Below are 115,343 nucleotides of genomic sequence, written 5' to 3'. Positions count from 1 at the left end.
CGCCGCTCAACCGCGAGACGCTTACCCGCGCGCCTCGTGATGCTTGTTGCCCGTTCTGATCCGCGAATGCAGTTCGCACGCGAACAACGACTACGAATCAACAGAGATTGTCTCAATGCGAAAGTCAACAGCGTGCCTCACGGTCATGGTCACTTGCTTGACCGGCTGCGTCCATGTCCCAGCAGTTTCACCGGAAGCGGTCGCGCCCCCCACGGCCTGCGTCGCGGGTCCGCCAATCGATCTGCAACGCTACATGGGAAAGTGGTTTGTGATCGCGGAAACCCCATATCTCAGCGACAGCGATTACGTGGGCAGTTACGACGAGTGGACATTGCGTGCCGATGGAAAAATTACCGACGACTATCTTGGCCAGCGTCAGACCTTTGATCAGCCAGTCACGGGAAGCCACTTTGTGGCGAAAATTGTGAGCGGTACGGGAAATACCACCTGGCGAGTCGGACTCATTTGGCCGTTCGAAGTACGGGTTATCACTGCGTACGTGGATCCTGAATATCGCTACACGGTTCGATGCATGGTCGACAGCAACATGGTGTGGGTGCTTTCGCGCAGTCCCACGATGGACGAAGCGACCTATCTGGATCTGATCGCGCGGCTAGCCGGTATGGGTTTCAACGTCGAGCGAATACGTCAGGTTCCACAAAGTGCCGGCCGAATCGCCCCACCACGATCTGAATAGGCATCGCTATGTCGAGTTCCGTCGTCCTTTAGAGCGTTGGAATCGGCGTCGTTCCAACCGACCACATGTTTCGGCAAGACGGACTCGTGCTCCATCATTGACACACGTCAACACGTGCACCCCGCGTCCGTTCATCCTTTTGCTTGAGCGTCACGCGCCGGGTATCGCACGCACAGACCGGTCCAGCATGACCGTTACGCAGGATTCGTCCGGCGTCGATCTCTAAGGCGTGAGCCTCGATTTCACACGCGGATCGCGCGACACAGTCGCGGATTTTGCGGCATAGCCGCATCGCGGCAACTTGACTGCGGTCTCGCGACCAAGACCCAAGGGAGGTATTCATGTTGACTCAATCCACTGCTTCCGATTTGCCGAAGATCTGGACAGCCTTCACCAATGCGCAGGTTCAAGCCTGCGTCGATTGGCTGGCGCTAACACAGGAAACGGGGGCGCGTTGCGCGCTCGCACGGAATCCGCTCGAATTCATGTCGACTGCCAGCCTGATGCTTCCCGAGTGCGTGTCCAGCGCGATGCGATACGGTAAAAGCGTCGCGGATCTCGTCGAGGCGTATCGGCATCTCGCGAGCGGGGCCGGCGTAAGCCAGGCAACAGCGCTGCCGATCTCCGAGTCCGCCAGCCCGATTGGTCCGGTCGGCGTTGCACAAGTGGCGGCGCATCATCCAGCACGCTCACAAACGCCACCGGCGCCGTCGGATGCGCCGATCGGCAGAACGGAAACATCCGCTTCGCCGGCTGTCAGGATGAACGGCGGGGAATAAACGACGCGGCGAAACTGCCGCCCTTGCAGTGCATACCGATACCGTTGGGTGCCGTGCACGCGACGCATACGCCAATTCTTCAGCCGGAGGACGAGGTGCCCTATTCCAGTAATGCCGATTTGCCAGCATCGGTTCGGGATAATCTGCCACGGCACGCGCAGGACATTTATCGGGCTGCATTCAACGCCGCATACGAGGAGTACGCGACCGATCCGGATCACGAAGCAATCGCACACCGTGTGGCATGGGCGGCGGTCAAGCGGTGTTACATGAAAGACGGCAACGATTGGATAGAGCGGCTGTGACAGGTCACGAAAGCGGTGCCGCTGCGGCCGGCGAATCGCTCTCAATACGTGTCGGAAAACGCGCCAAGCCCTGAATCCCATTGACGTATGTCAACGCTATGGCGCCTCGGCTCCCTAGACTGAATTCAGTCACGCGCGCACACATCTTTTGCGTGCCGATGGAGCCAATGCAATGACTTACCGCGCCCTATTGGTGCACCTCGACGACAGTGAAGCAGCGCTGCAGCGGCTCGAAATCGCGTTGCGGATCGCCCGGCAGTTTGGCGCACATGTGGTGGGGCTTGACATCGCGCCCACTCCGGACGCTCACATTTTCTCCGCAATACCAGGCGCGGCCGGTTTGTACGCGGAAGTGATCCGACAGAGAGAGCAGCGGCGTGGCACGCTTAGGGAGTTGTTCGATACAAGGTGCCGGCATGCGGAAATCTCCGGTCGATTTCTGTGCCTCGACGCGAGCGACAGGCAAAGCATCGTGCGGCACGCGCGTCTGGCTGACCTTGTCATCGCCGGCCAGGCAAACCCGAACGCCCCCGAGACATACATTCACGATCACGTTGGCGAACTGCTGATGCTGGCAGCGGGACGCCCAGTGCTCTTCGTGCCCTACACCGGCGTTTTCCCGAGCGTCGGTAGCCGGATCCTGATCGCGTGGGATGGAGGCCGCGAGGCGACGCGCGCCGTGTTCGACGCCCTGCCGTTCATTTCCCACGCGCAACAGAACATCGTCGTGACGGTGCATGGTGCGGCGGACGCGCCGCTTGGCTCGCGCATCCCCGGTGCCGACATTGCACTGACGCTCGCCCGTCACGACGCGGTCATCGAAGTACTCGAACTCGAGGGCGCCACCGGGGAGCACGTAGGAAGCGTCTTGCAGTCGTGCGCCCAGGCTCGCGGCTGCGACCTCATCGTCGTCGGTGGATACGGGCACACGCGCTGGCATGAGGCCGTGTGGGGAGGTGTTACGCGCACGCTCCTGCGAACGATGGCGCTGCCGGTCCTGATGTCGAACTGAATCCGCGCGGTTTTGCCCCCGTGAATCGATTCGGCGAATTCATGAGGAGACGCTCATGACGCAATTGCAGTCTGATCAGCGAAAGACTCACGTCACGGTCGAGCCGAACCGGCTGCTGGACCTGATTCGCGCGCTCAGTCTTGAACTTCAGGGCGCGCCGCAAGCTCAGGAACCGTTCGCACCCGCCGCATCAGGCACCCCTGTTTTCGTGCCCATCACACTGGAGACCCAGCTCGAACGGGATCTCGGCTTCGACAGCCTTGCGCGTGCGGAACTGCTGGCGCGCATCGAGCAGGCATTCGGCGTTCAGTTGCCGGTCGACGCGTTCGCCTCGGCGAGAACACCGGCCGACATCCTTGACGCGCTGGCCATCGCGCCCGCGCGAGCCGCGAGCGGCGTGAGCACGCGGCTTTCCGGCGCGGAGCCGACAGCAACCCCAGCCCCCTCCGGCGCGAGCGGTGCGCCGCAGGACCTCGACGCACCCAGCACAGCAAAAACGTGGGCCGAAGTCGTCCGTTGGCATGCGACGCGTCATCCCGGGCGTCTGCACCTGGTCATTCTGGATGAAAACGGCGGCGAAACGCAGGTAAGCATTGGCCAGCTCTATCGGCAAGCGTTGCTTGCCGCGGGTGGCCTGCGCACACTCGGTGTCGATCCAGGCGACACCGTCGCGCTGATGCTGCCGACTGGCCTCGACTACTTCGTCTGTTTTACCGCGATCCTGCTGTGCGATGCGATCGCCGTGCCGGTCTATCCGCCGGCGCATCGGCTCGAAATTGAAGATCACATGCACCGCAACGCTGCCATTCTCGCCAACGCCGGTGTCAAAGTTCTCCTCGCCGCCCACGAGGTAGGCGTGATAGCGCGACTGCTTGCGATCCAGGTGCCGACGTTGCGACACGTGCTCTCGCCGCAGCAGATCGAACCTCTGCCCATATCTACGCCGCCTGCAGCAGGTGCCGACGACATCGCACTGCTGCAGTACACGTCGGGGAGCACCGGCGTGCCCAAAGGCGTCGTGCTCAGCCACGCGAATCTGCTCGCGAACGTTCGCGCGATGGGCGAGCGCATGCGCGTGAATGCGCGCGACGTCCTCGTCAGCTGGCTGCCGCTTTATCACGACATGGGATTGATCGGCGCGTGGCTCGCCCCGCTCTACTTCGGGGTGCCGCTCGTGGTGATGTCGCCGCTCACGTTCCTCGCGCGACCAGCAAGCTGGCTGCGGGCGATCGGCCAGTATCGCGGCACGATTACCGCGGCGCCCAACTTCGCGTATGAACGCTGCGCACAGCAGCTCGCCGACGAGGACCTGGCCGGCGTGGACCTGTCGTCGCTGCGTTTTGCATTTTGCGGGGCCGAGCCGGTCAGCCCGCGGACGATGCGCTCGTTCGCCGCGCGCTTCGAGTCTCGCGGGCTCACTCCCCACGCGATCACGCCGGTCTACGGGCTCGCTGAAAACGTGCTCGGCGTGACATTTCCGCCGCCTTCGCGCGGTCTTTACGTCGATCGCATCGAGCGCCCGGCGCTCGACAGGACCGGCGAGGCAATTCCCGTTGTCGACAACGACGCGGCCGAGGTCGTCGGCTGCGGTTTCCCGCTCGCCGGGACCGAGTTGCGCATCATCGCCGAGGATGGACGCGAGGCGGCTCCTCGGCATATCGGCCGGATCGAGCTACGCGGCACGTCCGCCACGCGCGGTTACTGGCGCAACCCAACGCAGACCAGAACCATGTTCGACGACGGCTGGCTCGACACCGGCGATCTCGGCTACGTCGCGGACGGCGAGCTATTCGTGACGGGACGCTTGAAGGACATGATCATCCGCGGCGGGCGCCACTATTTTCCGTATGAACTGGAGGACACGATCGGCCGCATGCCAGACGTGGTGCACGGCGGCGTCGCCGTCTGCGGGGCGATCGATCCGCGCAGTGCGACCGAGCGCGTCATCATCATTGCCGAAACAACGCTTGCGAGTGCGCGGCAAGACGCCCGCGAGCAGTTGAGGATGCGCATCAATGCCGCCACGATGATGCGGTACGGCGCCCCGGCCGAGCAGATCGCGCTGGTGCCGCCGCATAGCATCGTCAGGACGCCAGGCGGCAAGATCCGGCATGCGGCAACGCTCGAGCAATTCGAACGTGGCGGCGAGACGATGGCGCCGCGCCCGTTCTGGCGCCAGCTCGGCGACACGCTGCAACGCAGTTTGTTCGCACTGGGGCGCCGCGCGTGGGAACGCACACGCGGCGCCGTGCGTGGCGTTGCGTGCTGGAGTGTGTTCGCTGCGCTTGGTGTCGGTGTCTTCGTCCGTATCGCATTTCGACACGATCAGGCGCGTAACTGGAGCATCCTCGCGCGGGCCTGCCGCCTGTTCCTGCGCGCGGCGGGACTGCACGTGGAGGTCGAAGGTGACCCCGACGCACTGCGCGAGCCGCATACCGTGATCGTATCGAATCACACCAGCTATCTCGACGTAGTGGTGCTCACCGCGTTCCTGCCCGCGCCGGTTGCCTTCGTATCGAAGCGGGAGCTGGCGCGCCAGCCGTTCACCGGTCCGTTGCTGCGGGCAATCGGCGCGCGTTTCGTCGAGCGCGGGGTCTACGCGGGCAGCCTCGCCGACGAAGCACAGTTGATTGAATTCGCGAAGGCGGGAGAGCGTCTGCTGTTTTTCCCCGAAGGGACCTTCGTGCGCGAAGCGGGCTTGCGCGAATTTCATCTGGGCGCTTTCCGGTGCGCCTGCACGACAGGACAACGTGTCGTTCCCGTTGCGTTACGCGGCGTGCGCGCCGCATTGCGCGACGGCGAATGGGTCCCGCGGCACGGCTCCATCACGATCAACGTTTTGCCGGCTGTTGCTCCCGACGGCACTGACTTTGCCGCGACCGCGCGATTGCGCGAGCGGGTACGCGCCTCCATCCTCGCGCGCTGCGGCGAGCCCGATGCGGCTGGCCACCTGTCCTCAGCCGTGAGATCGCGCCTGGCCGCCTCCGCGATCACCGACGAGATGTAAAACACGATGCGCTCGCGGAGCGCAAGATGCGTGTCGCCGTTGACGTGCATCAAACGCGCCGGCGCGAGAGGCCTTACGCTGAAACCGTACGTGAAGCGCAATCGAGGCTCAGCATGCTTAAACGGATCTTGCTCATCGGATTTCTCGCACTGCCTGGATCATTCGTCGTCGTGTCGCTCGCGTGCGTTCATCCTCGCATTCGCGCGAGATTGGCCGAACTCACGTACGCGCCACAGCTGCTGGCGCGCGTGAACCGACGCAATGCGTCGTTCAGACATATCGGGCGTGGAGGCATACGCAACCGCATTTGAGTCAAATGGCGCGGAGGAGACATGACGAAACTCAGAGGGCAATATGGATTACCTGCTGCCATAGCGGCGCTCGTATTCAGCGCGGCGGCGATGCTCGCGGCCATGGGCGAAGAAGCCACGACGCAGGCGCCCCCTGGCCCCCCATTCTCGGGCACCAGCGTCGCGCATGCGAACGCGGTCGTCTTCGCGATCGATAGCGAACGAAACAGCATGACGCTGCTGGAAGACAATGGCGAGCCCGTGGACGTGGTGGTCGACCGGAGTATTGGCGACGTCGGCAAACTGCGGCTCGGCGACGCCGTTGCCGTCACGTTCAACCGCGCCCTGCTGCTGCGCGCCGACAAATCGAACTCGAGCGGGATACGCGAGCGCGTCGACAAAGAATTCACGACCGGTCCGTCGCTCGACGCGTCCCTCGTCTTGCACCGCGTCGAGGCGGTGGTCACGGTCGTGCAGATCGATCGCGGCAAGCATCAGCTGACGTTGCGCGGCCCGACCCGCACGGTGGTGCTGCAGGCGTCGTCCGAGCGCCTGCTCGACGGGCTCGAAGCAGGCGACAGCGTGCGAGTCGACTACGTCGAGGCGACCGCGGTTCAGGTCACGCGAGACGGTGCGCCGGTGCGCTGAGCCGGTCCCGCGATTCCAGCGGAAGAAACGCGACAGCGCTGCAATTTGTCGTTTCCGTGATCGGCGTGAACTATATCGCGGGCGAGGATGAGGTGATTGCCGGCAATAAGGCGATCGTCGGCGCGCTCGCGCTCTATCTCGACTTCCTCAACATCTTCCTGATGCTACTTCGCTTGCTGGGCGACCGTCGCCGATAACCCGGTCGCCTGACGCTCCCCTGCGCACCCATTCCCTCGTTCGGGCATGCGGGCTTGTCCGCCGCATTCGAAATGCCGGAGTTATCCCGCTTCGATATCAGCATTTCACCCTGCACGGCTCAGAAAATTCCGACAACCACGGCCGCAGATCGGACGCGAATGCCAGCGAGGACTGATTGTTGTCGAACGGCCCAACGCCCATTCTTAAGGCATGACCGAAGCACACATCTTCGGGCGCATATCGGGCTAAGCCATCATTCAGAACGCTATTCCGATGGAGCCCGGCGCCGTAGCAACCGTTGGGAGCGAGTCATGAGCCAACATCAAGCAGAAAGCGTGGACCTCGTGTTCATGCGCGATTTGCCGGTCGGTGCCCACCTCGCCTCGCGGCGTCCCGGTTATATGCACCACGGCATTTACATCGGCGACGGTCGCGTGATTCATTACGCTGGTCTTTCCGGCCGATTCTGCGGTGGCCCGGTCGAGGCGATTCCCCTCGAACACTTCTCGGCAGGCTTCAGGATCGAAATCGTCCGTCACCCGGACGCGCCATACACGGGCCGTGAAGTGGCGCGCCGCGCGGCATCACGACTCGGCGAGCGCAACTACAGGGTGCTCACCAACAATTGCGAGCATTTGTGCCAGTGGTGTGTATGCGGGCATGGAAGAAGCTCGCAGGTCGAAGCCTGCATTCGCAATCCTGCCCGGGCCGTGCGCGTGCTGATCACATTCCTGGCTTGCAAGCTCGCCCATGACTGGATGCCGGCCTGGTCAGGACGCCCGTCCTTCGCTTTCCCGCATTGAACAGCCAGGTCGGCAAGCGCAAGCGGCAACCCAGCGACGCGCGCGTTTCCCGCGCCCCGAAGTGCGCGCTCATCCGAAGCACAAAGAACCTACGAAATTGACGTGCATCAAGTCCAAACGTCGGTCCGTGCGGAAAATTTCATCTGCCGGGGTGCAATCGACCCGCATTGTGCTGCCGCCCCGTCCTCCACCAGACAGGGATTCGATGAATGCTGGCCGCCCGCCTTCTCGTCCCCCTCCCGATAGCGAGCGGGGCATACCGCCGCGCCCCGCGCCTTTGGCGCGACGTGCTGCGAGTATTCTGCGAACTGCGCTTGCATCGGACCCTGCAAGGCGTGCGCAGGCAGGCTGGATCGCAGGACTTCTCTGTCTGCTCGTGCTGGTGCTCGTGGTCATACGCGCCAGTTCGCTCGAACGCAGTCTCGCGCTTGCGCGCGCGGCGCGCCCCGGCTGGTTGCTGATCGCCCTCGCCGCGCAGGCGGCGACCTACGTGAGCGCCGCGCTGGTCTGGCGCCAGACGCTGCGGGATTCGGGCTACGTGCTGCCGATGCCCGTGCTGGTCCGGCTTGGCATCGTCAAGCTCTTTACTGATCAGGCTTTGCCGAGCGCCGGGCTCGGCGGCAGCCTGATGGCGATCCGCGGGTTGCTGCGTCGCGGCGTACCGCGTCCGATTGCGCTGACTGCCCTGCTGGCGAGCCTGCTATCGCGCGACATCGCCTTTCTGATCGTGGTATTCACGAGCGCGATGCTTCTTTGGCTGCATCACGCCGCGGGCCGCCCACTTCTGCTCGGGGTCGCGGTGTTCCTGCTGGTGCTGCTGCTCGTGCCGCTGTCGCTGTTCGCGCTACGTCGGTGGAATCGCGATCCGCGGGTTGCCGTCCTCGGCCGATGGCTACATCTGTCGCGCCTGATCGAGTCGTTCAACGACATCCCGCTCGACCGGTTGCTGAGCCACCGCCTGCTCGCCAGCACCGTCACGCTGCAGCTCGCGATCTTTCTGCTCGATGCCGGCACCTTGTGGGTCACGCTGCGCGCGCTCGGCGCGCCGACGCAGGGATGGGTCGCGCTCGCGAGCTTCGCCGTGGCGTCGATGGTAGCGACCATCGGTCCCGTTCCGGTCGGGCTCGGCACCTTCGAGGCGGCGTCGGTCGGCATGTTGAAACTGCTCGGCGTCCCGATCGAAGCGGCGCTCGCCGCAACCCTGCTGCTGCGCGGCTTCACCTTCTGGCTGCCGATGCTGCCAGGCCTCTGGCTCGCTCGTGTCGAGTTGCACGGTGGGCTGCCCACGGCGGCAGTCGAGCCAGAAACCGGCGACACGGCCCCGCCGGCCCCGCCGGCCCCGCGACGACGATATCCTCCGACTGATATGGATCAACCGGCGCCGCGCGATTTCCCGGACGATAGACCGTCGTGACTGCATTGCGTGTACCCGCCGACGCGGCTCGCGAGCGCGCGATGTCGGCCATCGATCTGATCGGTCTCACCGGCTTCGAGTCAGCGTTCCCGCGCGAATTATCTGGCGGCATGCGCCAGCCATGTCAGCACCGAATAGATCTCGTTGACGATCGTCGGCTGCCCTGCGGTTGTGATCGATTCACGGATCTTGCCGACTCCTCCGCCGCTTTCATTGAGCGATATGCGCGTAAAGACGCGCACTGATCGCCGCCATCAGCGCAAGCACGCCGACAAGCACGGCGAAGTCGATTGCCAGCGCGAAGCGAGCCGTCGCGTTGAAACCCGGCAACAACAGGATCCGCAGCGCGTCGACCTGGTAAGTCAACGGATTGAGCGCCGAGATGACCCGCAGCGCTCGCGGCATCATCGAGGTCGGATATATCGCGTTGCTCGCGAAAAAGAGCGGCATCGTCAGCAATTGGCCGACGCCCATGAAACGCTCGCGCGTCTTGACGAGACACGCGACGATCAACGAGAAGCTCGAAAACACGGCCGCGCCGGTCACGACGAAGAGCGCCAATCCAGCGAACGCCGCGAAATCGGTGCGCATGTGCACACCGATCACCGCCGACAGGGCAAGCACGACGATCGCCTGGATCAATGCTCTCACCCCGCCGCCGAGCGCCTTGCCGAGCACGAGCGACACCCGCGGGGCGGGACTCGCGAGAAACTTGTGGACGATGCCGAGGTCGCGCTCCCATATGATCGAAATGCCGTTGAAGATCGCAATGAAAAGCACGCTTTGCGCGAGAATGCCGGGCATCAGGAAGTCAAGATACGGCAGGCCCGCCGTGTCGATGACGCGCGCGCGGCTCATCACCTGCCCGAAGATCAGCAGCCACAGCGCCGGCTGGATTGCGCGCGTGGCGAGTTCAGTCGGATCGTGCCAGAGCTTGCGCACTTCCATATCGGCAATCGCCATCGTCTTGACCGGCACGTCGACCAGCATGGCGAGCCACCCGGGCCGCGCCACGCCAGCCGCGATCCGATGCGGCTTAGCCAAGGCGCCCGGCCGCCTGGCGGGTTCGGGAAGTCTCATCGTAGGCTCCGTGCAGCGGCGAGTCCGCGCTCGTGAAATGTTCGAATACGTCCTCGAATGTCGCGTCGTGACCGACGGCCGCCTTCAGTTCGACCGGCGTGCCCACGACCGCGAGGCGGCCGCGATTCATGATCGCGACGCGATGGCAGAGCTCCTCTGCCTCTTCGAGGTAATGAGTCGTCAGAAGGATCGCACTGCGAAACTGGCCTTGCAGTTGACGAACCTGCTCCCACACGGTCAGCCGGGCCACCGGATCGAGACCGACGGTCGGCTCGTCGAGGAACAGCACGCGGGGCCGATGCAGTGTCGACTGGGCGATCTCGAGTCTGCGTATCATGCCGCCCGAATAGGTCTTGACGAGCTTGCTGCTGAATTCGCTCAAGCCCATGAACGCGAGCGATTCATCGATTCGCCGCGCCCGTTCGGCACGTGGAATGTCGTAGAGCTTCGCGAATACAAGCAGGTTTTCGTAGCCGGTCAGATCGCCGTCGGCCGATAGCGCCTGCGGTACATAGCCGATGATGCGCCGCACCGACGCCGCCTCGCGTACGACATCGAAACCGCCGACGCTCGCAGTACCCGAGGTGGGTGGCAGCAACGTGGTGAGTATCTTGACGACGGTCGACTTGCCCGCGCCATTTCGCCCGAGCAGACCGACGATTTCGCCGGCCGCGACCGACAGGTTGACACTATCGACGGCAGTCAGCGTGCCGAAACGGCGCACAAGCGCGCGCGTTTCGATCACGGGATCAGGTTCGGTCGCCATGGGCTCAAGTCCGTCGGGTTCGTGCGCCGTCGCGCTTATTCGCACGGCGCGACGCGTTGCTCGTCTGGGCGGTCTGCACTGCCCGGAAACGTCGAAATGCATTGCCCCACCAGCCATGCCGTCGTGCCCCATCACGCGGCCCTCAAGGCACGGCAACGATTTCGGCGCACGCGAGCTCGCCGTAAATCCGCTCTATCTGCTGCCGGTCGCACAGGCGGGTGCCCTCCGTGAGGAGCGTCGCCGAAGCGGCCGCCACCGCGTAGCGCAGGGTTTCGTCGAACGCCATGTCGCGATTGAGTGCCCAAACCATGGCGGCGAGAAAGCTGTCTCCCGCGCCGATCGCACTCGACACCGGTACGGCGAATCCGGGCACGCGCAGCGCGCGATCGGCGGTTACGACGAGCGCCCCTTGTTCGCCGAGCGTGAGCGCGACGATCGTCGCGCCACCATCGCGCACGATCTGGCGCGCCGCGTCGAGCCACTGGGCCTCGTCCTCGAGCGCACGGCCCGCCAACGTACAGAGCTCGGCGAGACTCGGCTTCACCATGAAGACCCCGGTCGCCAGTGCTGCGCCAAGCGGCGTACCGGAGGTGTCGAGCACCACGCGGCTGCCATGTTGGTGGGCCATCCGTGCGATGCGCGCGTAGATGTCGTCGGGCACGCCTGGCGGCACGCTGCCGCTCAGCACGAGGTAGCCCGGCGGGTCGGCGCGCTCATCGATGTAGCGCAGGCACGCCTGCCATTCCGCTTCGGCGAGCACGGGACCTGGCAACACGAAGCGGTACTCGCGTCCGGTCGAACTCTCCCGAACCGAGAAGTTCTCCCGGGTTTCGCCGGCGATGCCGATGCAGGTGGCAGGCACGCCCTCGGCTTCTATCATCGCGCTCAGCGTCCTGCCGAGCACGCCGCCCGCCAGATACAGCGCCTCGCAGTCGCCACCGAGCCGGTGCATCACGCGCGCGACGTTGATACCGCCGCCGCCGGGATCTCGCCGCGCCGCGTTGCAGCGAAGCTTGCGCGTGTCGACGATTCTGTCAACCGAGGTCGCCACATCGACCGCGGGGTTCAGTGTCAGGGTCAGGGTTTCGGCCATTGGCGTCTCCGGCGGCACCGGCTGCGGGCAACCGGCTCAGACGCTCGCCGCGCGCGACGCGAGGCCCGCTTCCGCGGCCGCCACCTCGCGCTTGACGGCAATGAAACTGTCCGGACCCACCGACATTGAATCGATCGTGCAGTCGACGAGAAACGCCGCGAACTCCGGGTGATCGCTCGGCGCCTGACCGCACAGGCCCACCTTCGCGCCTGCCCCATGCGCGTCCTTGATCACGCGGCGGATCATCCATTTGACGGCTTCGTCCTGCTCGTCGAACAGTTGCGCCAGCTCCGCCGAGTCGCGATCGACGCCGAGCGTCAGTTGCGTGAGATCGTTGCTGCCGATCGAAAAACCGTCGAAACGCAGCGCGAATTCGCGCGCAAGAATCACGTTCGACGGTATTTCGCACATCATGTACACCTGCAGTCCCGCCTCGCCGCGCCGCAGGCCGTTTTGCGCCATCACATCGAGCACCTGATCGGCTTCGCAAACCGTGCGGCAAAACGGAATCATCACCACGACGTTGCGCAGGCCCATTTCATCGCGCAGCCGCCGGATCGCCCTGCACTCCAGTGCGAAGCCTTCGCGATAGCGCGGCGAGTAGTATCGCGAAGCACCGCGGAATCCCAGCATCGGATTTTCCTCGTGCGGCTCGAAAGCCTGCCCGCCGATCAGATGCGCGTATTCGTTGGTCTTGAAGTCGCTCATGCGGATGATCGCGGGCCGCGGATACTGCACGGCGGCGATGCGGCCAAGTCCTCTTGCAAGCCGGTCCACGAAATACTCCGCCTTGTCCGTATACCCCGCCGTCAGCTCCTCGATGCGCTGCTTGACAGCCGCGTCTCCGAGTTCGTTGAAACGCACCAGCGCCATCGGATGAATCTTGATGTCGTGGCTCACGACGAACTCCATTCGAACGAGACCGACGCCATCAGCCGGCAGGCGCCACCAACGGAACGCGGCCGCCGGATTGGCCAGATTGAGCATCACGTTGGTGCGCGTGCGCGGGATCGAGCGGAAATCGATCTCCTCGACATCGAACGTGGCCGTGCCTTCATAGACGAACCCTTCGTCGCCTTCGGCGCACGAGACGGTCACCTCCTGTTCGTCGTGCAACAGATGCGTGGCATTGCCGGTGCCGACGATCGCCGGCAGCCCCAGCTCGCGGCTCACGATGGCCGCGTGAGAAGTGCGTCCGCCGTGGTCCGTGATGATCGCGGCGGCGCGGCGCATCACCGGCACCCAATCGGGATCGGTCGTAGAAGTCACCAGAACCGCGCCGTCGACGAAGCGGTGCATGTCGCGCGGATGCTCGATCACGCAAACCGCGCCAGCCGCAATCGCTTCGCCTACGCTGACGCCGCTCAGAAGACGGCGACCCTTATCGCGCAGCCGGTAGCTTCTGACTGAACTCGCTTCCCGGCGCGACTGCACGGTTTCGGGACGCGCCTGAACGATGAACATCTCACCGCTCGCGCCGTCTTTCGCCCATTCGATGTCCATCGGCTGCCCGTAGTGAGCCTCGATCGCGCAGGCCGAGCGTGCCAGCGCAAGTATTTCCGTGTCGTCGAGCACGAATGCCGCGCGTTCGGCTTTGGAGGTCGGAACGTTCTTCGTCGGATGCGGGCCGCTTTTCGCGTAGACCATCTTGTGAGCCTTCTCCCCACGCTTCTTGCCGACGATCGGCGAGCACCCCTGCGCCAGCGGCGGCTTGAACACCTCGTACTCGTCCGGGTCGACGGCGCCCTGCACGACATTCTCGCCGAGACCCCAGGCCGCATTGATCAGTACGATCTTGTCAAAACCCGTTTCCGTGTCGATCGAAAACATCACGCCGGCGCCGCCGAGATCTGAGCGAACCATTCGTTGCACGCCGATCGACAGCGCGACCTGCATATGGTCGAAACCCTTCGCCGTTCGATAGACGATGGCCCGGTCGGTAAACAGCGATGCATAGCAGCGCCGGCAAGCATCGAGCAGCGCCCGCTCGCCGCGCACGTTGAGGAAGGTCTCCTGCTGCCCGGCAAAGCTCGCGTCAGGAAGATCTTCGGCAGTGGCGCTCGAACGGACCGCGACGTCGACATCGGCGCCGCCGCCGCCGCGCTCGGCGAGCGTCCGATAGGCGGCGCAGACGGCCCGCGCGAGTTCGGGCGGCCAGTCGCCGTGCACGATGGCTGCGCGGATCGCCTCGCCCGCTTCGGCCAGCGTGAGGCGCCCCTTTTCGAGGTCATCGAGATATGCCGAAATGCGCTCGCGCAGGCCATTGGCGTCGATGAAATGCCAGTAGGCCTGCGCTGTCGTCGCAAAGCCGGGCGGCACCCGCACGCCCCGGCCGTCGAGTTGCGACAACAGTTCGCCAAGCGAAGCGTTCTTCCCTCCGACGCGTGCGACGTCGTCGCGTCGCAAGTCGTCGAACCAGATCACGTGCGCAAGAGCCTGATCCATGATGAGCTCCTTATCCCGGACTAAATGCTGATATAGCCCCGAAAGATCCACGGCAACTGCATGTGTCCCTGCATCGTCGCTCCGTCACCACTTGCGATGCACGTGCCCGAGAACCCCGGGGCGCCATCGGCCGAAAAGACCGGTACGAAAGCGAACTCGTCGTTGACTGTGATCAGAAAATCGCGGTTGTAACGCGACGGCGCGAAGATCGTCACCGAGCGGAAAAACGGCGATGTCTGCAACGGGCGGTCGAGGTCGACCGCACGTGGGTCGGACACGCGCTCCAGATCGAACCGCGCAGGAAGCTCGTATTCGAGGCCACCGCGCTCGACCCGCTCACCGGAGGTGAACACGAGCGTCGCGCCGGGATAAGGAAGAGCGTGTACCGGCTGGGCGGCCGGTCCTTCTGGTCCGAGAATCAGTGGCGGGTATGCCCACATCGAGAGGCACAGTGATGCTGTTTTGTGTGAAAAGTACTCTGCAAGCCAGTTCATGGGATCCTCCACCACGACGTTGTATCGAGCTCCGACGATCGGACGCTCTGCCATGCAGCTGCAGGTCGCATCGCTGCATCCGTTCAGGCTCACTGTAGGCGGCCCGGCGCATCGCTCATTGACTTGGGTCAATCGCGTGCGGTCCGTTGGCGCCACGCGATGCAGGCAACGAAAGCGCATTTCGATTGACGGAGGCATGGCATTCGAGAAATGCGCTGCAGTTTGCCCGTGAAACCGAACCGGTGCGGTGCGCCCGCATCTCAGAAATTCGAGCAGGACGGCTCGGGTGCCGCTGCCTGCACAGCCTCCTTGACCACCATGACCGGACACGGCGCCTCACGTACGAATCGCTCGGCAACGCTGCCGAGAACCGCATGCGGCACGCCGCTGCGTCCGTGGCTTCCCATCACGACGATTTCCGCGCCAATGGATTGGGCATGACGCTGCAGACATGAGGCTATGTCCTCCGACATGCTGTTCGCGTCGACGATTTCCGTTTCGTACGCCACGCCCAGACGCGCCAGTTCCCCGCACGCGGTACCGAGGAGCATGCGCCCGTGGCGGTGTAGCGCTTGATTCATCAGCGACAGGTCGTAGTGGACGGTGAACGGGTAAGCCGGAGCCTTGTCGGCCACATACACAACATGCACCACGCCACCTGCCAGCCTGGCAAGCCGGGCCGCCTCGCCCAATGCAGCGCGCGACGAATTGCTTTCGTCAAACGCCAGAAGAATCCGTGAATACATAGACCGTCCCCACTCCAGCACTTCACGTTGCTGCCTGCTTACGAACCGGACGCAGGCACTCGACCGTGGGAGTCGATTTGCAAGCTAACCGCGACGCGTCAGCTTGCTAACGACCTCGTAGCCGTCGGCGGCGACCTTCCACGTCGTCACGCGCTGCAATGCTTCGAAACGGTGAATGGCGCCGGAGACGGCAGCCTCCTTCTCCTCGCCGCCGTAGCAAACGCGCATGACCTCGCAGTGGTGCGGGAAGCCGCGATGGTCGAGGATCTCCTTGTAAAACACCACTTCGACGCTGGGCGGGTCCGCCGGCGATGCGCTGCGCGAATGGGGGTTGATACGATGAGCACGTTTATTCCTGCCGCTTAGCGCCGACTCGGCCTCGCATCTCGCATCGCAACCGGCCAGCTTGCGATCGACACGTCGTTCAAGATTCTTCGCCATGGCAAGCCCCCGATATTCATGCGGCTCGTCTCAACGAAGCCGCGTTGCGCGCAAAGAGCGCAAGGCGCGCGTAAAGTGCGTGCCGATGTAAGGCAATTTAAACGTCTCACTGAAGGCGCCATTGACGCACGTCAAGCGGAGCAAATCCACGCGCCAGTGCTCTCGCGCACCTGCACCGGTGCGTCCTCAGTACTACCGCAACGATTAATTCAATGTCGCGCCGCGGGCGTAAAAATTGCGGTTAATGTCCGTTCAGGCCGGTAATAGCTGCTATAAAATGAATGAGATTCACATGCTCTTGGCGGCACTCTTCGAACACACGGAGATCGAATGGAACCGTACAAGCATTTGAGCAAACCCACGCACGAGCTATTCCGCCAGGTGGTCGAAGCGGCCCCCAACGCGATGGTCATGGCCGACCGGGACGGCCGGATCGTGCTGGTCAACGCGCAAACAGAAAAGTTGTTCGGATATCTACGGGACGAACTGGTCGGCCATAGCGTCGATATGCTCGTGCCTGAGCGTTTTCGTGCGGCGCATCCCGAGTATCGCCGCATGTTCTACGGCAATCTCAGCAGCAGGCCAATGGGCACCGGCCGCGATCTCTTCGCGCTCAGAAAAGATGGTACCGAAGTCCTTGTGGAGATCGGCCTCAATCCGGTCACCACCTCGGAAGAAGTCTTCGTGCTCGCGGCGATCGTCGATATCACGGAACGCAAACGCGCGGAGCAGGAGCTCATCATACGCACCGAAGAGCTCGCACGTTCCAACCACGATCTCGAGCAATTCGCCTACGTCGCGTCGCACGACCTTCAGGAACCGTTGCGCGCCGTGGCCGGGCCTCTTCAGCTTCTGCAACGCCGCTATCAAGGGCAACTGGATGCCCGCGCGGACGAGTACATCGCGCATGCGGTAGATGGCGCGACGCGCATGCAGAAGCTCATCGAGGATCTGCTGGCGTACTCGCGCGTCGGCAGATCAGGGGCCGTGCAGGAGCTGACCGAATGCACGGCGGCACTCGACCAGGCGCTCAGGAGCCTGAGCGTCGTGCTGCAGGAATCCGACGCACAAATCAATCGCGAGGCGCTTCCCGTCGTCGTCGGCATTCCGACGCAGCTTGCCCTGCTGTTTCAGAACCTGATCGGCAATGCGATCAAATTCCGGCGAGCCGATCAACCGGTGCGCATCGACATCGGCGCCCGTCGTGAAGGCGACGAATGGATCGTGTCGGTCCAGGACAATGGAATCGGTATCGAGTCGCAATACTTCGAACGCATTTTCATGATTTTCCAGCGCCTGCATTCGCGTGCCGAATACCCAGGCACGGGAATCGGCCTCGCGCTATGCAAGCGTATCGTCGAACAGCATGGCGGCCGCATCTGGGTGGAATCTGCGCCAGAGGGCGGATCGACCTTCTTTTTCACGCTGAACGCGAAATTGGATGGCAAAGCTCGAACATAGAATCCACCCGAGGAGTCGCCGATGCTGTCACAGGTCACGAGTAATCCCGTTCACATCCTTCTGGTCGAAGACAGTCCCACTGACGTCTTGATGACGCGCGAGGCCTTCGAGTACTACGAGGTGCAAAATCCTTTGCACGTCGCGCAGGACGGCGCCGAAGCCATGGATTTCCTGCGCCGCAAAGGACGGCATGCCGACGCGCCACGTCCCGGCCTGATCCTTCTCGATCTCAATCTGCCGAAAAAGAGCGGCCGGGAAGTTCTGCAGGAACTGAAAGCCGACCCCGATCTGATGAGCATTCCCGTCGTCGTGCTCACCACGTCGAAATCGGAGGAGGACGTCGCAAGAACGTATGGTCTCCATGCGAATTGCTACGTCACCAAACCGGTCGACTTCACGATGTTTGTCGATGTCCTGCGCCGAATCAACGACTTCTGGTTCAGCGTCGTGACGTTGCCGCCGGGCAGAGCATGAACACGATTGAACACCTGCGGATCCTGCTCGTCGAAGATAGTCCGACTGATGCCTTGCTGATCCGGGAGGCGCTTGTCGATGTCGATGATTTCCAGCACGACCTCGTGCATGCGGGACTGCTTGGGGAGGCGATCTCCTGCTGCGCGGCCACCCGTTTCGACATCGTTCTTCTCGATCTGGGTTTGCCCGACGCACACGGCATCTCCACGTTCAGAATCTTTCACGAGCGGGTCCCGGAGTTGCCCGTGCTGGTATTCACCGGTCTCGACGACAAGGCGGTCGGCCTTCTGGCGATTCAGGACGGAGCCCAGGATTATCTCGTCAAGCGCAACATCGACCCTTCCGAATTGAGCCGCGCGATCCGCTACGCGATCGAACGCCATCGCATCGCGCGTGCGCTCGAGGAAAGCGAAGAGCGGTTTCAGCTTGCCGTAAGCGGCGCGAGCGCGGGCCTATGGGACTGGAATCCGCAATCGGGCACAACCTGGCTTTCGCCCTATTTCAAGAAAATCCTCGGCTATGAGCCAAATGAATTTCCCGACGACTCCAGTGCCGTTCTTGAAGCCATTCATCCGGCTGATCTCGAACGCGTCAACACATGTCTCGCCGCGCATCTCGAACAGATGCGCCCCTACGACGTCGAATATCGCATGCGGACAAAATCCGGCGAGTACTGCTGGGTTCACGCGCGCGGGCAGGCATTGTGGAACCAGTTTGGACAACCCCATCGGATGCTGGGCTGGATCATCGATGTCACGGAACGCCGGCTCGCCGAAGAGGCCCTGCGCGCCTCCCGCGAAGAACTCCAGCGACTGTCGGCCGGCATCGAGCAGGCGCGCGAGAAGGAAAAAACCCGGATCGCGCGCGAATTGCACGACGATTTCGGCCAACAGCTCGTCGCGCTGAAGATCGCGTGCGCGAGGCTGGATACGCCGGTCAAGAGCAGCGATAGCGTGCAAGGGGCGGCCGACCTCGGCAACGTCTACAAGCTGATCGATCAACTCGTGGTGTCCGTGCGGCGCATCGCCACCGAACTGCGGCCCGCGATGCTCGACGATCTGGGCCTGATTCCGGCCCTGGAATGGCTCGTCAACCGGTTTTCGGAGCGGCACGGCGTGCGCGTCGCTCGACACATCGCGGATGACATCGATTTCAACTACGACAGCGCCACCGCGGTGTTCCGGATCGTTCAGGAAGCGCTGACGAATGTCGCTCGACATTCGCAAGCAACGGACCTGGTGTTCGAAATCGTGCGCGAGGAACCGCACTGTATCGTTCGCATTACAGACAACGGCTGTGGCGCCTCGCCGGACCTCCGACCCGCGGCGGACTCGTTCGGTCTGCTGGGAATTCGCGAGCGCGCGTGGGCCCTGCGCGGCGACCTGCAGATCCGCACGGCGCCAGGCCAGGGCTTTGCAATCACGGTGTCGTTGCCGCTCGACGCCATCGAAGCCCGCAGCGCAAGAGACTGACAGACGTCAAACGTCGCGACCAAAACATGCTTTCGAATCGGAATCACCGGCACACGGTTTCCATTGTGCCGCGCCCTTCAGCCAACCTGGAGTATCCGTCGTGCGCAACCTACCCTTGATGCCGAAACCCACATCGGCTGCCAGCTGTGACGACGCCGCGAAAATCTGCTTCCGCTACCGCGGTGGCCGGCGGCATGCCCATCTCTATGACGTGTTGTACCTGGCCGCCGTCGCCGACCGAGCCGGCGGCTCTTGCGCCGCGCCGGTCACATCGGCGTGAAGGCGACCGGGTACTCCAGATGATCCTGCACCGCTTTCACACCCGGCGTGCGTGCGGCGGCGGCGAGAATCGCCTGGCGCTCTTCCTCGGAGCGCACCACACCCCAGCAATGAGCGACGCCCTCCGTGACGATCAGGGCGTCGGCGGCCATCGACCAACGATGTCCATCGAGTTCCTTCTTGATCGCGCTGCGGATCTGCTCGTCCGACGGTTGCGCGTCGAGCTGCGCGGGCGCGCAGCTTGCGAGCGCGCGCACCAGGTTGGACCTGCTGACGATGCCGACGAGCTTGCCTCGGCTCAACACCGGTAACCGCTTGATGTGCCTGCGCCCGAGCAATTGCGCGACGTCGGTAAGCGACGCGGATTCAGCGACGGTGACAGCGGGCGTGCTCATCACGTCACGCACCTGTATCGAGCGTTCTTTCAAATATTCGACCGCGAGCTGACGCGTGGGCGCGAGGAACTCCGCAAGCCACGAGCGACGCGGCGTTTCGGTGCCGGTTTCGACACGCCGGAGCAGATCGCCCTCGCTGACGATGCCGATCACGTTACCCGCGTCGTCGACGACGGGCATGCCGCTGATCCTGTTCTCGACGAGCAGCTTTGCCGCGTCATAGACCGAACTATCCGGTGCGATTGAAACGACCTGGGTCGTCATGATGTCAGAGGCTTGCATGGTGATCTCCCTAGCGGGTGGCGGGTGGTGGCAAGACCGGACAATGTTTCGCTTTCTTCGGCTTGCCGGTGTTGATCGAAATCAAGCGGGCCCTCTCCTCGCGTCCGGCGCAGAAGCGGAACTCCCGGACGCGCAGCCACTGCCACACCTGCGCGGCTTCCCGTTCCACTCCCCCGAGCCTTTCGCGCAGCGCGGCGTCGGTGTCCACGCGTTGTGCCGACGGAGCGCTCAGCAAGCGTCGTGCGAGCGCGGCTTCTTCGTTGAGCAAACCGAACAGCGCGGCCAGATGGTCCTCTCGCGATCTCTGCTGTTCGCCAAGAAGACAGAGCGCGGAAAATGCGTGGCCGGCACGGCATCGAAACCGCAACATCCGTCGATCGGGCAATTCGAATAGCGCGCTCGAACAGTCGGGACAGTTCAGGCCCGACGGCGCGCTCATGCGCTCGAAGCGCGACCAGTCCGCAGCGTCGAGGATGCCTTCCGCGATGCGTGTCTCGATCCGGATCAGCTCGTCGTGGTCACCAGGCTCGGGCTTGTCCGGATCGTCGTTGGCAAGATTCACGATCAGGTCCGCCATCTCCCCCAGCTTGCAGCAGCGATCGACGCAGACATGGGCAAGTGCGCTTCGCGGCATCGACGGCGCGAGCGCTTCCGATGGCTCCTGCACCACCGCGAGTCCACCGCGATCCTTGATGGCCATCAATCCGGCCGTGCCATCGTCGAGATGTCCGGTCAGCACCACGCCGACGACGGCCGGGCCGTACTCGTTGGCGGCGGAGCGAAACAGGGGGTCTACCGCGGGACGGCAGTGATTTTCCCGGGGCCCCTGCGACAGGCGGACATAGCCTTGCCGGACGAGCATATGGTGATCGGGAGGAGCGACATAAATGCGCCCGGGCTCAAAGAACTCGAGGTCCCGCGGCTGGGCCACCGGCAGGCGTCCCGCCTTGCCCAGAATGACCGGCAACATGCCCGGGCTCGTGGCGCCGATGTGCAAGACAATGAATATCGGCGCCGGGAAGCTGGCGGGCAACTGACTGACCAGTTGTCGTAACGCATCGATTCCGCCGTGTGATGCGCCTATCACAAAGATCCGGCCGCTCATGATTAGCCTTTTGTTCGTGTACAGGCCCATGATCGATGTGTGACGCCAGACCATCGTTGATTTGCATCAAGCCGGCAAGGATCACGCTCATGCCGGTGTACCGCGCAGTGAAGAGGTCACACTTGCGCCGCGATGCAGCGGTAAATTACCGGCCAAACGCAACGTTGAACGCCGCCGCGAATTCGTCGAGACGCGCGAGATCGAGCCCGCCGATACCGCCGGCGGCCTCCCTGCCGTTGCCGCCGAATTGCCGGCACAGGGCGTCGGCGCCTCGTGGACAGTCCAGCGGAGCCCGGATGCTCGCCACGTATCGGCCGTCGCCGCGGCTCGTCAGCACCGCGTGCGCTCGCGCCGGATCGCGTCGCGCGACCAGATTGGCGAATTCGCCCCGCACGCGCCGCGCCCACGCCGCGTCGGGAAGAATGTGCACCGTTCCATTCGCGAGCCGCCGGATCGTCGCAAGGCCCAAGGCCAGCTCGAGGTCTTCCGTTCGTCGCGCCTGGAGCTGGGGCAGGATGCGGGTCGAAGCAATGAATTCCAACGGGTTCTGGAAGGGTTGAATGGCGCGATACATCTCGACTGGATCGACGGCAAGATCGGCGACGCTGTCTCCGTAGGCGTTGTAGTTGATCGCTTCGCCAAGTTCGCGCAGTTTTTGCTCGTCGGACCAGATCGTCGCGCACGCAATGGCGGCCCGATGCGCCGCCGGATGCAGGTTGTCGCCATAGGCTGCGACCACCGCCCATGGCGTGTACCGGCCTTGCAGATGGCGATCCACGATCAGTGCCGTACACATGTCTGGCGACGTATCGATATGGGTCGTCAGCAGCGCGTGCGTGGGGATTGGGCCGGGGAAATGATGATCGAAATAGTCGATCGCCACACCGCGATCGAGCAACGCGATCAGCGAATCACGGTTCGAATCGAGCGAAATATCGAGCACGGTGACGCTATCGCCTGGTTGTGCGTTCGCTCGACGCAACAACATGACGTCGCGTTTTGCGCCCGTAATCGGGATCGCGTCGACAGGCTCGGCGAGCCGCAACTGATGCAGCGCGCAAATGCCGTCGGCATCGCCATTGAAAACGTCGAATCGGTTCATCGGCTGCTCCATTTCATATGGAAACGTACCGCCGTTCTCACCCGCTTGACGTGGATCAACGCGGCGGCGCCCCCCGACCGTAAGGTAAGCCATTAGCTGGCCTGGAGACGCAGATGGCAAGCGCAAAGAAATCCTCGACGCGCGGTGCGATTGACGACGCCGGCGCCAGCACGCGCTCTGCGCTGCCGCCGCGCGTGCGCCGCCTCGTCGAGAACCCGACCTATCTGCAAGCGGACGAAGACCTCGCGTTCCTACGCAGACCGGAAATGTGTGGCATCCGGCTGCAACTCGACTACTGGAAGACCGAGGAAACGCTGCAACTTCGCGACATCCGTCACACGATCGTCGTGTACGGCAGTACCCGCATTCCGGCGCCCGACATCGCGCGACGGCGGCTTCGCGAGGCGCGGCGCGCACTGCGCGAGCAGCCCGACGCGCGGAACAATCAGCAGGCGGTGCGAGCCGCGACGCATCGGCTCGAACTCAGCCGCTATTATGAGGTTGCCCGCGAACTGGGCCGCATCGTCGGCGACGCGCGCGGTAGCGGCGCACTGGCGTCGCTCGCGATCGTGACGGGCGGCGGCCCCGGCATCATGGAAGCGGCGAATCGCGGCGCGCACGAGCGCGCCGCCCCGAGCATCGGCCTGAACATCGCGTTGCCGCACGAACAGCAGCCGAATCCCTACATCACGCCCAACCTGTGTTTCAGGCTCCACTACTTTGCGATCCGCAAGCTGCATTTGCTCGAGCGCGCGCAGGCAGCCATTTTTTTTCCCGGCGGATTCGGCACTTGCGACGAACTGTTCGAGGTGTTGACGCTGCTGCAAACGAGGAAGATCAGGGCGCTGCCCGTGGTGCTCGTCGGCGAGCCGTACTGGCGGCGCGCGATCGATATCGACTTCATGGTGAGCGAAGGCATGATCTCCGCGGAGGATGCTGAACTGTTCGTCTTTCGCGAAACTGCTGAGGACATCTGGTCCGCGATCGTCGACTGGCACGCAAACCATCGATCGGATCAGTGAAATCGCGTCACGACGCGTTTGACTGAAGTCAAACGGGAAGCGCCCACCCGCAGGTATGTTCAAGTCGATGCATCGATACGCGAGGGAACGCATCGCCCCCAACATCGAAGGAGTCGACCATGCCTGACACGCAACTACTGACTTATGAACCCGCACCGGGTCGAGTGCCGGCGCGCCCGCGAGGGGAAGCTCCCGCTTCGATCGAATTGCCCTTGCCCGATATGAGTTCGGGCGCACCTCTGTTGAAAGCGCTTTCGTTGCGTGCGACCACGCGCGAATTTTCCACGGCGGATCTGCCGCTCGCCACGCTCGGCGCGCTGCTATGGGCCGCCGACGGTGTCAATCGTCCGGCCACCGGGGGCCGCACGGCGCCATCCGCGAATGCCGTCAATGAAATCGACCTTTACGCGGTTCTGCCCAATGGCGTCTATCGCTACGACTCTGCGTCGCACCGGCTCGTGCTCAAGCATGCGACCGACGCGCGCAATCTGACCGGCTACCAGGACTTCGTCGGCGAGGCACCGCTCGACCTCGTGTATGTGGTCAACACGGCGCGTCTGCTGCAGATGCCCGTGCAGCAACGCGATATCTTCTCCTCCGTCGCGGTGGGGGCCATGGCGCAAAACGTCGCGCTGTACTGTGCATCCGAGGGGCTCGGCAACGTGGTGCGCGGCTGGATCAACCACCGCCTGCTCTCCGACTCGCTCAGGTTGAACGAAGACGAATTGCCGATTCTCGCGCAGACCGTTGGCGCACTCGGTACGAAGCTCAGCTCTCTCGCGGATTGAAGCGATGGAGTTGGCGCAAAGCGGCGCCGGAACAATCGTGCTCAGGAAAAGAAAAAGAAAGAAGGCGCGCCCGGGTTGCGGCGCGCCTCGCTTCAGGCCAGCTTGCTGGCTTCTAGTTGATGGTCAGGCGCTTGTGATCGCCCGACGCCTTTTTCGGCAGGCTCAACGACAGCACACCGTCCTTGTATTCGGCCTTTGCGTTCGCCTCGTCGACCTCGCCGCCGAGCGAGAACGAGCGGCTGAACGTGCCGGAGTAACGCTCGCGCCGAATCACGCGCTCGCCCTCCTTTTCCTCCTTGTTGCGCTCGACCTTGGCGTTGATCGAAACGACGCGCCCGTCGATCTGAACGTCGATATCCTTCTTGTCGACGCCCGGCAACTCGGCTTTCACCGAATAGGCTCCGTCGGTTTCCGTCACGTCGATCTTCATCGATGCGAGTTCGTTGTCCTGAGTCGTCAGCGCCGAGCGCATCGGCCGGAAAAATCCCTGGAACAGATCCGAAACAGGATCCGACGAAAACGGATCAAAACGCGTCAGATTGCTCATTGCCTCTCTCCTTCAGATAAGCAGGCCCTGTAATGGCCCAATTGACCGACTGCGATCCGGCCTGCAATGTCGCCGGATTGCGCAAGGCGCGCGCTGAATCGGATGCCGCCGCCTCGCGCATTCACGATGGTCCGCACCGTGAAACAGTACCTTCAGCGTAATCGCGCACGGCCTCGCGGCGTTGATCCACGTCAAGCGAGGTCCCGGACACGGGCTGGCCTTCGATCGCCTTTTGCAGCAGGTCGTGGTCCAGCACCTCGCGCTCCAGCAACAGGTGGGCGATCCGCTCGAGCGGCGCGCGCTGTGCGCGAAGCGTTGCGCTGACCCGCTGATGGGCAGCGTTCAGCACGCCGCGAATTTCCTCATCGATGAGCCGCGCGGTATCCTCGCTGCACGGCGCGGCGCGCCAAGGCTCGAACGCCCGCAACCCGGTCGGATCGACCGCTTCGCCGAGCGTCGCGAGACCGATGCGCTCGCTCATGCCGTAGCGCGTGACCATATGACGCGCCATCGCGGTCGCGCGATCGAGGTCGTTTTCCGCGCCCGTCGAGACGTCGCCGAACACAAGTTCCTCCGCGACCCGTCCACCCAGCAGCACATCGAGCCTGTCGAGCAGTTCGCTTTGCCGCAGCAGGTAGCGGTCTTCGGTCGGCACCTGCTGCGTGTAGCCGAGCGCCGCCACGCCGCGCGGGATGATCGACACTTTCTTCACCGGATCGCTGTGCTTGCGGTTGTATGCGACGAGCGCGTGCCCCGCTTCGTGCCAGGCGATCGTCACCTTTTCCTGCGCGTTCATCACCCGGCTCTTGCGCTCCATGCCGGCCATCGCGCGGTCGATCGCCTCGTCGAAGTCCGACATGTCGACGGCCTCCTTGTCGGCCTCGGCGGCGTGCAAAGCGGCTTCGTTGACGACATTCGCGAGATCGGCTCCGACGAAGCCCGGGGTGCGCGACGCGATCTCCCCCAGGTCGACCTGCGGCGCCAGCGTCACGTGCCGCGTATGGACCGCGAGGATCTGCCGTCTGCCGTTCAGATCGGGCCGGTCGATCGCGATGTGCCGGTCGAAGCGGCCGGGGCGCAGCAGCGCCGGATCAAGCGTCTCGGGCCGGTTGGTCGCCGCCATGATGATCACGCCCGAGTTGGATCGGAACCCGTCCATCTCGATGAGCAACTGGTTGAGCGTCTGCTCGCGTTCGTCGTTGCCCGACGTGATGCCGGCTCCGCGCACCTTGCCAAGCGCATCGAGCTCGTCGATGAACACGATGCACGGCGCCTCGGCCTGCGCCTGCTCGAACAGATCGCGCACGCGCGCCGCGCCCACGCCGACGAACATCTCGACGAACGCCGCACCGCTGACCGAGTAGAACGGCACGCCCGCTTCACCGGCGACGGCTTTCGCGAGCAGCGTCTTGCCAGTGCCAGGCGCGCCGACGATCAGCACCCCTTTCGGTATCTTGCCGCCCAGCTTGCGATAGCGATCCGCGTCGCGCAGGAAGGCGACGATCTGCTTGAGTTCGGCTTTCGCCTCGTCGATCCCGGCGATGTCGTCGAAGCTGATGCCGGTGTCCTCCTGCATCAGCACATGCGGGTTGCCGCGGCCGATCTTCGTGTACTCCTGGAGGCCACCGACGCGCCGGAACATGAAATGCCAGACCAACAGCATCAACAACAGCGGCGCACCCCATGACAGCAGCAAAGCCGGCCACCCGCTGTCGCCGCCGCCCGTATAACGGATGCCCGCGGCGGCGAGCGTCTGCGCGAGCCCGTCGTCGGCGACGCGAACGGTGGAGAAATCCCACGGCCCGGCGCTTTCCTTCCTGATACCGGCTACGGCGGACGCTGGCAGCCACGCGGCGGCGCCCGGCATCCTGAGCGTGCCGGTGATGCGCGTCGGCGTCACGACGAGGTCCTGCACCTGCCTCTCTGCGACCAGCTGCAGGAAATCGCTGTATGCGACGTCAACGGTCGCCACCTGCGAAGCCAGCAACCGCAGTGCGAAGACAAGGCCGACAAACAGCATTACCGCCGCGCTGGTCAGGTCGAGCCATGGCGAGGGTTTGTGGCGCGGACGGCGCCATTCGGCGCGATCCTCTTTCATCGCTCCTCCCGATCTGTCAACTTTCGACAGGTCCAGCATCGCCGATGGCGAAAAGTACCGTTTGACAAGGATCAAGCGCCTGCAATCACGCAAGAAAGCCGCGCGGATTCGTTACGCCGCCGCGCCTCGTTGATACAGATCAACCCGTTCGCGATACCCGATGACTTAAATGAGTAGACGATCCCGGCTCGTGCGCGACGCGGACGCCGGCCGTCCCACCACGCGGAGGTCAACCGTGTCGAATGAGACGCTCGTGTTTCACCATGACGCCCGGCAATTGCTGCTCAACGGCGTCAATGCACTCGCCGAGGCCGTCAAGGTCACGCTTGGGCCCGGAGGCCGCAACGTGATCGTCGAGCGGCCTTCAGGCGTGCCGTTGGTCGCGAATTCCGGCGTAATCGTCGCGGGCTCGGTCGACCTGACGGATCCCTACGCGGAAATGGGCGCACAACTCTTGCGCGAGGTGGCCACACGCACGAGCGAGGTGGCCGGCGACGGCACCACCACCGCGACCACGCTCGCGCAGGCCATCGTCGTCGAAGGTAACAAGTGCGTGGCCGCCGGCTACGATCCGATGGCGCTCAAGTGCGCGATCGAAGACGCGGGAAAACGGGTCGTCGAGGAACTGCGCCGGCTCGCGCGTCCGTGCGCATCGGCCGATGAAATGCGCCAGATCGCGACCATCTCCGCGAGCGGCGATGCCAGCATCGGAGCGCTGGTGGCCCAGGCGGTCGAACGCGTCGGCAATGAAGGCGCGATCAGCATCGAGGACGGCTCCAAACTCGACGACGAGCTGGAGACGGTCGACGGCTCGCTTCTCGATCGCGGTTTCGTGTCGCCACTGTTCGTCGACGAGGATCGCCGCGACGTCGTGCTCGACGAGCCTCGCGTCCTGCTATGCGATCTGACCGTGTCGTCGGTCGCGCAATTGCTGCCGGTACTCGAAGCGGTGATGGCGACCGGCAAACCGCTATTCGTCATCGCGAACGAGATCGAAGGCGAGGCGCTCGCCACGCTCGTCGTCAATCATCTGCGCGGCACGTTCAGGTCTTGCGCGATCCGCTCACCCGGCTTCGGCGAGAGCCGCTCCGAACAACTGGCGGACCTCGCGGCGCTCACGGGCGCCACGGTCATCTCGCCGAAGACCGGCCGCACGCTCGAAAACGCCACGCTGGACGATCTGGGTGCCGCGCGGCGCATCGAGGTATCGCGCGACACGACGACGATCGTCGCCGGGCACGGCGATCATGCGCGCATTGCGGAGCGGATCGCGGGCCTGAAAAAGCGTATCGACAGCGGGACCGACCCGCACGAACGAGAGGCGCTGAACCGGCGCCTCGCGAAGCTCGCGGGAGGCGTCGCCGTGATCCGCGTCGGCGCTGCGACGGAGACCGCGCTGCGCGAGCGCAAGAACCGTTTCGAGGATGCGCTGCATTCGACGCGCGCCGCCGTCGAGGAAGGCTTCGTGCCCGGCGGCGGCGTTGCGCTGCTACGCGCGCGCCGCGTGCTGGAGCAATATGGCGAAACGCAAACCCATAAGATCGGGGCAAGGATCGTGCACGATGCGCTCGCCGCGCCGTTGCGGCAAATCGCACAAAATGCCGGCGCGGACGCGCAGGCCGTCGTGCATGCGGTTGCAGCGGCCGACGGTGCCTTTGGCTATGACGCCGCGCGCGGCGAATACGGTGACATGATCGGGCGGGGCATCGTCGATCCGGTCAAGGTTGCGCGCACCGCGCTGCAAAACGCGATCTCCGTCGCGTCGCTGCTGCTCACGACGGACTGCATGATCGTGCGCCCCGCGGCGGAACGCAACTACGGCGCGGGCCGTGGCGCCTCGCGCCCCGAGTTCGGTTGAGCGCGGCACTGGCAAGGGGCCAGCATGAGCTCGCCACCCAGCCGCAAGCATTCCGCACGCCGCGCCGATACCACGGGGCGCGGCATCCAGCATCTCGCCAACCGCCTGCGCGCCGCGCGCCGCAGCGTTCGCAGGCTCGACGCGGCGCTGCGCAGGCCCGGCACGTACCGGCATCCGGCGGGCAGAATCGTCAGGATCGAAACGCATATTTCCGTCGTGTATCTCGCCGGGCGCTTCGCCTACAAGATCATCAAACCCGTCGCACCAGGTTTCGCGGACTTTACCGCCGCCGCGACACGCAAGCGCTGCTGCGAAGCCCAGCTTCTTCTGAACCGGCCACTCGCGCCAGGTCTCTACGCCGCAGTGTTGCCCATTGCGCGCCACGCCAGCGTGCTGACCCTCGGGTCCGGCGGCGCGGTCGTCGAGCACGCGGTCAAAATGCGCCGCTTCGACGAGGCGATGCTGTTTTCGAGTCTCGCGGCAAAGGGAGCGCTGACGCCCCGCGATATAGACGACGCGGCAAAGCGGCTCGCCGGCTATCACTTGAGGGCGCCACGCAACGCGCCTTCGCCGCGTTACGGCAGCGCCAGGCTGGTGCGAATGCAGATCGAAACGATCACCGCCGCGCTGGTGACGAATCGCAGTCATCCCGCCCTGCCCGGTATTGCCGCTTGGTGCGCGCGCCAGCTCGATGAACTGGCGCCGGTGATCGAGCGGCGCCGCGCCGCGGGTTTCGTGCGCGGCTGCCACGGCGATCTGCATCTGGACAACGTGGTTCGCTGGCGCGGCGCAATCGCGATGTTCGACTGTATCGACTTCGACGATGCGCTACGCTGGATCGACGTCGCCGCGGACGTCGCGTTTCTCGTGATGGATCTGGGCGCGCGAGCGGAGCCCCGTCTGGCCAATCGCCTCTTGAATGGTTGGCTGGAAACGTCGGGCGACTATGCGGCGCTTTCGCTGATGCCTTTATACATTGCCTATCGCGCCCTGGTGCGGGCGTGGGTCGCGTGTCTGAAAGCGGGACACGCGCCGGGCCGGAACGCTGTGGTCCCGCAACCGGCCCTGCGCTACCTCGAGGTCGCGCACGCGCAGACGCAGAAGCCGAAACCCGTTCTGCTGACGTGCCATGGCTATTCCGGTTCGGGGAAATCGGTCGCGAGCCGGGCACTCGCCGACCTGTGCGGCGCGGTGCGCGTGTCGAGCGATGCCGAGCGCAAGCGTCTGCGGCCAGCGCCCGACTCGCACACGGCGCTTGGCGCCGAACACTACACGTCGGTAGCGCGTCACGCGATCTACGAACACCTTCTTCGCGTCGCGCGCGTCGTGCTGCAAAGCGGACACAGCGTGATCGTCGACGCGACCTTTCTCGAGTGGCGTCATCGCAGCGCGTTTTTCGAGCTCGCCGGACAGCTCGGCGTGGCGGCCCGCATTCTCGACTTTCAAGCCGAGCGGGCGGTGCTCGCGCAACGCATCGAGGCCCGCCGGCAGGGTCCGCGCGATCTGTCCGATGCCGACACCGCCACGCTCACACAACAACTTGCGAGCGCCGACGCGCTGACTTCGACGGAGCAGACGCTCACTTTGTCATTCGACACTGCGGTACCCATCGCGACGTTCGAATCCCCGGCGTTCTGGCGCCTCGTGCTTGAACTGATGCGGCCGCGCATGGAACCCGCCACGGCGGCCTCGCTCGCTACGTGCAGAACCTGAAGAAACCGCTATGCAGCAGCACGGGTTTGGCGCCGACCTCATTGAGCAGACGCGCTGCCCCCTGTTCGATCTGGAATCGATGCGCAACGAACGCCTCAATCAGATCGTCTTCGCGCAGCGAGCGCGCGCCGAAATGATCTTCGAGCGCTTCGGCCGTGATCGCGCACTGCACGGGCTGATCGTCGACGAGCGCAGGAAACGCCAGCGCCAGATCTCGACCGCAATACTCGGGGGGGCTGGATGGAAAGGAAATGTGCATGATGGAGTCCCCTTCGGGCATGAAATGGCGCGTCGGCGGATTCTCGACGCATCGGACGCGGTGCGACCTTCCCAGCTTAGCCACGCGATTCCCGGCGGACTTGATGCATGTCAACGCGGCCGGTGCCGGTGATGGCGCTGGCGAGCGGCACGCCGCTCACGATGGCGCAGCAAGACCCCCACCGAGCGCCGCATACAGCGCGACCGTATCCTGCAGACGCTGCGCGCTCGCCTGCAGCCACGCGATGCGGGCCTGGTGATACTGGCCGTCCGCGATCAGAATCTCCAGATAGCCGGCGGTGCCGGCAAGATAGGACACCTTCAGTAGCCGCAGCGCTTCGGCCGCCGACTGCACCGCACGGGTCTGCGCCTCGACGATCTGCGCGTCGTGCTCTAGCGCGCGCAGCGTGTCGGCGACCTGGGAGAAGGCCGCCAGCACGACTTCGCGATAGGCGGCCTGCGATTCCTGGTACTCGGCGATCGCGGCCTTGCGCTGAAACCACAGCGCGCCGCCATGAAACACCGGCGCGGTCAACCCCGCGGCGAGGCTCCATACCTGCCCGGCCGAGTTGCCTAGTTCACTAAACACCATGCTGTCGAGACCACCCGACGCCGACAACGTGATCTGCGGAAACATCGCCGCCGTCGCCACGCCGATGTTCGCGCTCGCCGCATGCAAGACTGCTTCGGCCTGAAGGATGTCGGGCCGGCGTCTGACGAGCGAGGACGGCAGCGTCCGCGGCAACAGCCCCGGCAGCGTGATGTCCTGCAACGATAGCGCCGGCGCACTCCACTGCACCGGGTACATGCCCGCCAGTAACGCGAGCAGATGCTCGGCTTCCGCGCGCTTCTGTTCGAGTCCCGGCACCGAGGCCTCCAGCGTGGCCATCTGGTTCTGCAACGACAATACGGCCGACCACGCGCTCGCGCCCGCCGTGACCTGCGCCTCGGTGATCCCGATCTGCTCGCGCACGAGCCCGATCATCTCCTTCGTCGCCGCTATCTCGTCGCTGTACGCGGCTCGCGCGATCATCGTATTGACGACGTTGGCGGCGAGCGTCAGGTAAGTGGCGGCGAGCGCGTAGCGCTGTGCGTCGGTTTGCGCGGTGAGCGCCTCGACTTCCCTGCGTTCGCCGCCCCAGATATCCAGCGTGTAGCTGATCGTGGCCGACAACGTGAGCAGATTGAACACGGTCGGCGGTGCCGCGACGCCATTGCGCAACGGCGAGTAGCGCTGGCGCGTCGCATCGGCCCCAGCATCGATCTGCGGATAGAAGATGCCCGCGCCCGCGCGCAACAGGTCGTCGCTGCGCCGCAGGGCCGCCTCGCCGCCTTCAAGGGTCGCGTTGCCGGTCAGTGTCTGATCGACGGCGGCGTCGATCGCGGTGCTGCCGAACGCGGTCCACCAGTCGTCGCGCACGCCGACATCCGGTGTCAACATCTGCGTGCCGCCCGGCGCCGCAAAGCTCTGCTGTTCGGTCTTCTCATACTGGTCGACAGCCGGCGCGGCCGGTCGCGAGAAATCCGGGCCGACCATGCAGGACGCAATGAGCGCGGCGCAGGGCATGAACGCGGCATAGCGCGCGAGGCGCACGTTGCGCAAGATGCATTGTCGGGCGAAATCAAGGCGCCGTTTATTTCGCAGCGATATACACATCGACTATCTGCCCCGGAAAAAGACGCATGCCGGCTTGCGGCACGACGCGGAACAGCACCGGCAGCACACGGACGTCGACACGCTCCGTGCGCTGATCGGTCAGCTGGATCTTCGGCGTCACATAGGGCTGCACGCGCATGAATCGCAACTCGGCCTGCACCGTGGTGCCGCGGATGAACATCGTCGCTTTCGCGCCGCGCAGATCTGGCAAGTGGCTGATCAGTATCTCGTCGACGTAGCAGCGCACGGCGAGCTGATCCGAAGGCGTGCCCAGCACGAGCGGTGGCGCGCTGCCTTGCGCATAGGTGTCGTACACGCCCTGCGGCGACAGATAGGCACCGAGCGCGGTATTCACCGACAGCACCACGCCGTCTGCCGGCGCACGCAACGTGTAACGGTCCAGTTGCGCGGTCGCCGCCTCGGCCGCCTTGCGTAGCGCCTCGACCTGGCGTTCCTGATTGCGCACGTCGAACGACCATGCGCCGGCGCGCGTAAGGTTGTACTGGCGCGTCACCACTTCCTGATTGGCGCGCGCAACAGCGACGCCGTTGGCGGCATTGTCGAGGGTGTCGCGGCTCACGGCCTTCGGGTCGATCTCGTATGCGTGCTTCTGCTTGTCGAACTGATCCTGCGCCATCTTGAGACTCGCGTTTGCCGCGACCACTTGCGCGCTCGCGACGTTCAGCGTCTCGGGCCGCGGTTGCGCGCGCAGTTCGTCGAGCAGCGACTGCGCGGCCTCGGCCTGCGCGACAAGCTGCGCGGCGGTGGCCGTTTGCACGGCGTCGTCGATCGTCAGCAGCGCCTGGCCGCGGCTCACCCGGTCGCCGTCATGGACGAGCACTTGCGTGACTGCGCCCGACACGTCGGGATAAATATTGATGTTCTCGCCAGCGGCCTGCTCGCTCTCGACGATACCGGTTGCGTAGACACCGTGCGCATAAGGGTTCGATGCGGGATTGAAAACGGGCGGCTGCGGCGCCTGCTGGATACCGTAGACCCATGCCGCCGCGATGCCCGCCAGGAAGCCCGCGAACGCGAGCGCAAACAGCAGTTTCTGTTTCACTTGCCGCCTCCCGCGTCGATCGTCTTCAGCTTGCCGTCTTCCATGTGCATGACGCGATCCGCGTACTCGAAGATGCGGCTGTCATGCGTCACGATGACGATGCAGCGATGCGCGTTGAGCACCTTGTGCTTGACGAATTCGATCACCGAGCGGCCGTTGTCGCCATCGAGCGAGGCGGTCGGCTCATCGAGGATCAGGATGTCGGGCTGGCTGACGATCGCGCGCGCAATGGCGACACGTTGCTGCTCGCCGCCCGAGAGCTTCACCGGCGGCAGCGCCGCCCGGTTCTTCAGACCCACCACGTCGAGCCACCTCAGCGCCTCGCTGATCGATTCGTCCCAGTCGCGGCGTTTCAGGATCAGCGGAATCGCGACGTTTTCCGCCGTGGTCAGACGCGGAAACAGGTGATAGTCCTGAAACACGAAGCCGATGCGCTTGAGTCTGAGATCGGCGATCGCGTCGTCGCCCAGTTGCCACATATCGACGCCGTCGATCGTCACCGTCCCGGAGTCGGGCCGCAAGATGCCCGAAATGACGCTGAGCAGCGTGGTCTTACCGCTGCCCGACGGCCCGACGATCAGCAGCATCTCGCCGAAATAAGCCTGCATCGCGACATTGGCGAGCGCCTGAGTGCGCGCGTCGCCCTCGCCGAACGACTTGTTCACACCACGTGCATCGATCGCGACCGCTGCCATGGCTAGCCCCGGAAAATATCGAATGGCTCGATGCGCAGCACCCGGCGCACGCCGAGATAGCTCGACGAGGCGGCGATCACGACGACCATCGCGAACGCGAGCGCGAGGTTGCCTAATGTGATGATCGCCGCGTAATCGGGAATGCGCAGCCGCGCGAGGCTGATCGACGCCGCGCACAGTCCCACGCCGAGTCCATAGCCCGTCAATGCGGTGAAAGTGGCCTGAAACAGGATCATCGCGACGAGTTCGTGGCTCTTCGCGCCGATCGCTTTCAGCGCGCCGAACTTCTCGAGGTTCTCGAGGATGAACGTGTAGAAGGTCTGCCCCGAGATCGACAGACCGACGATAAAGCTGATCGCCGTCATCAGCAGGATGTTGGTGCCGAGGCTCGTTTCGTATTTGTAGAAGCGCGAGATGCGCTGCATGAACTCCTTTTTCGTATAGGCCACATATCCTAGCGATGCGACGACGCGCTTGATGTGCGCAACGTCCGCGTCGGTTTTCGGCTCGACGAGAATGTAGGAGGTGGTGTAACGCGTGGTCGGAATATATTCGACCGCCCGCGTGTAGGTGGTGTAAAGCGTCGGTGTGCCAAACAGGCCGCTGCTAGCCACCGTCGCGATCCCTACGACGACGCCGCGGTGATCGTTGAGTTCGAAATCGGTGCCGAGCCGCGGGTTGTGCAGCTTCACGAACTCGGCGTCGTCGATCGCGACGAAGCCGTTCTCCGCGTAGATGTCTTCGATCCGGCCGGCCTTCATTTTCGGCCAGCCGAACAGACTCGCGTCGTCGAGTCCGATGATCGTGACCGCCTGGTAGGTGCCGTCGCGCAGGCGCACCAGCGCCGCGCCCGAATAGAGCGGCACCGCGTATTTGACGCCGTCGATGCTGCGCACCGCGTCGAGCACATAGTCAGGCATGCCGATGCTGCTCGCGATCGTCTGCACGGCCGGGTCCATCACCCAGACCTTCGCACCCACGTTGATCACCGTCGATGACGACTTGTTCAGAATGCCCGCAAACAGTGAGGTCATCTCGATCATCAGAAACACCGCGAAGGTAATCCCGACGAGCAGCGCCGTGAACTTCGCGCTGTCGTTGACGAGCAGCTTGAACGCGAGTCGCAGGATTCCCTTCATATGCGCCGTTCCTTTCGCTTGCGAACGCTGACATGCGCCTTCACTAGTCGCCGTTCGACTGGCTGTTGAGTAACGCGACGACCGTGGTGATCGACACCATCACGATGACGACGCCACAACGAAACGCAAAGACATTGTCGAAAATCAGCCCATGCAGCGCCCACGCAAGCGCGCCAAGGGCGACGAAAACGCAGATGACCGAAAGCACGATCCGATACATGTCGCGCACCATGATGTCCTCCCGATCAGGCTGCACGCACGCGCCTCGCGTTCAGCCTCGCTGCAATCTTCGATCGTTACCCAATTTGCGGTTTGACCTGAATCAAGCGCCGACGACAAATGCTCCCCATCCGCGGGCAAGCGCGTCGCGCAACTCATCGTGTGTCGAGGCGCCGTCGGTCAGTGGCGGCGCCCTCGCGCCGCGATCGTTTCGAGTTCTTGTTCCGCGAGATCGAACGCGCCACGAATCGCCGCCTCGGCGTTGCCGCCGGCGCAATGAGCGATCGGCATTAATTCGTGAGCGGGCGTGATCAGATCGAGCCGGACGTCGTAAAGCAGACCGGTGTGGTCCGGGTGCAACGCTTCGATTGCCAGATGGCAGTTCGGCACGAGCGCTTCGAACCGCACGAGACGCACCAGTTGCGCACCTGCCTCCGCTTCAAGCTGCGCCGCGCCGGGGAAGCCAAGATAGACAATCTGCATGCCGATGCCCATCCTCTCCTCCCGCTTCGTATCTTGACCTTACGCTCTGCGACCCGTTGGTGGTCGGCGCCGGTTACCACAGGTTCATAATGTTCCGACGCAAAACCTGGTCATTGACCTGAGTCAAGCGCGATGCAGAGCGGTGCAAGCGGTCATCTATCCGCGCGCGACGCCGAATACCTGGCGGCGCTTAAAAGCGCGCGCTCATCGCGGGTACCTGTTGATCGGGCGGGAACACACCCCACGAACCATTTCCGTGCCGGAAAAAAACGATCGTCAGGGGTCTTGAAGAAATCGCGCCTTCGAGCCTGACGTAACGCGCCCGAGTGATCGCCATGCGGCCGGTGCGCACGACATGCGCGGGTGTCGCGTGAGTTGGCGCAAGCCATTTCTCGACCAGTGCCCGCAGCGGAATGATGGTGTCGTTCATTGCCTACTCCTCAGTCTCGTCGGCTTTGACGCCGTGCAATGCGGCGTGCCGTCGAATCTATTATTGGCAACGGACCACGATATCTAAATCAGCGACGGCGGAAACGCGGGTAGTCCGTCGAGACCGATCGTAGGAATCCGCCGACCCACGATGAACGCCCGGACGACAGCGTTACCCAGGCGCGGACTGATTCCCTGGATTGAAACGCACGCATGCGCCGCTGGCTCCGTCATTTCGCCGCGCGCATCCATGCACGAAACTCGCCCTCGACCTCGACGATCGCATCCGCACAGGTCGAATACAGCAGGCTCGCGTTGCCGTCGGTGTCGTACATGCCGCGGCACATCGCTTTGAGCTGGATCAGCGTGTCGCCTTCGTCCGTCTGCTCCTTCAGCGCCGCGAGATACACGTAGCCGAACGAATGCGGTCGCGCGGTTTCGATCTGCGTGTCGTCAGCGCGAACGATACGACTTATGGAATGCGCGGCGACGAACGCGCGTGCGCGAACCCACACCGCCTCGCAATCGACCTGAGCTTCGCAACGCACGGAGGCCTGCCGGCGCGCCTCGAACAACGCGGCTTCCTCGCGGCGGAAGGCCGCTTCGCGCGCTGCGCTCGCGCAGCCGGCAATCAGCACTTGAGCGAGCATCGACACGCAGAGCCAGCGCGCGGCACGTTTCATGACTGCCCCTCGACCGACGCAGCCGGCGGCGCGCAGGCGCCTGTCGCGGCCAATTCGGCGATCTCGGCGGTGATCTCGTCCTGCCGGACGATCCGATAGTCACGCGTGAGTGACTGCAACCGGTCCTTCACATGACGGCTCGCCGCCAGCATCGCGGCGACGCGCGCCGCGTTTTCCGCCGCGAACGACTGCATCAGGCCATCGCACAGTTCGACGTACACGTAGCGCTCGGTGAGGCCCGTCAACAACTTGTCGAGCGGCAGATTCAGCAGCGGCGCCTGGCTGTTTGAAGGTACGCTGAAGCGCGTGAAATCGAATGGCACGAGCCGCCGGGTCACGATGCGCTCGTCGAGGCCGGGGCCGGGCGTCGCGTGCACGAGCCACACCTGCGAGGACGTATGATCACGAAAGCGCGCGAATACCGCGTCCGCGAGCTGGCCGGCCACGCGCATCACGTCTTCCGCGTGCGCGGCCATTCCCATGGACCAGCCGTAACGCATCGCGCGTTCCTGCGCGAGCATCGCGCCGCGCGTGCCGACGATGAAAATCTCGCCCGGCTCATCCGCCTTCAGTCGTTCGACGCGCGCGAGCAGATGCTCGTTGAAGCCGCCGACGAAACCCTGCTCGGTGCACAGCACGATGAGAATTCGCGCGACGGGTTCCGGCGGCGCAGAGGTGGCCGGGTCTGCCGACGGCGCAGCCGCCAGCGCCATGCCGATCGCCTCGCCAACCGTCGCCGCCGCCGAGCGGATGCCCGCGAGCCGCGCCTGCGCCTCGCGCTCGCGCGCGGCAGCGATGCCGCGCATTGCGCCGATCACCGCCTCGAGCTGCTTCGCCGAAGCAATGCGGCCCCCGATCTCACTGAGCTTGCTGGTCATTGCGACTCCATTCCGCTTGCGGCCGCTCCGGTGGCGACCGGCTCTGGAATCCCCACGATAGCGGTACGCCGTGGATGAACTCTGATCCTGATCAAACCTCGCAGGCGACGCCGTCCGCAGACCGGCGCCGGGACCCGCGTGCCGCTGCCGATCCGCGCTCCATTGACGACGATCAAGCCGAACCTGCGCGGCTCTCTTACGCTGACGATGCACACGGCGACGGCCAAGTAATCACCCCGCAACGAGGACGACATGAGAGCGGCCCTGATCGTTTCGATTCTGTTTGCGCTGCTTTGCATGCCCGGATGCGGGACCGATCCGGCGCAGGCGGCGGATCACGAACTCGCCGCGGCGTTCGCCGACGTGCTGGACCTGTACAACGCACGCCTCGACCTGACAGCACAGGCACTCACGCTCGCGCGCGGGCATTTGCCGCCCGATGCGCCGGTGCTCGCGAAAGTGGAAAGCTCACGCGCGGCCGTCGCGGATCTGCATGCATCGCCGGCGCTGCTCGAATCGCCCGCTTCTTTTGAACGCTTCGATGTCGCGCAACGCGATCTGACCGACGCGATTTCGCAACTGCTGATCGCCTGCGAAGGTGTCCACCGTCTTAGCGCAAGCCCGCCGTTTCGCGCGCTGCAGTCTCGGCTCGCCTCGTCGGCCGGCCGGATCGCCTTCGCGCGCGAGCGCTACGACGAAGCGGCACGGCGCTACAACGCGTCGCGTCACCGCTTTCCTTTGCACCTCGCGGATCTCATGCATGCGGAGCCCGACAAGCCGATTTTCACGGTGCCGGACCCAACGCCTGTCCACCGTCATCCACGCACCGACTTCGGCGCGTTGCGCGGTTCGCTGCGGGTTTAGCGTCGCACGAGTCCCGAAACGGGCGCGGGTCATCGCTGCCTGCGCCATGCGACGCACGGCACGAACTTTGGCGTCACCGCCCCCGCGCAAGCCCGTTGCCGGCCAGCTTCGCGGTATGCGCGGCGTGATCAATGCGGTAATTGCCTCCTTGCGCCTCATTTCAGGAAACGCTGAATAACGTCGCCTGCTACGCGGAAAGCGTGCGCCATCGAACTGGCGCTGCACACAGGTGACATGCACTGTCTGCTGCGGATAGCAGATAATGGAAGCGCGGGCTTTGCGATTTCGGTTACGGTTCCCTTGCAATCGATGCAACAGGAAGATATCGACCCATGATCAAGGTGTTGCTGGCTGACGACCACACGCTCGTGCGCGATGGGTTGCGTCATATCCTGCAGCAAGCGAGCGGCTTCGATGTGTCCGGCGAAGCGTGCGACAGCGCGACGACGGTCGCGCTGATCCGCACCACGCACGCGCACGTGCTCGTGCTCGATCTGTCGATGCCAGGACGCAATGGAATAGATCTGATCAAACAGATCAAGGACGAAAAACCCGACCTGCGAATTCTCGTGCTAACCATGCACGCCGAGCAGCAATACGCGGTGCGCGCATTCAAGGCGGGGGCGTCCGGCTACCTGACCAAGGAAAGCGCCAGCGCGGAGCTGGTCGGCGCGGTGACGAAAGTCGCGTCCGGCGGCGTCTATGTGAGCGTCGCGATGGCCGAGCGCTTCGCACAGGCTCTGAACGAGCCGGTCGACGCGTTGCCGCACCAACGGCTGTCCGATCGCGAATTCGACGTGTTCCGGCGTATCGTCGAGGGCCAGAGCATCACCGAGATCGCCAACGAACTCTGCGTCAGCGTGAAGACGATCAGCACGCACAAGACGCGCATCCTCGACAAAATGCAGATGCAGAGCGAGAACGGCCTCGTTCGTTATGCGATCCGCCACAAGCTGTTCGACGACGAAACCGACCTGTAGCGGTTTCACGCCGCTCCCTCGCGCCTGTCTACCGCCTCTAAGAATTTTCCTACAACGATTGCGTTAACTCCTGGCCTCGCTTAAAGCGCCGCTGATACAGTTTTCGCATGCCGTCGCCAATACTGGTCGACATGGGCTCATGTTTTCCGGCTACCCATTCTTCGACAAGACGCCGGAATTCGAACTAGCCTGTCGCAGCATCGCAAGCGTTGCGAATGCTCGTCGTGCGCGTCCTGCGCAACGAACCCGGAGACGACCATGCAGACTGTAGCCGCCAGCGAACCCCGCCATCAGGCTCATCACAAGGTGCCGCCAACCGCGACCGTCATCCCGATTCGGGCCGTCTCTCCCGGTATCCCGGCGCGGCATCGTCCGGCTGGATGCTCCACCTGCGCGTTGCGCGCGGTCTGCATGCCGCCCGAGCTGACACCAGACCAACTCTCCCAACTCGACGCGGTGATCAGCTCGACGCGCTCGGTCAAACGCGGCGACGCACTGTATCGCGCGGGCGACACGTTTCACAGCATTTACGCGATTCGAGCCGGGTCGTTCAAAAGCGTGGTCATGCATCGCGACGGCCACGAGCACGTGACCGGCTTCCAGATTGCCGGCGACACGCTCGGCCTCGACGGCATCTGCGTGGGCAAACAGAATTGCGACGCGATCGCGCTCGAAGACAGCGTCGTGTGCATCATCCCGTTTGCGCAGCTCGAAGCAGTCTGTCGCGAGATGAAGCCGATGCAGCGCCACATCTACCAGATGATGAGCGGCGAGATTGTCCGCGAATCGAGCCAGATGATGCTGCTCGGCACGATGAGCGCCGAGCAGCGGGTCGCGACGTTTCTGCTGAACCTGTCGAAGCGCTTCAAGGCGCGCGGCTTTTCCGCCGCGGAGTTTCACCTGCGCATGACCCGCGAGGAAATCGGCTGCTATCTGGGCATGAAGCTCGAAACCGTGAGCCGGATGTTCTCGAAGTTCCAGCGCGAGCGCCTCGTGCACGCGAACGGCAAGACGGTCCGCATAGATGACGCGGACGGGTTGGCCAAGGTTTGAGCGCCGCTCGGATGCGCCGCGACGAGTGGCCGCGTCAGACTTGCGCAATCCCTACGCGAGACATCTGGAACGTTGACCTGCCTCAAACCTTCCGCGCTCCGGGGTGACACGATAATGACGCTGACCGCTTCCAGGGCCACGATCCGACAGGAGACTTCGACATGAATGATGTGGCGGGGATTGACGCGTGGGAGATCGGCGAACCGCACTTCGACAGCTCTACGCCGCTGGAACGGCAGCTGCGTTTTGCGCTGCGCTTTGCGGTACTCGCGCCGTCGAATCACAATGCGCAACCGTGGCGGTTCATCGTCGACGGCGGCACGGTACAGGTCTGCGCCGACCGCACGCGCGCGCTCGCCGTGGTCGATCCTTTCGATCGCGAGCTGCTGATAAGCTGTGGCGCGGCGCTGTTCAATCTTCGCGTGGCGCTGTGCCGTCTCGGTCTCGCTTATACAATCACCCTGTTTCCGTCGGAAGCGGATCCCGACATCGTCGCGCAACTATGCGTATCGCGCGACAGGCCTCGCGATCCGCAGTTGCACGAACTTTTCGATGCGCTGACGGCGCGCGTGACGACGCGTGCGCCGTTCGTCGACGAACCCGTTCCCGCGGCATTGCAACGCAAGCTGAGCGACGCCTGCGATGACGAAGGCGCGATCGCCTGCTGCGTCGAGCAAGCGGCCTCGCGCGAGGCGCTCGCGCACCTGATCGCCGAGGCGGATCACACGCAGTTCGCGGACCCGCGCTTCCGGCGCGAACTCGCCAGCTGGATCCATCCGCAGCGACGCGGCGACGGCATGCCCGCTTACGGTACCGCTGTCGGTGCGCTGCTCGATTTCGCGGCGCCGCTGGTCAGCCTGGCCGTCCGCGTATTCGATGTGGGCGCGGGACAGCCCGCCTCGCACGAGCGCCTCGTGCAAGGCTCGCCGCTGATGATCGGTATCGCCACGATGCGCGACGACCGCGAGGCCTGGCTCGCGGCGGGACAGGCGCTTGAGCGGACGCTGCTGGTCGCGGCATCCGCGGGACTGACGGCTTCCTATCTGAACCAGCCGATCGAAGTGGAGCCGCTGCGCGAGCGCCTCCGGACGCTGTTGCGCACAGACGCGATCCCGCAGCTTCTGCTTCGCGTCGGACGCGGTCCGCACGTGAGTCACGCCCCGCGGCGGCCGCTGGCCGATGTCGTGCGATAGGACCGCGCCGTAGGCCGGTTGATCGAGGTCAACAAGTGCCGTTTCGCCGCCCATAGACTCTTCTTATTCCGGATGCAGGAGCACGTACCGTGATTGCGCTAATCCGAAAATGTCTGCTCGTATGCGGGGCGTCCGTGCTCGCGGCCGGCGTCGCCTATGGCGAACCCGAGCCGAGCGCGCTGGTCGATCAGCAGCACTGCATGTTTTGCCATACGCGCGATGCGCCGTTTCTCGCGCCGTCGTTCCAGCAGATCGCCGAGCGCTATCGCAACGTGCCAAACGCGCAGACGATGCTCGAGCACAAGCTGCGGCTCGGCGGCAAGGCGCACTGGGGCGATACGCCGATGCCCCCGGCGGCAGAACGCGGCGGCCCGCTGTCCGCCGAGGACGCGCACACGCTCGTGCTCTGGGTACTAAGCCAATAAGACTGGAATCGCATCGACCAGGTCTATCTATCAACGCGATGCGACGCCACCGAGACCTCGGATGGCAACGTGACCTAAAAGGTCGTGCCCCGACCAGGATTGAGTCGAACGGGCTTCTTCACCCGAGCGCCACGTCCGCTGTGCTCGTTGACATGAATCAATCCCTTTTTCCGGACCGCTCATATCGTGTAGCCAGGTAATAGTCGTGGTTCGATGGTTTCGTTGATCGTGCCAGCCTATAACCGGAGGAACCACCATGGCCTGGAATCGGCGATACAGCCTGAGCAGCTATGTCAGATCGGCGCTTTGGGTTGTGCCGATCATTGCTCTTCTGACGGCGCTCGCGTTGAATCGGACATCGGAATTCATTGTCCATTGGGTTGCCGCGCACGGCGGATACGATCTGCGGCATGGCTTCCTGGATGTCAGCATGGAAGAGGCGCATGCCATTCTCGACCGGGTCTTTACCCTCAATCTGTCGTGTCTGGTCTTTACCTTCGGCTCGCTGCTGGTCGCGATTCAGGTGGCCGGCGGACAGTACACGCCACGCATCATCGCGACCACCCTGCTTCGCGACAACGTGATCCGCTGGATCGTAGGGCTATTCGTCTTTTCGCTGCTCTGGACACATCGCACGATGAGCGAAATCGGGCACTCGCACCTCGTGCCCCAATTGCAGTTGTTCATTGCGACGATCATCGGGCTCGGATCACTGATCGCCTTCATCGTGCTGATCGACTACTCGGCACGTTTGCTGCGCCCCGTCGCCCTTGTCGCACGCATCGCGGAACACGGTTTCGCCGTCATCAAAAGCATCTACCCGAATCCCGAGTCGGATGAGCGGATCCCCTGTCGATCCGCAAGCAGTCCCAACCCCATGCCCACGCCGCAGACGTTCGTCTCCGGCGACACTTGCGTCGTGTACCACGAGGGGAAGTCGGGGGTCGTGCTGGCGGCCAACCTGAAAGCGCTTCTGCGGGAGGCAACGATCGCCGGTTGTGTCATTGAGTTTGCCGTACAGATAGGCGATTTCCTCGCCACCGATGAGCCGCTCTTCTACGTTCATGGGAATCATGAAGCGGTCGACCATCGGCGACTCCAGAATCTAATAGCGCTCGGCATCGAGCGAACGATGGAACAGGATCCGATGTTCGCTTTTCGTATCGAGGCCGATATCGCGCTGAAAGCGCTTTCTCCGGCCATCAACGATCCGACGACAGCGGTGCTTGCATTGGACCAGTTGCACAGGCTCCTTCGCGTGGTTGGCAAGCATTCGCTGGCGAATCGCGAGGTCAAGGACGCTGCGGGCAACACCCGTGTGCTGTTCCGCACGCCAGACTGGGAAGACTACGTGCATATCAGCTTCAGGGAAATACGCCGTTGTGGCGCGGGCAACCTCCAGATCGAAAGGCGCCTGCGGGCAATGATCGAAAATCTGATCAGGACGCTTCCCGCGTCTCGCCATGATGCACTGCGGTGTGAACTCGATTTGCTGGACGCCCAGATCGTCGACAGTCACCGCTACGAAAGTGACAGACGACTCGCACACATCCCGGACACCCAAGGGCTCGGCGGCACATGGTATCGAAGCAGTACGATCACAAAACAGGAACCGTCAACTTCCAACGCGGTGTCCGATACCGGCTAACCGTGCACCCATCCTCCGCGCGATTCCGTGCGCGACCCTCTCGCCAGGTGCCGCATTCGACGCACATGCGAAGGTGCGGTTCGCTTTTTGTCGGCGCAATACTTCTGCTGTGCATGCTGCGAGCGTCGGCGCAGGAATTGGAGCCACGCGCGTATTCACGACCCAGAAATGGTCCGCCAAACTGGCCGTGTCGAACGGACTCGTCGTCAAAGCGGGCGGCAACTACAAGGCAATTTCGCTGGCGCTTCAGTACCGCTGGTTCAACTGAAGCCAGGGGGAAGAACTTCGACGCTGTCCCCTCCGATGCATTCGACGCCTGCTCTGACGCAGCGCCTTTGGCTCGCGGCGAGAAGTTGATACAGGTCAATCGGCATTGCATGGCCTGTCATATGCTGAAAACGCGCCCACAAGGCCTTCTGACGTTGCAAATCGAGGAGACAGATGATGAACACGAAAACCACAAAGTTCGGCGTTCACTCGGAGGCAGGCAAGCTGCGCAAGGTGATGGTGTGCTCGCCGGGTCTTGCGCATCAACGTCTGACACCCAGCAACTGCGACGAACTACTGTTCGATGACGTCATCTGGCTGAGCCAGGCCAAACGCGACCATTTCGACTTCGTCTCGAAGATGCGCGAGCGCGGCGTCGAGGTCCTGGAAATGCACAACCTGCTGACCGAAACGGTACGTGACCCGGAGGCGCTGAAGTGGATCCTCGATCGCAAGATCCGTCAGGATACCGTTGGCGTGGGGCTCGCCGGCGAGGTTCGGTCCTGGATGGAAGGTCTCGAGCCGCGCAAACAGGCTGAATTTCTGATCGGCGGTGTCGTGGCGGAGGACATTCCCGACACCGAAGAGACTCATACCCTCAAGATGTTCCGCGAGTATCTCGGCTACTCCAGCTTCGTGCTGCCGCCGCTGCCGAACACGCTGTTCACCCGCGACACCACCTGCTGGATCTATGGCGGCGTCAGCCTCAACCCGATGTACTGGCCGGCCCGCCGCCAGGAAACCTTGCTGGCCACCGCGATCTACAAGTTCCATCCAGACTTCGAAAATCAGGAATTCGAAGTCTGGTACGGCGATCCGGACCGCGATCATGGTCTCGCCACCCTCGAAGGAGGTGACGTGATGCCGATCGGCAATGGCGTCGTGCTCATCGGCATGGGTGAGCGTACCTCAAGGCAGGCGATCGGCGAGTTGGCCCAGAACCTGTTCGCCAAAGGTGCTGTCGAGCGCATTATCGTGGCGGGTATGCCGAAGTCGCGCGCGGCGATGCATCTCGACACGGTATTCACGTTCTGCGACCGGGATCTCGTCACGGTATTCCCCGAGGTCGTCAAGGAGATCGTCCCATTCTCGCTGCGCCCCGACGACTCCACCGCTATGAAACTGAACATCCGGCGCGAAGAGAAGCCATTTATAGAGGTCGTCGGCGAGGCACTCCGACTGCCGAAACTGCGCGTCGTGGAAACGGGCGGCAACAGCTTCGCCGCCGAGCGCGAGCAGTGGGACGACGGCAATAACCTCGTGTGCGTCGAGCCGGGCGTGGTCGTAGGCTATGACCGCAACACCTACACGAACACGCTGCTACGCAAGGCGGGCGTCGAAGTGATCACGATCACCGCGAGCGAACTGGGTCGCGGCCGCGGGGGCGGTCATTGCATGACCTGCCCGATCGTGCGCGACCCCATCGAGTATTGATTTGCAGCCGCGGCCGCCGCGGGCGCGCCGCCATCGACCCGACTTAGACGGAGAACACCATGGCCTTCAACCTGCGCAACCGGAGCCTCCTGAGTCTGATGCACCACACCAATCGGGAACTTCGCTACCTGCTCGACCTGTCGCGCGATCTGAAGCGTGCGAAGTACACAGGTACTGAGCAACAGCATCTCAAGGGTGTCAACATCGCTTTGATCTTCGAGAAGACCTCGACGCGCACACGCTGCGCGTTCGAAGTCGCAGCCTATGATCAGGGCGCCAACGTCACTTACATCGACCCCCATTCCTCCCAGATCGGCCACAAGGAAAGCATGAAAGACACGGCCCGCGTGCTGGGACGGATGTACGACGCGATCGAGTACCGGGGCTTTCATCAGGACATCGTCGAGGAACTGGCTAAGTTCGCGGGTGTCCCCGTCTTCAACGGCCTGACCGACGAATACCACCCGACCCAGATGCTAGCCGATGTGCTGACCATGCGCGAACACAGCGACAAGCCGCTGACGGAAATCCGCTATGCGTATCTCGGCGACGCTCGCAACAATATGGGCAATTCGCTGCTTCTCATCGGCGCGAAGCTCGGCATGGATGTGCGAATCGGTGCTCCAAAGTCGCTGTGGCCGACTGCGGAATATATCGAGACGTGCCAGCGGATTGGCGCCGAAACCGGTGCGCGGATCACGCTGACCGAAGACCCGAAAGCGGCCGTCGACGGCGTCGATTTCGTGCACACTGACGTGTGGGTCTCGATGGGCGAACCGGTGGAAGCCTGGGGTGAGCGCATCCAACAGTTGCTCCCGTATCAGGTCAACATGGACCTGATGAAGGCTACGCACAACCCGCAGGCCAAGTTCATGCACTGCCTGCCCGCGTTTCATAACAGCGAGACGGTGGTCGGCAAGCAGATCGCCGAAAAATATCCGGCGCTTGCGAACGGAATCGAAGTGACCGACGAAGTCTTCGAGTCACCTTTGTGCATTGCATTCGAGCAGGCGGAAAACCGCATGCACACGATCAAGGCGATCCTTGTGTCGACGCTTGCCGACATCTGAGTAATTGGGCCATGCGGCCGCGACACCGTGGCGCTCGCGTACAACGCCAGCGCCATGTTGTCATCTGACGTGTATCGGGAGGGAGTGCATCATGCGTATCGTCATTGCGTTAGGCGGTAATGCGCTGCTGCGGCGCGGTCAGCCGATGACCGCGGAATGCCAGCGTGACAACGTCCGGCTCGCCGTTAGCCAGATCGCGCTGATCGTGCCGGGCAATGAAATCGTCATTGCGCACGGTAATGGTCCACAGGTCGGCCTGCTGGCACTTCAGAGCGCAGCCTATAAAGAAGTCGAGGCGTATCCGCTCGACGTACTCGGTGCGCAGACAGAAGGCATGATCGGCTACCTAATCGAGCAGGAACTCGGCAATCTGTTGCCTTTCGAAGTACCGTTCGCCACGATTCTGACCCAGGTCGAGGTCGATCCGCACGACCCCGCTTTCGCGCGCCCCAGCAAACCGATTGGTCCGGTTTATTCGAAGGAAGAAGCCGAGCGTCTCGCCAAAGAGCGCGGCTGGAGCATCGCGCCCGACGGCCAGCATTTCCGTCGCGTCGTCGCGAGCCCGCGGCCGAGCCGAATCTTTGAAATCCGTCCGATCCGCTGGCTGCTCGAACGCGGCACGATCGTGATCTGCGCGGGCGGCGGCGGGATTCCAACCTGCTATGACGAGAAACAAAAGCTGACCGGTATCGAAGCGGTCATCGACAAGGATCTGTGCTCGGCTCTGCTTGCGTGGGAACTGGGCGCGGACATGCTAATCGTGGCGACCGATGTCGACGCGGCTTACGTCAATTGGGGTACACCAGACGAGAAAGCCATCGCGCAGGCGCACCCGGACGAGTTGGAAAAGCTCGGCTTCGCCAGTGGCTCGATGGGTCCCAAAGTCCAGGCGGCAATCGAATTCGCCCGTCAAACGGGCAAGGATGCGGTCATCGGCACCCTCGCCGATATCCAGGCCATTGCAGAGCGCCGGGCCGGTACCTGCGTGAGCACGTCTACGCCTGGCATCCACTATCGTGATACGTCTCCCGCTTAGTCGCCAGGCTCATGCCCTACACGAGACGCAGGCGAAACGCACGGATCCGCTGCCGGTTTTCCGGCCGGCCCCGACATGCGTGAGGCCTGAATTTGCCCATCAATGAGTGAGACGCGACCGGCATCGGCCGCGTCCCTCGAGTTCGGTGCCTCTTCACACGCGAGATCCGGTACATGCCACGTAGCCGAGAAGCGGGCCGTCCGCGCTGCCTACACATTTTCGCCGGGCATCAAAAATGGAATAGCCGGTGAATAGGGGACGACAACCGTCGCCACCGTGCGCCCTTCCATCTCCGCGAGTTCGATCAGTTTGACATCGTTGTGCGCGAGCAGCTCAAAGGGCTTCTTGCGGCCTGAAGTTGGGCTGGGGAAGCGTCGAAAACCCAAACGCTCGCGCGCCCGCTTGCGGAACGTGCTTCGATCTCATGGTGCACGAGCAATGCCTTCATGCCCAGGCGGCGGCGGACGGGGGCCGTGTGTGCTGTCATTGCCATTCCCCTGGGCCTGCCGTGCGTCACTCAGGCAGCGCGCTCAGACGGAAGAAGTTTCGCGTCTCGGCGTCAGGCTCGCCAAACCACCTGGAGTACATCGCGGTGAACTCCGATGATGAAAAGAGCCGGCTCAACGTCCGATCAACGAGCAGCCGCAGATCGTCGTCTCCGCGCCCAACTCCTATCGCGAGCGGCAAATACGTGAAGTGACGGTCCAGCACCGTCAGGTTGCCCGACGCGGGGCTGCTGCTGGCGACCGCGAGCAGCAGCGAGCGTTCGGCAAAGAGAACGTTCGACTGCCGGTCGAGAACCTTCCGCATCCCTGATTGGACATCGGGGACAGTGACCACGGCCGCGTTGATCTGCAACTGACCCAGCTTGGCGCCAAGCCAGCGTTGCGCGGGCGACTCCGCGACCACTGAGATGGTTTGCCGCGACAGCAGTTGCGCGGGCGCTGCACGCCAGGTCGGGTGTGAGGGGCTTACCCCCGACAAGACCTCCTTGAGTCCGAGCGGCGCATCCGAACGTAGCACCGCGCCGACGCCGCCCGGATATACCGGAATCGAGTACGACATGGCCTGCCTGCTCGTGAGCGTGTCGGCGTCACCGCACAACACGTCGATGCGGTGCTCCTGCACCGCGCGCTGACGGTCGTCGAACGGAACCGCTACCCAGTTGACACGCAGCGCGGCGAGCCCGAGCTCACTCTTGACCTGGTCGGCGATCTTCTGGCACAGCGCGACGGTATAGCCCGTGACCTGGCCATTCGCGTCCTTGTACGAAAACGGTTGTGCGTCGCCGAAATAGCCCAAGTTGATCGCACCGGACTGTTTGATCCTCGCCAGCGATCCGGTGGGCGTGGGCTCACCCGCGTGGGCGGGCGGCGGCAGCAGACCTGCCAGCACCATCAGAGCGAGTGCCAGCGCAGCCGCTGCCGAGGCCGCGCCAGCGCGCCCGGCGGAAGTCACCGAGGTAAAGCGGAAGGCCATGAAGCCGTAGATCACGTAGCCGATCGCCATGACCAGCATGCCGCCGAGCACGGCGTCCTTGCCGGAAGCGTAGATCGCGTAGACAGAATAGGCCAGCGCGACAACCGTGACGGCTGCATTGACGCGGTATTTCGCGAGCGGTGTGCCGGCATTGCGCATCATCGCGAACAGCGCCGAAAGCGAAATGATGTACGGCAGCACATTGGTGACGACCGCGAGATTGACCAGCGCGGCAAACTGCTCGCTCAGGTTCGGCGAGATCGTGGAGAGCGCCATCGCCGACTGGACGATGCCCATGATGACCATGCCCGCGATCGGCGCGCCCAGCCGGTTCGCCTTGCCGAATATGCCCGGGAACATCCTCGTGTCGGAGGCGTCCTTGGCCGTCTGCGCCAGCGTGAACTGCCAGCCGAGCAGCGAGCCTACGCAGGCGAGCGCCGCCAGCGCCATCACGATCGAACCAATCGTCGGGTTGAACATCCGCGCAAAGGCGAGACCGAATGGACCGGTCGACGCGGCGAGGTCGGCATTCGGCACGATCCCCTGGATCGCCGCGGTGGACAGGATATAGATCACCGCCGCACCGAGTGTGCCGAACATGCACGCGAGCGGCACGTCTCGTTTCGGATTCTCGACTGCCGATGAGTTCTGCACGGCCGACTCCATCCCGAGAAACGCCCACAGCGTGAGCGAAATGCTCGAGCCCATGCCCTCGCCGAGGCTGACGCCCTTGGGGTTCCAGGCGGCGGCGAACGTTGCGCCGTGAAACCAGAACCAGCCGGCGATCGAGATGAAACCGACGGGCAGGATCACGCCCCACACGGTGACGCTTCCTATGCGCCCGGTCACTTTCGGGCCGCCGAAGTTAGCGACGGTAGTGAGCCACAGCAGGGCGATCACGCCGATACAGGTAGCAATCGGCGATGACGTGAGCACCGGAAAGAACGCCGCGAGATAGCCGAGTGCCGAACTCGCCACCGCCACATTCGCGATGGCAATCGACAGAAAGTACAGGAAGAACACCTGGAAGTATCCGTCCTTGCCATAGCCTTCTTCGGCATAGGCGGCCATTCCGCCCGGGCGCTGATTGAGCAGTCCCGCTTCCGCGAAACCGTAAGCGATCGCCAGCGACCCGACTGCCGTGATCAGCCACGACAGCAGGGAGATGGCTCCCACCTTTGCCATATTGGTCGGTAGCATGATGATGCCCGATCCCATCATGTTGACCGTCACGATGAACGTCAATTGCACGACATTCATCTTTTTGGGTTGATCCGCCATGATTTCCTCCGCAGCGGTAAATCACTCAGTTCCGGTTATTCCCGGACTACGTACGTGTAAAAGCGGATACGGCCGCCCTCCCGTTCCTGGAACACTCCCTGTACTTCGTAATTGAACCCGGGGAAGCGGTTGAATGATTCCTGGAAAGCCATGAAATAGTCGAGCATCGGTTGGGCACGTTCGTCCCAACGCTCACCGGGCAAGACGACTCCGATACCCGGCGGATATATCAGCGCGAGCGTAGCGGAGATGCGCCCACGCACCTGATCGAGCGGCACATATTCGACATCGTTCGCGACCAGAGACTCGTAGGCGGCCGATGGCGGCATCGCGAGTTCGGGGAAACTCGACGCGCGAAAGCACAGCCGCTGTAGTTCTTTCACGTTCGCTTCACGGTAGAAGTTGTGCATTTCGTTGCACACCTGGCGCAGCGAGTAGCCGGCATACCGTTCGCCGTGCGCTGCGCACAAGGTCGGCAGCACTTCCGCCAGCGCGGCATCGCGATCCCACAGATTCTTGAACCTGACGAGCCTCGCGATCAGCGAATTCAGCTTGCTTTCATCCTCCGCCGGTGTCATGAGGAAAAGCACGCTGTTCAGGTCGCACTTCTCCGGAACGATGCCTTCCTCGCGCAGATAGTTCGCCACCACGGTCGCCGGTACGCCGAAGTCGAGATACTCGCCCGTGTTTCGGTCGATGCCCGGCGTCAGCAGCGTGAGCTTGTTGGGGTCCACCATCGCATAACCGTCGGCATAGCCTGCATAGCCGTGCCAGCGCGCTTCGGGGCGAAACGCCCAGCATTGCTGCTCGTGCTTGATCACGTCGGTTGGCAACGACTCCCACGCGACGTTTTCGACGTCCGTCATGAATTTCGAGTCCCGGATCGTCACGACATCGGGCACGAATGGATCGAAAAACCACCGATCCTCCCTGCACTTTCCGGTGGCCGCAAAGTAATGAACGAACTCACGAATCTTCTTGCGTGCCTCGATCCCCAGTGCGATGCAGCCGTCCCACAGCATCTCGCCGGCTTTGCCTTCATGGATCTTCGCATTCACGTCGAGCGAGGCGAACAGCGGATAGAACGGAGAAGTGCTCGCGTGAATCAGGAACGACTCGTTGAAGCGCCGGTGTTCGATGAAGCGCTTCTGGCCGCGAATATGTTCGTCGCGCTTGTGAATCTGCGACGCTTGCGAAAATCCTGCGCCCTGCTTGTGCACGGATTGCGTCGAGAACAGTCCCGGCATCTCCGGCGTCAGTTGCTCGATCCGCATCGGGCTGTGGTCTTCGAACAGCGGGTGAAACGCGTTGTAGCCGATCCATGCTTCGTCCCACAGCACGTAGTCGCACAGGTGGCCGATCTTGTTCAGCACCTTGCGCACGTTGTAGATCGTGCCGTCATAGGTGTCGAGCTGGATACAGGCAAGACGGAACGGCCGCTCCGCCCTGCTGCGCTCCGGATCGTTCACGAGCGGGTTCGCGCGGATCTGCGCGCGCAGCCAGTCTTCGTCCCATGCTTCCCAGTCGACGGCGCCGATCATCCCGAACGGATTGCGCGCGGTCGGCAGGAACACGGGAATGGCGCCCGCCTGCACAAGCGCGCCCTGATGCACCGACTTGTGATTGTTCCGGTCGAACAGCACCAGATCGCCGCGCCGAAGCACCGCACCGGTGACGATCTTGTTCGATGTGCTGGTGCCATTGAGGACGAAATAGGTCTGATCCGCGCCGAACACTTCGGCTGCGTGGCGCTCGGCATCGGCCGCCGGGCCTTCGTGAATCAGCAGGTCGCCGAGATCGACATCGGCGTTGCACAGATCGTTGCGGAAAATGCTTTCGCCGAAATACTTGAAGAAGAGCTGTCCCGCCGGCGATTTCCGATAGAACTGGCCGCCCTGATGTCCTGGGCAGTCGAACGCGATGTTGGCTTCGGCATCGTAGGCAACGAGTCCGCCGAAGAAAGGCGGCAAAAGGCTCATGCCGTACTTCACGAAGCTGGCAACGACCTGCTTCGCGTAAAAGGCGGGGGTTTGCTGACCGAGGTAAATATAGCCGTCGACTTCACCGAGGCCGCCCGCAACGACGAGGTCCGAGATGCGATGCGTGTTGGCGAGCGCCCACAGCGGTGTACGAAAGCCCAAGGATCGAACGCCAGCCGCAAGATTCCGCGCGCCCTCCATCTGCTTGCCGTCAACGCCGACGATATACGCGCCAACGTCGGCATCCTCGTTCAGATCCCGAACCGGATTGCCTGTCACTTCGACATGAATGCCCGCGAGAGCGATGTGATCGAGCAGTTCTTTCGTCTCCTGATTCTCCGGATCAACGACCGCGACCACCTTCAGCATCTTGTGAAATGGGATCGGTACGGTCGGCGCCTTGACGGAACGCGGGATCATGATCGCTTCTCCTCTACGCAACTTGATTAAAGCATCGGAAGACGGGCTTCGATTGACGCAGATCAATTGCATTCCTGACCGTCTTGCCTGCCGTTGGCAGCCATCGTAGTGACATCGCCATCCGATACTTCAGGCGGACGGCGCCGCGCCGGACAAGCCTCCGGGTGCCATTCCACTGGATCTCACGGCGTCCAGATCGGCTTCATGCAAGAACGCTTCGATCACGTCATCGACGGCGACGTGGCGTCCCATTTCGCCGACCTGCTGCTCGAGCCCCTCTGCGCGCAGGATGTCGCGCGCACTACCGTGGGCGGCGAGAATCCGCAGGCGCATCGCGCGTTTGGCAAGATCGCCGTGCATCGTCGCAAGCATGCGCGCGCCGGCGAGATCGACCGCGGGAGTGCTGGACAGGTCGCATATCACGAGTCTGATCGGCGTGTTGCTCGAGCGGATCCTGTCCCATACCGATGCCCGCACATGTTCGCTGTTGAAGTACAGCAGCGATGCCTCGACACGAAACATCAGGACACCGGGCACGGCTTCGTTCTCAGGATGACGCGCGACATCCGAATAGCGGGTCGTGCCAGGGATGCGTCCGAGGATGGCCACATGCGGATGCGCGGCACGCCTGATGAGCAGCAACATCGAGGCGAGCACCGCGAAAATCACCCCTTTGAGGATGCCCAGCATCAACACGGCCGCAAACGCCACCATCGACACCATGAACTCGTAACGACTCACCCTCCACACATGCCGCAATTCGCGAATGTCGATCAGGCCTTTAACCGCCACGAGCACGATGGCGGCCAGTACGACGTTCGGCAGGTTGGTAAGCAGGCCCGTCAGGAACATCAGGCACAGTCCGATCGCAATCGATGCGAACACCAGCGCAAGCGGCGTTTTCGCGCCAGCCTTGTCGTTCACCGAAGACTGCGACAAACCGCCCGCCACCGGATAACCCCGAAACAGGCCCGCGGCGAGGTTGGCCGCGCCGATACCCAACAGTTCCTGGCGCGCATCGATTTCATAGCCATTCTTTTGCGCGATGGCACGCGCGGCCGACACGCTTTCCACATACGAAAGCAGTAAACACGCGAACGCCAACGGAACGATGCCGTCGACGTCGCGCACCCGCAGCGGCGGAAACTGAAAATCGGGCAAGCCACGCGGTAGTTCGCCGACGACCTTGAAGCCCATCTGACCGAGTGGCGTGACCGAAAGCAGGACGATCGACAACACGACGACGACCAGTGCGACCGGTCGACCGGGCAAGAACTTCTCGCCCAATAACAGCAGGGCCAATGCACCCACGCCAAAGGCAAGCACCACGAGATGCGTGTCCGGAATCTGTCCGGCAAGAATCACGATGCGCTCGAAGAACTGCTCACCGCCTCCCTTGACGCCGAACAGTTTGGGCAGTTGCGTCAATGCGATGGTCAGCGCGGCGCCGGCCTTGAAACCGAGCAGGATCGTCTCGCTGATGAAGTTGACGAGTGAGCTTAGCCGCAGAAGCCACGCAAGCACGCACATGAGCGCAATTAGTATCGCGGTCAACGCCGCGATCGACGCGAATCGGCCTGGGTCGCCTCCCGCCATGTCGGCAACGGTCACGCCTACCAGCATCGAAATGGCCGAAGTTGGACCGATGGCCAATTGGCGCGACGAGCCGAAAAGCGCGTAGAAAAGGCCTCCGACCAGATAGCAATAGATGCCGTATTGTGGTGGCAAGCCGGCCAGCGTCGCATAAGCGAGAGACACGGGTATGCCATAGGCCGCGAGTGTCACACCCGCGATGACATCCGAGGAAAGCCACTGCAACTGATAGCTGGGCAGCCATTGCGCCGGTGGAAAAATCGCGCGCCAGCCGTGGGCGGGCGCCTCGTCGTCCACCTCGACGATGGAAACCTGTTCATCCGCCATCGCCCTCTCCTTTTTTGCGGTGTTGAAACAGTTCAGTCTCAAGCCCCGAGGCGACCTCGAATCGGGCGTCTCGAACGCTGCGTTGCGCACGTCCTCAGGGTATCGTCGGGCCGGCTCGTGCACCCCGCGAAGGAAACGGCGTCATGTTCGGGTTCGTCCCGTCGGGGCTCGCAAGTGATGCCGCGTCTGTGTCCATGATCGCCGGCATCAGAATGAAATCGCGTTCCCGTTCAGGCATTCTTTCGATAGCGTGCAGCGTCACCCTGGTGGTCCAACACACGTCGGACGGCGTGGACAGTTCAGGGTGCGCCGTATACGAGTGATACCGGTCAAGGTTGACCGGATCGGCGTCCAGCTCGATGACGATTTCGCTCGACAGCACGTCGACTGCCGCTGAATATTGCTGCGGGGTTGGCAACCTTACCGGAATGCCGGACTCGCCACTCACGAGAACCTTATAGATCAGTCGCAGATAGAGTTCTGCATCCACGTCAGACATCTGGGCAAGCGTGATCCGATTCATCACAGCATTTATATCGACGAGGCCAAAGCAGTTGACGGGAACGAATTCATCGAGCAAATGGGCGAACAATTTCACGTAGGTCAGTCGGTCCGCGGGCGTCAGACGGGCGAGTCCGCTCGACATCAACGCTTCGCGTTTGGTCTCGTCAAGAAACACCTCTTCGAGCCCACGGACGCCACCGGGAATCCGCCGCTCGATGGCCGGATCCTGCTCGACCTTCTCCAACCACGCAGCAACGATGCGCGCTTTTGTCGAGTCACGCGCAATGCCGTATTGGCCCAACGCAGCGCTCAGATCCGGACCGCCCAACCACGCTGGGGCGGACACACTTGGCGCATTGTCGGGTAACAGACTATCAAGATTCCGATGAATCGCCGCACCCGCGGCTAGCGATAAAAGCAGCGCGAGCGATCCGGATAGCCGCAGCGCGTTCCGCTTCGCGGCCAGAAAGTATCGACGGATCACTTCGATTCTCCAGCAAACGATAAGGCCACCGAGCCCTCTCAAAACGCGAGCAAGGCTATTCCCACGCCGCGTTCAACGATGAAACAGAGCCAAAGCCGCAACGGCGCCAGCATGCCTGGTCCTCAGCCGTCGCTTGTATGCGGTCCTCACGAATCGTACGAATAAACTCGCGATAGTCCTGCCTGTTTTGGGAGCTGTATTCCGTTGCGAACTCGGTGATCGCATCGTCGAAGGTCTGGCCCGAGCCCTATGAGCGCCGTGTCGCTATGCGGCAATTCCTGATGCTCCGCCGCAATCACGACACTTGCCGCGAGCCGCTTAAGATCCCATTCGAAGGGGGCCGGCAGCGTCTCATCCAGGTTATTGATGTCGAAGATCACATGTTCGATAGCGAGCCGCGGTTGTGCTTTTATCGCCTGATGTTTTGCGCGACATGGCTTTGTCCATGATCTCTCCCACTGGCACGACCCTCTGTTCTGAAGCTGCAGCGCCCACCGTGTTTCTAACCGGCAGGAATCGTCGAGAAGACTCGATGCGTCCTTAAAGCGCGCCTACTTGCAGCTTAAGATACGCAAGCGATTGGGCGCCTTTTTGATGCACGTCAACGTTGTTGGATTGCTGGAAGCGAAGCCGATGACATGCTCCCCGGGGCATCGACATCGCTAGCGTGTCGGAGAAAACGCGCAACTCGCGGTGGTGGCGCTCGTTTTCGCGCTCGCGTGGGTCAGCAATCGACTTCACTCCTGGCCACATTCAGGAATCAGAGCCCCTCGGCGGTCGCTGGTCCAGCGCCGATCGTCTCGTGCTCGTGCTCGCGCTCCGGCGCATCATGACCCAATGGCGCGATCGACCTGGCATACCGGACGGCGGCAGGAAGCGCCGTGAGTCCGTGAGCGAAGATGCTGAGCAGAACCGTCGCCATGACCACCAGCTTGATGGTGGGCGCTCCGGGCAGGTCCGCTTCCCGCTCGAGATAGACAAGCCCGAGAACGATCGAGGCGAGGCCTCGCGGGCCAAACCATCCCATGAACAGCACGGTCGGCCAGCTCAAGCGCGTACCTCGTAGCGCGATCGCGACCGGAACGATGCGGATCACCGTCAGGCTCAGCACGCTATAGATCACGATGGTGAAACTGAACTGGGTCCAGACACGGGTAACCAGCAGCCCGAACAGGAAGAAGACGAAATAGTTGAAGAGTTGCCCCCAGTCTTCGGCGAACTCCACGCTATGCTTACCCACTTCACGGAAGCCGGCCTGTGCCGCGAGGCCTGCCACGAACGCGGCGATGAACATGCTTGCGGCCGTGGCCTCCGAAGCCACCATGCAGACAAGCGGCAGCGCCACCACGCCGAGTTGCGCGACCGGTTCGGCCATCCATTCCTTTCGACGAGCGAGACCCAGCAGCCAGCCACCCAGCAGTCCGATGGCGAGTCCCAGCAGCGTTCCGTAGCCAAGCTGCTCGATCAGAAAGCGCGTCAGCACCGTGCCGCCCCGGCTTGTTTCCCGTGCCTCCGCCAATGCGACGAAAAACATCAGGAAGGGCACCGAGAGTCCGTCATTCAGACCCGCCTCCACATTCAACGCCTGACGGATTCGATGCGGAACATGCGGGCTGTTCACGATGACCTGTCCGAGACCGGCGTCGGTCGGAGCCAGAATCGCGGCGATGATGCCCGCCTCCCACCAGGTCAGCGTTCTGAAAACGACCATCGCACCCAGCACGCCAAGCACAATGGTAAGCAGCATGCCGGTGCTCAGCAGGCGCATCGGCAGATTTGTCTCGCCCTTGAGCATGCTCGGGCGAACTCTCGAAGCATCGGTGAAGAGCGTCATGACGAGCCCCAGTTCGGCCACCAGCAGAAGGTCTTTGCGGTCGAGCGCGAGTTCGTCGAGCGCCCCATGTGAGACAGCCATCAGCGCACCGAACGCCGTGAACAGCATGGGTGCCGTGATGACCGTCCGCTCAAGTCGCCGGGAAATCAGACTGTAGAAGAAGACCAACGAGATGAACGCGGCGATGACGATCATGAACCATCTCCTTTGCTGCTGTGTTAGACCGTTCGCGCCTGACGCTGTCGGTATCCACGTCGGCCATCGTCTCAGCTGAAGAGCGATTCGTATATCAGAACGCCGGGCGAGGACCTGCTGATTGATCCAGGTCAAACCTCGTGAGTGTGTGGCTTCCCGGGACATCTCGATCGGTTCGTCATCGTCGTGTTCGTGACCATCGCAGGCTTCTCTCGTATCGCGCAGCCCGATCAGCGACGAGCTCGACACGAGGAAGGTCAGCGTGCCGAGCGTGAGCGGCAGCCAGCCGCCGTTCGACGAATTCTTCGGTAATCTGTATCACCTCAATGGCAAGGGCTTCTTCTATTTCACCGACGACGGCGACCTCGCCTGCCTGCGCTTCGACAACTGGAAGGTCGTGTTCATGGAGCAGCGCACGGCCGGCACGCTGAGGATCTGGGCCGAACCGCTCGTCAGGCAGCGCGTGCCGAAAGTCTTCAACCTGCGAACGGATCCGTACGAACGCGCCGATGTCACCTCCAATACATACTATGACTGGCTGCTCGATCACGTTTTCATCCTCGTTCCGGCGCAGGCGGGCGTGGCCGAATTCCTTCAGACGTTCAAGGAATAGCCGCCGCGCCAGAAAGCGGCGAGTTTCGGCGTGGACCAGGTGATCGAGAAAATGATGGATGCGGCGGGCGGCGGGCATCGCCAGGCGAGCCGCGCAAGGTTCTTCCGGCAGGCCGGACCGGGCGACGTGAGGCCGAACGCCGTCTGGCCCCGCGCGTAGCCAGGATATGCGATGAACGTCAAGGCGCTGATTCTCCTCGTGCTCCAGATCGCCATCGCGGGAACGGTGTTCTCCTACGGTCTGCAGGCGAGACGCGAAGACCTGCTGTACGTCGTCGGCCGGCCCGGCCTGCTGCTGCGCTCGCTGGTCGCGATGCTGGTGGTGATGCCGTTGCTCGTGGTCGCGTGCGTGTACTACCTCGACCTGCCGCAGCCGACCGCCGTCGTCCTGAGCGCGCTGGCCATCTCGCCAGTGCCCCCGCTGCTGCCGAAGAAGGAAAACGAGGCGGCCGTCCCGCGTTATGGCCTCGGTGGCGTTCGTGCTCGCGGGCCTCGCCGTCGGGCACTGTCTAGGGGCGCCGGAGCCCAGGCATTCGATGGTACTGGCGCTGTCGACCTCCTCGCGCCATCCCGCCATCGCCCTGGCCATTTCCGCGGCCAACTATCCCGGCGAGCAGTTCGCACCCACGCTGGCGCTGTATCTGATCCTGTGCACGGTTCTGGCTATCCCCTACGTGAAATGGCAACGAAGCCGTTCGGCCCCAACCTCCGGCAAGCCATCGAGGTGACGACACCGGATCGTCGGGATCTTCACTGCGATTCCGGCGTCTCCAATCCGAGCCGCCACGTTAGATTCGCGCGAGCACGCACCTCGCATCGCGTATGGAAATAGTCTGTGAAATAGATGCGCGGTCGTGCAAGCAGGCTGCCCAGGAACCTTCGTTCCTGCATCTCATACGCGCGGTCGTCGAGATCGGCGCGCTCGCTGCGCACGCGCACGCCTTCCGCGAGAAACCGGGACCTCGCTGCGCCTAGCACGGCCAGGTCGATGTCGCACGCAAAGCGATCATCGAGTTCTTCCGGCACACCGGTATGTCGGGTGGCGAGGATCATTTCGCAGATGCGCTCACACATCGCCACGCGATCGTCGGCCGAGCGTCGAAGCCAGTCAGCGCTGCGCGGCTCGTTGTCGCCCGCGCCCGGAACATAGATCACGTCGTGGCACCACAACGCAAGTTCCACGAGATCGGGATGGGGGATGGTGCTCCGCACCAGATCGAAATAGCGCAGACAGCGGTGAACGTGACCCAACGTGTGATAGTGACGAAGGAGTTCCCCATAACGTTGCGCGAGATCGGCATAGACAGCCTCGCCGCGCGCGCCCCCGTTGCGCGACCATAACTCGACGAAGCGTTCCTGCATGTTAGTCATCTCCGCTCCTTTGCGCACTTCGCCACCCCACGACTGCGCAACGCCTCCTGCAAACAGATACTTAGAGAAACTCCTTAGGATGTCAATGCTCGAGCGCTCGCCGATATCCGCGTAGTGCTGCGTCAGCCATGCATCGGCTTCCCTTCGGCCGTTGTCGCGGTTCGCACAGGAAATCCCAGTCCGCACGGGCGAGCGGCACATTGACTCCAGGAACGCGTCTGGATGAGGAAAGCCTCGCCGCGCGGTGACCGGTCTCAGGCAGACGTCTGTACGAACACACCGCCTGGCCCTGCGGTTGGCTCCTTGGCAACGTTGCTGGCAAGCGTCTGTAAAAAAATCTGGAGCGACGTCCCCTTGCCTGTTTCCGATGAGCCAAACAGGTTGTTGAATTCCTGCTCCAGACTCGCGATCGCCGTGTTCGACGATGTCGTCGAGTCGGCCACCCTCGTCCCGCTCACGTTTGCGGACTGGCTGCCGGCAGCACCTACGCCCTGCGCGAGCGATCGTAGCGCTTGAGCAAGGGTCTTGAAGCAAGCCGCCACAGATAATCCATTCTTCAGGCCGCCAGGATTATTCTGCAATGCAGATGAAGAATCGGAGCCTTGCTGCTGGATGGAGAGTGTCTGAAAGATCTGTCCGACAAAATTCTTAAAGTCAGAGTTAATATCAGCAGCCGTATTGGTATCGGACGACGTGCCCGAGGTACTACCGCTCGAGTACGGCAGGGTGAGCCCCAATTGGGCAAATGTTTGAACGAGCGCTTTCACCAAGGGGCTCTCCGGTGGTGGCGACTTGGCGATTACCTGCCACAGTTCTTCCATCGGCTGGCCGAGTCCCGGCACTTGTCCTGACTCCAGCAACGCCGGGATACCGACCGGGCTCGTGGCAAGAACTGCTGAGGCTGGGAGTAGCGTGTTGGAAATCATCGAAAGTTCCGGCTAATTTTTCTGTTGTGGACGAAAGCTCTACACTTCTCCGACTGCGCTTTGCTCACGCAGTCCTTCACGCTCCCACCGGTGCAACGGTGAGAAGGCTTTCTACGGGCACGCCCGAACGCTTCAATGCCGCGGCGGTTTTTCATCGAAGGCAATCCGCCCCGCGGGGAGAAAAGTGAGCGACTCGCTTTCCACTCCATATTTCGCATTCAGCCATTGCTCGAGTTCCATGCTCGCAGTCATGTCCTTGACCTCTTGCAGAAACGGAATCAAACGGGCGACAAGTTCGTCTTTGCGATTTGAAAATAGAGTCTGGGACATGTTTGACATGGCGGCTGTGAACGTCAGCGAACCCCGATGGAGTTGGGCGTAAAAGGTCTCTCTGGAACTACGACAGACCGGAACGGATGGAGCGCGGCCGCCGTGCCAATGGCCGCGAACAAGGATTGTTGCTCACGGTGCCCATTCAATCCATAATCAATCGACCAAATTTCCTATTGAATCGTACAAATTTTTCATGGACCCGCTTTCCGATGTGCTCTCCCTTTTGAAGGTCAAAAGCGTGCTTTCAGCCCGCTTTGAGGCTGCTGGTCCGTGGGCCCTCCGATTTCCCCCCTATCGCCATTTGAAATTCGGCGGCGTCATCAAGGGCGCTCGATGGATCTGGATTGAAGGCGTCACGCGACCCGCGAAAATGCAGGAGGGAGACTTCTGTCTCCTCACCGACGGATCGCCCTACTGTTTTGCGAGCGAGCCCGGCGTGGAACTGCAAGATGGGGAGAAGGTGTTTGCAAGTCACCTGGATGCGGACGGGATCGTTCGCTATGGAACTGGAGACATGCACACGATTAGCGTCGGAGGACAGTTCGAATTCGACGGTGACATGAGCGGCTTACTGCTCAATTTTCTGCCTCCGCTGGTGCACGTTTCCGCGGATTCCCCGGATGCGAGATCATTGGGCGCGGCCCTCGAATTGATCAGGGCAGAGACAGAGTCGGTTCGTCCCGGAGCGGCAGCGATGGCGGGCAGCATCGCGAATATTGTGCTGGTGAACATCCTGCGAGCTCATCTTGCCGCCAGTCCTCGGTCAGCGGGCTGGCTAGGCGCGTTGTCCGATCCAAGGATCGGGTCCGCACTAGGGATGGTGCATGAAGAAATAGCACGCCGCTGGAAGGTGGAGGAATTGGCATTGAAGGTCGGCATGTCACGCACGGCGTTCATCGAGCGCTTCAAGGATCTCGTTGGATTGCCTCCGCTGGAATATCTGATCCGCTGGCGCATGACGATTGCGAGGGATGCGTTGAAAACGGGCAATGACAATCTCTCTGCCATTGCCGCCGCCGTAGGCTACGCGTCCGAAACAACTTTCAGTTCGACTTTCAAAAGGGTGTTTGGTCAGAGCCCCAGCCGGTACCGCTCGGAAGCACGAAGCAAGACTTGAATGAGCGGCATGGGTTGATCGGAGAGCGCCTGGCTGCCGAAGTTCCTGCGGCTAACTACGGAACCGTTCAACGCGAAACGGACGCGCATCCGCACAGGTCGGTGTCCCGGTCATCATCTCCGCCAGCAGTCGCCCGGTCACGGGTCCCAGGGTCAAGCCATGGTGGTTGTGACCGAATGCAAACCACAACCCGGGATGACGCGGCGCGCGTCCAATGACGGGGCGCATGTCGGGTGTGCAAGGACGCAGGCCGAGCCACGGACTCGCGTCGAGTCGCTCACCCAGACCGAAGCTCGGCCGGGCGGTGCGCTCCGCGCGTTCGAGCTGGATGCCCGTCGGCCTGGCGTCACGCCGCGCGATCTCGACCCCCGTGGTCAGCCGCAAGCGCCCTTCCATCGGCGCCACCACGTAGCCCTGCTCCGCGTCGACGAATGGCATCGACAACATCTGCCGGGTGGGACGGTAGTGCATGTGATAACCGCGCTTCGCGCGCAAAGGAATGCGGTAACCAAGCGGTGCGAAAACGCGGTCAGACCATGGACCGAGCGCCAGCACGACTTCTTTTGCGCTGATCCGGCCCGACGCTGTCTGAACCGTCCACGCGCCCGCTTGCGCCGTTAGCGTGGTGGCGTCGCCGGTGAACACCGTCCCGCCGCCTGCTTCGAAAAGGCCCGCATAACCTTTGGTCAGTGCCCCTGGATTGACGATGCTCTTCGGGTCCTGCCAATGCAACGCGCCACAAAAGCCGTCCGCGAGACCCGGCTCGCGCGCGGCCAGCGCCGCCGAATCCAGCACCGCGACCCGCAAGCCATAGGTCTTGCCAGTCAATGCGGCGGCCGCCGCCTGCCGCGAAAATTCCGCTGGGGTGCGATAGGCGTCGATCCAGCCGCTGTCGCGAATGAGATGTCCGAGTTGCGCGCGCTCGATGAGCCGATCATGTTCCGCAACGCTTTGCTGGATCAACGGCAACATGTCGCGCGAGGTGGCCATCAAGCGCTCGGGCGACGATTCCCACCAGAAGCGCGCCAGCCAGCTCGCAAAGTGCGGCAACGCCCGATAGTCCCAGTACAGGTCGGTCGAGCGATTCTTCGCATAGCGCAGAAACGTGCCGAAATCGCGCGGAAAACCGTAGGGAACCACCGAGGAGCTTTCAAGCAGACCCGCGTTGCCGAAGCTGGTCTCTTCGCCCGGAGCGCGCCGGTCCACCAGTGCCACCCGGCGGCCGCGGTCCTGCAACTGCAGCGCGGACGATACGCCGACAATCCCGGCGCCCAGCACTATCACATCGAAATCCATACACTCGCTTCGCTTCTTCTGTCAGGACTGGACGCCGGGTTGCCGCGTCTTGCGCAGCAAGCCGGTGCGAAACCTCTGGCGCCGGCTCGCGGATCCGTTACTTCGCGATGATGTCGTTGTTGAAATACTTCTGCGAAAGACTGCTCAACGTGCCGTCTTTCTTCAGCGCGTCGAGCGCGGCATTGACTTTCGCGGCCAGCGCCTTGTCGGCCTTGCGCAAGCCCCAGCCAGTGCCCTCGCCGAGCGTTGCCGGATCGCTGAGCGGCTTGCCGACGATCGCATAGTCGTGGCCCTCGGGCTTGGCGAGCAAACCGTCCTGCACAGTTTGCGCTTCCTGTACGGCGGCGTCGAGGCGACCGCCAAGCAGGTCGGCGTAGACCTGATCCTGGTCCTGGTACGAGACGACCGTTACGCCGGCATTCGCCCAGTGAGCTTTGAGGAAATCTTCCTGCGACGAGCCCTGCAACACGCCCACCCGTTTGCCCTGCAGACTTTTCACGTCGGGCAACAGGCCGGAGCCACGTCGGGCCACCATCACGATCGGCACGATATAGATCGGTTTCGTGAATTCAATCGATTGCTTGCGCTTGTCGGTGATGTTCATCGCGGAATTGATCACGTCGAATTTGCGGGCTTCCAACGCGGGAATCAGTCCATCGAACGCATTTTCGACCCACACGCACTTCACGCCCAACTTCGTGCAGACCGCTTTGCCGACGTCGACGTCGAAGCCCTGCAACTGCCCGCTCGGCGACTTGCTTTCGAACGGCGGGTAGGCTGCCTCGATGCCGAAGCGCAAGGTGTCCTGAGCCTGCGCGCCGACGGTCCCTAGCGAGCCCGCCAGCGCAGCAGCGACGATAAGTGAAAGTTGAAGCTTCCGAAACATAAGAGGTTCCCCAGGTGTTTGGGCGACGACAGTTGAAGGCATGCGCGACGGTTGACCGACCCGCTCCGAGACATCGCATGAGGCGGATGACGCGCCGGCCTCACACCTGCTCTGGATTGACAGTCTATTCTGGACAGATATAAAAGCAAGCAATTTTCAAAATAAATGTCCAGATTGGACAGTTTGGCTTAGAATCGCCTGACCGCCGCACCCCGGCAACGTTTTGGAGCGTAGTTCAATGAGCCAGTCAGAAAACGCATTGCCCCTGATCGTCGACCAGCAACGCGTTCGCGAGGCGCTACCTCACCTCGACGTGCGCAGCGTGCTGGCGCAGATGTTTCGCGCGCTCGGAAACCACATGGCCGCGCAACCGCCACAGACGCTGACTCTTTTTCCGCAGGACGCGGGCGACTTCATCACCTATCTGGGCGTAATGGCGGACGCGAAGGTGTTCGGCGCGAAGCTCTCGCCGTACATCGTCACGCGGGCGTTGCCGATCATTACCGCGTGGACCGCATTGATGTCGATGGAGACGGGACACCCGCTGATGTGGTGTGATTCAGGTCTGCTGACGATCGAGCGCACCGCCGGGGCGACCGCACTCGCGGTAGAGCAACTCGCCGCCGATCATGCGAGCCGGCTCGCGATTGTCGGCGCGGGTGCGGTGGGACAGGCTCATTTGCGCCATCTGGCGTCGACGCGGCAGTGGCAATCGATTCGGGTGTTTTCGCCCGGGCTTGCTAACGATACCGAAAAACGTGCGCAACTCGCGGCGCTCGATGAAAGAGTCTCCATCTGCACCAGGATCGAAGACTGTGTCGCCGACGCCGACGTCGTTGCGCTGTGTACCTCGTCCGGCACTCCGGTGCTGCACGAAAACATGCTCGGCAAGCCGGCGCTCATCACATCTATCAGCACCAACGTGGCGAACGCTCACGAGATTCCGCCCGCCTGGCTTGCCGAGATGGACGTCTATTGCGACTACCGCCGCACCACCCCAGCCAGTGCCGGCGAGATGAAGCTGGCTTCGGAACACCATGGCTGGCGTCCCGAAGCCGTGGTGGGCGATCTCGCCGAACTCATGTGCGGCAAAGCGATCAAACCGTCCTATCGAAAGCATGCGTTTTTCCGCTCGATCGGGCTGGGTCTTGAAGACGTAGCGATTGCCTATGAACTGTTCAAATATCTGACTGCTCGAGCGGGCATGTAAGCGATCGCCACGACCTTGCCTACGCGCCGGATCGCGACATGCCGCCGGAGCAATGGCAAAGGCTGTTCGCCGACATGATGGGCCCGCCGGCTGCATTGCTGGAACCGCGCCAAGCCGGCGGCGGCGCATTCGGTCAGGTGCACTCCAGCTCGAACCCGACGTGGTGCTCGCTCCGCACTGCGGCGAGACCGCGGTCATGCGCATTTTCAGTTCGTGGGAATTCGAAGAGCGTTCGTCGTGCCATCGAGCAGAAGTACCGTATCGCTCGTGGCAAAATGCCGGAAATTTTCGGACCTTCCATACCGCCCACCCAGGTGGACTTTCAGAAAGCCGCAAGCACCTACCCCTATGCGAAAGCCCAAGACCACGGCCGCACGTCGGCTACTTCTGGATCGCTACAGCCGTGTCGCCGATGGCATCGCGCTGCTGTTTTTCCCGTACGTCGAGATCGTCATTCATGACCTGCAAAGTCAAACGATCGCGTATATCGCCAATAATCTGTCGAAACGCGAACTCGGCGACGACTCCGCGTTGGAAGAGATCGACCATTCCGCGGAGTCCGGTACGGTCGGGCCGTATGAAAAAATCAATTGGGATGGCAGGCGGATGCGGTGCGTCAGCACGGTGTTGTTCGACGATGCCGGTAGCGCCGTCGGCGTGATGTGTGTGAACTACAACATCGCCGTGTTCGAAGAGATCAAACATGTGATCGATCGTGTGATCTCCGGCGCCGGCGTGGTGAAGCAGCCCGAAGAGCTGTTCAAGGACGACTGGCAGGAACGCATCAACACGTTCCTTCACACGTGGCTCCAGGAACGTCAGTTGGCGCTGAATTCGCTGACTCGCGAGCATCGTCGCGAGATCGTCGAAGCGCTGTGGGCCGAAGGGGCGTTCAAGGGCAAGAGCGCTGCCAACTACGTCGCGAATGTGTTGGGGATGGGACGTGCCACCGTCTATCAGCACATTAGAGATTTGCGAGGCGCGGCGGCCTGATACCTGTAGACGGCCATGAGCGGTCCGTGGCGCATCCCGCGAAATTGATGGTGTCAACGCAATTTGCGTGGCAGCCTACCCAACATTCGACAGATGGGTACATCCAGGCGAACTGCGACAGGAGGGATTATGTCTGGGCACGACACCAAGCTCCACGGTAGCTGGCGGTTGATTTCTTTTCATACTGAGCTTCAGGATTCAAAGGAGCGCAGTCAACCGTGGGGCGCCGACCCCAATGGGTTCCTTATTTTCGGCTCTGATGGGCGAATGATGGTATTGATCACCGCAAAGGCGCGGGAGCCAGGGAATACAGACGAGAAGCTGGTGGCACTTTTCCGTACTGTGATGGCCTACACAGGACGGTATCGGATAGATGGGGATAGGTTCATCACAAAGATTGACTCGTCCTGGAATGAAGCCTGGAACGGCACTGAGCAGGAACGATTCTTCAAGCTCGATGGAGACGCGCTCGAAGTCAGTACGGCCTGGATGCCGAATCCGTTGGTATCAGGAAATCCAACAGGAAGGGGTATTCTCAGTTTTAGACGCGAGTAATTTTCCCTACGCGGTCTAGCGACCGGGATTCAGCGTAGTGCACACAGGGCTTTTGCGTTTGGCGATCGCGGCGGCAAAGTCCTCGGAGAACGCCCGCTGCGCGAAGCAGGGCGCCGAGGTCGCGAGCAGTGCATCGACCTGCGCGAACTGTTTGTCAAACACCCATGGCCGGCGTGCGAGTGTGCGGTCATTGAGCCAGTAGGGGCTCCAGTCTCGAGTCGTCTCGATGACCTCGCGCGCGAATTCCGGCCCATACTCGAGCGCGCCCTCGATAACAACATCGATATACGACTCGACGAGCGGGAATCTCGCGTCAGGCACCGGAAGCGCTTCTCCCGGCGCTTTGCCCTGGGCCTTCGGTACGTAGACCCAGACGGTTCCCTGCGTCGGCAGCGGCTGCCATGACACCGCCTCGATCAGCGCCCGTGGCACCTCGACGCGCTCGTATCCCTTCTCGCGCTCGTCGAACGCGGACATGTCGTTGCCGGCAACGGGATAGATCACGCCATTGATCGTCATCGGCGCCTCGCCCTCGAGCGGACGCCGCAGGCCGAGCGCCGTAAACCCTGAACTTGAGCGGTCGCTCCAGCTGCGCACATAGCCGAACGCCGCCGCGACGCGCACCGGAATCGCCGCAACCGGCTTGCCGGCCGTGGCCTCGCGCGACGGCGTGTTGATGAGCGAGCCATAGCCGAAAATGAACTGCGTCGGCTGATCGGGAAGACGCGTTCCCCAGTAGTTGGTGGTCTGCGCGTGCGCCGCCGAGCCGAGGAGCGCAAGTGCCACAACGAATCCTCGAATCTTTGCCATCGCCAACATCGTCATATCCCCGTCCAATGCGTTATCGCAGATGATCGCATCAGCCGGGCGGCCCGGCAAACGCGCGCACCAAGCCCCAGGGTCGTCCACCTTGTGGGACACGGCGGCACGCAGCCACTTGCGCTGCGGCTGGCGAGCAAAACGGCCGACGATGATCAGCGCGATAAAGCGCGTCACGTAGCAGCAGATCGCGCTCGCGAGCAGAAATGCGACAAGCGGGTTTCCCGGTATGATCAGCTGGCACGCTGACACATTCATCGGGGGACAACGCGCATGACCCAATCGATCCGCAGAGGCGGCCGCGCCGTCCGCCTGGCAACGCGGCGCGCCATCGCGATCGCGACGGCGCTTGCCGGTATCGTGGCGCTTTCGCCGGTCCAGGCCCAGGCCCCTGTGCCGGGCGCGCTGCAACCCGCCGGCGTGACCCACGTGGTGGCCTCGCTCGAGGCATCGGGCGTGCAGATCTATGTCTGCAAGCGCGACGCTGCCAATCAACTGGCGTGGACCTTCCAGGCGCCGCAAGCCGATCTCTACGACGCCTCCGGCCAGCTCGCTGTCAGGCATCGTGCAGGACCGTCGTGGGAAGCGCCGGACGGCAGCCGGATCATTGGCAAGCCTCTGCAGCACGCCGCCAATCCAGACGACGCCGCAGCGATCCCGATGCTGCTCCTCTCGGCCACCAGTGATGGCGGTCCGGGCCTCCTGAACACGGTGCGCTACGTACAGCGGCTTGCCACGCATGGCGGCGCGGCCCCCGCGCAAGCCTGCGTGCACGAGGGCGAGGAAGGGCGCAGCCCCTATCTCGCGCAGTACGTGTTCCTCAAATGACCGTGGTGCGCGCGCACGTGTACGGTGTGGCCGCGCCGCGGAACGTGTGCGGCCGCTGGCGCAGTCGTCCTGAAAGCCGGAGCGCACGCGGTGCTGCAGGCATCGCGATCAGGGTTAACCCATTCAAAACTGTGTCACAAAGTACATACAGTTCTTAGATGCGAGCTTGCTTCAGACCTTGAGTTCCTCGAACTGAGAGAAACACCGCCAGACGGGAGATGACAGATGGAAATCCGCAACCCTTCCCCGGGCCTCTACAACGAAGATCTCGCACCCGCCAGGGTGCGCAACTGGGGTGCCTTTAGCATTTTCAACGTCTGGACCTCGGACGTGCACAGCCTCTGGGGCTACTACCTCGCCGCCAGCCTGTTCCTACTGTGCGGCAGCTTTATCAACTTTGTGCTGGCGATCGGGCTCGGCTCACTCGTGATCTTCGCGCTGATGAATCTGATCGGCTACGCCGGCGAGAAGACCGGCGTGCCATACCCGGTGCTGGCGCGCGCCTCTTTCGGCGTGTGGGGCGCCAACCTCGCGGCGCTGGTGCGCGCCGTGGTGGCCTGCTTCTGGTATGGCGCGCAGACGGCAGCGGCTTCGAGCGCGATAGTCGCGCTGTTGATCCGCAGCACCAGCCTGATGGAGTTCCACAAGGGCACGCACTTCCTCGGCCACTCGGCGCTGGAGGTGATCTGCTACTTCATCGTCTGGGCGCTGCAGCTGCTCATCATTCAGAAGGGCATGGACACAGTGCGCAAATTCCAGGACCTGGCCGGTCCGGCGGTGTGGATTGCGATGCTGATCCTGGCGATCGGGTTGTGCGTCAAGGCCGGCGGCTTCTCGTTCGAGAGTGGCATTCCGACGGACGTGCTGCTCGAGAAGACCAGGGACGTCGGCGTCAGCGGCGAGCCCGGCTCGTTCTGGGCGCTGATGGCCGTAGGCGCGACCTGGATCACCTACTTCGCCGCGCTGTATCTTAACTTTTGCGACTTCTCGCGTTACGCGAAGAACCGCGATGCAGTCAAGAAAGGAAATCTGTGGGGCCTGCCGGTCAACCTGATTGCGTTCTCGCTGGTCGCCGGCGTCACCACCATCGCCGCCTTCAGGGTGTACGGCGAAGTGCTGCTGCACCCCGAGCAGATCTCAGCCAAGTTCGACAGCTGGCTACTGGCACTCATCGCAGCGGCGACCTTCGCAGTCGCCACGCTAGGCATCAACGTGGTGGCCAATTTCGTCTCGGCGGCGTTCGACATCTCCAACACGTTCCCCAGGCAGATCAGCTTCAAGAAGGGCGGTTTCATCGCTGCAGCCATCGCGCTGGTGCTTTACCCGTTTGCGCCGTGGGAAGGCAACGCCGCGCACTTCGTCAACGCCATCGGCGCCACGATGGGCCCGCTGCTGGGGATTATTCTGGTGGACTACTATCTGGTAGCCAAGGGCAACATCAACGTCGCGGCGCTCTACCAGGAGCACGGCGAGTATCGCTACGAAGGCGGCTGGAACGTCAACGCGCTGGCCGCGGCGGCGGTCGGCAGCGTGTTTTCGACCTTCTTGCCCAACTTCACCAACCTGCTGCCAGCCTGGTGGAATACCTATGGCTGGTTCTTCGGCGTAGTGATCGGCGGGGGCATGTACCTGATCATGGCGACGCTGCGGCCGCGTACCGCGATCGCCCCTACGCGCGTTTAACGGTCATTCCCGCCCGATCAGGTAGGGTCAAGCACTGGCGCGACACCCATGAAGTCTGCAGGGCACCAGCGACCACTATGCTGGTGCAACCTTCCTGCCGCCCCGCTTTCGCGCAGCGGCTGCATCCGTGCCGGCATGTCCAGCAGCAGACCCCGACTCGACCAGAAAATCGCGAAACGCTGTCGCTACGTGCGGCAAGCGCCGGTCCGACACATGGATGACGTTCCACGCCAGTTCGATCGGCGTATCCGGCACCGGCAGCAACGCCAGAAGACCGGCCTGAAACTCCAGCGCGCAGGCATGCAACGACAGGAACGCGACACCGAGCCCCGCTTCGACCAGCTGCTTGATCGCCTCGTTGCTAGACAACTCCGACGCCGCATGCACCTTCAACCCCTGCGCCTTGAAGATCGCTTCGACCGCAACCCGGGTGCCTGAGCCCCGCTCCCGAACCAGCAGGTTCGCCGCTTCCAGATCGGCCAGCTGCACCCGCCTGGTATGCATCAGCGGATGCGAAGGTGCCGCGACGAATCCCATCGGATGTCTGGCGAATGCGGCGGCATGCGTGCGCAGTTCACGAGGCTGGCGGCCCATGATCGCGAGATCGATTTCATTCGTTGAGAGCATGCGAACGATTTCGTCGCGATTGCCGATCCGGAACTGCAGCTTCACGTCGGGCCGGGCCTTCATGAACCGAACCAGCAGCGGCGGCACGAGGTATTCCGCAGTCGTGATCGCGCCGATGCGCAAGGTTCCGCCCAGCTCTCCACGCAGTGCGGCGATCTCCTCGCCCGCCTCGTTCCACACACTCAGGATCTCGTTGGCGTAGCGCACCATCACCTCACCGGCCGCGGTGAGCTTGACTTCGCGCCCCGCCCTGCGCAGCAGCGCCGTACCCGCAGCCTCGGCCAGCTGCGAGACCTGTAGCGATACGGCCGGCTGGGTGAGATGCAATTCCACCGCCGCGCCGGAGATGCTGCCCACGCGGGCCACGGTCTGCAGTGTTTTCAGCTGACGAAAGGTGGTCGTCTTTAACATTAGCAAAACCTTATGTTTTGGATATAAATACTCAATAGTGCAAATAATAGTGAGCACCTTATATTTCCATTCAACAACTCGTCAAGGACAGCTTTGGTGCCTGACACGACGTGCAGGTATCGCTCGCAGTCGCACAACATGGAGACTCGCAATGGCAATCGACGCAATCGTTGCAAACATGGATCACGTCTGGTCGGCGCTGGCCGCCCCGCGCGATCCGGCACAACGGAACGAACAGGGCGATGCAATTAAAAGCCTGCTTCAACGCATCAGGGACGACGGCTATCCGCTGCTGCTGGTGAGCGACATGAACGCTGAGAGTCTGAACAGCGTCATCAGCGACGCACTCGGCGAAGACGGCATCACGTGGTTCTCGGCGATCCTCGCATCGCAACCATGCAGCGATCGTTATGCGATTGCGGTTCACACGCTCGAAACGTCACCCCATCGTGTGATGGCGCTCGGTAGCAGCGAGCATGAGCTCGCGGAGGCACGCGCGTTCGGCATCGCGCATTGCGTACACCTGAACGACGCGCTGCTTCACGCATCCCCGTAGATATCGGATCTACCAGCAGGCGCTCCAGAGACTTTCAGGGAGAAATAGCATGGCCATCCATCGCAAGACAAACACGCTTGAAACGCCTCATCGAATCGTCATCGTTGGCGGCGGCGCGGCCGGACTCGAACTCGCCACGCGACTCGGCAACGGCGTTGGCAAGGAAGGTCGCGCACAGGTCGTGCTAGTCGACCGGAATCCCGCTCACTTCTGGAAGCCCTTGTTGCATGAGGTCGCCGCGGGTCAGATCGATGCATCGAGTCATCAGATCGAATATGCCGCGCACGCGAAGTGGAATCACTATCGCTTCGAGCGCGGCGGACTGCGAAGCATCGATCGCGAGCGCCGCGAGATCGTCATCGACGAAACCAGCGGCGCGGACGGCCAGCCTCTGCTTCAGCGTCGGTCGATTGGCTTCGATACGCTGGTGCTCGCGCTTGGCAGCGTCACGAATTTTTTCTCTGTGCCCGGTGCTGAGGAATACGCACTGACGCTGGAGACGGTCGATCAGGCCGAGGCGTTTCGCAGACGGCTTCTGTCGAGCCTGCTGCGTGCGGGCCATGCACAGCAGTCGTCGTCGCAATCCGTCAAGGAACCGGTGTGTGTGACGGTGATTGGCGCCGGCGCCACCGGCGTCGAACTATCTGCTTCCTTGCGCAGCCTCGCGCAGATGCTGCATGACTACCACCTGCCCTCGCTCGATCCGGCGCGCGACGTTCGCATCCGCTTGCTCGAGGGCGCGCAGCGCGTGTTGCCTGCCCTACCGGAACGGATTTCGGCGCGCGCCCACGATGTACTGTCGAGCCTGGGCGTCGAAGTGCACACCGAAACGCGGGTCCGTTCAGTCGACGCGGAATCGGTCGTCGTGGGCGAGGGTCACGCATTACGCAGTGACGTCACGATATGGGCCGCTGGCGTCGAAGGGCCTCCCATTCTGAAAGCTCTGGGTGCGTTCGAGTTGAATCGTCTTGGGCAAGTTTCTGTCGACCGCATGCTGCGGGTCGATCCTGAATCGGGCATCTACGCGATGGGCGATTGCGCCGCGTGCTCGGCGCGTGGAGACGACGCACTCGTGCCGCCACGCGCCCAGGCTGCCTGGCAACAGGCGGTGTATCTGCACGATGCCCTGACGAGACGTTTGAAGCACCAGTCCATCCCGCTCTTTTCGTATCGGGATCAGGGCACGCTCATTTCATTCGGGCAGGCCGGTGCGGCAGGCGCGCTGATGAGCGAACTGCTGCGCGGGCCTGTGTTCATCGACGGCTGGTTTGCCGCGTCCTGTTACAAGCACCTATACAGGCGGCACATCATCGGGCTGACAGGGATCAGGCGCGCGGTGATGTACTCTGCAAGCCAGTGGTTGCGGGAGCGGGTCCGGCCTACGGTGAAGCTGAACTGAGACATGCCGTAGCGGCGACGATCTGAACTCGCCGCCGCTACGGCCGGCATCAGCGTAGTGGTCGCATCAAATACGCCCGTCATGGCCTGGCTCTCACCTGTTGCCTCCTCCCCGCCTCCTCCAGGGCGGACAGCTCTTCCCGCTCACTCGAGAGCTGCGCCGATGTCCGATGCATCGGGCGCTCTGGCGCTCCGGGCACCTCGCGCACGCGCGCTGGTGTCAGTGAATGCTGATACGGCAGCTTAACCACTGGCCACGAATTTCCGTCCGGATCCGTCGTGGTGCTCAGTGCGTCATTGCGAAACAGCGCATCTTGCATCAACGCCTGAACGCGCACCACGTCGCTTGAAGTCACGCGCGCCGCCCGCCGATTTCCTGCGGCATAGAGCGCGCACCATGCTGCAACATCCTGCATCGCGATCTCGAGGAACTTACCCTCGTCGCCCGACGGTGCCGCCAGTCGCGCGACGACCGCGAAGAGCGCTGCCTGACCGCCGAGAATGTCGGCTGCCGATGCACCGATCTTGACGGGCTGTCCATCGCTGCGCGTGAGATCCATCAGACCGCCCATCGCCTGAATCACGGTATCGAACGCGGGCCGCGATGGATACGCGGTATCGATGCCGAAGCCGGAGATCGAGCAATAGATCAGCCGCGGATTGACATCGGCGAGCGCACGGCGATCGAAGCCCAACTTTGCGAGTGCGCCGGGTCGCAAATTTTCGATCAGCACGTCGGCGGCCGCGAGCAGCGTCCTCAAATGCGCACAGTCGTCTTCGTCCTTCAGATCGAGCGATATCGTTCGCTTGTCCGTATTGTTGAGCGCGAAGAAATAGCTCGTCCCGTGCTGTCCCGGTGACCATGTGCGAGAAACCTCGCCTCCCGGAGCCTCGATCTTCACGACATCCGCGCCAAGTGCCGCGAGGTGTTTGCCGACGAGCGGCGCGGTCGTGTATTGACCGATTTCGACCACCTTCACGCCACCGAGCGGGCCTGTTCCGAGGTTAAAGCCGTCGCACTTGCTCGCGCACGCATGCGCGCGGCTCGACAATCGAGACTCGCGAAACAACGAGACGTACCGATACGTGCCGCTATCGATCCCCGCTGTCATCATCCGCGCGGCCACTTCTTCATGACGCAAAGCAAAGTTCGGCTCATGCGCCAGACCTTCGACGGACACGATCGGTCCCGCCGCGACGCCAATGCGCTCGCAAATCGAAGCGCATTCTGATGTCGTCATCGTCGATGTCCACGCTTCGAGCAAAGCATCGAGCTCGTCGACGTAGCGAACGCGCCCTCCCAAAGTCGAGAAGCGTGCATCGTCGAGATCGGGAATACCGGCTGCGTTCTTGATCTTGCGCCATTGATCTTCCGTGCTCGTGCAAATGAGAATCCACCCGTCGCGCGTTCCGTACGCGTTCCAGGGGGCGCAGGAAGGATGCCGATTGCCCACACGTTCGACCGGATCGCCCGCGAACGCTGCGGGAAGAAACGTCGTGAGCGCGCCGAGGGCGCAGCCGAACAGACTCACGTCGATATGTTGATTCAGACCGCAGACGCGCCTGACCCGCAGCGCCGCGGCGATCGTCGCCGACGCATAGAGCGCCGCTGAAATTTCCGTGAACGGCACGCCGATATGAACTGGTCCGCTATGCGCAAAACCGGTCGTGTCCATGAGTCCGCTCATTGCCTGGATTTGCGCGTCGGAATACGCAGTGAATTCGCCCGCGTGCTGCGGACCCATTGCTGTGATGTCGCACACGATCGTCTCGCCCGATGCCTTGAGCCGCGCGATCTCACGCCTCTGCTCCACACTGCACGTATCCGACGATACGATGATCACGTCGTACGCCGCATCATCCATCGTCACCTCATCAGCGAACGCAATCTGCGCTCCCGCCTGCGCGAGTACCGCCGCGCTCAATTCGACGGCTTCGCGCGTGCCCGACGCAAGAATCCGCATACCATTGAACATGTCTTTCTCCTTTGCTGATGTGAAACCGCGCGCCCGAATACGTATCAACCCCGGCAGGCGGCGCATTGAGCGCGTGTTACCATTTTTCGATGCGAACCCTTCCCTCACTCAACGCGCTGCGAGCCTTCGAAGTCTGCGGCCGACTGCTGAGCGTGCAACTCGCGGCCAATGAACTGAACGTCACGCCCGCTGCCGTGAGTCGACAAATCAAGCTGCTCGAAGATCAGCTCGGCGTGCAGTTGTTCGAGCGCGGGCATCGTTCGATGACGCTGACGCCGGTAGGTGTGCGCTACCTCGCCGACATCGTGCGGGGCTTCGAAACCATGCGAACCGCGACGATCAATCTCACCGAGGCGCGTCGCCGTCGCACGCTCAAGATCCGCGGCTACACGACGTTCGCGATGAACTGGCTGCTGCCGCGTCTGTCGACGTTTCATCGCGAGCATCCGGATGTCGAGGTCATCTTCACGACATCGTTGCAGCCGGTCGACTTCAACGCCGAAGATGTCGATGGCGCGATTCGCCTGTCGCATGCACCGTCATCCGATATCGGCTCGGATCGCCTCGTGCCGAACGAACTCGTGCCCGTGTGCAGCCCTGACTTTCTGCGCGCGCATCCCGATCTCAACGACGCTTCGCCCGAAACGCTCTCCAATGTGACGCTTCTGCATTCCCTCGCGCGTCGCGAAGACTGGGCGAAATGGCTCGCTGAAGCCGGCGTGCGCGGCGTGAATCCTTTGGGCGGGCTCAGTTACGAAAGCTCGGTGCTCGCCTACGCCGCGGCGATGCAGGGGCACGGCGTTGCGATCGCGCAGCGCGTGCTCGTTGCCAACCAGCTTCGCGACGGCACGCTCGTCATGCCCTTCTCGTTCATCCTCGATCTCGGTGCGTTCACGTACTACCTCGTGTATCCACACAAACATCTGCAGAAGCCCGAGTTCGCCGCGTTTCGTGACTGGCTGCTTGCCGTGAGCGCGGCATCTCCCGATGCTTAACGCCCTTTGAAGCACGGACTGCGCTTCTCGGCGAACGCCTTGCGTCCTTCGACGCGATCTTCCGAATCGCGCATCGCTCCCCACGCGAGTTCCGTGAATTCGATCGCCTGCGCGAGGGGCACGTTACTGCTTGTCTCGACGATCTTCTTGATCATCTGCACGGCAAGCGGACCATTCGCCGCGATCGTGGTGGCGATCTGCAGCGCTTTGTCCATCAGCGCGGATGGCTCGGCCACATCGGACACGAGACCGACGCGTTCCGCGTAAGCCGCGTCGATACGCAATCCGGTGTACAGCATCTTCATCGCGATCGCGGACGGCACGGCTTTTTGCAGCGCCTGAATGCCGCACACCGCCGGAATGCTCGCGACGACCGGTTCCGGCAAGCCGAACACCGCGTTATCCGTTGCGATCCGCAGATCACATTGCAACGCGATTTCGAGTCCGCCGCCGAGGCAATAGCCGTTGATCGCGGCGATCACCGGCTTGAAGAGACGCAAGGTCGTGAGATCCATCATCCGCACATAGATGCCTTCGGCGGCGGCACGGTCGATCGGTCTCACGAACGAAGAGGAAAAGCTCGTTTCGGGCGGCAGCGTGTTCTTGAGATCCGCGCCCACGCAGAAGGACTTGTTCCCTGAGCCTGTGAGGACGATTGCACGCACATCGTCGTCGTCGCGTGCCGTGGCGAGAGCGGCGCGCAGTGCCCTGAGGCTGTCGAGGTCGAGTGCGTTGAGCGCTTCGGGGCGATCGAGCGTGACGATCGCGACATGCTCGGACCTGCTGTAGTGAATGGTCATGATGAACTCCGTCAAACGCTTGGCGAGGACAACGAACGCCCGCCGCACACATAGAGCGTCTGCCCGGTGATATACGACGCTTCACGCTGCGCGAAGAACGACACCGCGTGGGCGATATCGGCGGGCGTACCGATGCGTTGTACAGGCACGGATTTCTGCAAGCGTTCCTGAAGTGCGGCATCGAAGGTACGGAAAAGAGGCGTATCGACGATGCCCGGCGCAACCGCATTGACCGTGATGCCCGCACTGGCCCATTCGAGCGCGAGACTGCGCGTGAGACTCACGACGCCGCCTTTGGACGCCGAATAGTTCGACTGCCCCACTCCGCCGAGCCACGCCCGCGATGCAATATTGACGATGCGTCCATAGCGCGCCGTCGCCATATGCGCGAGCACCGCGCGACAGCACAGGAACTGCGACTTCAGGTTCACGTCGATGACCATGTCCCAATCTTCATCACTCATCTTCGTGATGCGCTTGTCACGCACGATGCCCGCGTTGTTCACCAGAATTTCGATGCGTCCAAAGCGCTGGAACACTGCATCGACGGCCTGATTGACGGACTCGCTGTTGGTCACGTCGACCGCCAGCCCAATTACCTCGACGTCCGCAGTCGCGAGTTCGGTCGTTGCCTCATCGAGCGCTGTGCGATCGAGATCGAACAGTGCGATGCGTCGCCCGCCACGCGCCAAAGCCTGCGCAATACCGAAGCCGATACCTTTCGCGCCTCCCGTGACGATCGCGACTTCGGCTGAGTGAGTAAATGCGTTCATGAAATGTCTCCGTGGAGTGCTGTCAGCAAACTGTGGATTCCATGCTAGGGCGCGCGCCCACCCGCTTCAAACGACTTTTTTCGAGACTTCGATTGACTTGCAGTCAATCGAGAACAGCGAGTTCGATACAGAAAAAATCAATCGAAGACGCAGAAAAAGTCGTTTGCGGGACGCGCCCCCGCAAACCTAGGATGCGTCCATGTGCCACGGAGCACGTTCCCATCGACAGACACGGAGACAAGCATGGAAACCACCCTACCGAGCGTTACAGAGCCGCCCACCGCGACGCTCACACGCGCTCAGAAACGAGCGATCGTGGCGGCGACGCTCGGCACCGTCGTCGAGTTCACCGACTGGATCATTTACGCGACTTTCGCCGCTCTGTTCTCGCGACACTTCTTTCCTGCGCATGACGAACGCGTGTCGTTGTTGTCGGCGTTCGCGGTGTTCGCGGTCGGCTTCGTGATGCGGCCAATCGGCGGTGCGCTGCTCGGCGCTTACGCGGATCGTCACGGCCGCAAGAACGGCCTTGCGCTATCTGTGGCGTTGATGGCTGGAAGCTCGCTCGTCATCGCCGTGTGTCCGGGTTACCGGTCGATCGGCTTCGCTGCGCCGCTCATCCTCGTGCTTGCGCGACTCGTGCAAGGGTTCGCCGCGGGCGGCGAGTTCGGCTCGGCATCGACGTTTCTGATCGAATCGTCCGCGCCATCGCGGCGCGGCTTCGCCGGTTCGTGGCAGCACTTCGCGGTCAACGCCGGCGTGCTCGTGGCTGCATCGATCGGCGCGCTGCTGACGTCGTTCATCGAGCCGTCCGGCATGGCGGATTATGGCTGGCGCGTCGCATTCGGCATCGCGGGCATGATGGGATTCGTCGCGCTGTGGGTGCGGCTCACGATCGCTGAAACCGATGCCTTCAAGAAGGTCGCGAAGCACGCTCACGTGCGGCATCCGTTCATCTCGATCATCCGCGAACATCGGCGCGCGGCGTTGCGCGTGGTGGGCATCGCGATGGCGGGCAACCTGTGCATCTATCTCTGGCTCGTGCTGTTCCCGACGCTTGCGCATTTGCGCACCGGTCTGCCGCTTTCCGCCGGGTTTCGTGCAAGCGTGATTTCAATCGTCGTATCGCTGATTGCGATTCCGCTGATCGGCATGTTGTCGGATCGCATCGGTCGCAAGCCGGTTCTGCTGGTGTTCGCCGGTGGTTCCGCGCTGTTCGCATGGCCCGCGTTGAGCCTGCTGTCGAACGACTTCTGGAATGCGACCGTCATCGTCACCATCGGCATGGTGCTGTCGTCGGGATTCGCGGCCACGTGTGCGACGGTCATGGCCGAACAGTTTCCCGCGCACGTGCGCGCAACCGGTGTCGCGCTGCCTTATGCGATATCGGCGGCGCTCTTTGGCGGCACGCTGCCCTACATCGTCACCGCCATGTCGAACTCTGGCCTCGCACAGTATCTGTGGGCCTATGTGGCAGCCGTGTGCGTCGTGGGCTTCGTCGTGTATGCGCGCATGCCTGAAACGCGCGGAAAGATCCTCGATTAACGTTTACTGACTGGAGGCAGCAATGCGAAAAGTAGTCATTGGCGGCGTCGGCATGACGTCATTTGGAAAGTTCCTCGACCGCAATCTGAAGTCGCTTTCCGAGGAAGCGGTAGCGCTCGCTCTCAAGGATGCGCGTGTCAGTGCGAACGACGTAGAGCGGATTTTCTTCGGCAACGCGGCCGCGGGCGTTGTAACGGGGCAGGAAATGATTCGCGCGCAAGCCTCGTTGCGCAACACGGGACTCGACGGCAAACCGATGTTCAACGTCGAAAACGCGTGCGCCTCGGGCAGTTCGGCGCTGAATCTGGCGTGGTGGTCGGTTGCATCGGGGCAGGCGGAAACGGCGCTGGTCGTCGGCGTCGAAAAGCTTTCGCATGAGGACAAGGCGATTTCGTTCGGCGCGTTCGCCAAGGCCGTCGACCTCGAAGAACCGCTGCCGGAAGGCGTGACGACAGGCACAGGATCGCTCTTCATGGATCTCTATGCGGCGAAAGCCCGCAAGTGGATGGATAAGACCGGTGCGGATGCCAGCGATTTCGCGCGCGTCGTCGTCAAGAGCCGCCGGGCAGGATCGCTGAATCCGGTCGCGCAATTTCGCAAGGAGACGAGCGTTGAAGAAGTGCTCGCGAGCCGTATGGTCAGTGATCCGCTGACGCTGTTCATGTGTTCGTCGATCGGAGACGGGGGCGCTGCGCTCTTCATCTGCTCCGAGGACTATGCGCGCAAGCACGACATACAGCCCGTGTTCATTCGCGCGACGTCGATCGTCTCCGCCAAGGCCGATGGCTCGGGCGAACTAGTGGCCGTGCGTGCGGCGAGAGAGGCGTATGAGGCGGCGGGCATCGGACCTGAAGACGTGCATGTCGTCGAATTGCATGACGCATCCGCGCCCGCCGAATTGATCCACTACGAGAACCTGGGCTTGTGCGACCCCGGCGATGCCCCGAAGCTGATCCGCTCCGGCGACACTGATATCGGCGGACGCGTGTCGGTGAATCCGAGCGGTGGGCTGCTGTCGCGCGGTCATCCGGTGGGCGCGACAGGCGTGGCGCAGATCGTCGAACTCACGCAGCAATTGCGCGGCAAAGCGGGCGCGCGGCAGCGTCCGGGCGCGCGCGTCGCGCTTGCCGAGAACAACGGCGGTCAGCTCGCGGGAGATTCCGCGGTGGCGTTGGTGACAATCCTGTCCTTGTAAGTCTGACGGGGAGCCGGATGCGCGCGACGTACGGCTGCCCCATCTTGCAAGTGCGTGGTCAGCCTGACAGCGGTCAGGCTGATTCAGCAGTCTGGGCCGCGGGCATCGCGAATTCCGCGCCTTTGGCAATGCTGTCGGGCCAGCGCTGCATGACGCTCTTGTAGCGCGTGTAGAAACGCACCGATTCCTCACCATATGCGTGGTGATCGCCAAACAGCGAGCGCTTCCAGCCGCCGAAAGAATGCCACGCCGACGGCACCGGACTCGGCACGTTGATGCCCACCATGCCGATTTGAATCTGCCGGGTAAACGTGCGTGCTGCTGCGCCATCGGCCGTGAACAGGGTGACGCAATTGCCCAGTTCGTGACGGCGCACGGCGCCCGCTACGCGCTCGCCAAACAGTTTGGCGGTGGCCAGATCGCCCTGCGGCACTTCGTCTACGCTGGCATCCGTCGGCAAGGCCGTCGCGAGACTTTCTTCCAAACGTTGGGACGTTGTGCAAGCGCATTCGCCTCACGCTTCACTGGAGCTTCGACTCCAGTTGGCTGAGCTCGTGCTCGAGCGCATCAACACTCGCGTATCCGGCGCCCACCGCAAAGACCTGACCGTCGTTTTCAAGGAGCAACGTGGGGAACGAAGTCACGCCAAGTGCTCGCGCACGCGCGAAGTCGCGCTGGGCTTCTTCGATCGTTTCTGCGGCCGCCCACGTCTGGTAGAACTCATCGATGCTCACCGCAACGCCGTTGGCATGCAGCGCCTTTACGGCAATGCCGGCCAGCACGCGGCCATCGGTCGTGTCCAGGCCTTCGACGTAAAACCCATGTTGAAGCGTGCGGAATACGTCGAGCAAGCCTTTGTCGCCGGCAATCCGTCGCGCTGCCACGACTGCCCGGCACACCGGCTCGGTATCGTAGACAAAGCCTTCTCGCGCCATGAATGCCTCGCGGTTGAACGGCAAACCGCTCAGCTCCTCGACCCGCTTCCAATGCGGAAGCCTGAAGCGCTTGCCGGCTTCGTCCAACAGGTCGGTTGCACCGGCACGCAGGCCACCCACGACGATCTCGAGATCGAGATCCGGCACACGTGCGCTCAGTGCGGAAAGCTCTTGCCCGAAGCCATAGCACCACGAACACATCGGATCGCCGACATAGATAAGTTTCATTCATTACCCCGTTCAAAAGATATCCCTCAGTCCCACCTGGGATACGCATGGAAGAGCTGCGCAAAAGGCCTGCAGCCATGCGAGCGACTATATGATCCAGGCGCGAACCTTTGAACATCGAGGTCCGAATATCTGTTGTTACACCGGGTAAAGATTGCGGTCGGAGTCCCCAGAGCGATTTATTCTTATCGGAAGCACTGGGGAAGTTTTGAATGGGTCACATCTGCACGGAACGTGATTGCCGCGCCGTTGATGTCGGCGCGTCTCACGAAGATGCTCAATCGGCTCATGGACTGTCGATGCAACGTGTGAGCATGTTTTGGCGTCTCACTGGCATTCCTGTCTCTCTTCATCCCTTGCCGAGCGGCGGCCGACTCGGGAATCCGGCCATATTGCTCAGCTGAGCCAGCTCATTCGCCGCCTCGCGCAGCAGTATCGAGTACTCGTGAATCTTTTCGGTCGTCAGTCGGACCCGCGGACCGGCCAGACTAATGACGCCGACGCAGCGCGAGCCGCTCACCACAGGCGCCGCCACCGCCGACATGCGCGGCGCAAACACCTCGTCGATCATCGCATAGCCACGCACGCGCGCAGCGTGCAGGAAACCCAGCAGCGCTTTGAGCGTCGTCGGCGCATTGGGTCCGAACTCGTTCGGCTGTCCAAAACCCTGCTTCAAAACCAGCGCGGCCGCGTGTTCGTCGGTCATCGTCATGAGCCATGCGTGTCCGGTCGACGTGCATGAAAGTCGCGCTGCCTGGCCCATGTCAGGATCGTAGCGGAAGCCGATGCGCTGTCCGTCCGCCTTCCCCACCCAGATGATTGCTTCGCCGTCCACGAGCGACAGCCGCGCCAGCTCACCTGTCTGCGCGGCGACGCGTTCGATGATGGGTTGGGCGATATCCGCGATGCCCGTCAGGCTCAGGAATTCAAGGCCGTTCGACGTCATGCGCATGGTCAGAATGTAGCGGCTTTGATCGACCAGTTGCCTGACATAGCCGCCTTCGATGAGCTCGGCGAGCACGCGATGGCACGTGCTGCGGGGCAGCGACAAAGCGTCGGCAATTGCCAGGAGGCCCGCGCCTTCGGCTTGCGACGCCAGGAAATCAAGAATTCTCAGGCCGTTTTTGAGTGACATTTCGCGCGCTTTTCATTAGGTGAAATACAGTTCCGGTGCGGAACGCCTCGCTTTTTGAGCGCAAACAATAGCACTTGTTCGTCGACAGAAACGAACGTTTCGACACATGGAGAACTCAGGAGACATCATGTCATTTTGTGCTGATTCGGGCCTCGCAGCGGAAGAACAGTCCGCGCAGGCTCACTTGATGGCGCGTCGGGCGGTGGCAGGCGCGACCGTTGGAACGGCGCTCGAATGGTTCGACTTCGCGCTATATGGCGTGGTCGCGGCCACGATCTTTCCAAAGCTGTTTTTCCCGTCGCTGGACCCGACCGCCTCGCTGCTCGCGTCGTTGGCCAGTTTCTGGGCGGGGCTCGCCGCGCGGCCGCTGGGCGCGGTGATCTGCGGAATGCTCGGCGACCGTTGGGGGCGCCGCAAACTGATGCTCATCACCGTATCGGTGATGGGAGCGTCATCGTTCCTGATGGGACTGCTGCCCACTTACCATCAGGTCGGCATCCTCGCGCCGACGTTGCTGGTGACGCTGCGCATCATCCAGGGTTTCGCGCTTGGCGGCGAGTCGACGGGCGCGCAACTGATGGCGGTCGAGCATGCGTCTATCAACCGGCGTGGTTGGTATTCGGGCCTGCTTGGCATCTGCTCGCCACTCAGTCAGATTCTCGCCAACTTCTCGCTGTTTGCGCTGGCCGCGTTGCTTTCGTCGGACGACTTCGATTCATGGGGGTGGCGAGTCCCGTTCCTCGCAAGCTTCGTGCTGGTGCTGCTGGGCATCTACATCCGCAGGAAGGTTAGCGAGACACCGGCCTTCGAGGCGCTCAGGAAGACTGGCGCTCCCGCACGCGCCGCCAATCCCCTCGGCACCGTCTTCAAATATCACTGGCGCACCGCGCTTCGCCTGACGCTGTTCTTCTGCGGCCCGGCCGCGCTGTTTTATCTGATCGTAGTTTTCTCGCTCAGCTATCTGACGAAACACCTCGGCGTTCCAAAGCAGGCCGGTTTCATGCTGTTGATGGTCGCGAATGTCTGCGCCATCGTGGGCGCGCTGGCAGGTGGTTATCTGAGCGATCGGATCGGACGCAAACGCGCGCTGATGATCGGCTCGTTCTGCACGCTGATCTGCTGCCTGATCTACTTTCCGATCCTCAACCAGAACTCGATCGCGATGACGATGGCCGTGATGGGCGCCTTCCTCGGCTTCACGCAGTTCCAGAGCGGCATCCAGCCGGTGTGGTTCGCCGAGTCATTTCCGACCGAGGCGCGCTACACGGGCTCCGCACTGTCGTACTCGGGAGCCAACCTGCTCACCGGCGGCCCGATGCCGATCGTCGCCGTGGCGCTGCTCAATGCCTTCAACGGTTCCCCGTGGGCCATCGTAGCGGTTTGCGGCTCGCTGAACCTGATCTCTTTCCTGATGATCGCAATATCCCGGGAAACCAAAGACACCGCCCTGGAACGCTCTTCTACTCATTGACACCATGACTCGCAAACTCTACATCCTCAATGGCTCCAACCTGAACATGCTGGGCATGAGGGAGCCTCATCTTTATGGCAGCACCACGCTGAAGGACATCGAGCGGAACTGTCTCGCGCTGGCCGACACCCTGAAGTTCGACTGCGTATTCCGCCAAACGAACAGCGAGAGCGAGTTGATCGACTGGATTCAGGAGGCGTTCCTGCAGGACGCCGCGCTGATCATCAATCCGGCCGGCTTTTCATTCGGTCGGATTCCGGTGCTCGACGCAGTCAAGCTCATGCGCCGGCCGGTCGTGGAATTGCATATCACCAACATCCACCGACGCTCGGAGGAATATCGTCACTCGACGATTTCGGTGGCGGCTACCGCGGTAATTTGCGGGGCTGGCGCAAACGGATATTTGCTGGCGATCCGCGCGATCGACGATCTGTGGGGCAGCCAGACCTGAGCCGGCTCCTCTACTTCTGAAGCACCAGGGTTCCTCGATGGAGCCCGCTTCGGTCGACATGCGCGTTTCGGGCACTACGCCGGATCCCGAGCGGAGCAGCCATTCGAGTAACCATCGCATGGCTCTGCCGCATAGCCGAAATTGGCCGACGGCACCAGTTCCCGTACGCGTTCTGCGGAACTGATATCGGCGTCTTCAACAGGCAGCTATGCGGCGCTCCGATCGAAGGTGGAGTGTCGGCCACTTTGGGACATTCGACGACCGGCACAAAATCGGTGAAAATCCAGCGCTTTCAGTTGATCATGCCCCGCTCCGCAAAGCCAAACTCGGACATCGAAAGGAGTTGCCGGTGAACGCCTTACCACCTAGTGAGAGAAGGGTGACCGCTCGGCCGGCGCTCAAGAGAGCTGTTCTGCAATCGCTTTTTCTAGCGGCAGGTGGCGTGTGGCTGGCGTACGGAGTTTTTGACGGCTGGCATTGGCAAAATGTCGAGAAAAATTGGGCATCGACCGACGGGATCATAGAAACCGCATACGTTCGCCGGGCGATGAGTCGTCACGTCAATTGGGAGACCGGCTGGACCTACTCGTATTCAGTAGATGGGCGAAAGTACGAGGCAGAAAGCACTGCGCTGAGCAACGCCTATTTCGTTCATATGTTCGGATCGGAAACGCAAGCGGAAGGGGATGAATACACGCGGCCAGTTAGAAGTGCCGTAACCGTCTACTACGACCCCGTCGAACCGCAACGTTCCGTCCTGGACCTCGCAACAGATAGTTCTCTGGAGTGGCTCACCTTAAGCTTGGCGGCAATGTGTATGGCCCCCGCGATTTACGGGGCATTCGCTCTCCATAAGGCACTCAGAAACCGCCCGTCTGGTAATTGATTCCGCCCACAGTCGCTCTTTGCCAATGTAGCGCCGCGTCCTGAAACACGTGGCCGGCCCCGCCCGAAAATTATTGGCTGCTTTCTGGCTACGCGAAGGTCCGCTCAGGGTCCGTTCTGAGTCGATCGCATCGGGCAGAGGTCGGCCGAGGGTGTGTAAAAACGTCCTGACCGAGCGGTGAGTGCAGCACCGGTGGGAGCGTAGCTGCGTAGTATCAAGACGTGGACGGCCGGCCCGATGGTGCTGTACGAGTAAGGCCGCGTCGGCACTCAAGTTCACGCGCCTGCCAACTTCATTGCCCGCATCGCCTTTTTGAATCCCAGAATCCCGATGACACGCTTGAGGTTGTATGCCAGCACGTGCAAGCTCATTTCTGCAGCAACACGCCCAAGCCCACGCGTCTGGAAGTGGGTCGAACCCATCCAGTGCTTGAGGGTGCCGAACACGTGTTCGACCGTTCGGCGTCGTATCGTCATTGCGTCAATCTGGCGATCCAGCCTGTGCTGCATCGCCTCCAGCACCGCTTCGTGCTCCCATCGGCGAATGCGCCGGTAGGGAGCGGGCGTGCACTGGTCCCTGATAGGGCAATGCGGGCAGGCACTGCACCAGTAGGTGCGCAGTTTCAGCAGGTTGGCACTTTCAACCGAGGTGTATCTGTATATTGCCCGTTCACCCGCCGGACACAGGTACTGGTCATCTTTGGCGATATAGATGAAGTCGGCACGGTCGAACCGCCCGTCAGCCTTGGCGCCGGACGTCAGCGATTTGGGTACCAACGCTGCAATGCCAGCATCGTCGCAGGCCTTGATTTCCGGTGCACTGAAATACCCACGGTCTGCCAGCGCCTTGATCTTCTTCTTTCCCATGGCATCGCGCGCGGCCTTCGCCATCGGGCTCAACTGCGCGCGGTCGCTGCCGACGTTCGTGACTTCGTGAGTCACGATGAGATGGTGTCGGGTATCGACGGCGACCTGAACGTTGTAGCCGACCATCCCGGTGCCTTTGGCCTGCGAGACCATCGAGCGCGAGTCGGGATCGGTTAGCGAGACCTGCTTTTCGGGCAGATCATTCAGCAGCTGTGCTGCACGATCCAGATCGCGCATCTGTTCGCGCAGCGTCTCGATCTTTTCCCGTAGCCGCTCGGTCTTCGCTTCTATCTCGGCCGGTTGAGTGCGATCCGCGGTCTCCAGCGCATCAAGGTAGCGCTGGATACTTTGCTCGATCTGCTCCTGACGTTTTGCGATCTTGTTGGGCGTGAAGTTGTTGTCGCGACTGTTGACCGCCTTGAACTTGCTGCTGTCGATGGCCACGATCGCCTGCGTGAACAGTTTGAGGTCACGGCATAGCATCACGAAGCGTCGGCATACATTGCGAATGCCTTCCCCATTGCCGCGCCTGAATTCGGCAATCGTCTTGAAGTCCGGCGCGAGGCGGCCGGTCAGCCACATCAGTTCGACATTGCGCTGGCACTCGCGCTCCAGACGACGGCTCGATTGCACGCGATTGAGATACCCATAGATATAGATCTTGAGCAGCACTGCGGGGTGATACGACGGGCGGCCCGTGGTTGCAGGCGTGGCCCCTTCAAATCCCAGAAAACCCAGATCGAGTTCGTCTACAAATGCGTCGACAATCCTGATTGGATTGTTCTCGGCGATGAAGTCATCGAGGCATTCCGGCAACAACGTCGCCTGATTGCGGTCCGCACCTTCGACAAATCGCCCCATCTTCGCCTCTCGCGCCAACAGGTTGATCCAGTCTAGGCGACCAAGACGTAGGTAACCAGGGCGTTTTTACACACCCTCGGCCAGGAACTGTCGTTCGTGGTCGCACGACAAACGTCTGTTGTTGAGTGATACCTCGCCATTGGGCGAAGAGAAGACGAACGCGGTCGCTGCGCGGGCCGGCACTGCGGCAGCGAAGGCACACGGCAGTACGCTTTTCGCGCGACTTGCTCTGGCGATGCCTGATACATCACGCGAATGTGCAAGGGCGACATGGGCGTTCTCACGCACTGTTGCCCACCATGTCCACGAGCGTCTCCGATCGGCGTGATCAAGCATGCCAGAAACCACGATCAGTCATTCGGGAACGTGATCTTGAATATCTGCGCCCCGATACCCCGCGTGCCAGCATAGAGGTTGCCACTGCTGTCGACGACCAGCGAGGTAATAAAGTCCGTCGTGTTCGTGAACCGATACGAAACGACGCTGCCGTCGCTGGCAATACGATTAATCACCTGATTGCCCGACGTGTAGATGTTTCCCGCCTTGTCCACGGCGATCGTGCCGGAGGTTTGCAACTGGCTTGCGATCGTTGTGACCGTGCCGTCAGGTGCGACTTTACGGACGGTATCGACGCTTCTTACATAAAGGTTGTCGTTACTGTCGATTGCAAGATCGGACTGCGTACTGAGCGTGAATGTCGCGGCGGTGCCGACTCCATCCTGATTGCCGCTGGCGCTAGCGCCTGCAAAAACCGCCCAGGTATTGCTGCCGACGTTAAACTTCACAATGCGGTTGTTTGCCACGTCCGCTAGAAACAGCGCCCCTTTGCTGTCCATCACGAGACCGCCCAAGCCGACTATCGGATTCGTGCCCGAGCTTTCCCAGTTCGCGAAGAGTTGCTGGTACGCGGCCGAAACAGAGAACTCTTGCAGCAACGCTGCAAATGTCGCTGACGAGCCTGCAATTCCCAAGGCGTTTCCCGACCCATAAATGTTGCCGGACGGATCGATCGCAACGCCGTCCCAAGAGCCTTGAGTCGCCAATGTGACGACCACCCCTGACTGTGTGACCTTCCGAAGATTGCCTCGATCGGACAGGATGATGTTGCCAGACGCATCCGTCGCAAGATGGCCACCTCCCCAAAAAACCGCGGCTGCTCCCGTTCCGTCGGCAGGATTCAGGTTTGTGGTTGCCGAACCCGCGAGGCTGGTCACCGCCAACGCAGACGTCGAAAGAGCACTACTGGATGCCTGCCCGGTTGTGACAACATCGTTCGCCGGACCTGTGGCATTAGCTGGAACTGTGACAACTGCGCCAGCCTGCGTAATGATGGTATCTGAGGACCCGTTAACTGTAACGGTCGTACCGTTCGGCGAAGTAACGATAGTCCCGGCAGGCACGTACACGGAAGTGTTTGCCGTCATGACCGTACTGGAACCAGCCGCCAGGGTAACAGGCGACGACGCAGGGGTAACTGGCGACGCCGTCGATGTGGTCGAACTCGAACTTCCAGACCCACCTCCGCAAGCACTTAGAAATACGCCGCACCACGCCACAATAGCTGCGCGTAGAAAAATCCGCATGTGTTGTTCCCCTTTTCTGATAATTCTTGACTCGGCGACGAGCGGTGTCGGCTTCGGCCGCTACAGCCTATTGTTCTTTGACGCGCAAGGCGCGCGCTTAACAACGTGGTGAGCCCTGCCATTCTGAATAACAGCCACATTCAAAACAAGTCACCAATTATTACGTCTTGTGAAAACGACCGTGTGTTAGCAGTGTGCTTCCGCGCTCGGTAGCAGCACATTACCTGTGCGGATCAGATACGCACCTTGCGCAGCTCTCTAGCACGTTTGATATCGCAAGCTCGTCGCTGGTGAACGACCACGTGGCGCTGGAAAGCACGACTGTGACGGAGGGCGGTGCCGACATTCGAAAGATCTACCCGGAGGGCCGAGCAGGGTCGCGTGCTACCGATCGCAGCCCCGGAAGGTTGAAGCTGCGTATGCAAAATGCGTGAGTCGGCACCCGGCCATAGGCGGTCGGTCCTCCGGCAGCTCCTAACTTCACCCCTATGACCCTTGAACATGCGTTTGCGGACGCATATCGGCGCTCGCAGCCACCGGGTGCAGCGGCAGCCGCGGCGAGCACAAGGTGGCGTGTTCCAGGATACCGCACATGCCACCGCCGCCAAAGCGATTTTCAGATTCGCGAAATCCGTTCCTCAACTTTCATGGCGTCTTCAAGCCGGCCAAGACTTCGGTAGCAGGCAGCGAGGGACTCCAGGCTAGACTTCAGCCTCGAGCCATCAACGCGGCCATGCACGTCGCCCTGTTCGCTTTCCCCGACCGCGCGCTCAAACCACGTCTGCGCCTCGTCGAACTTGCCGACACTGGATAGGCAGTAGCCGACCAGGTGCAGACTCGTGCCCAGACTCTCGTGATCGACGCGGCCATGCACGTCGCCCTGTCCCGCCTCCCGAACCGCGCGCTCGAGCCACGGCCGCGCCTCGTCGAACTTGCCGACGCCGGACAGGCAGTAGCCGACCAGGTGCAGACTCGTGCCCAGACTCTCGTGATCGAGGCGGCCATGCACGTCGCCCTGTTCCTTTTGCGCAACCGCGCGCTCAAACCATGGCCGCGCCTCGTCGAACTTGCCGACGCGGGACAGACAGTTACCGATCAGGTGCAGACTCGCGCCCAGGCTCTGGTGATCGACGCGGCCATCCACGTCGCCCTGTTCGCTTTCCCCGACCGCGCGCTCAAACCACGGCCGCGCCTCGTCGAACTTGCCGACGCTGAACAGGCAGTAGCCGACCAGGTGCAGACTCGTGCTCAAGTTCTCGTGATCGGCGCGGCCATGCAAGTCGACCTGTTCATTTTGCGCAACCGCGCGCTCAAGCCACGGCAGAGCCTCGTCGAACTTACCGACACTGGACAGGCAGTAGCCGACAAAGCCCAGGCTCTTGCCCAGGCTCTGGTGATCGACGCGGCCATCCACGTCGCCCTGTTCCGCTTCCCCGACCGCGCGCTCAAGCCACGACAGCGCCTCGTCGAACCTGCCGACGCGGGACAGGCAGTTGCCGACCTGGTGCAGGCTCTTACCCAGGCTCTCGTGATCGACGCGGCCATCCACGTCGCCCTGTTCCTTTTCCTCGACCGCGCGCTCAAACCACGGCCGCGCCTCGTCGAATCTCCCGATCGAGCACAGAGCGCTGCCCACTGCATGTCGGTCGTACGCCGTCATGCCAAGCTCATCGTCCCAGTCCGCCGGCTTCAAGCGGTAGCTCAGGATCGCCGCGGTCAGCTCCGCATCCGCCGGTGCAGCCTCGACCTGCCCCACCACAGTGAGAAATCGGTCCTTCTGCCTCAGCCGGACAACCCGTAAGCTGTCGGCCAGGGCCTCCTCCTGCGCCGAACGCTGCTCGAGATAGGCGCCGATCAGCTGATGCATCCGCAATTCGGCACCGCCCTCGAGCAGGTGCAGATCGATGCACACATCGAGCTGTCTTTCGAACTCGGTTCGGACCCCGTCGTACTTCAGTTCCAGATGGGCGAACAGCTCATCGCGAACGATGCGTTGCTGCGCGAGAAGCGCCGCTGCGTATAGCAGCAGTCGTACCGATGGATCGAGCGTCTTGAGAACGAGATCGAAGCTGCTGCTCGCCTCCGACGTTATGTCCGATCTGGCGGCATCCAGTCGCCCGCGACGCTGTTCGTACGCCAATGCCCGGGAAGCCGGCACGAGTTCCACCGGCAGCCCATCCGCGCGCGCCGCAAGCTTCTGGCCAAAACTCGCAGCGACGACCTCGCCACCAATCTTTTCGATGAGTTCGAGAGACGTAGCGAGTGACAGCGGCGGGACCGAAAAACTCGGCCACTCATCGCACCAGCGTTCGTTGACGGTCGTCACCAGCACATGGCACGGCATGCCGCTGCGAGGCAGCCACGGCTCGATGGCTTGCTTCGACGATGGGTTGTCATAGATCAGCAGTGTCGCGGCACTGTGCATCGACAGGAGCGTTCGCTCACACCGGTCGGCCAACGGCAGGTCGGATGGAAATTCCAACCCGAGGTTGTTGGCTCCAATCCGCACCAGGTCTTCCGTTTCCGTCCCCCCGTTAATGAAGAACCGGCCGCCCGGGTACTTGTCATGACTGCGTCGCGCGTACTCGCGCGCGAGTTCGCTCTTGCCAACTCCCGGTGGCCCGTGCAGCACGGCAACCTGCTCATGAGCCGGGTTCCCAAGTTCACGAGCAATGTCATCCAGCAGTTCCTCTCGACCGAGAAACGGGACATTGCCGCGCGCCGCGACGTTGCTGCGAAATCGTGCTGGCTGCGGCGGTTTCGCCGGCGGCGCAGGTGTAGCCGGCGATGCAGGTTGGGCCCGCGGGATCGATAGCCGCCTTTCGTATCCAGGATCGTGGGGAAACACGCTCGGGTCGACTGTCCAGATTTCGACAGGGCTATCCTCGTAGCGAATCGGAAACACGCGCAGCGACCCGCTGTCCTCCAGTGTCACGTAGAGCGCTCGATTGGGCCATTTGCGCGTCTGGTATGCGGCACCAGCGGCAAAATGCAGTGTCGTTCCGGTGATCGACGTGACCGTGTCGACGTCAGTCTCATGCAAGTGACCTCGCAATACGACGTCGAGATGGCCTTGCAGGCTCGCCCTTATATTCGACCGTTCGACATCGCTGAGCCAGTCGAGCGGATGGTGAATCAGTGCCAGTTTCAGGTCGACCTCATGCGCCCCCAGTTCGTTCAGGGCAGCGTCGAGGCAACGACGGCCAAGCAGCAGCTTCGCGTAATCACTTTCGTCCTGGCAAAACAGTGCGCTGTTCAGGCTCAGCACGGCAATGCGACGGCCATGTACTTCCACTAACTCGACAGGCCCACAGGTCGAAGTATCCGGCAAGCGCCGGACGCCCGCGAAGTACTGCTCGTGCCATTGGCTGAAGGCGCGCAACTTAAGGCTCAAGTGCGGCTTCGGCATGTCCGGGGAGAAGTACGCGTCGGAGTCTTCCCGCGAACCGAGCGTCCGCGCAAGTCCCACACCCTGACTTCGATCGACGTCGTGATTGCCCGGAACAACAAACAGGCAACGCCGTTCGAGGTCAGCTGCCTCGAGCAACGCATCGAAGAAGCGGGTTGCCTGCTGATATTCCTGCGGCTTGCCCGACTGTGCGATGTCGCCGGTTGCGAATATCAGGTCGCAGCGCCGGCCGGTGTCGCGGAAAGTGCGCACGGACCCAATCAGCGCACGCAACACGACATCACTGTCGTACGTGTCGCCGCTGCGAAAGTGGAAATCGGAAACGTGCAACCAACACAGGTCCATCGGCCACCTCGTTTTGCGGAACGCCAAACGACGTGATTCTTAGAATAGCTCGACACCACCGGATGCGCTCACTCAGCGGCGTAAATTATCCGCCCACGCCTCAGCGGCAGCGGCATCGGCTGCCAGCGCACCTGGGTCAGTTCGCTTCCGGGTCGACCACGGCCCTCCACATCGAGTATCCATCCGCCACCAGGCGACACTGATGCCCGCGGCCTTCAGATTGGTCGAGCGTCCGCTTCCTCCGTGCAACGGCCATCGCATGGCCGAACCTCTCCATTTCATGCAACGAAATACCCGCAATGCGAACGAGCATGGCGCGCTCGCTACCGCCCGGCGAATGCTCGCCCTTCCAACATCGAAGCGGCGGCTCGGCAGTCGCGGCGATACGCCCGTGGATGCTTGTCCACGAGGTTCAATTGTGCCCAGCACCACGCCAAAACCAGGGGATTACCCGTAACGAGATACCGCGAAGTTGACATCGCCGAGGTGACTGACGTTAAATAATAAAAAGCGTTTTTAATAGGTAAAAAGATGCAGTCCGAGAACCTGTCGTATGCCCTTCACACCCCCGTCACCGAGGCCCTCCCGTTGGTGCTCGATTCACCCCACAGCGACTTCACGCTGCCCGAGGATTTCCAACCGGCAGCACCGATGGAAGCCATCAGGTCCGGCTGGGACGCCTATCTGGACGACCTGTGGGCCGGCGCCGTCCAGCACGGTGCGACGCTAGTCTGCGCGAAATTTCCGCGCACTTACATCGACGCGAATCGGGCTGTGGATGACATCGACGAACTGCTGCTTGCGGAGCCCTGGCCGCATTCCAGTCATCCGACCGACTACAGCCGCCGCGGCCAGGGGCTGATTCGGCGCTATGCGCTGCCGAACGTGCCGATGTATGACCGGCTGCTCACTGTCGCGGAGATCGAGTACCGGCTAAACACGTATTACCTTCCTTACCGGGCGGCGGTCAGCGACGCCATCGAAACTGCGAGGAAGAGGCACGGCCACGTCTGGCACATCGATCTGCACTCGATGAAGTCGAAGGGCAATGCGATGAACACCGACGCCGGCAAAGCCCGTCCGGATTTTGTGATCAGTGACCGGATGGGTACGACGAGCGACCCGAAAGTCACCGGGTTCATTGCGGATAGCTTCCGGGAACTTGGATACACGGTGCTCGCGAACGAGCCGTACAAGGGAGGAGACATTGTCCGCACCTACGGCAAGCCAGACCGGAATCAGCACAGCGTGCAGATCGAGATCAACCGGGCCCTTTACATGGACGAACGAACGTGTGAGAAATCGTCGCACTATCCTCGCCTGAAGGAACACATCAACCAGTTCCTCGAGCGTTTCGTTTCCCGGATTTCCACGCCGTCCCCCGCATTTTGATGAACGAATACACTGTCGCCTCGGTCGACTCAGCGCTAAAACTCCTGGCCATCGTCGCAGACCATCCCGGACTCGGCGTCAGCGAACTGGCAGAGCGTGCCGGTCTTAACACCTCGCGTGCGTTCCGCCTCCTCTCGACACTTGCAGAGCATCGGCTGATCGAGCGTTCGAGCGACCCGGCGCAATACAAACTCGGCACCCAGGCGCTGGTCCTGGGCATTGCGGCTGGACGGCAGATCGACCTCGCTGCGGTATCACAAGCTCCGTTGATGCGCCTCGTCGAAATTTTTAACGAGGCCTGTCAGATTCGGGTGCGCGATGGGGATGAAACGGTTTGCATCGCCCGCGTTGAATCCTCTCACGCAGTGCGTGTGCACGGGACCATCGGCAACCGTCGCCCGATTCATGTGGGCGCCTCTGGCAAATTGTTGCTTGCGTACACCCCGGAGACGGAACGGGAAGTGCTGCTGAACCGCCAACTTCGCGCGTACACAGGCGAGACTCGCGTCGATGCCGACTCGCTACGAAGCGAACTGGAACAGATTCGCGCCCAAGCCTATTCAATCAGTCATGGCGAAGCCACAAGTGGTGTCGTTGCGATTTCGGTCCCCGTGTTCGCATCGAACCAGCACGTGCTGGCTGCGCTCGGCATTTCCATTGTCGAGAGCCGGTTTAAGCCTAAGGGGCTTGCGGACCTGATCGAACACATGACAACCGCCTCGCGGGAGATTTCCGCGTTGCTCGGACACAAGTCTAACTAGCAAGCCCATGACCACCGCCATGAACAGCCACGCCACACCCGAACCCCAGGTCGCGACGCAGAAGCGCTCCTTGCATCCCATCCTGATGATGCTCGGGATCCTGCTGTTCGCGATGGCTCTAACTTACCTGCTGGACGCGGGGCAGTTCAAACGCGTAGGCAACCTCGTCGAGCCGGGAAGCTATCAGCACATCGAGAAGTCGAACGAACTATCGACGATTTTTGCGCTGTCGGTGCCGAAGAGCACTGCGGTGCGTGCCTATCCGGCCACCTTCGTTTCGCTGTTTCACGCAATTCCCGAAGGCATGGCGAAGACGTCCGCGCTCGTGTTCATGGTGATGTTCGTCGGCGGCATGTTCGAGGTCTTCAAAAAAACCGGCGCGCTCGATTCCGGGTTGAACCGGCTTGTCGCTGTCTCTCGAGGCAATCTATACGTACTCGCGCCAGTCCTCATCGTCATGGTCGGCCTCGGTAGCACCTTTCTTGGACTGATGTCCGAATACCTCGTGCTGCTGCCTGTCGTGCTTGCCTTGGGCGAGCGCCTGAAGATCAGTCCGTTGCTTTCACTCGCCATGCTGGCGTTCGGTGCCAAGCTCGGTTACATCGCGTCGGTGAGCAATCCTATCGTGTTGCCCGTAGCACAGGGCATTGCATCGGTACCCCTGTTCAGCGGCGCGGCGGTGCGCGTTGCCGTGTTCGTGGTCTCGATGGCCATTGCCGTAGCCTATTTTGTGTATCGCCTGAACAGGAGCGGCTATACGATGATGACGGAACCGCCGCCGCACACGACGATGTCGCTACGTCACAAGCTTGTGCTCGCGGTGATGGCCGGCGCCGTCGTGGTTCTGGTATGCGCGGCGCCCGAATTCAAATGGCACAACGCCGAACTGAGCGCGTTCTACATCTTTCTCGCCGTGGTGATTGCGTTCGCCGGCAAGCTGGGCGCGCGCGAAACTGCCGATGCATTCGTGCAAGGGATGAAGGGAATGATGCTCGCCGCGCTGCTGATTGGCCTCGCGGCAACAATCGAGTTGATCCTTCAGCGCAGCCTCGTGCTCGATACCGTCATCGACAAGCTGGCCTCGCTCGTGAACGGCAAGCCACCTGCCGAGGTCGCTTCGGGCATCATGGTCATCGAGGCCATTCTGGACCTGCTGGTTCCGTCGACATCCGGCAAGGCAGCCATCAGCATGCCGATTCTCGCCCCAATCGCGCACATTTCAGGGCTCAGTGGGCAGACCTGCGTGCTCGCCTTCCTCCTCGGCAACGGCATCATGGGCATCGTCAATCCGGCGTCTGGCCTGACGCTCGCGTTCCTCGCGATCTCCAGGGTGGGCTACGGGCAGTGGGTGCGCTTTGCGATGCCGCTGGTCCTCGCGCTGAGCGTCATGGCCGTCGTTACGGTCACGGCCGCTACGAGCTTCGGTTACTAGGTGTTCGCTCAGCAGGTCGGGAGTCGTGCCTGCCATATCGCAGTTCCAGTAAATGTGCGCTTGCAGGCGTCCACAATGGCTGAGCAGTGAACGATGTTAAGCGTACACATACGACCGGGTTGATGATTCAATTCGCTAGTCGGATACGGACGTCGTCAGGGCGGCAACCTGCCAGCGGACGCACTGACGCCAAGCACTGTCTGACCATCACTGGCAAGGTCGCATTGGTAAATGATCGGCGTATAGATGCCGACGTCGTTTCGGAACTCGGCCTTATCGCCCACGTATGTGATGTTGCCGCCCGGCTGATCGGTCCAGCGAAAGTAACTGAATTTCATCTCGTTGGGGGCCGCAGTCCATCTCACAGCGTGCGTCGCAAGTCGCTCGATCGGCACCTTGCAATAGGTGTCGGCCGCAACGATCTCTTTCTCTGCGAGGCATCGGAGGTCGTCCGCGCAGCACGACTGGGCTTGATTCATCGGGTCGTGGCCATCTTTGGCGGCATAGGTCGAAACGCAACACCCGCTGATCAACGATACGACCATAAGAATCGCTACGCCGCCCCTTGTCTTTCCCGAGCCGGTCCGCTGCTTTACCCCGGGCGCGCCATACTTGACGCACTTCGTCGGCTTGCCGCGAGCCTCGCTCCCGCATTCCTTGCATTTGACCAACGCCATCAATTCCTCCGATCCACATCTCATCGGGCAGTTGCCCAACAACGAATGAGATTCATCCCGAGAACTCTGAAATGCTCACCCCTTTTTTCGTCACAACTCTCTTTGCGAATGGTTTGGCGGCCAGGAGCGAATAACACCCTTCCAGATTAGAGGTAACGCGTCTGTCCGCAAGAAATATTGTTATTCCAGTGGATAATGGAGGGTCCCGGATTCGTCCTGCCTGGTCACAACCCCGCGCAACGGGTGCACGTCGAGCTACCCTCGCGCGTACCTGTCGGCCAATGCGCTGACATGGATGACCGTTGTCATCTGTGGATTCGACCGGCGGCAGTGGGTCGATCGAGGTGAGATCGGACGAACAGGAGATGTCTTCATAGTGCGCCTGCCCCGGCAGCAGTTACCCGGCGAGCGCCCAACCAAGGAAAAAATTGACTACCGTAATTCTGAAACCCGACGAGCCCGTGGAAGTTGCAATACGCCGTTTCCGTCGCGCGATTGAGCGCACCGGCTTGATTCCGGAGCTTCGTGCCCGGACAGCCTACGAAAAACCTACCGCAGAACGCAAGCGCAAAAAGGCTGCTGCAGTGGCACGACTGCGCAAGCAGATCAAACGGTCGTTGCCGCCGAAAAAGCGGTACTGACCGGGAACTGCCGGGCAGCCATGCTGAAGCGACCGTCTAGTGCCCCGTCGGGTGTCTCACGTAACCTCCGCATGGGGAACCGGCTCTGATCTGGGCCGAGTGGCCGGTTAAATCCGCCTTCGCACACCGGCCACTTGATTTTCTGCGATCGATAGACAGCTTCACGCCCTGAGTCACTCAGTCAAGCTTTTTTGGGGGCAGGAGATTTGCCTCGCCTCGTCCTCGCCCATCACCTTCCCTTTAATCCGGAATGACTTCATCCGTCTCCCACGCAACAAGCATACGATCAGCAGCACTGGCCCATCGATTCATCGGTTTCTTGATCGCGCATTCGTCAGCCGGCCATTCACCATCCACGCATGTGGAATGCTCGCCCCACGGGCCGCTGCTGGCGATCGTATGAAAATACCCAAACGGCTCGCACCGCTTCTGGAAGAAGGCCTCATCGACGAAGTCATTGGGCAGTTGATGAGCGGCAAGGAGGCAGCAGTCTACGTCGTGCGTAGCGGCGAATCGACACGTTGCGCAAAGGTCTACAAGGACGCGAAGCAGCGCAGCTTTCGGCAAGCCGCGTCATACCGGGACGGTCGCAAGGTCAAAAACAGCCGGCAGGCGCGAGCAATGGAAAAAGGTACGCGCTACGGCCGTCAGATGCAGGAGGCGTCATGGCAGAACGCTGAAGTCGACGCGCTATTCCGGCTCGCCAACGCAGGTGTGCGCGTACCGCAACCCTATATCTGCACCGACGGTGTGTTGCTGATGGAGTTGGTGATCGACGAAGCGGGTGACGTTGCGCCGCGGCTCAACGACGTCGATCTGAGCGAGGCCCGCGCCCTCGAACTGCACGCGCTGCTGCTCAACCAGGTTGTCCGCATGCTCTGCGCAGGCGTGATTCACGGCGACCTGTCGGAATACAACATCCTGCTGGCAGCGGATGGACCGGTGATCATTGATCTGCCGCAGGCCGTCGACGCAGCCGGCAACAATGAAGCGGCCTCGATGCTCAAGCGTGACGTCGACAACCTGGCCGCGTACTTCGGGCGATTTGCCCCGCAAATACTCACCGCAAATTATGGCACCGAGATCTGGACGCTCTTCGAAGCAGGCCGGCTGCATGTCGATGCCGAACTGACCGGCCGCATCGAGGTCGATACGCGACCTGTGGACCTCGATAGCGTGCTGCAGGAACTCGAAGATACACGTGTTGAGGAGGACGCGCGAGTGCGGCGACAGCAGGAACTGAGCGCGGGCCGGTAACCGCGCTGAATGTCCCCCGAAGATCGTCCGAAAGTGAAGGTCTTCGAGGATGTCGCCGCTCGGGCCACCTCCGGCCGCTCGACGCAGCCGCATACATCGTTCAATCGGTGCCGCACAGCCGTTCCTGGCCCTCTGCCACCTCGTCCCGGTGAAGAGGCGAACGGCAGCGCGGGTTTAATGCTTTTCAACCGAACATCTCAATACTCGATCTGTCCTTCGTATCTGACCATAAACGCTGGCGGCATCAACATTTGATGCACGCCGGCACAGCTGGTCGTTCGAGTTCGAACGGGTGTTTTTCGAGCGGAGATGAACGGCATCATCGAATCCAGCCGTGACGTGCAAACCTAACTCGCTGTAACCGCCACATCGGCCCGCGCTTTATGCAGTTTGTTGTAACTGTCGATCAGGCGATGGTGCCTGTCGAGACCCTCCAGTTTCATACTTGTTGGCGTCAATCCATAGAAGCGCACGCTGCCGTCCACTGACCCCATTACCGCATCCATCCGGGCGTCGCCAAACATGCGACGGAAGTTGACCGCGTAATCGTCCAGTTCCAGGTCCTCATCGAGCAGTACCTCCAGCACCACATTCAAGGCCTGGTAAAATAATCCTCGCTCGACCGTGTTGTCGTTGTATTGCAGGAAGGCCCCAACCAGCTCTTGCGTCGCCTCAAATTGCTGCAAGGCGAGATGGATCAGCAGCTTCAACTCGAGAACTGTTAGCTGTCCCCAGCCCGTATTCTCGTCAAATTCGATGCCGATCAAAGTGGCAATATCGGAGTGCTCATCGAGTTCATTGTTGTCCAAACGTTCGAGCAATGCTTCCAGCGCGGCATCATCCAGACGGTGCAAGTTCAGAATATCGGCGCGGAACAATAGCGCCTTGTTGGTGTTATCCCAGATCAAATCCTCTATTGGATAGATTTCCGAATAATCTGGCACTAGAATCCGGCAGGCTACGGCGCCCAGTTGGTCAAATACCGCCATGTAGACCTCTTTGCCCATGTCTTCGAGAATTCCGAACAACGTTGCGGCTTCTTCCGCATTGGAGTTTTCACCGTGACCAGAAAAATCCCACTCAACAAACTCGAAATTCGCTTTGGAACTGAAAAAACGCCACGACACGACACCGCTGGAATCAATGAAGTGCTCAACGAAGTTGTTTGGCTCAGTCACGGCGTTACTGACAAAGGTGGGCTGAGGTAAATCGTTCAGGCCTTCAAAACTGCGCCCCTGTAGCAATTCGGTCAGACTGCGTTCCAGCGCCACCTCGAAGCTTGGGTGCGCGCCGAACGAGGCAAAGACACCGCCTGTCCGCGGGTTCATCAATGTGACGCACATCACCGGGTAGGTCCCCCCCAGTGATGCATCCTTTACCAGCACCGGAAAGCCCTGCTCCTCCAACCCCTGAATCCCGGCCAGAATACCGGGGTATTTCGCCAGCACTTCGTGCGGCACATCAGGCAAGGCGATTTCATCTTCCAGAATTTCACGTTTTACTGCTCGTTCGAAAATTTCGGACAGACACTGCACCTGCGCTTCAGCCAGCGTATTACCGGCACTCATGCCATTGCTGACGAATAGGTTTTCGATCAGGTTTGACGGGAAATACACCACTTCGCCATCCGACTGCCGCACATACGGCAGCGAACAGATACCGCGCTGCACATTGCCGGAGTTGGTATCGTAAAGATGCGATCCACGCAGCTCGCCATCGGCATCATAAATTTGTAAGCAATACTCATCCAGAATTTCAGCCGGCAGCCCATCATTAGGGCCCGGCTTGAACCAGCGCTCGTTCGGGTAATGTACAAATTCCGCATTGGCGACATTTTCGCCCCAAAACGCACCGCCATAGAAATGGTTGCAATTCAGGCGCTCGATAAACTCTCCCAATGCCGACGCCAACGCGCTTTCTTTGGTCGCTCCCTTGCCATTGGTAAAACACATCGGCGAGTGCGCATCGCGGATATGCAGCGACCATACATTTGGAACGATATTGCGCCATGAAGCGATTTCAATCTTCATGCCCAAGCCCGCCAGAATGCCCGACATATTGGCGATGGTTTGCTCCAACGGCAGATCCTTACCTGCAATATAAGTGTTGGCGTCAGAAGCCGGTTTCAACGTGAGCAACGACTGAGCATCGGCATCGAGGTTTTCTACCTCTTCAATGACAAACTCGGGTCCGGTTTGCACCACCTTCTTTACCGTGCAACGGTCAATAAAGCGCAAAATGCCACGACGGTCTGCTTCCGAGATATCCGGTGGCAACTCAACCTGAATCTTGAAAATCTGTTGGTACCGGTTTTCCGGGTCAACAATATTATTCTGCGAAAGACGGATATTTTCCGTGGAAATATTGCGATTTACACAGTACAACTTCACAAAGTAAGCCGCACATAAAGCCGATGAGGCCAGAAAATAATCAAATGGACCAGGCGCCGAGCCATCGCCCTTATAACGGATAGGTTGGTCGGCCACCACCGTGAAGTCATCGAACTTGGCTTCAAGGCGTAGTTTGTCGAGAAAGTTGACTTTAATTTCCATGGCGAATCCTGAAAATGATGCGCAAAAATGACATGACCGCTATTATGCGTCGCCAAGTGCTGTCGCGGTTGCTGATCGCTCAGGACCGATCCAGATCCCTGGTCCGGTTCGAAAGGCCGTTGTGGAGAAGTTCGGTCGACTGCTGAGGGTCGACCTGAGCCAATCGCATCAGGCAAAGGTCGGCCAGGAGCCGTCACTCACCGTCTGTTCTCCGAGCCCGCAGCCGGAACGCCCGGTGCGCCAGCGCCCGCCTCGCTATGTGGCCGGTGGGCGCCGCAAAACGCAGGCGGCTCTTCACTCGTGCGGCCAGAAAGAGACACCCCCGTACGTCCGGTCGGCTATCATGCCTATCCTCTCCGAAGTAGCATCTTATGATTTCCGTCCGTAATCTCACGCTGCGCCGCGGCGTGAACGTTGTACTCGACCGCGCGTCCGTCACCTTCACGCCCGGCGAAAAGATTGGTCTTGTCGGCCGCAATGGCGCCGGCAAGTCGTCCTTCTTCGGCCTTCTCAACGGCACGCTGCACGAAGATAGCGGCGAGTTCTCGATTCCCGCTGCATGGAAGATGGGCCAGGTCGCGCAGGAGATGCCAGAGACCGAGCAGAGCGCGACCGACTTCGTTGTGGAGGGTGACACCGTGTTGCTGGCCGCGCAGGCCGAAGTAGCCGCCGCTGAGGCCAGTGACGATGGCATGCGCATGGCGCACGCCTACATGGACCTGCACGACGCCGGTGCACACGATGCCCCCGCACGTGCCCAAGCGCTGATCCTGGGCCTTGGCTTCAGTGATGCGCAGCTTAGCCAGCCGGTCAACAGTTTCTCCGGCGGCTGGCGCATGCGACTGCAGCTGGCGCGCGCGCTCATGTGCCCGTCCGACCTGCTGCTGCTCGACGAGCCGACCAATCACCTCGACCTTGACGCGCTGGTCTGGCTGGAAGCGTGGCTCAAGCGCTATCAGGGAACCCTGGTAGTGATCAGCCACGATCGCGAATTCCTCGACGCGGTGACGGAGGTGACGGTGCACGTCGACAACGCCAAGCTCGTGCGCTATGGCGGCAACTACAGCAAGTTCGAAGACATGCGCGCCGAACAGCTCCTGTTGCAGCAGGCCGCGGTTGCGAGGCAAGCGGACAAGATCGCTCACCTGCAGAAATTCATCGACCGATTCAAGGCCAAGGCCTCGAAGGCGAAGCAGGCACAGAGCCGGGTCAAGGCGCTCGAACGCATGGAGAAGATCGCACCGGTGCTGGCCGAGGCGGAGTTCAACTTCGAGTTCAAGGAACCCCTCAACATCCCGAACCCGCTGCTGTCGATGCTGGACGCGAGCTTCGGCTACCCGGCGCCGGCCGACGCGCTGCCGGGCACGCCGCCCACGGTCATCGTGCGGGGCATCAACCGTTCGGTCCTGGCCGGGCAGCGGATTGGCATTCTAGGTGCCAACGGCCAGGGCAAGTCCACGCTGGTGAAGACGGTGGCGCACGCGCTGGCGCCGATTACCGGCGAAATCAGTGAAGGCAAAGGCCTGAACATCGGCTACTTCGCACAGCAGGAGCTCGACGTGCTGCGTCCGCTCGACACGCCGATGGAACACATGATCCGCCTCGCCAAGGACACGCCGGCTCACATGCGCGCCCCCGGCCAGAGTGGCACCGAACAATCGCTTCGCACCTTCCTCGGCAGCTTCAACTTCAGTGGCGACATGGTCCATCAGGCGGTCGGCACGATGAGCGGCGGCGAAAAGGCGCGGCTCGTGTTGTGCATGATCGTGTGGCAGCGCCCCAACCTGCTGCTGCTCGACGAGCCTACCAACCACCTGGACCTCGCCACACGGGAAGCGCTAGGCATGGCACTCAACGAATTCGAAGGCACTGTGATGCTGGTCAGTCACGACCGGTCCCTGCTGCGCGCTGTATGTGACGAGTTCTGGCTCGTCACCAAGGGTGGCGTCGAGCCCTTCGACGGCGATCTGGACGATTACCAGCAGTTCCTTCGCGACGAAGCCCGTCGCATGCGCGAGCAGGCTTCCGGAGAGCAGAAGGTCATCGCCTGAGTTAACCCGTGGCAGTTCCAGTTTGGAAGCTGCCACAGCGCTCGCATCGTGGCGAAGGGCAGCTATATAGGGTCGCCTGCTGCCGATCGCTGCGCTCCGAGGTTGGGGGCTTGTACGCTCATTGCGTGAGACAGTGGCCGGCCAACTATGGACGTTCGCTTTAGCTTACGTTGAGTCGTTCAAAAGGCTTTTCCGCTTTGCGGATTCAACCGGACGACGCACTGCCGGGGAGGTCACGCGCGACGGGACGTCGTGCCACAACGTTCCCTCATCCGTTTGCTAGTTGCGTTCGCAGAAAAAAACCCCCAGTGTCCAAGGACAGCTGGAGGCATCGTCTCACTGCAATTCTGAATGTGGCTGCTTAGACCGCGAGGGCTCCGCAACTGCCCAGGTCTCGTACCGGTCGTTATGCTTTTCAGATAGCGATTAACCGCGCGAGTAGGCTGCCTTCGCTTTCCTGCGATTTTCGTTTAAAGACTGGATCGCCTGATCGATGCCCAGGCGCTCAATCGCGCCGTTGATCGCTTGATTCACCAAATTGTTCGCGGTATCCATACTGGGTTCTGGATTCGCTACCGTATTGCTTCCCGCGAATTCGTCCGTGAACACTGACGTATTCCTGTCTTTTAAGCTAACAGAAGCCCATGCGATTGACTTTCCGTGCAGAACAGTTGCTTGGCCCGTAATTTCCAGCGCAGCGTTAGCTCGATTCAACTTCTCACAGACGACATCATAGTTAGCGAAGTCGAAGCCATTCGTCGACAGCGCGTTACTGATGACATTGCTCGATGTGCTGTAAGAGACATTGCACGCGTGCGCCTGGAAAGACGCAAAGATTGCAGAGCAAATAACTAGTTTTTTTAACACGACTAACCCCCGATTTTTGACAATGAGCCCCACAGGCGTTTGCTTCTTCGAACATGACGCCGGGTTTGTGGAAACATTTTTAGAAGGCCGGCCATCGCTGATGAAGTGAAGTTTCGTCTCCCCGGTCAGCAGGCCGCCCACCTGGTAAACGACCGAACGATCATAAACTTTAGTAGGCGCTTACCGCATATCTGGGCGAGTTGACCCATATCGAATCGAACTGCATGAGCGCGCACTGCTGCACGCGCTGCTCGATGGTCACGGTGCGCAGCACGGTCTCAGGCAGATGGAGGCGTCATCGTGTACGAGCGCGTAGCGTCGAGTCTTTCTGAAATTCGTATCGCCATTGAACGCCTCAAGCGCCCATGGAACAATGGACAGAGATCACCTGTAGCAGGACATAACGTGCATCATGGCCTCTGACCAACCGCGCCGCCGCGCCGTGCAGCATTTCGCGCTCTATGGCGCGGAGGCCGACCAATCCTGGGTCGACATGGTGCATTACGAACGCATTCCCCTGCGCGCCGGCCGTTTCGACTTCGACATCAAGCCGCACGTCCACGATGCGCTGATCCAGGTGCTCTACGTCACCGCCGGGGGTGGCGAGACCTTCATCGACGGCAAGACCTGGGCCGTCGAACCACCATGCCTGATCGTCGTGCCGGCGCGCTCGGTCCACGGCTTTCACTTCCGCAGCGACATCGACGGTCACGTCATTACTGCCGCGCAGTCCGCGCTCGAATCGCTGGCGATGACGGCCGCGCCCGAACTGCTGGAATTCATCCGCACGCCCACGGTGCTATCGGTCGATCCCGACGTCGAGCGCGGCACGCCGCTGGCCACGCTGTTTCAGTCGATCGGGCACGAGGCGGAGAGCCACGAGCGCTGGCAGTTCACCGCGGGCGCAGCACTCACGATCACCCTGTTCGTCAAGATCGGACGCCTCAGCGAAAGCGCCCGGCTTTCAGCCAGTTCCGAGCATCGGACGATGGCCGCGCGGATCGAGCGGTTCCGCGCGCTGCTCGACCGCCATTGCCGTGAGCGGCGGCCGGTCGCCCGCTACGCCGATGAGATGGGCGTGAGCACCGGCCAGCTCTCCCGCATCTGCCGCGCCACCTTCGGAGTCTCGGCAATCGAGGCGATCGACGCACGCTCGATCCATGAAGCCAAGCGTCTGCTCGGCTATTCGACGTACAGCGTGAAGCAGATCGCCAGCGAACTGGGCTTTCAGGACGAAGCGTATTTCGGCCGTTTCTTCCGCAAGCAGACGGGACTCCGGCCAACCGAATACCGCTTGGCGGCCCACGATCGATCGTTGCCGCCTGAAAAGGCGAGCGCGGGCTGATCCGAGCCCGCCCCCTGATCCGGTCTAGGCCGATAACCCACCCAGCTTCACGAACAGGTGCTCCGGCCCGGAGTTGGTCAGGTTGTTGCCCCGCACGTACTGGATCGGCCTTGCCTGATCGAGCGCAATATCGCCAATCTTGCGGGCCAGAGCCTTCGTCGCGATCAGCGTCTCCAGCTTGGCGAGCGGCGCGCCAAGGCATTTGTGCATGCCGTTGCCGAAACCCAGATGGCCGCTGGAATCGCGGTCGATGTCGAACGTCTCGCCGTCGGCAAACTTGCGGCTGTCGCGGTTCGCAGCCGACAGCAGCAATCGCACCACCGCACCCTTGGGCAGATCGACGCCCGCGACGGTGGTCGCCTCGGTCGTGATGCGGCTCACGCGCTGAACGGTGCCACGATAGCGCGCCACCTCCTCGACGAAACGCTCGGCGTCCGCGGGGTTCGTGCGGATACGTCCGAGCAGGTCCGACTGTTCGGCGAACATGCGAAAAGCGTTGGCGACGAGGATAGTCGTCGTGTCGTGCCCGGCAATGAAAACGAACGCGCACAGCTCCTTCGCTTCCTTTTCCGAAAGCAGTCCGTCCTTCCACATGCGCGCGATATGTCCGCCGATCGACTGGCTGTCGGTGACGGCGAGCCGCTCCATGGCTTCCTTCAGGTACGCGAAGAAAGCCTGCGCGCTCTGCTCGTCGGTGCCGGTCCCCGGCGCATTGCGGGCGAGGCGCCCGAAGTAGCTAAAGGTCTCGTCCGACCAGAACTTCATCTTTTCCTCATCCTCGTTCGGCACGTCGATCATCGTGGAGATGGTCGAGATGCTGAGCGGAATGGCGAAATCGTTGACGACGTCACCGCCGCCTTTGGCAATCATCGCGTCGAGCAGGTCCTCCGCCCTTCGCTCGATCTGCCCGATGAAGGGATCGAGCGCCAGCGGCAGGAAGGACGGCTGGACGACCTTGCGCAACCGCGAATGGTCGGGCGCATCGAACAGCGTCAGGAACGTGAGCGGTGGCGGGCTGACGACCTCGGAAGAAAACAGCTTCGGGTTGCGGATCGCCTGGTAGACATCGTCGTAGCGCGACAGGAACCACACGTCCGAAGTCGCCGACTGGCAACGCAGCACCGGCGCGTGCTCGCGCATCCAGCGGTAGTGCTCGTAGGGGTCGCCTTGCGAGCCGTTATCGACCACCTTGAACGGCTCCAGCCCCTCGGGCCAGTCCAGTTCGTGTGAATAGGACGGAAGGGTTTTGGCCGTGAATGGGCAGATCTGCGGCGCGTTGTGCGGCACAGCCGACGGGACAAACGGGACAGACGGGGCCGCCGCGGCGACGGGTGCCGCCTTGCCCGACGCCATACGTTCCAGCGCCCGGCTCATGGTGGCCTTGGAATGCAGCGCATGCAGCGCGATCACGTCCCGCGCCGCGTTCAGGTCGCCCAATTCGAAGGCGGCGACGATGTCCCGGTGCTGCTGGACGATATCGCCGACGATCTCGATCTGGTCGGTCAGCGCGCGAGCGATATAGTCCTGCACCGCGAGTTGCCGGTAGAGCGCGATCAGCTGCGCGTTCCCCGAAGCTTCGATCGTGAACAGGTGAAAGGCGTGGTTTGCCTCGATGTAGCGTGGAACGTCGGTAAAGCGGCGCCCGGACACGAACGGCGCCGTCGCCTCGGCAAGCTGGCGAAAGCTGATCAATTGCTCGCTGGATAGCCGGCCCATGGTCAGTTGAGCCGCCCCTAGTTCGAGAGCCATGCGCAGGTCGAAGGCTTCATCGACATCGACAGGAGCGATGCGCTCCTCGCCGGTCTGCACCACCAGGCCGGTGCCGGCGAACTTCTCGTAATAGAAATTGCGCGGCGTCAGCCCTTCGGACGACAGGAAATCGCGCACCGCATCGACCATCGGTGGCGGCCCGCACAGGTAGACATCCGCATCGCCACCGTTGAGCTGGGCGGCGCTAATGTGGTGGGTCACATAGCCCTTGTTGGGATGGGCGCTGTCGGGGCTGGAGACGGTGCAGGCATAGGTGAAGTTCGGCAGGCGCTGCGCATAGGTTTCGAGCCTGTCGATGCCAACCAGATCCTCATCGCTGTTCACACCCAGGATCAGGTGGATTGGATACGGGCTGCCGCCGTCCTCGACGATCTTGTCCAGCATCGAGAGGAACGGCGCGAGGCCGGTGCCACCCGCCAGAAACAGCACCGGCCGCTCGATCGGGCGCAGGTAGAAGCTTCCGATCGGGCCGCGAAACTCGATCAGGTCCCCTACTTTGGCGGTTTCACAGAGCCAGCTCGACATCACGCCTTGACGCACATTGCGCACGAGGAAAGACACGTGCGGCTCGGAAGGCCCCGAGCTGAAGGAGTACGAGCGTGTCTGATCGGTGCCGGGCACCCGGATGTTGACGTACTGCCCGGGAAGGAAGCCGAGATCTGCGCGGTTCTCGAGCTCGACCGAAAAGACGATCGTGCTGTCCGACGCCCGTTGGCACGCGAGGAGCCGTCCCCTGTGGGAGGTCGGGCCGGTACCCGAGACATCGGAGTTCGTGGCGACCTGGATCACGCAGTCGGAACGTGGGCTCATCTGGCAGGTTAGAACCTTGCGGGCGCTCGCCTCCTCCGGGCTGAGCGCATCCTCCACGCAGTCGCCCAGAACGTATTCGCCGGACTCGCAGAACGCCTTGCAGGTGCCACACACACCATCACGGCAATCGAGTGGAATATTGAGCCTGGCGCGAATGGCGGCATCGGTGATGCGCTCGCCCTCCGCGCACTCGATGAAGCGGGTCACTCCGTCCTCGAAACGGAGGGTTATCTGATGCGCCATGGCGGTGTCTCCTCTAGAGCCGCCCGAATAACGCGCCGTTGACGGTGCGCTCGGGCGGGGTCGCGTGCGAGGTCATGCTGTTTCTCGCAAGCGCCCGGTGGGTTTGGTGACACCAATTTAGAGCCTGGGCCGCATCCCCCTCAATGGACAGAGACGACGTTCACCCGGACAAAACGTGCATTGCGATGGATGCTGGATAACCGTGGCAATCTGGATGTCAACTCTCGACCTTGAACACCGCCACCAACCGGTCCAGTTCCGCCGCCTGCTGCTTCAGGCTCGCCGCCGCCGCGGCGCTCTCTTCGACCAGCGCCGCGTTCTGCTGCGTCACCTGGTCGAGTTGCTGCACGGCGTCGCCGATCTGGCCAATGCCGGCGCTTTGCTCGATGCTGGCCGAGGTAATCTCGCTCATCATCGTGCTGACGCTTTGAACCTGCGACACGACGTCGTCCATGACCTTGCCGGCGTCCACGACGAGGCGCGACCCGACGTTCACCGTGCCAGCGCTATCCTCGATCAGCGCCTTGATCTCTCTCGCGGCCTGGGCGCTGCGCTGAGCGAGGTTGCGAACCTCCGAGGCCACCACCGCGAACCCCCGGCCCTGCTCGCCGGCGCGCGCTGCTTCGACCGCCGCATTGAGGGCGAGGATGTTCGTCTGGAAGGCGATGCTGTCGATGACTACGATGATTTCGGAAATTTTTCGCGACGCGGCGCTGATCCGTTCCATCGTGCTGACCACCTCCCCGACCACCTGGCCGCCTTGCGCGGCGGCCTTCGATGCACTGCTCGCCATCCCGGCCGCGGTGCGGGCGGTGTCAGTGTTGTTCTTCACGGCCGCGGTGATCTCCTCCATCGACGCCGCGGTCCGCTCCAGGTTGGAGGCCTGCTCCTCGGTGCGCTGACTGAGGTCCGCGTTGCCCATCGCAATCTGCGTCGATCCTGTCGCGATCGAACTGGAGGCGGCCCGCACCTGAAGTACCAGGGTGGCCATCGACGCCACGAAACGGTTGAACGCGTCGGCCAGTTGACCGACCTCGTCCTGGCTCTCGAGCGTCATGCGGCGGGTCAGGTCGCCCTGTCCGCTGGCGATCTCAGACAACAGAGTGGCCGCGCGCCGCACCGGCGCCGCGATGGCGCGACCGACGAGCAGAATCACCACCAGCGCCGCGCTCAGGCCCACCGCGGCCGCGATCAGGGCGGCGATCCGGACTGCGCTCTGCACCGGGCCAAGCAGTTCCGCCTGCGGCACTTCGACGACGACGTAGGCATTCAACTCCGGGATGAACGAGGTGGCGATGAAGCGCCTTCCGTCCGGCGCCGCGTAACTCAGGTAGGCGTAGGGCTTGCCGGCCAGCAAGGTGGCCATGGCGTCGCCCGGCAGACCGGGCATGTCTTTCATGAAGTGCTTGCCGTCGACCAGCGAAGAGTCGCGATGCATCATGATCGCGCCGTCGGGGTGCACGAGGTAGGCGAATCCTGTCTCGCCGATCCTGTAGCCCGCGATTCCTCTCGCCAGTGCGTCCACGGACAGCGCCATGCCCGCGATGCCCGTCGGGCCGCTTCCACCCTCCACGCGGGCGTTGATGAACATCCTGTAGCCACCGAGGCTGACATCGTGATCCATGTTGACTTCGTACGGTTTGCCGGAGGCCAGAAAGGTCTGCAGCCACCCATCCTTGTCGGTAATCTTCCGTTGCAGGCCCGCCTCGGTGAAGTAGTTTCCGGTAACCGTGGACACCCATTGCACGCCCGCGGCTTTTTGCTCCGCCTTCAGGTTGGCTGCCAGCCGCTTCCAGATGCCGGTGCCGGCCTCGGGCTCTCCATCGGCCTCCCATTGTTGAAGAAAAGCATTGACCGCCATGGATCGCGACGCCGTAATCGGCCCGGCAAGCTGACGCTGCACGTCGGCGCGGATGCCGTTCAAGGCCGTGGGCAGTTCGTCCTGCACGACACGTTCGCGCACCGCGTTCCCGATCAGCCAGATGCTTAACCCGCCAGATATTGCGACAAAGAGGAGCAAGCAGCTCGTCATGCTCAGAATCAGCTTGTGCTGAATTGAAAGCTTCCGCCAGATGTTCACGAAGGTTTCCCGAAAAGTGCCACTAGTAGTGCGCTATCGGAAACTTCTTCGAAGACCTTGAGAAGCGATTAGGAATGCCTGACATAACCAATCACGTATTGTGGGGAGTGCACGCATCTGGCGGTGCTGGTCGGCTCGCGGGTCTGGCATATCGACAAGCTCGACTCGACCTTGCCGTGCACGAAGCAAAGCGCGCCGAGCCCCGGTAATGACCCGAGCGACACGAAGAAACTCTCCGCGGTTGGCTGTGGCCGAATCGTGCTGCGCGACCCTTTGCTCTTTTCCAATCCTCTGGTACGATCTCGCGCCTACGTAGGGGAGTCGCCAAGTTGGCCTAAGGCACCGGATTTTGATTCCGGCATTCGAAGGTTCGAATCCTTCTTCCCCTGCCATCACTCTCCCCAGGCCTTGAATCAATCCAGGCGCCAGTCTTTCCAGCTGAGATCGTTCGTCAGGGCGCTCGTCGCATGGATAGACCCCGCTAAGGCTTGACGAATCTCAGCGTCATACGATCCGACTCGCCGATCGCGGCATAGCGCGACCGGTCGACGTCACCGCCCTTGTAGCCTGGCGGCAGCGACCATACGCCGTGCGGATAATCTTTCGTATCGCGGGGGTTCGCGTTGATCTCGCTGCGTTCCGCGAGCACGAAGCCGGCCGCCTGCGCCCGGTCGATCACGAAAGCTTCGGTCACGTATCCGGTATCGATCATCTGTTGCAAGGTCGTTCCGGGCCGCGCCCGATGCTCTTCGACGCCTAGTTCGCCCCCGGGCTTCAGCGCGTCATGGAACGCACGCAGATTGGCATCGAGCTGCCCATCCTTGATCCAGTTGTGGATGTTGCGAAAAGTGAGCACGCGATCGAAGCGCTCGTGCGCATCGAAGCCGAAAAACTTGCCCGCGTGCAAGGTGCCGACCACGACGTTCCCATAGATCGCGGGGGCGCCCGCGAGCTTACGCAAATACGCTGCATCCATTGACCGGTTTTCCGAGGCCAGGTCCGCGGACGTGCTCACATATTGCGCTTCGTAGAGGTGACCAGCGTCGTGAAGATAAGGCGCCAGAATGTCCGTGTACCACCCGCCGCCCGGTGCGATCTCCAGTACGGTTTGTGTCGGACTCAGCTCGAAGAAACTCAACGTCTGCGCCGGATGACGATAGACGTCGCGCGCCCGCGCCGCCTGACTGCGCTGTGGGTTGGCGACCGCCACGTCGAGCGACTTCGCATCGGCAGCCTGGGAAGACGTGTCATGACCGGAAACCCGCGAGGAGGAAGCGCATCCGGCCATGATCGTCGTCATCACCGTGATGGCGAAACAGACAGCGCCCCGCTTCGAATATTCCAGCAGGGTCGAGCGGACAAGGATCGGCTTCATAGGCACCACGCGGAGTTGACATGGCACACACGATACCCGCTCCCGCGAAGTTCGTGTTTGCCTCACTGCGGGCCGGTGCATCGATGCGTGTGTGTGCCGTCGCGCCAGGGGATCGCGGCCCTCCGCTCGTATTTCTCGTCTTGCGCCAGATATCGCTGGATCGCCGCATGGAAGCGGATGTCGATCGAACTCATTCTGCCGCTCGCGATGACTCAGGCCGGATAGCCCACCGGGATCAGATACAGGACGGTCTGGCCGTGAGGCAGGCCGAGCTTGCGCGCCGCCGGGGCCCCGTCGACGGCACCCACGGTCACGGCGACGAGCCCCAGCGTGACGACCTGCAGCAGCATGTTCTCGGTCGCATGACCGACCTCGAGATCGGCATACAGATTGGCTCTGCCGCCATACCTCGCGGTAAGCCGGCTGGGATCGGTGGCCACCACGAGCAGGGCCGGGGCCGCCTCGACAGACGCCTGGTTGACCGCCAGTGCCCTCAGTTCGGGGCGCAGGTCGTGGCTGGCCCGCGTCTCGGCACGGTGGCCATCCGGCAGATAGTGCATCACCTCCGTGGCAGTCACGACGTAAAGTTCGAGCGCATACAAAGCGCCGGCCGCCGGCGCCGCGCGCTTGCCGTCCGAACTGGTGATGCCCTGCCCGGCCCACAGCAGTTGGCCGATGGCGTCGACCGGCAGCGGCTTTGGCGCGAATCTGCGCACGGATCTGCGCTTCGCGATGGCTTCCTCGAGCGACATCGTGCCTGTGACGTTGGGCTTGGGCAGCTCGATCTGATCGGTGAATTTCGCCTGGCTTGCCTGCGCGCGACCGGTCGCACCCTCGGCAAGCGCGCCTGCGGCCAGCGCAACCAACAGTTCACGTCGTTTCATCGGGCACCTCCATCAGCGAAACAGCAGGCCGGCAGGCGGTGCCCGCAGCCTGCGCGAATCTCTGTGCTGCAGGTTGGCGGCCTTGTCTTGCGCGCGGCGGTCCGGCCGGATTGCGACTGCGCAGTCAACAACTTGCGCGAAGCAAACCCGGACATGGTTAAGCAACGGAACCCACGACCGGTGTACGTCGCACTTCCGACAGGTAGATCAGGATCAGCGATACCCATACGATCCCGTACAGGAACATGAAGCAGGTGGAACGCACCCTGAAAAAATCCAGCAGGATGCCGAAGATGATCGGCAGCAGGAAACCGCCAAGCCCCCCTGCAAGCCCGACGATTCCGGTGACGACGCCCATGTTCTCCGGAAAATCGTCGGCCACGTACTTGAAGGTCGAGGCCATGCCAAACGCGAAAACCGCGCCGAGCACGAACGCCAGCGCGACGAACGCATAGACGGTCACCCGCAGGTGAATGCTCGCGGTACCGTCGATCGTGTGGATCACGAAATCAGTCGGCGGATAGGACAGCAGAAACAGGCAGATCCACGCGACCCATAGCCCCCACCACGTCACGCTGTGCGCGCCGAGCCGATCCGCCAGCGCGCCGCCTACGGCCCGCAGCACCGACCCCGGCAACGAGAATCCCGCGGCGAACATCGACGCCATCACCAGCGACATCCCGTACTCGGCCTTCAGGTATTGCGGGATCCACAGCGACAGCGCGGTAAAGCCGCCAAACGTGATCGAGTAGTACTGGCACAGCCGCCACACGTGTGGATTGCGCAGCACCTTGAACCCATCGAGCCACGATCCCTTCGCTTGCCCCGCACCGGGATCGGGCGCGGACGCGAACCAGAAGATCACGGCCGTCACTAGCAGCGCGATGGCATAGACTCGCGGCACGAAACGCCAGCCAAAGGCCGCCTGCAACGACGGCGTGACGAACAGGTTGACCGCGGCGCCCGCGGTGCCCGCACCGAAGAAGCCCATCGCGAAGCCGCGGCGCGCAGGCGGAAAAAACCGCGCGACATACGGCGTCCCCACGGCGAACGACGCGCCGACGCAGCCGAGAAAGAGTCCGATCAGCAGAAACTGCCACAGCGCGGTCGCGTAGCTGACGATGTAGACCGGCACCGCGCAAACCACCAGCAGCACCGTCATCACGATACGGCCGCCGAAACGGTCGGTCCACGTGCCGAGGGGCAGACGCATCAACGCGCCTGTCAACACCGGCGTCGAGGTCAGCAGGCCGAACTGGGTGCTGTTCAGTTTCAGCTCCTCGCGCAACGGCACGCCGAGCACGCCGAACATCATCCAGACGACGAAGCAGACGAGAAAGGCAAACGTACTCGCGAACAGGACCGACCATGCCTTTGCCGATACGACCGGCTCCGCTGCTGGTTGGCCGGTACCACTATGTGCACTCATGCCAGCTCCGTCGTCTATTGGACCAGCGGTCCGTTGGCCTCACCCAGTTCAACCCCTTCGATCCGGGCGCGCGACGCGAGGATCGATACGTACTGCTGCATCGCCTTGTGCCGCACGCGCTCATCGAGAAAGCCGGCAATCTGCGTCTCGACGTCCTCGAATGCCATCAGCGTGCCGGGTACGCGACGCTCGATCCGCACGATATGAAAACCGAACCGCGTATTGACGAGGCGCGGCAGCATGCCGGTCTCCTGCGTGTCGAACACCGCGCGCTCGAACTCCGGCACGCTGTCGCCACGCAGTAGTTGGCCGAGGCTG

At 62.2% G+C, this 115,343-nt stretch carries 99 protein-coding genes, 1 tRNA gene and 7 pseudogenes (1 of these 107 cut by a window edge); 50 read left to right on the top strand and 57 right to left on the bottom strand.

Annotated elements, in window-relative coordinates; translation table 11 throughout:
- Positions 1-46 precede the first annotated feature (46 nt).
- From L0U84_RS25025 to L0U84_RS44240, 10 genes and pseudogenes are all read left to right on the top strand, one after another.
- Positions 47-697: a lipocalin family protein gene (locus tag L0U84_RS25025; RefSeq protein WP_442794047.1), complete on the top strand. Its 651-nt coding sequence runs from the start codon at positions 47-49 to the stop codon at positions 695-697.
- Positions 698-1,038: 341 nt separating this feature from the next.
- Positions 1,039-1,476: a hypothetical protein gene (locus L0U84_RS25020; RefSeq protein ID WP_233853659.1), complete on the top strand. Its 438-nt coding sequence runs from the start codon at positions 1,039-1,041 to the stop codon at positions 1,474-1,476.
- Between the two features lie 95 nt (positions 1,477-1,571).
- On the top strand, positions 1,572-1,781 hold the full coding sequence (locus tag L0U84_RS25015) for a ChaB family protein (RefSeq protein WP_233853657.1): 210 nt from the start codon (positions 1,572-1,574) through the stop codon (positions 1,779-1,781).
- A gap of 172 nt (positions 1,782-1,953) precedes the next feature.
- The gene (locus L0U84_RS25010; RefSeq protein WP_233853655.1) at positions 1,954-2,793 is read left to right on the top strand and encodes a universal stress protein; all 840 of its coding nucleotides are present in this window, start codon (positions 1,954-1,956) and stop codon (positions 2,791-2,793) included.
- A 55-nt stretch (positions 2,794-2,848) separates the two neighbouring features.
- Complete coding sequence (locus tag L0U84_RS25005; protein ID WP_233853653.1) at positions 2,849-5,800, top strand: AMP-binding protein; 2,952 nt, start codon at positions 2,849-2,851, stop codon at positions 5,798-5,800.
- 332 nt (positions 5,801-6,132) lie between these two features.
- Complete coding sequence (locus L0U84_RS25000) at positions 6,133-6,738, top strand: hypothetical protein (RefSeq protein WP_233853652.1); 606 nt, start codon at positions 6,133-6,135, stop codon at positions 6,736-6,738.
- Between the two features lie 65 nt (positions 6,739-6,803).
- Complete coding sequence (locus L0U84_RS43840) at positions 6,804-6,935, top strand: hypothetical protein (RefSeq protein ID WP_267939958.1); 132 nt, start codon at positions 6,804-6,806, stop codon at positions 6,933-6,935.
- 312 nt (positions 6,936-7,247) lie between these two features.
- On the top strand, positions 7,248-7,739 hold the full coding sequence (locus tag L0U84_RS24995) for a lecithin retinol acyltransferase family protein (protein WP_233853651.1): 492 nt from the start codon (positions 7,248-7,250) through the stop codon (positions 7,737-7,739).
- A complete protein-coding gene (locus tag L0U84_RS24990; RefSeq protein ID WP_326491201.1) occupies positions 7,687-9,153 on the top strand; it encodes a lysylphosphatidylglycerol synthase transmembrane domain-containing protein in 1,467 nt (488 codons plus the stop codon). Before L0U84_RS24995 ends, L0U84_RS24990 begins: the two co-directional genes overlap by 53 nt.
- A gap of 2 nt (positions 9,154-9,155) precedes the next feature.
- A pseudogene (locus tag L0U84_RS44240) lies at positions 9,156-9,314 on the top strand (nitrate ABC transporter ATP-binding protein); the annotation flags it as partial.
- 49 nt (positions 9,315-9,363) lie between these two features.
- Here the strand turns inward: L0U84_RS44240 and L0U84_RS24980 are convergent.
- From L0U84_RS24980 to L0U84_RS24950, 7 genes are all read right to left on the bottom strand, one after another.
- Positions 9,364-10,233, bottom strand: a complete 870-nt coding sequence (locus L0U84_RS24980; protein WP_233853649.1) for an ABC transporter permease — start codon at positions 10,231-10,233, stop codon at positions 9,364-9,366.
- Entirely contained in the window at positions 10,190-10,999 is an 810-nt protein-coding gene (locus L0U84_RS24975; protein WP_233853645.1) for an ATP-binding cassette domain-containing protein, read from the bottom strand. Before L0U84_RS24975 ends, L0U84_RS24980 begins: the two co-directional genes overlap by 44 nt.
- Positions 11,000-11,141: 142 nt before the next feature.
- A complete protein-coding gene (locus L0U84_RS24970; protein WP_233853643.1) occupies positions 11,142-12,092 on the bottom strand; it encodes a 1-phosphofructokinase family hexose kinase in 951 nt (316 codons plus the stop codon).
- A gap of 36 nt (positions 12,093-12,128) precedes the next feature.
- Positions 12,129-14,537 carry a phosphoenolpyruvate synthase gene (ppsA, locus tag L0U84_RS24965; protein ID WP_233853641.1) on the bottom strand — a complete coding sequence of 803 codons (2,409 nt, stop codon included), beginning with the start codon at positions 14,535-14,537 and terminating at the stop codon, positions 12,129-12,131.
- 20 nt (positions 14,538-14,557) lie between these two features.
- The gene (locus L0U84_RS24960) at positions 14,558-15,031 is read right to left on the bottom strand and encodes a hypothetical protein (RefSeq protein ID WP_233853640.1); all 474 of its coding nucleotides are present in this window, start codon (positions 15,029-15,031) and stop codon (positions 14,558-14,560) included.
- Positions 15,032-15,291: 260 nt separating this feature from the next.
- On the bottom strand, positions 15,292-15,777 hold the full coding sequence (locus L0U84_RS24955; protein ID WP_233853639.1) for a universal stress protein: 486 nt from the start codon (positions 15,775-15,777) through the stop codon (positions 15,292-15,294).
- 84 nt (positions 15,778-15,861) lie between these two features.
- Positions 15,862-16,218 carry a hypothetical protein gene (locus L0U84_RS24950; protein WP_233853638.1) on the bottom strand — a complete coding sequence of 119 codons (357 nt, stop codon included), beginning with the start codon at positions 16,216-16,218 and terminating at the stop codon, positions 15,862-15,864.
- A 366-nt stretch (positions 16,219-16,584) separates the two neighbouring features.
- Here L0U84_RS24950 and L0U84_RS24945 point away from each other — a divergent pair.
- The 3 genes and pseudogenes from L0U84_RS24945 to L0U84_RS24935 form a co-directional block, all read left to right on the top strand.
- Positions 16,585-17,679, top strand: a pseudogene (locus tag L0U84_RS24945) (sensor histidine kinase); the annotation flags it as partial.
- 21 nt (positions 17,680-17,700) lie between these two features.
- Entirely contained in the window at positions 17,701-18,153 is a 453-nt protein-coding gene (locus L0U84_RS24940; RefSeq protein ID WP_233853637.1) for a response regulator, read from the top strand.
- The gene (locus L0U84_RS24935) at positions 18,150-19,625 is read left to right on the top strand and encodes a hybrid sensor histidine kinase/response regulator (RefSeq protein WP_233853636.1); all 1,476 of its coding nucleotides are present in this window, start codon (positions 18,150-18,152) and stop codon (positions 19,623-19,625) included. The genes L0U84_RS24940 and L0U84_RS24935 overlap by 4 nt, the downstream gene beginning before the upstream one ends.
- A gap of 266 nt (positions 19,626-19,891) precedes the next feature.
- Here L0U84_RS24935 and L0U84_RS24930 read toward each other — a convergent pair whose 3' ends face one another.
- The 3 genes from L0U84_RS24930 to L0U84_RS24920 form a co-directional block, all read right to left on the bottom strand.
- Entirely contained in the window at positions 19,892-20,581 is a 690-nt protein-coding gene (locus L0U84_RS24930; RefSeq protein WP_233853633.1) for a CBS domain-containing protein, read from the bottom strand.
- 10 nt (positions 20,582-20,591) lie between these two features.
- Positions 20,592-21,740: a chemotaxis protein CheB gene (locus L0U84_RS24925; protein ID WP_233853632.1), complete on the bottom strand. Its 1,149-nt coding sequence runs from the start codon at positions 21,738-21,740 to the stop codon at positions 20,592-20,594.
- A 91-nt stretch (positions 21,741-21,831) separates the two neighbouring features.
- A complete protein-coding gene (locus L0U84_RS24920; protein WP_233853631.1) occupies positions 21,832-22,788 on the bottom strand; it encodes an acetyltransferase in 957 nt (318 codons plus the stop codon).
- 113 nt (positions 22,789-22,901) lie between these two features.
- Between L0U84_RS24920 and L0U84_RS24915 the strand changes: the two genes are divergently transcribed.
- Entirely contained in the window at positions 22,902-23,810 is a 909-nt protein-coding gene (locus L0U84_RS24915; RefSeq protein WP_233853629.1) for an LOG family protein, read from the top strand.
- 119 nt (positions 23,811-23,929) lie between these two features.
- A complete protein-coding gene (locus L0U84_RS24910) occupies positions 23,930-24,598 on the top strand; it encodes a nitroreductase family protein (protein WP_233853627.1) in 669 nt (222 codons plus the stop codon).
- A gap of 112 nt (positions 24,599-24,710) precedes the next feature.
- Here the strand turns inward: L0U84_RS24910 and L0U84_RS24905 are convergent, their stop codons facing one another.
- Together L0U84_RS24905 and ftsH are read right to left on the bottom strand one after the other, a co-directional pair.
- Positions 24,711-25,145 carry an Hsp20/alpha crystallin family protein gene (locus L0U84_RS24905; RefSeq protein ID WP_233853624.1) on the bottom strand — a complete coding sequence of 145 codons (435 nt, stop codon included), beginning with the start codon at positions 25,143-25,145 and terminating at the stop codon, positions 24,711-24,713.
- Positions 25,146-25,266: 121 nt separating this feature from the next.
- Complete coding sequence (ftsH, locus tag L0U84_RS24900) at positions 25,267-27,165, bottom strand: ATP-dependent zinc metalloprotease FtsH (protein ID WP_233856785.1); 1,899 nt, start codon at positions 27,163-27,165, stop codon at positions 25,267-25,269.
- Between the two features lie 313 nt (positions 27,166-27,478).
- On the opposite strand from ftsH, the gene groL reads away from it, so the two are divergent.
- The gene (gene groL / locus L0U84_RS24895; protein WP_233856776.1) at positions 27,479-29,101 is read left to right on the top strand and encodes a chaperonin GroEL; all 1,623 of its coding nucleotides are present in this window, start codon (positions 27,479-27,481) and stop codon (positions 29,099-29,101) included.
- A gap of 24 nt (positions 29,102-29,125) precedes the next feature.
- Entirely contained in the window at positions 29,126-30,814 is a 1,689-nt protein-coding gene (locus L0U84_RS24890; RefSeq protein WP_233853622.1) for a bifunctional aminoglycoside phosphotransferase/ATP-binding protein, read from the top strand.
- Here the strand turns inward: L0U84_RS24890 and L0U84_RS24885 are convergent.
- The 10 genes from L0U84_RS24885 to L0U84_RS24840 all read right to left on the bottom strand — a co-directional run bounded on the left by L0U84_RS24885 (position 30,798) and on the right by L0U84_RS24840 (position 38,318).
- The gene (locus L0U84_RS24885; RefSeq protein ID WP_233853621.1) at positions 30,798-31,073 is read right to left on the bottom strand and encodes a DUF1488 domain-containing protein; all 276 of its coding nucleotides are present in this window, start codon (positions 31,071-31,073) and stop codon (positions 30,798-30,800) included. The two genes, L0U84_RS24890 and L0U84_RS24885, sit on opposite strands and share 17 nt — an antisense overlap.
- 156 nt (positions 31,074-31,229) lie before the next feature.
- A complete protein-coding gene (locus tag L0U84_RS24880) occupies positions 31,230-32,639 on the bottom strand; it encodes an efflux transporter outer membrane subunit (protein ID WP_233856774.1) in 1,410 nt (469 codons plus the stop codon).
- Between the two features lie 67 nt (positions 32,640-32,706).
- A complete protein-coding gene (locus L0U84_RS24875; protein WP_233853620.1) occupies positions 32,707-33,792 on the bottom strand; it encodes an HlyD family secretion protein in 1,086 nt (361 codons plus the stop codon).
- Positions 33,789-34,487 (bottom strand): ABC transporter ATP-binding protein, encoded by a 699-nt coding sequence (locus L0U84_RS24870; protein WP_233853619.1) that lies wholly within the window; start codon positions 34,485-34,487, stop codon positions 33,789-33,791. The genes L0U84_RS24875 and L0U84_RS24870 overlap by 4 nt, the downstream gene beginning before the upstream one ends.
- Before the next feature lie 2 nt (positions 34,488-34,489).
- Positions 34,490-35,626, bottom strand: a complete 1,137-nt coding sequence (locus tag L0U84_RS24865) for an ABC transporter permease (RefSeq protein WP_233853618.1) — start codon at positions 35,624-35,626, stop codon at positions 34,490-34,492.
- 43 nt (positions 35,627-35,669) lie between these two features.
- Entirely contained in the window at positions 35,670-35,858 is a 189-nt protein-coding gene (locus L0U84_RS24860; protein ID WP_233853617.1) for a DUF2964 family protein, read from the bottom strand.
- 167 nt (positions 35,859-36,025) lie between these two features.
- Entirely contained in the window at positions 36,026-36,340 is a 315-nt protein-coding gene (locus L0U84_RS24855) for a hypothetical protein (protein ID WP_233853616.1), read from the bottom strand.
- Between the two features lie 178 nt (positions 36,341-36,518).
- Complete coding sequence (locus L0U84_RS24850; protein ID WP_233853614.1) at positions 36,519-36,758, bottom strand: hypothetical protein; 240 nt, start codon at positions 36,756-36,758, stop codon at positions 36,519-36,521.
- 229 nt (positions 36,759-36,987) lie between these two features.
- Positions 36,988-37,440 (bottom strand): hypothetical protein, encoded by a 453-nt coding sequence (locus tag L0U84_RS24845; RefSeq protein ID WP_233853613.1) that lies wholly within the window; start codon positions 37,438-37,440, stop codon positions 36,988-36,990.
- Complete coding sequence (locus L0U84_RS24840; protein ID WP_233853612.1) at positions 37,437-38,318, bottom strand: F0F1 ATP synthase subunit gamma; 882 nt, start codon at positions 38,316-38,318, stop codon at positions 37,437-37,439. Before L0U84_RS24840 ends, L0U84_RS24845 begins: the two co-directional genes overlap by 4 nt.
- A gap of 252 nt (positions 38,319-38,570) precedes the next feature.
- Between L0U84_RS24840 and L0U84_RS24835 the strand changes: the two genes are divergently transcribed.
- The 9 genes from L0U84_RS24835 to arcC all read left to right on the top strand — a co-directional run bounded on the left by L0U84_RS24835 (position 38,571) and on the right by arcC (position 48,288).
- Positions 38,571-39,182 (top strand): LemA family protein, encoded by a 612-nt coding sequence (locus L0U84_RS24835; protein WP_233853611.1) that lies wholly within the window; start codon positions 38,571-38,573, stop codon positions 39,180-39,182.
- 332 nt (positions 39,183-39,514) lie between these two features.
- Positions 39,515-40,162, top strand: a complete 648-nt coding sequence (locus tag L0U84_RS24830) for a response regulator (RefSeq protein WP_233853610.1) — start codon at positions 39,515-39,517, stop codon at positions 40,160-40,162.
- 258 nt (positions 40,163-40,420) lie between these two features.
- Entirely contained in the window at positions 40,421-41,215 is a 795-nt protein-coding gene (fnr, locus tag L0U84_RS24825) for a fumarate/nitrate reduction transcriptional regulator Fnr (RefSeq protein ID WP_233853609.1), read from the top strand.
- A gap of 161 nt (positions 41,216-41,376) precedes the next feature.
- Positions 41,377-42,408: an Acg family FMN-binding oxidoreductase gene (locus L0U84_RS24820; protein ID WP_233853608.1), complete on the top strand. Its 1,032-nt coding sequence runs from the start codon at positions 41,377-41,379 to the stop codon at positions 42,406-42,408.
- An 89-nt stretch (positions 42,409-42,497) separates the two neighbouring features.
- Positions 42,498-42,833, top strand: a complete 336-nt coding sequence (locus L0U84_RS24815) for a c-type cytochrome (protein WP_233853606.1) — start codon at positions 42,498-42,500, stop codon at positions 42,831-42,833.
- A gap of 256 nt (positions 42,834-43,089) precedes the next feature.
- Complete coding sequence (locus tag L0U84_RS24810) at positions 43,090-44,481, top strand: DUF2254 domain-containing protein (RefSeq protein WP_233853605.1); 1,392 nt, start codon at positions 43,090-43,092, stop codon at positions 44,479-44,481.
- Positions 44,482-44,922: 441 nt separating this feature from the next.
- Positions 44,923-46,182, top strand: a complete 1,260-nt coding sequence (gene arcA, locus L0U84_RS24800; RefSeq protein WP_442794046.1) for an arginine deiminase — start codon at positions 44,923-44,925, stop codon at positions 46,180-46,182.
- 59 nt (positions 46,183-46,241) lie between these two features.
- Positions 46,242-47,252 (top strand): ornithine carbamoyltransferase, encoded by a 1,011-nt coding sequence (locus L0U84_RS24795; RefSeq protein ID WP_233853601.1) that lies wholly within the window; start codon positions 46,242-46,244, stop codon positions 47,250-47,252.
- Positions 47,253-47,343: 91 nt separating this feature from the next.
- On the top strand, positions 47,344-48,288 hold the full coding sequence (gene arcC, locus L0U84_RS24790; RefSeq protein ID WP_233853599.1) for a carbamate kinase: 945 nt from the start codon (positions 47,344-47,346) through the stop codon (positions 48,286-48,288).
- A 177-nt stretch (positions 48,289-48,465) separates the two neighbouring features.
- Here the strand turns inward: arcC and L0U84_RS24785 are convergent.
- The 8 genes and pseudogenes from L0U84_RS24785 to L0U84_RS24755 form a co-directional block, all read right to left on the bottom strand.
- Positions 48,466-48,672, bottom strand: a pseudogene (locus L0U84_RS24785) (hypothetical protein); the annotation flags it as partial.
- 129 nt (positions 48,673-48,801) lie between these two features.
- Positions 48,802-51,048, bottom strand: a complete 2,247-nt coding sequence (gene potE / locus L0U84_RS24780) for a putrescine-ornithine antiporter (RefSeq protein ID WP_233853597.1) — start codon at positions 51,046-51,048, stop codon at positions 48,802-48,804.
- A 35-nt stretch (positions 51,049-51,083) separates the two neighbouring features.
- On the bottom strand, positions 51,084-53,447 hold the full coding sequence (gene speC / locus L0U84_RS24775) for an ornithine decarboxylase (RefSeq protein ID WP_233853589.1): 2,364 nt from the start codon (positions 53,445-53,447) through the stop codon (positions 51,084-51,086).
- 129 nt (positions 53,448-53,576) lie between these two features.
- Positions 53,577-55,367 (bottom strand): SulP family inorganic anion transporter, encoded by a 1,791-nt coding sequence (locus L0U84_RS24770; RefSeq protein WP_233853588.1) that lies wholly within the window; start codon positions 55,365-55,367, stop codon positions 53,577-53,579.
- Positions 55,368-55,461: 94 nt separating this feature from the next.
- Positions 55,462-56,172 (bottom strand): hypothetical protein, encoded by a 711-nt coding sequence (locus L0U84_RS24765; RefSeq protein WP_233853587.1) that lies wholly within the window; start codon positions 56,170-56,172, stop codon positions 55,462-55,464.
- A 238-nt stretch (positions 56,173-56,410) separates the two neighbouring features.
- A pseudogene (locus L0U84_RS44040) lies at positions 56,411-56,590 on the bottom strand (hypothetical protein); the annotation flags it as partial.
- 13 nt (positions 56,591-56,603) lie between these two features.
- A pseudogene (locus L0U84_RS44035) lies at positions 56,604-56,738 on the bottom strand (DUF2252 family protein); the annotation flags it as partial.
- 377 nt (positions 56,739-57,115) lie between these two features.
- On the bottom strand, positions 57,116-58,384 hold the full coding sequence (locus L0U84_RS24755) for a cation:proton antiporter (RefSeq protein ID WP_233853584.1): 1,269 nt from the start codon (positions 58,382-58,384) through the stop codon (positions 57,116-57,118).
- A gap of 262 nt (positions 58,385-58,646) precedes the next feature.
- Between L0U84_RS24755 and L0U84_RS24750 the strand changes: the two genes are divergently transcribed.
- Positions 58,647-58,997 (top strand): hypothetical protein, encoded by a 351-nt coding sequence (locus L0U84_RS24750; RefSeq protein ID WP_233853580.1) that lies wholly within the window; start codon positions 58,647-58,649, stop codon positions 58,995-58,997.
- Here L0U84_RS24750 and L0U84_RS24745 read toward each other — a convergent pair.
- Complete coding sequence (locus tag L0U84_RS24745; protein ID WP_233853578.1) at positions 58,979-59,179, bottom strand: hypothetical protein; 201 nt, start codon at positions 59,177-59,179, stop codon at positions 58,979-58,981. The genes L0U84_RS24750 and L0U84_RS24745 overlap by 19 nt on opposite strands.
- On the opposite strand from L0U84_RS24745, the gene L0U84_RS24740 reads away from it, so the two are divergent.
- Entirely contained in the window at positions 59,169-59,828 is a 660-nt protein-coding gene (locus L0U84_RS24740) for a hypothetical protein (RefSeq protein WP_233853576.1), read from the top strand. The genes L0U84_RS24745 and L0U84_RS24740 overlap by 11 nt on opposite strands.
- Here the strand turns inward: L0U84_RS24740 and L0U84_RS24735 are convergent.
- The 3 genes and pseudogenes from L0U84_RS24735 to L0U84_RS24720 form a co-directional block, all read right to left on the bottom strand.
- The gene (locus L0U84_RS24735) at positions 59,747-60,367 is read right to left on the bottom strand and encodes an HD domain-containing protein (RefSeq protein ID WP_233856772.1); all 621 of its coding nucleotides are present in this window, start codon (positions 60,365-60,367) and stop codon (positions 59,747-59,749) included. The genes L0U84_RS24740 and L0U84_RS24735 overlap by 82 nt on opposite strands.
- Positions 60,368-60,621: 254 nt before the next feature.
- Positions 60,622-61,293, bottom strand: a complete 672-nt coding sequence (locus tag L0U84_RS24725) for a hypothetical protein (protein WP_233853574.1) — start codon at positions 61,291-61,293, stop codon at positions 60,622-60,624.
- A 192-nt stretch (positions 61,294-61,485) separates the two neighbouring features.
- A pseudogene (locus L0U84_RS24720) lies at positions 61,486-61,623 on the bottom strand (DUF4863 family protein); the annotation flags it as partial.
- Positions 61,624-61,819: 196 nt separating this feature from the next.
- On the opposite strand from L0U84_RS24720, the gene L0U84_RS24715 reads away from it, so the two are divergent.
- Positions 61,820-62,743 (top strand): AraC family transcriptional regulator, encoded by a 924-nt coding sequence (locus L0U84_RS24715; protein WP_233853570.1) that lies wholly within the window; start codon positions 61,820-61,822, stop codon positions 62,741-62,743.
- 51 nt (positions 62,744-62,794) lie between these two features.
- On the opposite strand, the gene L0U84_RS24710 is transcribed toward L0U84_RS24715, so the two are convergent.
- Positions 62,795-64,039 carry an NAD(P)/FAD-dependent oxidoreductase gene (locus L0U84_RS24710; RefSeq protein WP_233853568.1) on the bottom strand — a complete coding sequence of 415 codons (1,245 nt, stop codon included), beginning with the start codon at positions 64,037-64,039 and terminating at the stop codon, positions 62,795-62,797.
- A gap of 97 nt (positions 64,040-64,136) precedes the next feature.
- Complete coding sequence (locus L0U84_RS24705) at positions 64,137-64,925, bottom strand: ABC transporter substrate-binding protein (protein WP_233853566.1); 789 nt, start codon at positions 64,923-64,925, stop codon at positions 64,137-64,139.
- 238 nt (positions 64,926-65,163) lie between these two features.
- Here L0U84_RS24705 and L0U84_RS24700 point away from each other — a divergent pair, with 238 nt between their 5' ends.
- The 3 genes from L0U84_RS24700 (at position 65,164) to L0U84_RS24690 (ending at position 67,683) form a co-directional block, all read left to right on the top strand.
- Complete coding sequence (locus L0U84_RS24700; RefSeq protein ID WP_233853564.1) at positions 65,164-66,135, top strand: ornithine cyclodeaminase family protein; 972 nt, start codon at positions 65,164-65,166, stop codon at positions 66,133-66,135.
- A gap of 348 nt (positions 66,136-66,483) precedes the next feature.
- Positions 66,484-67,128 (top strand): helix-turn-helix transcriptional regulator, encoded by a 645-nt coding sequence (locus tag L0U84_RS24695; protein WP_233853562.1) that lies wholly within the window; start codon positions 66,484-66,486, stop codon positions 67,126-67,128.
- Positions 67,129-67,257: 129 nt separating this feature from the next.
- Complete coding sequence (locus tag L0U84_RS24690) at positions 67,258-67,683, top strand: lipocalin-like domain-containing protein (RefSeq protein ID WP_233853560.1); 426 nt, start codon at positions 67,258-67,260, stop codon at positions 67,681-67,683.
- Positions 67,684-67,698: 15 nt separating this feature from the next.
- On the opposite strand, the gene L0U84_RS24685 is transcribed toward L0U84_RS24690, so the two are convergent.
- Complete coding sequence (locus L0U84_RS24685; RefSeq protein WP_233856770.1) at positions 67,699-68,502, bottom strand: gamma-glutamylcyclotransferase family protein; 804 nt, start codon at positions 68,500-68,502, stop codon at positions 67,699-67,701.
- Between the two features lie 273 nt (positions 68,503-68,775).
- On the opposite strand from L0U84_RS24685, the gene L0U84_RS24680 reads away from it, so the two are divergent.
- Complete coding sequence (locus L0U84_RS24680; protein WP_233853559.1) at positions 68,776-69,330, top strand: DUF3455 domain-containing protein; 555 nt, start codon at positions 68,776-68,778, stop codon at positions 69,328-69,330.
- Between the two features lie 225 nt (positions 69,331-69,555).
- Entirely contained in the window at positions 69,556-71,013 is a 1,458-nt protein-coding gene (locus L0U84_RS24675; RefSeq protein ID WP_233853557.1) for an NCS1 family nucleobase:cation symporter-1, read from the top strand.
- 75 nt (positions 71,014-71,088) lie between these two features.
- Here the strand turns inward: L0U84_RS24675 and L0U84_RS24670 are convergent, their stop codons facing one another.
- Positions 71,089-72,051 (bottom strand): LysR family transcriptional regulator, encoded by a 963-nt coding sequence (locus L0U84_RS24670; protein WP_233853553.1) that lies wholly within the window; start codon positions 72,049-72,051, stop codon positions 71,089-71,091.
- Between the two features lie 151 nt (positions 72,052-72,202).
- On the opposite strand from L0U84_RS24670, the gene L0U84_RS24665 reads away from it, so the two are divergent.
- The gene (locus tag L0U84_RS24665; RefSeq protein WP_233853552.1) at positions 72,203-72,607 is read left to right on the top strand and encodes a hypothetical protein; all 405 of its coding nucleotides are present in this window, start codon (positions 72,203-72,205) and stop codon (positions 72,605-72,607) included.
- Between the two features lie 49 nt (positions 72,608-72,656).
- The gene (locus tag L0U84_RS24660) at positions 72,657-74,006 is read left to right on the top strand and encodes an NAD(P)/FAD-dependent oxidoreductase (RefSeq protein WP_233853551.1); all 1,350 of its coding nucleotides are present in this window, start codon (positions 72,657-72,659) and stop codon (positions 74,004-74,006) included.
- 79 nt (positions 74,007-74,085) lie between these two features.
- Here the strand turns inward: L0U84_RS24660 and L0U84_RS24655 are convergent, their stop codons facing one another.
- Complete coding sequence (locus tag L0U84_RS24655) at positions 74,086-75,981, bottom strand: CaiB/BaiF CoA-transferase family protein (protein WP_233853549.1); 1,896 nt, start codon at positions 75,979-75,981, stop codon at positions 74,086-74,088.
- Positions 75,982-76,070: 89 nt separating this feature from the next.
- Between L0U84_RS24655 and L0U84_RS24650 the strand changes: the two genes are divergently transcribed.
- Positions 76,071-76,976, top strand: coding sequence for a LysR substrate-binding domain-containing protein (locus L0U84_RS24650; RefSeq protein ID WP_233853547.1), 906 nt, complete (start codon positions 76,071-76,073; stop codon positions 76,974-76,976).
- On the opposite strand, the gene L0U84_RS24645 is transcribed toward L0U84_RS24650, so the two are convergent.
- Together L0U84_RS24645 and L0U84_RS24640 are read right to left on the bottom strand one after the other, a co-directional pair.
- Entirely contained in the window at positions 76,973-77,776 is an 804-nt protein-coding gene (locus L0U84_RS24645; RefSeq protein WP_233853545.1) for an enoyl-CoA hydratase/isomerase family protein, read from the bottom strand. The genes L0U84_RS24650 and L0U84_RS24645 overlap by 4 nt on opposite strands.
- An 11-nt stretch (positions 77,777-77,787) precedes the next feature.
- Complete coding sequence (locus tag L0U84_RS24640; protein WP_233853543.1) at positions 77,788-78,549, bottom strand: SDR family oxidoreductase; 762 nt, start codon at positions 78,547-78,549, stop codon at positions 77,788-77,790.
- A gap of 243 nt (positions 78,550-78,792) precedes the next feature.
- Between L0U84_RS24640 and L0U84_RS24635 the strand changes: the two genes are divergently transcribed.
- Positions 78,793-80,094 (top strand): MFS transporter, encoded by a 1,302-nt coding sequence (locus L0U84_RS24635; RefSeq protein ID WP_233853541.1) that lies wholly within the window; start codon positions 78,793-78,795, stop codon positions 80,092-80,094.
- A gap of 22 nt (positions 80,095-80,116) precedes the next feature.
- Positions 80,117-81,289 carry a thiolase family protein gene (locus tag L0U84_RS24630; protein ID WP_233853539.1) on the top strand — a complete coding sequence of 391 codons (1,173 nt, stop codon included), beginning with the start codon at positions 80,117-80,119 and terminating at the stop codon, positions 81,287-81,289.
- A 73-nt stretch (positions 81,290-81,362) separates the two neighbouring features.
- Here the strand turns inward: L0U84_RS24630 and L0U84_RS24625 are convergent.
- From L0U84_RS24625 to L0U84_RS24615, 3 genes and pseudogenes are all read right to left on the bottom strand, one after another.
- Positions 81,363-81,665: pseudogene (locus L0U84_RS24625) on the bottom strand (aldehyde dehydrogenase family protein); the annotation flags it as partial.
- Positions 81,666-81,810: 145 nt separating this feature from the next.
- Positions 81,811-82,371 carry a DsbA family protein gene (locus tag L0U84_RS24620; RefSeq protein ID WP_326491200.1) on the bottom strand — a complete coding sequence of 187 codons (561 nt, stop codon included), beginning with the start codon at positions 82,369-82,371 and terminating at the stop codon, positions 81,811-81,813.
- Positions 82,372-82,801: 430 nt separating this feature from the next.
- Positions 82,802-83,587, bottom strand: a complete 786-nt coding sequence (locus tag L0U84_RS24615) for an IclR family transcriptional regulator (RefSeq protein WP_233853534.1) — start codon at positions 83,585-83,587, stop codon at positions 82,802-82,804.
- Positions 83,588-83,774: 187 nt separating this feature from the next.
- Here L0U84_RS24615 and L0U84_RS24610 point away from each other — a divergent pair, with 187 nt between their 5' ends.
- From L0U84_RS24610 to L0U84_RS24600, 3 genes are all read left to right on the top strand, one after another.
- Positions 83,775-85,058: an MFS transporter gene (locus L0U84_RS24610; protein ID WP_233856768.1), complete on the top strand. Its 1,284-nt coding sequence runs from the start codon at positions 83,775-83,777 to the stop codon at positions 85,056-85,058.
- 4 nt (positions 85,059-85,062) lie between these two features.
- The gene (locus L0U84_RS24605; protein ID WP_233853533.1) at positions 85,063-85,509 is read left to right on the top strand and encodes a type II 3-dehydroquinate dehydratase; all 447 of its coding nucleotides are present in this window, start codon (positions 85,063-85,065) and stop codon (positions 85,507-85,509) included.
- Between the two features lie 349 nt (positions 85,510-85,858).
- Positions 85,859-86,395: a DUF3592 domain-containing protein gene (locus L0U84_RS24600; protein ID WP_233853531.1), complete on the top strand. Its 537-nt coding sequence runs from the start codon at positions 85,859-85,861 to the stop codon at positions 86,393-86,395.
- A gap of 275 nt (positions 86,396-86,670) precedes the next feature.
- On the opposite strand, the gene L0U84_RS24595 is transcribed toward L0U84_RS24600, so the two are convergent.
- The 3 genes from L0U84_RS24595 to L0U84_RS24585 form a co-directional block, all read right to left on the bottom strand.
- Positions 86,671-88,122 (bottom strand): IS1182 family transposase, encoded by a 1,452-nt coding sequence (locus L0U84_RS24595; RefSeq protein WP_233849473.1) that lies wholly within the window; start codon positions 88,120-88,122, stop codon positions 86,671-86,673.
- 350 nt (positions 88,123-88,472) lie between these two features.
- Positions 88,473-89,342, bottom strand: coding sequence for a hypothetical protein (locus L0U84_RS24590; RefSeq protein ID WP_233853529.1), 870 nt, complete (start codon positions 89,340-89,342; stop codon positions 88,473-88,475).
- Positions 89,343-90,321: 979 nt separating this feature from the next.
- Positions 90,322-93,459, bottom strand: coding sequence for a tetratricopeptide repeat protein (locus tag L0U84_RS24585; protein WP_233853526.1), 3,138 nt, complete (start codon positions 93,457-93,459; stop codon positions 90,322-90,324).
- 531 nt (positions 93,460-93,990) lie between these two features.
- On the opposite strand from L0U84_RS24585, the gene L0U84_RS24580 reads away from it, so the two are divergent.
- From L0U84_RS24580 to L0U84_RS24570, 3 genes are read left to right on the top strand one after another with little or no spacing between them, the layout of a single operon-like run.
- Entirely contained in the window at positions 93,991-94,851 is an 861-nt protein-coding gene (locus L0U84_RS24580) for an N-formylglutamate amidohydrolase (RefSeq protein WP_233853524.1), read from the top strand.
- A complete protein-coding gene (locus L0U84_RS24575) occupies positions 94,851-95,612 on the top strand; it encodes an IclR family transcriptional regulator (RefSeq protein WP_233853521.1) in 762 nt (253 codons plus the stop codon). The genes L0U84_RS24580 and L0U84_RS24575 overlap by 1 nt, the downstream gene beginning before the upstream one ends.
- Positions 95,613-95,631: 19 nt before the next feature.
- Positions 95,632-97,044, top strand: coding sequence for a YfcC family protein (locus L0U84_RS24570; RefSeq protein WP_233853519.1), 1,413 nt, complete (start codon positions 95,632-95,634; stop codon positions 97,042-97,044).
- A gap of 155 nt (positions 97,045-97,199) precedes the next feature.
- Here the strand turns inward: L0U84_RS24570 and L0U84_RS24565 are convergent, their stop codons facing one another.
- Positions 97,200-97,721 (bottom strand): zinc ribbon domain-containing protein, encoded by a 522-nt coding sequence (locus L0U84_RS24565; protein ID WP_233853518.1) that lies wholly within the window; start codon positions 97,719-97,721, stop codon positions 97,200-97,202.
- A 428-nt stretch (positions 97,722-98,149) separates the two neighbouring features.
- On the opposite strand from L0U84_RS24565, the gene rpsU reads away from it, so the two are divergent.
- Together rpsU and L0U84_RS24555 are read left to right on the top strand one after the other, a co-directional pair.
- Positions 98,150-98,362, top strand: coding sequence for a 30S ribosomal protein S21 (gene rpsU, locus L0U84_RS24560; RefSeq protein WP_233853517.1), 213 nt, complete (start codon positions 98,150-98,152; stop codon positions 98,360-98,362).
- A gap of 399 nt (positions 98,363-98,761) precedes the next feature.
- Positions 98,762-99,619: a PA4780 family RIO1-like protein kinase gene (locus L0U84_RS24555; protein ID WP_233853516.1), complete on the top strand. Its 858-nt coding sequence runs from the start codon at positions 98,762-98,764 to the stop codon at positions 99,617-99,619.
- Positions 99,620-99,966: 347 nt separating this feature from the next.
- Here L0U84_RS24555 and L0U84_RS24550 read toward each other — a convergent pair whose 3' ends face one another.
- Entirely contained in the window at positions 99,967-102,171 is a 2,205-nt protein-coding gene (locus L0U84_RS24550; protein WP_233853515.1) for an OsmC domain/YcaO domain-containing protein, read from the bottom strand.
- 371 nt (positions 102,172-102,542) lie between these two features.
- On the opposite strand from L0U84_RS24550, the gene L0U84_RS24545 reads away from it, so the two are divergent.
- Complete coding sequence (locus tag L0U84_RS24545; protein ID WP_233853513.1) at positions 102,543-104,222, top strand: ABC-F family ATP-binding cassette domain-containing protein; 1,680 nt, start codon at positions 102,543-102,545, stop codon at positions 104,220-104,222.
- Between the two features lie 426 nt (positions 104,223-104,648).
- Here L0U84_RS24545 and L0U84_RS24540 read toward each other — a convergent pair whose 3' ends face one another.
- A complete protein-coding gene (locus L0U84_RS24540; protein ID WP_233853509.1) occupies positions 104,649-105,230 on the bottom strand; it encodes a hypothetical protein in 582 nt (193 codons plus the stop codon).
- Between the two features lie 271 nt (positions 105,231-105,501).
- Here L0U84_RS24540 and L0U84_RS24535 point away from each other — a divergent pair, with 271 nt between their 5' ends.
- Positions 105,502-106,434, top strand: coding sequence for a helix-turn-helix domain-containing protein (locus tag L0U84_RS24535; RefSeq protein WP_233853508.1), 933 nt, complete (start codon positions 105,502-105,504; stop codon positions 106,432-106,434).
- A gap of 24 nt (positions 106,435-106,458) precedes the next feature.
- Here L0U84_RS24535 and benC read toward each other — a convergent pair whose 3' ends face one another.
- Positions 106,459-109,257 carry a benzoate 1,2-dioxygenase electron transfer component BenC gene (gene benC / locus L0U84_RS24530; protein ID WP_233853506.1) on the bottom strand — a complete coding sequence of 933 codons (2,799 nt, stop codon included), beginning with the start codon at positions 109,255-109,257 and terminating at the stop codon, positions 106,459-106,461.
- Positions 109,258-109,474: 217 nt separating this feature from the next.
- Positions 109,475-111,337 (bottom strand): methyl-accepting chemotaxis protein, encoded by a 1,863-nt coding sequence (locus tag L0U84_RS24525; RefSeq protein ID WP_233853496.1) that lies wholly within the window; start codon positions 111,335-111,337, stop codon positions 109,475-109,477.
- A gap of 314 nt (positions 111,338-111,651) precedes the next feature.
- Between L0U84_RS24525 and L0U84_RS24520 the strand changes: the two genes are divergently transcribed.
- Positions 111,652-111,729: transfer RNA gene (locus L0U84_RS24520), tRNA-Gln, on the top strand.
- Positions 111,730-111,818: 89 nt separating this feature from the next.
- Here L0U84_RS24520 and L0U84_RS24515 read toward each other — a convergent pair.
- The 5 genes from L0U84_RS24515 to L0U84_RS24500 form a co-directional block, all read right to left on the bottom strand.
- Positions 111,819-112,637: a class I SAM-dependent methyltransferase gene (locus tag L0U84_RS24515; protein ID WP_233856766.1), complete on the bottom strand. Its 819-nt coding sequence runs from the start codon at positions 112,635-112,637 to the stop codon at positions 111,819-111,821.
- Between the two features lie 137 nt (positions 112,638-112,774).
- Complete coding sequence (locus tag L0U84_RS43835; protein ID WP_267939955.1) at positions 112,775-112,906, bottom strand: hypothetical protein; 132 nt, start codon at positions 112,904-112,906, stop codon at positions 112,775-112,777.
- A gap of 18 nt (positions 112,907-112,924) precedes the next feature.
- Positions 112,925-113,596 carry a nitroreductase family protein gene (locus L0U84_RS24510; protein ID WP_233853490.1) on the bottom strand — a complete coding sequence of 224 codons (672 nt, stop codon included), beginning with the start codon at positions 113,594-113,596 and terminating at the stop codon, positions 112,925-112,927.
- 157 nt (positions 113,597-113,753) lie between these two features.
- Positions 113,754-115,025 carry an MFS transporter gene (locus L0U84_RS24505; RefSeq protein WP_233853489.1) on the bottom strand — a complete coding sequence of 424 codons (1,272 nt, stop codon included), beginning with the start codon at positions 115,023-115,025 and terminating at the stop codon, positions 113,754-113,756.
- Positions 115,026-115,039: 14 nt separating this feature from the next.
- Positions 115,040-115,343, bottom strand: partial view of a peptidylprolyl isomerase gene (locus L0U84_RS24500; RefSeq protein WP_233853488.1) — the 3' portion only. 485 nt of this gene lie beyond the right edge of the window; the window shows 304 of its 789 coding nt (coding positions 486-789); the start codon falls outside the window, past its right edge; its stop codon occupies positions 115,040-115,042.

This window comes from Paraburkholderia sp. HD33-4, assembly GCF_021390635.1.
Classification (GTDB): Bacteria; Pseudomonadota; Gammaproteobacteria; order Burkholderiales; family Burkholderiaceae; genus Paraburkholderia.
This window is presented reverse-complemented; position numbering and strand designations above follow the sequence as displayed.

Coding starts and splice junctions, on each gene's coding strand:
- L0U84_RS25020 (WP_233853659.1), top strand. CDS start 1,039: ATGTTGACTCAATCCACTGCTTCCGATTTGCCGAAGATCTGGACAGCC.
- L0U84_RS25010 (WP_233853655.1), top strand. CDS start 1,954: ATGACTTACCGCGCCCTATTGGTGCACCTCGACGACAGTGAAGCAGCG.
- L0U84_RS25005 (WP_233853653.1), top strand. CDS start 2,849: ATGACGCAATTGCAGTCTGATCAGCGAAAGACTCACGTCACGGTCGAG.
- L0U84_RS25000 (WP_233853652.1), top strand. CDS start 6,133: ATGACGAAACTCAGAGGGCAATATGGATTACCTGCTGCCATAGCGGCG.
- L0U84_RS24995 (WP_233853651.1), top strand. CDS start 7,248: ATGAGCCAACATCAAGCAGAAAGCGTGGACCTCGTGTTCATGCGCGAT.
- L0U84_RS24990 (WP_326491201.1), top strand. CDS start 7,687: ATGACTGGATGCCGGCCTGGTCAGGACGCCCGTCCTTCGCTTTCCCGC.
- L0U84_RS24980 (WP_233853649.1), bottom strand. CDS start 10,233: ATGAGACTTCCCGAACCCGCCAGGCGGCCGGGCGCCTTGGCTAAGCCG.
- L0U84_RS24975 (WP_233853645.1), bottom strand. CDS start 10,999: ATGGCGACCGAACCTGATCCCGTGATCGAAACGCGCGCGCTTGTGCGC.
- L0U84_RS24970 (WP_233853643.1), bottom strand. CDS start 12,092: ATGGCCGAAACCCTGACCCTGACACTGAACCCCGCGGTCGATGTGGCG.
- ppsA (WP_233853641.1), bottom strand. CDS start 14,537: ATGGATCAGGCTCTTGCGCACGTGATCTGGTTCGACGACTTGCGACGC.
- L0U84_RS24960 (WP_233853640.1), bottom strand. CDS start 15,031: ATGAACTGGCTTGCAGAGTACTTTTCACACAAAACAGCATCACTGTGC.
- L0U84_RS24955 (WP_233853639.1), bottom strand. CDS start 15,777: ATGTATTCACGGATTCTTCTGGCGTTTGACGAAAGCAATTCGTCGCGC.
- L0U84_RS24950 (WP_233853638.1), bottom strand. CDS start 16,218: ATGGCGAAGAATCTTGAACGACGTGTCGATCGCAAGCTGGCCGGTTGC.
- L0U84_RS24940 (WP_233853637.1), top strand. CDS start 17,701: ATGCTGTCACAGGTCACGAGTAATCCCGTTCACATCCTTCTGGTCGAA.
- L0U84_RS24935 (WP_233853636.1), top strand. CDS start 18,150: ATGAACACGATTGAACACCTGCGGATCCTGCTCGTCGAAGATAGTCCG.
- L0U84_RS24930 (WP_233853633.1), bottom strand. CDS start 20,581: ATGCAAGCCTCTGACATCATGACGACCCAGGTCGTTTCAATCGCACCG.
- L0U84_RS24925 (WP_233853632.1), bottom strand. CDS start 21,740: ATGGTCTGGCGTCACACATCGATCATGGGCCTGTACACGAACAAAAGG.
- L0U84_RS24920 (WP_233853631.1), bottom strand. CDS start 22,788: ATGAACCGATTCGACGTTTTCAATGGCGATGCCGACGGCATTTGCGCG.
- L0U84_RS24915 (WP_233853629.1), top strand. CDS start 22,902: ATGGCAAGCGCAAAGAAATCCTCGACGCGCGGTGCGATTGACGACGCC.
- L0U84_RS24910 (WP_233853627.1), top strand. CDS start 23,930: ATGCCTGACACGCAACTACTGACTTATGAACCCGCACCGGGTCGAGTG.
- L0U84_RS24905 (WP_233853624.1), bottom strand. CDS start 25,145: ATGAGCAATCTGACGCGTTTTGATCCGTTTTCGTCGGATCCTGTTTCG.
- ftsH (WP_233856785.1), bottom strand. CDS start 27,165: ATGCTGTTTGTCGGCCTTGTCTTCGCACTGCGGTTGCTGGCTTCGCAG.
- L0U84_RS24890 (WP_233853622.1), top strand. CDS start 29,126: ATGAGCTCGCCACCCAGCCGCAAGCATTCCGCACGCCGCGCCGATACC.
- L0U84_RS24885 (WP_233853621.1), bottom strand. CDS start 31,073: ATGCACATTTCCTTTCCATCCAGCCCCCCCGAGTATTGCGGTCGAGAT.
- L0U84_RS24880 (WP_233856774.1), bottom strand. CDS start 32,639: ATGCCCTGCGCCGCGCTCATTGCGTCCTGCATGGTCGGCCCGGATTTC.
- L0U84_RS24870 (WP_233853619.1), bottom strand. CDS start 34,487: ATGGCAGCGGTCGCGATCGATGCACGTGGTGTGAACAAGTCGTTCGGC.
- L0U84_RS24865 (WP_233853618.1), bottom strand. CDS start 35,626: ATGAAGGGAATCCTGCGACTCGCGTTCAAGCTGCTCGTCAACGACAGC.
- L0U84_RS24860 (WP_233853617.1), bottom strand. CDS start 35,858: ATGGTGCGCGACATGTATCGGATCGTGCTTTCGGTCATCTGCGTTTTC.
- L0U84_RS24855 (WP_233853616.1), bottom strand. CDS start 36,340: ATGGGCATCGGCATGCAGATTGTCTATCTTGGCTTCCCCGGCGCGGCG.
- L0U84_RS24850 (WP_233853614.1), bottom strand. CDS start 36,758: ATGAACGACACCATCATTCCGCTGCGGGCACTGGTCGAGAAATGGCTT.
- L0U84_RS24845 (WP_233853613.1), bottom strand. CDS start 37,440: ATGAAACGTGCCGCGCGCTGGCTCTGCGTGTCGATGCTCGCTCAAGTG.
- L0U84_RS24840 (WP_233853612.1), bottom strand. CDS start 38,318: ATGACCAGCAAGCTCAGTGAGATCGGGGGCCGCATTGCTTCGGCGAAG.
- L0U84_RS24835 (WP_233853611.1), top strand. CDS start 38,571: ATGAGAGCGGCCCTGATCGTTTCGATTCTGTTTGCGCTGCTTTGCATG.
- L0U84_RS24830 (WP_233853610.1), top strand. CDS start 39,515: ATGATCAAGGTGTTGCTGGCTGACGACCACACGCTCGTGCGCGATGGG.
- fnr (WP_233853609.1), top strand. CDS start 40,421: ATGCAGACTGTAGCCGCCAGCGAACCCCGCCATCAGGCTCATCACAAG.
- L0U84_RS24820 (WP_233853608.1), top strand. CDS start 41,377: ATGAATGATGTGGCGGGGATTGACGCGTGGGAGATCGGCGAACCGCAC.
- L0U84_RS24810 (WP_233853605.1), top strand. CDS start 43,090: ATGGCCTGGAATCGGCGATACAGCCTGAGCAGCTATGTCAGATCGGCG.
- arcA (WP_442794046.1), top strand. CDS start 44,923: ATGATGAACACGAAAACCACAAAGTTCGGCGTTCACTCGGAGGCAGGC.
- L0U84_RS24795 (WP_233853601.1), top strand. CDS start 46,242: ATGGCCTTCAACCTGCGCAACCGGAGCCTCCTGAGTCTGATGCACCAC.
- arcC (WP_233853599.1), top strand. CDS start 47,344: ATGCGTATCGTCATTGCGTTAGGCGGTAATGCGCTGCTGCGGCGCGGT.
- potE (WP_233853597.1), bottom strand. CDS start 51,048: ATGGCGGATCAACCCAAAAAGATGAATGTCGTGCAATTGACGTTCATC.
- speC (WP_233853589.1), bottom strand. CDS start 53,447: ATGATCCCGCGTTCCGTCAAGGCGCCGACCGTACCGATCCCATTTCAC.
- L0U84_RS24770 (WP_233853588.1), bottom strand. CDS start 55,367: ATGGCGGATGAACAGGTTTCCATCGTCGAGGTGGACGACGAGGCGCCC.
- L0U84_RS24755 (WP_233853584.1), bottom strand. CDS start 58,384: ATGATCGTCATCGCCGCGTTCATCTCGTTGGTCTTCTTCTACAGTCTG.
- L0U84_RS24740 (WP_233853576.1), top strand. CDS start 59,169: ATGAACGTCAAGGCGCTGATTCTCCTCGTGCTCCAGATCGCCATCGCG.
- L0U84_RS24735 (WP_233856772.1), bottom strand. CDS start 60,367: ATGACTAACATGCAGGAACGCTTCGTCGAGTTATGGTCGCGCAACGGG.
- L0U84_RS24725 (WP_233853574.1), bottom strand. CDS start 61,293: ATGATTTCCAACACGCTACTCCCAGCCTCAGCAGTTCTTGCCACGAGC.
- L0U84_RS24715 (WP_233853570.1), top strand. CDS start 61,820: ATGGACCCGCTTTCCGATGTGCTCTCCCTTTTGAAGGTCAAAAGCGTG.
- L0U84_RS24710 (WP_233853568.1), bottom strand. CDS start 64,039: ATGGATTTCGATGTGATAGTGCTGGGCGCCGGGATTGTCGGCGTATCG.
- L0U84_RS24705 (WP_233853566.1), bottom strand. CDS start 64,925: ATGTTTCGGAAGCTTCAACTTTCACTTATCGTCGCTGCTGCGCTGGCG.
- L0U84_RS24700 (WP_233853564.1), top strand. CDS start 65,164: ATGAGCCAGTCAGAAAACGCATTGCCCCTGATCGTCGACCAGCAACGC.
- L0U84_RS24695 (WP_233853562.1), top strand. CDS start 66,484: ATGCGAAAGCCCAAGACCACGGCCGCACGTCGGCTACTTCTGGATCGC.
- L0U84_RS24690 (WP_233853560.1), top strand. CDS start 67,258: ATGTCTGGGCACGACACCAAGCTCCACGGTAGCTGGCGGTTGATTTCT.
- L0U84_RS24685 (WP_233856770.1), bottom strand. CDS start 68,502: ATGTTGGCGATGGCAAAGATTCGAGGATTCGTTGTGGCACTTGCGCTC.
- L0U84_RS24680 (WP_233853559.1), top strand. CDS start 68,776: ATGACCCAATCGATCCGCAGAGGCGGCCGCGCCGTCCGCCTGGCAACG.
- L0U84_RS24675 (WP_233853557.1), top strand. CDS start 69,556: ATGGAAATCCGCAACCCTTCCCCGGGCCTCTACAACGAAGATCTCGCA.
- L0U84_RS24670 (WP_233853553.1), bottom strand. CDS start 72,051: ATGTTAAAGACGACCACCTTTCGTCAGCTGAAAACACTGCAGACCGTG.
- L0U84_RS24665 (WP_233853552.1), top strand. CDS start 72,203: ATGGCAATCGACGCAATCGTTGCAAACATGGATCACGTCTGGTCGGCG.
- L0U84_RS24660 (WP_233853551.1), top strand. CDS start 72,657: ATGGCCATCCATCGCAAGACAAACACGCTTGAAACGCCTCATCGAATC.
- L0U84_RS24655 (WP_233853549.1), bottom strand. CDS start 75,981: ATGTTCAATGGTATGCGGATTCTTGCGTCGGGCACGCGCGAAGCCGTC.
- L0U84_RS24650 (WP_233853547.1), top strand. CDS start 76,071: ATGCGAACCCTTCCCTCACTCAACGCGCTGCGAGCCTTCGAAGTCTGC.
- L0U84_RS24645 (WP_233853545.1), bottom strand. CDS start 77,776: ATGACCATTCACTACAGCAGGTCCGAGCATGTCGCGATCGTCACGCTC.
- L0U84_RS24640 (WP_233853543.1), bottom strand. CDS start 78,549: ATGAACGCATTTACTCACTCAGCCGAAGTCGCGATCGTCACGGGAGGC.
- L0U84_RS24635 (WP_233853541.1), top strand. CDS start 78,793: ATGGAAACCACCCTACCGAGCGTTACAGAGCCGCCCACCGCGACGCTC.
- L0U84_RS24630 (WP_233853539.1), top strand. CDS start 80,117: ATGCGAAAAGTAGTCATTGGCGGCGTCGGCATGACGTCATTTGGAAAG.
- L0U84_RS24615 (WP_233853534.1), bottom strand. CDS start 83,587: ATGTCACTCAAAAACGGCCTGAGAATTCTTGATTTCCTGGCGTCGCAA.
- L0U84_RS24610 (WP_233856768.1), top strand. CDS start 83,775: ATGGCGCGTCGGGCGGTGGCAGGCGCGACCGTTGGAACGGCGCTCGAA.
- L0U84_RS24605 (WP_233853533.1), top strand. CDS start 85,063: ATGACTCGCAAACTCTACATCCTCAATGGCTCCAACCTGAACATGCTG.
- L0U84_RS24595 (WP_233849473.1), bottom strand. CDS start 88,122: ATGGGGCGATTTGTCGAAGGTGCGGACCGCAATCAGGCGACGTTGTTG.
- L0U84_RS24585 (WP_233853526.1), bottom strand. CDS start 93,459: ATGGACCTGTGTTGGTTGCACGTTTCCGATTTCCACTTTCGCAGCGGC.
- L0U84_RS24580 (WP_233853524.1), top strand. CDS start 93,991: ATGCAGTCCGAGAACCTGTCGTATGCCCTTCACACCCCCGTCACCGAG.
- L0U84_RS24575 (WP_233853521.1), top strand. CDS start 94,851: ATGAACGAATACACTGTCGCCTCGGTCGACTCAGCGCTAAAACTCCTG.
- L0U84_RS24570 (WP_233853519.1), top strand. CDS start 95,632: ATGAACAGCCACGCCACACCCGAACCCCAGGTCGCGACGCAGAAGCGC.
- L0U84_RS24565 (WP_233853518.1), bottom strand. CDS start 97,721: ATGGCGTTGGTCAAATGCAAGGAATGCGGGAGCGAGGCTCGCGGCAAG.
- L0U84_RS24555 (WP_233853516.1), top strand. CDS start 98,762: ATGAAAATACCCAAACGGCTCGCACCGCTTCTGGAAGAAGGCCTCATC.
- L0U84_RS24550 (WP_233853515.1), bottom strand. CDS start 102,171: ATGGAAATTAAAGTCAACTTTCTCGACAAACTACGCCTTGAAGCCAAG.
- L0U84_RS24545 (WP_233853513.1), top strand. CDS start 102,543: ATGATTTCCGTCCGTAATCTCACGCTGCGCCGCGGCGTGAACGTTGTA.
- L0U84_RS24535 (WP_233853508.1), top strand. CDS start 105,502: ATGGCCTCTGACCAACCGCGCCGCCGCGCCGTGCAGCATTTCGCGCTC.
- benC (WP_233853506.1), bottom strand. CDS start 109,257: ATGGCGCATCAGATAACCCTCCGTTTCGAGGACGGAGTGACCCGCTTC.
- L0U84_RS24515 (WP_233856766.1), bottom strand. CDS start 112,637: ATGACGACGATCATGGCCGGATGCGCTTCCTCCTCGCGGGTTTCCGGT.
- L0U84_RS43835 (WP_267939955.1), bottom strand. CDS start 112,906: ATGAGTTCGATCGACATCCGCTTCCATGCGGCGATCCAGCGATATCTG.
- L0U84_RS24510 (WP_233853490.1), bottom strand. CDS start 113,596: ATGAAACGACGTGAACTGTTGGTTGCGCTGGCCGCAGGCGCGCTTGCC.
- L0U84_RS24505 (WP_233853489.1), bottom strand. CDS start 115,025: ATGAGTGCACATAGTGGTACCGGCCAACCAGCAGCGGAGCCGGTCGTA.